The organism is Qipengyuania sp., assembly GCF_964227205.1.
Taxonomy (GTDB): domain Bacteria; phylum Pseudomonadota; class Alphaproteobacteria; order Sphingomonadales; family Sphingomonadaceae; genus Qipengyuania.
In genome coordinates this window covers 943,721-1,057,259 of the sequence record NZ_CAXQVB010000002.1, presented here as the reverse complement: position 1 = coordinate 1,057,259, position 113,539 = coordinate 943,721, and the positions used below count along the sequence as shown (strand labels likewise).

The following is a 113,539-nucleotide window of genomic DNA, read 5'->3' as shown; positions in this document are numbered from 1 at the left end:
GTGGCCCACCTAACGTTGAAGCGGCCGACTGATATTAGCGACTGGAGAGGACCTGTTGGCTTCGGATAAGACGACGCTCTCGTTCTTCGGCGCAGTTGGGACGGTCACCGGCTCGAGATACCTGGTCGAAAGCGCGGGTCGCCGTGTGCTGGTCGATTGCGGACTGTTCCAAGGCTTCAAGCAGTTGCGGCTGCGCAACTGGAACCCGTTTCCCGTTCCACCGGAGACGATCAGCGATGTGCTCGTGACCCATGCGCATCTCGATCATTCGGGATATCTGCCCGCGCTGGTGCGGAGCGGGTTTCGCGGCACGATCCATGCCACGCCATCGACGATTGCGCTGTGCGAGCTCCTGCTGCCCGACAGCGGTCACCTGCAGGAAGAGGAGGCGCGTTACGCGCGCCGCAAGGCCTATTCGAAGCACCGCGACCCCTTGCCCCTCTATACGGTCGACGATGCCAAGGCGACGCTGGATCGCTTCGAGCCCGTGGCGTTCGACGAAGTGCTGCATATCGCCGACGATATCACCGCGCGTTTCGTACCGGCCGGTCATCTCCTCGGGGCCGCTTCGGTGCGGCTCATGGTCGGCGGTCGTACGATCCATTTCAGCGGCGATCTCGGCCGATCGAAGGATGCGATAGTCCGAAATCCCGAGCCCTTTGCAGGGGCCGACATCCTCGTGGTCGAATCCACCTATGGCAATCGCAAGCATCCCGATAGCGATCCGGCTGCCGAGATGGCGGAAGTCATCAACCGTGTGGTCGGTCGGGGCGGGACGATCCTCGTGCCCGCCTTCGCGGTCGGGCGCATCCAGGCGGTCATGCTGCTTCTATCGCGCCTCAAGGCTCGCGGGGAGATTCCCGACGTCCCGGTCTATCTCAACACGCCCATGGGTGTAAACGCGACGGCGATCTACAACCGCTTTCACGAGGAACACAGGATCAGCCGCGACGAGTGCAAGGCCATGTTCGAACTGGCGATCCGCGTGCGCAGTGTCGATGAATCGATTGCGCTCAACGAAAACACAGAACCCAAGATCATCATCTCGGCGAGCGGAATGCTGTCCGGCGGGCGCATTCTCCACCACGTGATAAGCTTCGGCCAGGACCCGAAAAATGCCATCGTGCTGTCCGGCTTTCAGGCCGGCGGCACGCGCGGTGCGGCGCTGGCGCAGGGCACCCGCGAAATCAGGATATTCGGGGTGGAAAGGCAGATCCGCGCCGAAATCATCCAGCTCGAAGGGCTGTCGGGCCATGCGGATGCCGACGAGCTGCTGGAATGGATGGGCAAGGCGCGTCCCCCGCGCATGACCTATGTCACGCATGGCGAGCCCGAAGCCGCCGATGCGCTGCGCTTCCGGATCGATCACGAGCTGGGCTGGGAGGTGCGGGTGCCAGAACATCTGGAGCGCATCGATATTGGATCGCCACAGTAAGAACGCTCCGGCCCTTGCCTCTCGGGCAGGCCGCGCCGTCTTAGCAAATGCGCGGCAATTTGCTCGCCGGTCTGGAGGTAGAGGGCAAGGCGTTACCGAGCGTCTTCATGTTCAGGCTCGTGCCGCCTTGGCGGGCAACCACCTTGCCGATGATTGCCGTGTCTTCGCCATGCCGATCGAGGAAGGCCAATGCCCGCTCGGCGTCCCCTGCGGCGACGGTGGCCGCGAAACGGCCTTCATTGGCGACATAGAGCGGATCTAGCCCGAGGATTTCGCAGGCGCCGCGAACCGGTGGAGAAACCGGAATGTCGCGCTGCCCGATCGCAATCGTGACGTCCGAGCAATTGGCTATCTCGATGAGCGCCGTGGCCAGCCCCCCGCGCGTGCAGTCGCGCAGGCAGTGTACGTCGATCCCGGCATCGAACAGTGCGAAAACCGGTTCGGCAAGTGGCGCGCAGTCGCTCCTTATCGGCGGCTCGAACCCCAGTCCTTCGCGGGCGGCCATTACCGCCATGCCGTGCCGAGCATGTCTCCGTTGACGAGGACCAGGTCGCCGACGCGGGCTGCTTGGGGTCGGATCGGTCGCGGTGAAAGGATTTCCCCGATTCCCGAGGTGGATATGTAAATGCCGTCCGCCTTCCCGCGCTCCACGAGTTTGGTATCGCCGGCAACGAAGTGTATTTTCACGAGCAGTGCCCGCGGGCGCTGGGCATATGCAGCACAGCGAACATCGGGAGGGATGTCGTCAATTCGCTGCCCGACCGCATTGTCAGGATCGTTACTGCGTAAGTGCCATAACCCTTGCAAACTAGCAAAAGCGTTTCATGCCCTTACCTTTCTCGTTACAACCCTTTCCGCGCCCTGTGAGGACGGCTCATCTAATAGATGATCTCGTGGAATACTCGTTCTTCGCTTGCTTGCGAGCATCTGCCATGATCCATTAACTCCCTCATTTCATTCGGGTCAGGTTGCTTAAGGAAATCTACGAATGGAGCGCCCCGGATGATAGGTTCAGTTTCTAACTCCCAATAGCCAGTCCGACTGTCCCACCCACGTATCAGTCGCGCTCCATTCAGCCAGGAGATGTCCTGCCATCGTGCCTGAACCCTCCCGCGCCGATCCGGTCTGGCACGCGCTCGAGACGGCGGAGGCGTTCGGTCATCTGGGTTCGGCGCAAGTCGGGATCGGCAAGCTGGAAGCTGAGCGGCGCCTCGCCGAGAACGGGCCGAACCGGCTTCCCCAACCGAAAGGGGTGGGGCCCTTCGGCATCTTCCTGCGCCAGTTCGCCAGCCCGCTCATTTACCTCCTCATCGTCGCAGGCGTCCTGTCGCTCCTGATTGGAGACCGGTGGGATGCGATTTTCATCTTCGGTGTGCTGACCACTAACGCACTTGTCGGCAGCTATCAGGAATTCAAGGCCGATGCCGGGGCGCGCGCGTTGCGCGATCTCGTGCCGCAGGTGGCCCGGGTCCGGCGCGATGGGGTGGTGCAGGAGGTACCCGCCGCGCAAATCGTGACAGGCGATATCGTCGAACTGGAAAGCGGCATGAAAGTGACGGCCGATTTGAGGCTGGTGGATGCAAACGGCCTGCAGATCGACGAGAGCTCGCTGACCGGGGAATCGATGCCGGTGGCCAAGGATGCAGACCTCGTCCTCGACGCCGCGACCGTGGCTGGCGACCGGCGCAACATGGCGCATGCCGGAACGGTGGTCGTCGAAGGGAGGGGAGCCGGTGTCGTGACGGCTACCGCCGGGTCAACCCTGCTCGCGGGTATCGGATCGATGCTGTCCGATGTTGCGCGCAGCGCCGTCGAGACCCCGCTCGTCAGGAGGATGGCGCGGCTCGCTCGGCGCATTGCCATCGCCACTGTCGCACTGATCCTGCTGCTCGCCCTGCTGCTGGCGCTTCAAGGCGGGGGCTGGCGCGAGATCGTGCTGCTTGCTATCGCGCTCGCCGTCGCCGCGATCCCCGAAGGCCTACCGATCGCAGTCACGGTGGCCCTGTCTGCCGCAGGCAGCCGCATGGCCGACCGCAACGTCATCGTGCGCGCCCTGCCTGCCGTCGAGGGCCTAGGGTCGTGTACCTTGATTGCCACCGACAAGACGGGGACACTGACGCTCAATCGGCTGACCGTGAACCGCGTGGTGCTGGCCGACGGCACGCATTTCGACCGCGCGCAATGGCTGGATGGAGAGAAGCGCGACCGCCTCGCCGAAATCGGGTCAGCCGCAGCCATCTGCAACGAGGCGCATCTGACCGACACGGGTAGCCCGGTCGGCGATGCGGTCGACATTGCGCTGCTCGACCTAGCCCACGAGACCGGCAACGCTCCCGAGGAACTGCTGGGCATCGAGCGCCTCGCGATCGTCCCCTACGAGCCGGCAGCCCGGTTTGCCGCAGTCGAGGCCAACCTTCCCGGCGGTAGCCGCTTGGTGGTCAAAGGCGCGCCGGAAACGGTCCTCCCCATGTGCGCCGATGCCTCGGAGGATGCGCTCGAACTCGCGGAAGGGCTCGCGAGCGAGGGATACCGTGTCCTGGTGCTGGCCGATGCGCGCTCCACACCCAGCGCAGGACCCATCTCGAACCGCTTGCACGGATTGAGGCTGCTGGGATTCGTCGGTCTGTCCGATCCGCTGCGCCTCGGTGTGGTCGAAGCGGTCGCGCATTGCCGCGAGGCGGGAATTTCGGTGCGGATGATTACCGGGGACCACCCGGTCACCGCTATGGCCATCGCGCGGCAACTGGGTCTCGACGAAGGCGAGGAAAGGGTCGTCACCGGGTCCCAGCTCGCCCGGCTGCAGGAAGACAGCCCGGAATTCGTCGATGCAGTCGGCAATGCGGAGATTTTCGCGCGGATCGAACCGGCGCAAAAGCTTGCGATCGTCAAGGCGCTGCAACGCAGCGGCCACATCGTCGCGGTGACCGGTGACGGGGTGAATGATGGACCGGCCCTTCATGCAGCCGACATCGGCGTGGCGATGGGGCGCGGCGGGACCGATGTCGCCCGTGCCGCATCCGACCTGGTGATCGCCGACGACAATTTCGCCACCATCGTCGCCGGGGTTGAGGAGGGGCGGGTCACCTTCCTCAACGTTCGCAAGATCGTGATCTTCATGCTGGCCACCGGCGTGGCGGAAATCATGATGTTCATCGCCGCGGTTGCCGCCGGCCTGCCGATGCCGCTGACACCTGTCCAACTCTTGTGGCTCAACCTCGTGACCAACGGCCTCCAGGATGTGACTTTGGGCTTCGGCAAGGGCGAGGGCGACGAATTGCAACGCGCGCCGAATAGCAAGCTTGCCGCGCTGGTAGACAGGGATGCCATCGTTCTCATGCTGCCCGGTACGGTGGTGATGACGCTGGCGGCGGTCTGGATGATGGGAGAACACCTCGCTGCGGGTTCAAGTGTGGACGAAGCACGCAATGCCGTGCTTTTCCTGGTCGTGCTGTTCCAGAACGCCTTCCTGCTCAGCGTGCGCAACCTCCACCTGCCGTTCTGGCGGTGGCATCCACCCGAGAACGGGTGGCTGTTCACCGGGCTTTCCGCTGCCCTGCTGCTGCATGTGACCGCGCAGCATATCCCGTTTACGCAGCGCCTACTCGGTGTCAGCCCGATCGGTCTTGACGTGGTGATGCAGAGCCTAGTCGCCGCGCTTGTCGTCCTGATGGTCACCGAGACCGCGAAATGGTGGATCCAGCGACAGCGGCTGCGCGAAGTCACCGGAACATTACCTATGGAGTGAGTGCTCGGCCGAACCGAAAATGCGGGCAAAGCCAGCTTCCGAGGAGAACCTCGATGCCCCGCATTCTACTGAAAGCCATGATGGCGGCGCTCGCTACAAGTCTGCTGATGACGACCGGCTGCGTCTCCAGCAGCACACCTTACCAGCCGATCTCGGCCGCCAACAGGATCGCAGGCGGTTACAGCGATGAACAGATCGGCGAAGACCGTTATCGAATATCCTTTGCTGGCAATTCGCTTACCTCGCGCGAACAAGTGGAAAGTTATCTCCTGTTCCGCACAGCCGAACTGACGCTTGAGCGGGGGTACGACTGGTTCGTGATCGAGGACCGAGTGCTCGAACACGAGGTGGAGCGCATGAGTCGCAGGGATCCGCTCTACGATCCCTGGTACGATGGGTATTATGGGTACTGGCGCCCCTATTGGCGCTACTACGGGGCGGCCGGCTGGCGTGCATGGTATCCCTATTACGGCCACTCCTTCTGGACCGACCATGTCGACATTCGTGAAGTCCAACGGTTCGAGGCGATCGCCGAGGTGAGGCTCGGCGATGGATCGATGCCTGAGGGCAATTCGCGCGCCTTCGAAGCACGGGAAGTGGCCGAGCGCATAGGCCCGCACGTGAAATATCCGGGCGATCAATGATCGCGCGGGGCAGTTAGGTAAGCGTCCTCTAAGCCTCCTGAAGAGGTGGTGGCCAGTTACTCTGCCATGTCGGGGCTCACCAACATCCTGGCGACAGCCGGAGGTCTTCTTCTGCAGTGAGCAAGGGGAAATGATTCGGGAATTGGACTACGAATCCCGTTGCTCGCTCGCCGAAAGCGTGTGGCACGCATCTGTCAGCACCGTGAAATCGACATCGCAATTCGACGATGAGCCCAAGTTCAGCCAGTCTAGCTTGCCAACAATATCCAACAGCACGGGTAGCGCGCCTCCCGAGGGGCGAATAAGGACCAGAACTTCACCCGCGTAGATTTCGAATTCGACCTCGCGTGGGGCATGGATCGCGGTGTCGACACATGATGTAGGACGTGCTCGGCGATTGCACGCCGAAGGTGATTTCGCATCCTTGCTTGAATCGGGGCTCCACCGCGGGAGGCACTAGGCGAACTCAGGACGGCGTAAAGCGCTGCGAGCAATAGAACCCTGCTAGTTTACGACACATCCATTGCGTGAAGGGGGTCATTTCCCCGGCGAGACCGCGAGCAGGAAGGCAAGCCCCGCCGCATAGACCGCTATAACGGCGATTGAATCCTCGCCCATGCGAAAAATTGTCCGATCGCGCCGTTCAACCAAGCCGAGGACGAAGACGCCCGACATCAAGAGCGCGAGCAGTGCTGCCATGGCCTCGAACGGACCGGCCAGCTCCAGCACCGGTGGGCTACTCGCGACAATGTGGATCACCAGGATCAGCGCGAAATTGAACAGGTTGGAGCCAAACACCTCGCCAATCGCGAGCTCATATCGTTTATGGCGGATTGCCCCGATGATAGCGGAAAGCTCGGGCATCGAGGTTGCTGCGGAGACGAAGAGAAAACCCATCAGATTGTTACCCATCCCGGTCTGGTCAGCAATCTGTGTCGCGGTGGCGGCGAGTGTCGCCCCGGCAGCAAGGATGATGATCGCGAGCAGTGCGAGCCAGCCCAACAGGCGGTGCCATCCGATGTCGCCTTGCTTGACTGCCTCGGAAAACACGCGTTCGGGTCGGCCTATGACCTGCCACATGGGCCGACGCTCGGCCCTGTCGGCGATTTTGATGGCAGCCACCGCAGCGACGAAGATCAGCCCCGGCCAGATGAAGGAGCCGCCGGTGGGCGCGTGCCCATCGGCGGTTATGCCAGCTATGATTAGCGCCAGCACCATCATTCCCGACACGCCTTGGATCAGGGTCACGGGTCTTGCGACCACAGATGTCAGCGGACGAGGTCCAAGCATCATGTCAGCAAGGGCAAGTAGAAGGATGTTGAAGGCAGCGCTGCCGAGAACATCGTTCATGGCAAGAAGTGGCGCACCGATGGCTGCCGCCGTCGTCGCAGTCGCCAGCTCCGGCAAGGAAGTGATCCCGCCGAGGACGAGCATCCCCGCGAAACCCTGCCCGAGCCCCGTCTTGTCGCTGAGCGCCACAACATAGCGCGGCAGGCGCGTCCCGGCCCACCACACTGCCGCCGCTGCAAAGCAGAATATGAGGATCAGAACGGTGACCGGCAGAAATGTCACGAAACGCCATCTCGGCATGGGGGAGTGTTCGCCAGCATGATCGGCTCAACTCGCAAGTTCCAGTAAATCAGTTCCATCAGTAACTGTCCGGAGTTCTGCGGTTACGGTGGGTTCCGTATAGGCGCCTCACCACCCCGACTTCATCCTCGATCCAGACGCGGGATTAACGCTCCCGCTTTCTCTTGCTCGGAGGTCGTAATGGTAAGCAGCCAGATCGGGGATCTCATCGAGAACGGGTTAAGCGCGGAGCCGGTTTCCGATCATATCCGCGCTTCGCGCCGCGGGCTGCAGAAGGCTAATGGCGCGGCGGTCGTGGCCGCCCTTCGACCAGAGCGTCCTCGATTTCGGCCATCTCGCCGCCCATCCGCCCGATGCTGCGTGAAAATGGGTGGCTGTAGGGGCTCATGCCGGAAGGGGGCAAGGTACGCATCGCGCCGTCCTTGCCGGGTCAAGAAGTGCGAGACAGTTGGAGAAGATATATGAGCGCCGCGCTGGTGTTGGATCTCGCCGAGGTTTCCAAGGCCGATGTCGGGGTGGTCGGGGGGAAGAACGCTTCGCTGGGAGAGATGATCGGCGCACTCGTCCCTGGCGGTGTCGCGGTGCCAGCTGGTTTCGCCACGACCGCTGCCGCCTTCCGTCTCTTCCTGGACCACAACGGACTCGTCGCGGTGATAGCGGACCTCTTCGCCGCGCATGCTGCCGGCGAGGCCGATCTTGCGCAGACCGGCAAGGCGATCAGGGCTGCGATCGTCGACGGAGAATGGCCGGTTGAACTGCGCGAGGAGATCTGCAGGGCCTACGCGCAGATGGCGGCGGACACGGGGGTGGAACGGCCTGCCGTTGCGGTCCGGTCTAGCGCGACGGCGGAGGACTTGCCCGAAGCAAGCTTCGCCGGGCAACAGGAAACCTTCCTCAACGTCTCGGGGGAGGGCGCGCTGCTCGATGCGTGCCTGCGGTGTTTCGCATCACCCTATACCGACCGGGCGATTTCGTACCGCGCGGCCCACGGCTTTGCCGAAGGTACGGTGGCGTTGTCGGTCGGCGTGCAGCGCATGGTGCGCGCCGACGAGGCGTGTTCGGGCGTGATGTTCACGATCGATACCGACACCGGCTTTCCCGATGTCGTCATGATCGACGGGGCATGGGGGCTGGGCGAAAACGTGGTCCAGGGCGTGGTCGATCCCGATGCCTGGCAGGTCTTCAAGCCGCTGCTGGCAAACCCGGAGCTTTGCCCGATCATCGCGCGGCGACGCGGTGCCAAGAAGGTCAAGATGGTCTATTCCAGCGAAAGGGGCGCATCCACCGTCAATGTCGAGACCGGCCCGGAAGAGCGCGAAGCCTTCGTCCTGACGGATGACGAGGTGCTGCAGCTGGCACGCTGGGGGGCACTGATCGAGGATCATTACGGCCGCCCCATGGACATCGAATGGGGCAAGGACGGCGCCGATGGCGGGCTCTATATCCTCCAGGCGCGTCCTGAAACGGTCCACTCGCGTGCGCCGCGCGGGTCGCTCAAGACCTACAGCCTGTCGCGAACCGGCGAGGAATTGCTCAGCGGGCTGGCGATCGGCAGTGCAGCGGCGACGGGTCCGGTCTGCCTCATCGAAAGTGCCGCCGACATTGCCGGTTTCATCGATGGCTCGGTGCTGGTCACTTCGACCACCGATCCCGACTGGGTACCGGTCATGAAACGCGCGGCCGCCATCGTGACCAATCACGGCGGACGCACATCGCATGCCGCCATCGTCAGCCGCGAATTCGGCCTCCCGGCAGTCGTGGGCACGGGCAACGCGACCGAGGTCCTGCAATCGGAGCAGGACGTCACAGTAAGCTGCATCGGCGGCGAAAAGGGCGTCGTCTATGCCGGATCGGCCGAAGTGGCGGTCGAGGAGGTCGATCTGTCCACCGTCCCCGAAACGCAGACGCAGATCATGCTCAACCTCGCAGATCCGGGAGCCGCAGCCCGCTGGTGGCAGCTGCCGAGCGACGGCGTCGGGCTGACAAGAATGGAGTTCGTCATTGCCAATTCCATCAAGATCCACCCGATGGCCCTCGCGCACTTCGAGACGCTCGAAGACGCCGCGACGAGGGAGCAGGTCGCCCGGATAACGCAAGGCTATTCAGATCGGCGCGACTATTTCGTGGACCAACTCGCGCTGGGTATCGCCCGGATAGCGGCGGTGCAGTTCCCGAGGCCGGTCATCGTGCGGATGAGCGACTTCAAGACCAACGAATATGCCGGGTTGATCGGAGGCGCCCAGTTCGAGCCGGTGGAGGAAAACCCCATGCTCGGCTTTCGCGGGGCCGCACGCTATTCCTCGCCGAGATATCGTCCCGGTTTCTCGCTCGAATGCCGCGCGATCAGGCATTTGCGCGAGACTATGGGCTTCACCAATGTCGCGATCATGATCCCCTTCTGCCGCACGCTGGAGGAAGCCGACCGGGTGCTCGCGGTGATGCTCGAGGAAGGCCTCACGCGCGGGGAGGGGGGGCTCGAACTATACGTCATGTCTGAAATTCCCTCGAACATCGTGCTGGCGGGCCAGTTCGCGGAACGCTTCGACGGCTTCTCTATCGGGAGCAACGATCTGACCCAGTTGACCCTGGGTATCGATCGCGATTCCGAATTGCTCGCCGACCAGTTCGATGCGCGCGATCCGGCGGTCGAATGGATGATCCGCCACGTTATCGGGGAAGCCCACCGGCACGGTACGAAGGTGGGCCTGTGCGGACAGGCACCGAGCGACGATCCCGAATTCGCGCGCTTCCTCGTCGAGTGCGGGATCGATTCGATCTCGGTCACCCCGGACAGCTTCGTGGCGGTGAAGGAGCATGTCTCGGCCGCCGAGCGAGCGAGATCCGTGCGAAACGCGGGATTGGAAGCGATCGCATGACGTCAGGGAGCGGCATGGGATTCTTAGTGGGGAGGTCTCATAGAGCTTGGATCGTTACCGCGACGGGGCGCCACCCCGCGGCCGGCGTCCATTGTCCCACAAGCGGCATCTTCGCTGTCGCTGTCGATCATGTAGGTCCGTGAGAGACCTTGGCGGAGGCAAGCGAAATCCGCGAAGAGCGTCGCAGATCCATCGAGATTCTTGGATTCAACGAGGCCAATGGCTTTGGCCGGACGGCCCGGTTGGTGGGCTGTCATGCTTTCTCTCGTTTCAGGGAGGCACTATGTGCCCGCCAATAGTGAAAAAGCGACAACCCTATGGTCGGCTCGCGGAAGGTTGAGCGAACTGAGCGAACAAGCAAGCGAAGCCTCAACGAGCAGCTAGCAGCACGAATGTTCGCCGAGAACCACCAATGCTATCTATATTTTTCATGCAGACGCGGGTCATCTCTTCCAAGTCATTGAAAAGATGGTGGGCGCGGCAAGGATTGAACTTGCGACCCCACCCGTGTGAAGGGTGTGCTCTACCACTGAGCTACGCGCCCGCCCGGCTGCGCCGCTGGCGAGGCAGCGGCAGGGCAGGGGCGCGCCTTTACTGTGCGAATCGGCGCGTGGCAAGCACCCTAGCCGAAGAGCAGGGCGACTGCCTTCGCCAGCCATCCGTGGGGGGCATTCGCGCTGGCTCGTCCAGGCACCGGTGCCGGGCAGGCAAGACAATAGGCCTGCGCGCCTCTGGCGCCCAGCAGCCGTTGCGCATCGGTGGAGACCTGCGTCAGCAGCGCCGATTGTCCCTGGGCCAAGCGAGCGAAGACGTCGCCGCCCGATCGGCCTTCCTCGCCATCGCCGATCAGCCAGCGCCGCAGCAGCGTGTCGTAGGTGGAAGGCTGGGTGCCGAGGTACTGGACGTGCCAGTCGTTGCCGAGGCCGGCCTGTGCGGCAGTCCATTGCAGCGCTTCCTCCATACCGCCGTATTCGTCGACAAGGCGCAGCTGGCGCGCAGTGCCACCGTCCCACACGCGCCCCTGGCCAACGGCATCGACCTGATCGCGGGTCATGCCGCGCGCCTCGCCCACGCGGGAGAGGAAGTCCTCGTAGCCGTTTTCGATGAAGGCCTGCATCATCGCATCGGTTTCGGGCGTGAATCCGCCAATGAAGTCTGGTTGGCCCGAAAGCGGCGTGGTCCGCACCCCGTCGCTGGTCACCCCGACCATCGCGGCTGTCTGCTCGAAGGTCGGCACCACGGCAAATATGCCGATCGAGCCGGTAATGGTTTCGGGCTCGGCAAAAATCCGGTCGGCTGCAGTCGACACCCAATAACCGCCGCTGGCCGCGACATTGGCCATTGAAACCGCAATGGGAATGTCGCGCGCCTTCTGTCGCAGGATCGCTTCGCGGATGACTTCGCTGGCGAGGACCGATCCGCCGGGCGAATCGACCCGAACGACGAGCCCGGCGAGATCGTCTTCGAGCGCTTCGTCGAGCAGGCCGGCGATCCGGTCGCCGCCGGCGACGCCCGGCCCGGCATCGCCGTCGACGATTTCCCCAGCAACGGTGATCACGCCGATGGGCTTGCCCTGCTGGGGGAGGGGAAGGTCCTCGAGCCAGACTGCGAGATCGGTGTGCGGATAGGCGTTGGGACCGGTGCCCCAGTCGTCCTCGCCCACCAGATCGACGACGCGCTTGTCGAAGTCGGCGCGGCTGCCGAGCTTGTCGACCAGTCCAGCCTGCAAGGCGGCGGTCGCAAGATCGCCTTTCGCTGCGGCGATCCACTCCACCGGCTGATTGGTGATCCGCGCGATATCGGCGCCGGGGCGCGCCTTCTTCAGATTGGCGCGATATTCCTCCCACAGCGTTTCATAGAGCGCACGGGCGTTCTCGCGCGCCGGTTCGGACATGTCGCTGCGGCTGTAGGGTTCTACCGCGCTCTTGTATTCGCCGACCTTGTAGACGCGCGCATTGACCTTCAGCTTGTCGAGCAATCCGGCGTAGTAGAGCCGCTCGCCGCCGGGGCCGGCGACGACGGCCCCGCCCAGCGGATTGACCCAGACCTCGCTCGCATGCGCGGCGAGCAGCATGGCATCATCGGTATAGGCAGTGGCATAGGCCAGGACCGGCTTCTCGGCTGCGCGCACGCGATCGAGCGCTTCGCCGATCTCCTGCAGATGGACCTGTCCGCCGCCGAGGAAGCGGTCGAGATCGAGCACAACTGCCGAAATGCGCTTGTCGCTCGCGGCCTCGTCGAGGGCGTGGACCAGGTCGCGCGCCTGGTATTCGCCCATCGGCGCCTCGCCCGAAAGCAGCGCCTCGATCGGATCGATTTCGGTCCGTTCCTCGACCACCACCCCGTCGAGGGCGATCAGCAATGCACCCTCGCGCACCGCCCCCGGGCTTGGGCGCGCGGTCAGCACCGCGAAGAGCGCCGAAAAAAACAGCAGCATGAAGACGAGTACGAGCCCGTCCTTGATGCCCACCAAGAGGCGCCAGACCTTGCCAGCGAATTTCATGCGTCAGATCTCCTGTCTCACCCGGAGTTAGGGAAGCGCGCGGGACTTTGCCACCGGAAAGCGCTTGAGCGGCACAGCCTGCTCGACTAAGGGCGTGGTCTCAATGACATCGACGCCAAACCCGCCGCACGCGGCCCGCTATCCGGCGGGCGGCCTGGCGTTCCCGCACCGCGACCTGATCGGTATCGGCCAGCTCGAACGGCACGAGATTCTCTTCCTGCTCGACGAAGCGGAACAGTGGGTCGCGCTCAATCGCAAGGCGACCAAGCACGAGAACCTGTTGTCGGGGCTCACGGTTATCAACGCCTTCTTCGAGAATTCGACCCGAACACTGCTGAGCTTCGAGATCGCCGGCAAGCGGCTGGGTGCGGACGTGGTCAACATGCATGCCGCGCAATCGAGCGTGAAGAAGGGCGAGACGCTGATCGACACGGCCATCACACTGAATGCCATGCGCGCCGATGCGATCGTAATTCGCCACGGATCGAGCGGGGCGACCCAGCTGATTGCCGACAAGGTCGATTGCCCCGTGCTCAATGCGGGCGACGGTCAGCACGAGCACCCGACGCAGGCGCTGCTCGATGCGCTCGCTCTTCGCCATGCGCTGCGCGAACGCGGCGCTGTAGCGGAGGATTTTTCCGGACTGACCATCGTCATCTGCGGCGATATCCTGCACAGCCGGGTCGCCCGTTCGAACCTGCTGTGCCTTCAGGCGCTCGGGGCGACCGTCCGTCTCTGCGCCCCGCCAGCGCTCATGCCGGTCGGCATCGAAGCGATGGGCGCCGAGGTGTTCCATAATTTCGACGCTGCGCTCGACGGGGCCGATGTGGCGATGATGCTGCGGCTGCAGACCGAGCGGATGAGCGGCCAGTTCATCCCCTCGGCGCGCGAATATCACCACCTCTACGGGCTGACGAAAGAACGTCTCGCAAGGGCTGCTCAGGATGCACTCGTGATGCATCCGGGGCCGATGAATCGCGGCGTAGAGATCGACAGCGAGGTGGCCGACATGATCGACCGATCGATCATCACGCGGCAGGTCGAGATGGGCGTTGCCATCCGGATGGCGGCACTCGATGTGCTCACCCGTCGCGCACGCGGAGTCGCTGGCTGGGGAGATGCGGCATGAAGCAGCTTCGCTCACTTGCGATCACCGGCGGCAAGGTGGTCACGCCCGAGGGTCTGCGCAGCGCGTCCTTGCGGCTGGTGGATGGTTCGATCGAGGCGGTTGGCGGACCGCCGCAGGACGGTGACGAAGCGGTCGATGCTGGGGGCATGCTTGTGGCGCCCGGCCTGATCGATCTCGGAGTCTTCGCGATCGACAAGCCCGCCTTCCATTTCGGCGGTATCACCCGGGCCGCGCTGATGCCCGATCAGTCGCCTCCCTTGGACTTGCCAAGCCGCGTTTCCCATATCGCCAAGAGCGGCAAGCCCGATTTCTGGGTTCATCCGCTTGCGGCGGCGACCCGTGGCCTCGAAGGGCGCGAGATTGCCGAGCTGGCGCTGATGCGCGAAGCGGGCGCGCGGGGCATCGCCACGGGGCGCCAGTGGATTGCCGATGCGGGCGTGATGCTGCGCTTGCTGCAGTATGCCGCCATGCTCGACATGGTGGTGATTGCCCATGCCGAAGACGCCGCTCTGGTAGGTAGCGCGGTGGCCAGCGCGGGCGAGATCGCCACCCGCCGCGGCCTGCCGAGCGCTCCCGCCGAAGCCGAAGCGATCGCGCTTGCCCGGGATATCGCACTGGCCGAAATGGCACGCGCACGGATCCATTTTCGTCAGGTGACGACGCGCGCCGGGCTCGATCAGGTGCGCGCGGCGAAGGCGCGTGGCGTGGCCGTCACCTGCGGCGTCACGCCAGCGCATTTCATGCTCTCGGATCTTGCGACGGTCGATTTCCGGACCTTCGCCCGCCTGTCGCCTCCGCTGCGCTGCGAGGACGACCGCCAGGCCGTCCGCGAAGCGCTCGCGGACGGGACGATCGACGTCGTTGCGAGCGGGCACGATCCGCGTGGACCGGAAGATAAGCGCCTGCCGTTCTCCGATGCCGAACCCGGCATGGCCGGGGCAGAAACGCTCCTGGCGATGACGCTGTCCTTGGTGCGCGACGGGCTTGTCGATCTTCCCCGTGCCTTCGATCTCGTGGCCAGTGCGCCCGCGCGGCTGCTGGGAATTCCGGCGGGCTCGATCGAGGCGGGACTTGAAGCCGATATCGCGATTATCGATCCCGACCGACCGTGGATCATCCAGAGCGCCAAGATGCAGGCGACCGCCGGCAACACGCCTTTCGACGGCCAGCCGACGCAGGGGCGGGTCACCCAGCTCTACAAGGGCGGCGTGCCGATCAAGCGTTAGCCCGTACGAAAAGTCCCGCCCGGATCGCTCCGGACGGGACACTCGATGGTACGTTGGGCTGCGCCGGATATTTCCTAGCGCGCTGCGACCCGAACGTCCGAATTCACGACTCCGAGGGCTCCGGGCAGCGGTCTGCTGGCGGCATAGGCGATGCAGCCGCCGCCCTTGCCCTTGACTGTACGACACATCGATTGCGCCGAAGATCTGGCAAAGCCTGCCGCGGCGACACGGTAATAGATCTTGCCGTTGACGCGGGCCTTGGTGATCACGCGCTCGGCATCGCCGAGCTCGGGATAGCGTTTCTGGAAGGTCTTCCAGGCTTCGTGCGCGTCCGACATGGAGAAGAACGAGCCCAGCTGGACGTTATACTCGCCACCGGCAATGCTCGGCTGGGCAGGCGCGGAAACGGGGGCAGCAGCGCCCGCGACGCGCGGCGCGACCGCGCGGGCTTTGGCCGGTGTCGGCTGGGCGACTTCGTTGGAAACGTAGCGCACGCGGGCGAGGGCCGGCGCGAGCGCGGCATCGGCCAGTGCGGCATCCCCGCTATCGTCGTAATCCGCCGTTGGCGCGACGGGTGGCAGTTCCTCGGCATAGGCATATTCGCCTGCCGAAGGAGCCGCGATGTGTTCCGATGTATCGCTATCCTGCGCAGCGAGCATCTCGACGCTCGGATGGTTGGCGAGGGCGAGCATTTGCGGCTGGCCCGGATCGACCTGAGGCGTAACGCCGAGCAGATTGGCAACGCGCATGGTGAAGGCTTCGGGGCGGACCAACGCGGCCCACTGCGCCATGCGGTCGCCGACTTCGCCGGCAGGGACGTCTTCGGCCGCCATCACCCGGGCCGCACGCCAATTGCCCTGCATCGCATAGGCATAGGCGAGATTTTGGCGCACCTTAGGCGTATTCTGGCCTGCGCGCAGCGCATTGCTTAGCACATGGACGCCATGGTCGGGGCGCCCGGCAAGTGAAATGGCAAGGCCGAAATCGGCCGGGTCGAGCGCCGCCTCGAACCGCTGGAGGGCGCTGCGCGCGCCGACGTGGTCGCCAATGGCGATCAATGCCAGGGCGTGACTGATGACGGTACGCGGTGCGGTGTCGCCCAGCTCGATCGCTTCGGCGAAGGTCGTGGCGGCCGACGCAAAGCGACCGTCCTCGAGATAGGCATTGGCGAGCAGCGTGCGGCTGTAGGCATCGCGCGGGCTCGCCAGAACGGCTGCTTCGGCGTGCTGGACGGCCTTCGAGGTCTTGCCCTTCTTCAGCGCCACTGCGGCATGCTCGGCCGAATAGGCATGGCTCGGTGCGGTCTTGCCGGTGCATGCGGTGAGCGCGGTACTCGCCAGCGCAGTGGTAACGGCGAGCTGGACGAACCGCTTGGTTCTGGCTTTCGTCTCGGTGCTCATTCTAACCCCCTTCGAAGGCGTAAGTGCGTCGTCGAAATTCATTTTGTGCCCTGCTGCACTTGGGCAGCGAGGCTCGAGATCTCGGGCATTTCGGCGAGCAGTGCGTCGAGTGCATCGGTCACCAATTGCTGTGCGCTGCGACCGCGAACCGTACAGGCGAGACGCAGCTTGAGGTGGCGCTCCTGATCGAGCCGCAGCGTGAAAGCCGCCCGCTTGCCCTGCATCTTGGCGGGTTTACGCGGCGCCGGCGTCGAGTCTGCCGGCTTTTCGAGCTGGGCCTGGATACGGGTCAGCGATTCGCGCACCTGGTTGGGCGCTTGCGATTCGCTGCTTGCTGGCGGCGCCACGGCGAAGATGTTTTCCGTTGCGGCAACAGGCTTGCGCGGTTCCGGCTCTGCGTCACCCATGTCGTTCCAGCCCAGATCCTCGAGATTGGCTGCAGCCTCGCGGCCATCGACCGGGCCGATGATCCCCGACTGGGGACGCATGGCCGGCTTCGCGCCACCCTTGCGTGCCAGGAGGGTCGAGGAGAGCGAAGCGAAATTGGCGTCAGACATCCGGCTGCCTCCGCCCTTCCGGGGTTACTGGGCCACGCGGCGACCGAAGCCGCCGACTGGACGGTGGATGCCGGGAATCGCGGATTGCGAATGCGGCGCGGCGAAGACCGTGCGGCGGAAATTCTTTTCCAGACGGTCGGCGATATACTTCCACAGCGCGGTGACTTCGGCGGCGCTGCGGCTTTCGGGATCGACTTCCATCACCGTGCGACCGTCGATCATCGAGGCCGCGAAATCGGTGCGATGGTGAAGGGTGATCGGGGCGACGGTGCCGTGCTGCGACAGGGCAACGGCGGCTTCCGAAGTGATCTTGGCCTTGGGTGTGGCAGCGTTGACGACGAAGACCAGCGGTTTGCCCGCGCGTTCGCACAGGTCGACCGTGGCGCCTACGGCGCGCAGATCGTGCGGGCTTGGTCGGGTCGGGACGACGATCAGCTCGGCGACCGAGATCACCGACTGGATCGCCATGGTAATCGCCGGTGGCGTATCGATCACGGCCAGCTTGAAACCTTGCTGGCGCAAGATTGCGAGATCGCTGGCGAGGCGGGCGACGGTGGTTTGCGCAAAAGCGGGATATTCGTCCGCCCGCTCGTTCCACCAGTCGGCGAGGGATCCTTGCGGATCGATATCGATCAGGACGACGGGGCCGGCGCCGGCGCGCTGCGCCTGAACCGCCAGATGTCCCGAGAGCGTGGTCTTGCCCGATCCGCCCTTCTGCGATGCCAATGCCAATACACGCAAGACTTGGTCCCCCTGGTTTGCGCCAGTATCCAGTTCACAAAGCTGCGATCATCGACCGCGGTCTTGCCATGGAAATCGCAGACTACCCCTAATTTAGGGTTAATCCGGCACCGCATTGATGCGGCGGGCCGGCTGCCATATCGGCGGCAACACTTTGCTAACTGCCGATTTACTATAGGATGGCGCTGAACCGGCGCGTTCGCCGGCGGGCAGCATGGGAATTTTGGCGATGCGACTTTGGGCGAAAGCGGGATTGGCAGCCGGAGCGATGGCTGTATCGGCCTTGGTGTCCGGACCGGCGCTTGCGGATGTGAAGGCAGGCGTCGACGCATGGACGAATGGCGATTTCGCCACCGCCGTGCGCGAATGGGCAGGGCCGGCCGCCGAAGGCGATCCCGACGCGCAGTTCAATATGGCGCAGGCCTATCGCCTGGGTCGCGGGGTCGATACCGATCTCGCGCAGGCCGAAGCGCTTTATGCCAAGGCCGCGGTGCAGGGGCACGTGAAGGCCGCCGACAACTACGGGCTGTTGTTGTTCCAGCGCGGCGCGCGCGAGGAGGCCATGCCCTATGTTTCGGCTGCAGCCTCACGGGGCGACCCGCGGGCGCAGTACCTGCTCGGCATCGCCCATTTCAACGGCGACCTCGTGGCGAAGGACTGGCGGCGCGCCTATGCGCTGCTGACCTTGGCCAACTCCGCCGGACTGCCGCAGGCGCGCGGTGCGCTCGCGCAGATGGATGAATATATTCCGCTCGAGGATCGTCAGGCGGCGCAGCCGCTCGCGGCCTCGCTCAAGGCCGAGGCCGATGCGGCGCGCGCGCGTCAGCTGGCCGCAGCCGACCTTGCACTCGGCAATGATTCGCCGACCGGGCCCGTGGTCACCACGCCTCCGCCCCAGCCGGTCGCACGTCCAGCCGGGACCCCGCGCGTTGCCGGCAACACGGCCCAGTCGCAGACGGCCGGGGCAGACTATACGCTGCCCGCCCAACAGCCCACGGTGATCGCCCGCCAGCCGGAGGTAGCGCCATCGCGCGCAGCGGTCGCCGCACCGCGTGTGTCGGATGTCGCCGCGCCCGCGCCCGCACGCACCCCCTCTGCCACCGCTGCCCGCGTCGCGCCGTCGAGCGGTCCGTGGAAAGTCCAGCTTGGCGCTTTCGGCGTGCCAGGCAATGCCGAGCGGCTGTGGACCAAGCTTGCAGGGCGACCGGAAATCGCGGGGCGCAGCCGCCTGCTGCTCAAGTCTGGCAGGCTGACGCGGCTCCTCGTGGATGGCTATGCCAGCGAAGGCGCGGCAACCGCCGCCTGCACCTCGCTCAAGCGCAGCGGTCAGGATTGCCTCGTCACGCGCTGACAGCAACCGGCTTGGCATTGACGCAGCCTGCGCTAATGCGGCGGCATGCGGGATTACGGCAAGGCGGCTGATCGTACGGTAGCTGAGGGCGAAAGCGCCCGCCCGATCGCCATGGCCGACGGCGACCGCATCGCGAGCCTCGATGTCATCCGCGGGCTTGCGGTCATGGGCATCCTGGTCGCGAACGTCATCGCCTTCGGTCAGCCGATGACCGCCTATCTGTACCCGGCGGCCTTTGCGGTTCCGCACAGCACGGCCGAAGACTGGATGTGGGTTGCGCAACTGGTCCTGATCGACGGGAAGATGCGAGGTCTATTCACGCTGCTCTTCGGGGCGGGGATGTACCTCTTTCTCGAGAGGGCCCGGGCGCGGGGGCAGGGGGTCTGGCTACAGCTTCAGCGCCTGTTCTGGCTCGGCCTGTTCGGCCTCGTGCATTACTTCTTCCTATGGCGCGGCGATATCCTGTTTCTCTACGCCTGTGCCGGAGCCGCCGCACTGTTGTTCGTCGGCCTGCCGCGGCTTCACCAGCTGGTGCTGGGCGTACTCGGCTATATCGGCGGGGCCTTGTTCTACGGGGGCTTCGTCGGATTTCTCCCCATCGTGGCCGATACCGCGGTCGGAGAGCGCCCTGCCTATTCGCAGATGGCCGAAGGCCTCGACGCTGAAAAGCAGGCCAGTCTGGCCGACGGCCGCTTCGAGACAGAGCTGATTGCCGGAGGCGATTACACGGGCTGGGTCGAACACAATGCCTCGGCGCATGCCGGTGACCTGCCTTTCAATCTCCTGATGTCCTGGTTCGAGACCTTGCCACTGATACTGATCGGTATGGCCGCCTATCGCTATGGCCTGTTCGACGGGCGCCTCGACCCCCGCCGCCAGCGCCGCTGGGGCTGGGTGCTGCTGCTGGCGGGAACCGCGCTAACCGTGCCCGTGGCATTGTGGGCGAAATCCGGTGGGCTGACCTATTACGGGACGCTTGCCGCAATCGTGGGGTGGTCGATGCTGCCGCGGGGCGTAGCGGTTCTCGGCCTGGTTGCCTTGCTGGCATTGTGGGGCCGGCGCGCCGCCGGCCCGCTCGTGGGGCGGGTTTCGGCGGCGGGTAGGGTCGCCTTCACCAATTACCTCGGCACCTCGGTGGTGATGCTGTTGCTGTTTCACGGCTGGGCTGGCGGCCTGTTCGCGAAACTTGGCCGGAGCGAACTCTATGGCGTGGCCCTCGCCGCCTGCGCGCTCATGCTGCTGTGGTCGAAACCCTGGCTCGATCGGTACCGCTTCGGGCCGCTCGAGTGGCTCTGGCGCTGCCTCACCTATCGTCGCCTGTTTCCGTTGCGTCGGTGAAGGCTGGGCTTGCTAATGCGAACGGTTCTCACTAGATATGCTTATGCGAATCAGTCGCAGGAGTTTTCGAGTGTACGTCTGTATCTGCAATGCCATCCGGGAAAGCGAGCTGCGCCGCGCCGCGCGCCACGTTTCGGGCGATGCGGAGGCGTGCTACGCCGCACTGGGCAAGCCGGCCTGTTGCGGTACCTGCCTCGACGAGGCCGATGACATCCTGCGGGAGGAGCGCGAATTCGGTCTGGTACCTGCGGCGGCATAACGATCCGCTAACGAAAATCGCTCGCAACTGGCGGAATTCCGCCAATTTTCGCTGCTCGCCCCCTTGCCAAACGCCCGTGCGGAAGCGCATAGCCTTGCCCAGTTCAGCAGCAAGGAGGCCGGGTCATGCAAGGCGATCCCAAGGTCATCGAGTTCCTCAACAAGGCGCTCACCAACGAGTTGACGGCGATCAACCAGTACTGGCTCCACTATCGCGTGCTCGCCGATTGGGGCGTGACCAAGCTAGCGGAATACGAGCGGCACGAATCGATCGACGAGATGAAGCACGCCGACGTGCTCGCCGAGCGGATCCTGTTCCTCAACGGGCTCCCTAATTTTCAGGCGATTCACAAGTTGAAGGTCGGCGAGACGGTCGAAGAAATTCTCAAGGCCGACCTCGCAGTCGAGATGGAAGCGATCCCGCTACTGAAAGACGCCATCGCCCATTGCGAAGAGGTGCGCGACTACACCAGCCGCGAGATTTTCGAGCGAATCCTCGAAAGCGAAGAAGAACACGTCGATTTCCTCGAAACGCAATTCGACATGATCGCGCGCATGGGCCTGGAAAACTACGTCCAGCTCAACAGCAAACCGGCGGGCGAGGGGGAAGACGGCTGACCGGGTTCAGCCGACACGCCAGAAAGTCGCATGTTCGCCGCCCAGCTTCGCCAGACGGGCGAGTCGGTGGTCGCCTTCCCAGATTTCGGCACCGCCGCTGCCGAGATTGATGTCTGCAACGGTCAGGGCAGTCGCGATGTCCAGCGCCTCGAGGGCGAAGGTCTCGTTCTCCAGCTCGGCCGAACAGTGAAACGCCACGCGCAGTCTGCTCATGCTTACCTCCTTGCCCCGCCAAAGGAATATCGCGGGGCGGAGATGAACCGCAGGCGAAGCGCTTCGACGTTTCGTCGCGGAATTCCCGTCGCTTGGTCGCGAAGCGGTCAGGAACTGGTCGAGGAAGCTCCGCGCGCGCGCATCCGTTCGCGCATACGCTCGCGGTTGCGCCGGGCGGCGGTGCGTGTTTCCATCAGAAACGAGCCCAGACCGGCGACCAGCAGTCCCATGCAGATCACCCAGCTAGCCGCCACTAGCGTCCCGAGCGCGGCCTCCACGAAGGCGCTGACAAACAGCAGCACGATGACCACGCTGATCGCCAGAGCGGATGCGGTACTGAACATGACGGCACGCTGCGCATGGATCCGGCGTCGTTCGAGCGCCGGCAGTTCCGCTCGCATGGCTTCGATGTCGCCGTCTTCGCCGGCCTCGAGAATGCGCTCGATCTTGTTGGCGACCCAGATCAGCCGGTTGGTCATGACGTTCATGACCGCCCCGATCCCGGCCAGGAGGAAGGCTGGCGCCAGACTCAGCTGAACCACCTGCTGGACCCGCAAGCTCGAACTGGTCCGCTCGATCAGGTCGCTCGCGCCCGTTCCTGCGAGGATGTCGAGCAGCATGCGCCTCAGTCCTTCTGGTAGGGGTTCTTCGGAGCCTTGAGCACGACGCGGACGGGTACCGCATCGAAGCCGAGCTTGTCGCGAATGCCGTTGACCAGATAGCGCTCGTAGCTCTTGGGCAACATGTCGAGCCGCGTGCCGAAGACGACGAAGCGCGGCGGGCGGATGCTGGCCTGGGTAATGTAGCGCAGCTTGATCCGTTTGCCCTTGGGCGCCGGCGGCGGGTTGGCCTCGAGCGCATCGTCGAACCAACGGTTGAGTGCTGCGGTCGGCACGCGGCGGCTCCACGCTTCGCGCAGTTCGAAGGCTGCGCCGAGCATCTGGTCGAGCCCCTTGCCGGTCTTCGCGCTTACTGCGAACAGCGGGAGGCCGCGCACCTGCGCCAGCCCCTCGTTGAGCGCCTCGCGAATGCCGTTGAAGAGTGCGCTTGCCCCTTCGGCGACGTCCCACTTGTTGATCGCGATCATCAGCGCGCGCCCTTCCTCGAGCACCATATTGGCGATCTTGAGGTCCTGCGATTCGAGGCCGCGCGTCGCGTCGAGCAGCAGGACGACGACCTCCGCGAAATCGACCGCCCGGCGCGCATCGGCGACCGAGAGCCGCTCAAGCTTGTCGGTCACCTGCGCCTTCTTGCGCATACCGGCAGTGTCGATGAGGCGAATCTCGCGCGTCTCGCCGCTGCGCGGATCGCGCCATTCCCAGTCGACCGCGATCGAATCGCGGGTGATCCCTGCCTCAGGCCCGGTCAGAAGGCGGTCCTCGCCCAGCAAGCGGTTGATGAGGGTCGACTTGCCGGCGTTGGGGCGCCCGACGATCGCCAGCTTGAGCGGCCCGGCTAGGAGAGCTTCCTCATCCTCTTCGTCGATCTCGGCCTCGATTTCGGCGGCTTCGGCCTTCGCGCCGATGATCGGCCAGAGGTGGTCGAAGAGGTCGGCGATACCCTCGCCGTGTTCGGCGCTGATCGCGGCAGGTTCGCCGAAGCCGAGCGCAAAGCTTTCGAAGATGCCGGCATCGCCCTGGCTGCCTTCCGCCTTGTTGGCGACCAAGACCACCGGCACTTCCTGCTCGCGCAGCCAGCGCGCGATTTCCTCGTCGAGGGGAGTGAGCCCTGCGCGCGAGTCGAACACGAACAGCGCCGCATCGGCGCCTTCCAGGCTGACCTCAGTCTGCTTGCGCATCCGGCCGGGAAGGCTTTCCGCGTCCTCGTCTTCCCATCCGGCGGTATCGACCACCTGGAAGTCGAGCCCGGCGATCGTCGCATCGCCGAAGCGGCGGTCGCGCGTGACCCCGGGTTGGTCGTCCACCAGCGCCAGGCGCTTGCCGACGAGCCGGTTGAAGAGCGTCGACTTGCCGACATTGGGCCGACCGATGATGATCACCGTGGGCTTGGAAGAGGAGGGCACCATAATGGCGCGGCAAGTGGCGCTTCGCGCGCGGCTTTGCAAGCATCGCGCTCGACTTGGTTAAATCGCGTTAACCTTAATGCGAAGGGCGGCGGCAAGATCGGGCGGCATATTTCTGCCGCCATGAGGAAGGAATTTGCCGCTTTCGCCCTGCTCGCCTGCGCCACTCCGGCGATGGCGGGCGATTTCGACAGCTTCGCCGGCAATGGCGCCGAACTGGATGCCTACCTCCAATGTGTGCCCTATGCGCGAGAAGTGTCGGGGATCCAGCTCTACGGCGATGCCTATACCTGGTGGGACCAGGCACAGGGGCGCTATGCGACGGGCCAGGCTCCGAGGGTGGGCGCGGTCATGGCTTTCCGTCAGACCCCCAGCATGCCGCTGGGCCATGTTGCCACCGTCAGCCGTATTCTTGATTCGCGCCGTGTGCTGCTAGATCACGCCAACTGGTCGCCGATCGACGGGCGACGGGGGCAGATCGAGAAGGACGTACTGGCGATCGACGTCTCTCCCGCCAACGACTGGAGCGAGGTCCGCGTGTGGTACGCCCCGCTCGGCGCGGTAGGGACGACCGCCTGGCCCGTTGCGGGTTTCATCTATGGCGACCGCCGCTCGCAGCCGCGCCCACAGATCGCGATGGCGCCGGCGCGCAAGGAAACTTCGCGGCGTTTCCTCAGCGCCTTCGCCGAATTCGCGAAATAATCAGTCGGCCTTGGCGACCGGCGGGTTGTCGCCGAGATCCTCGAACCAGGCTTCGACCGGTCCGTTGAGCTTGAGCGTCAGCGGCTTGCCGTGACGGTCCACGGTCTTGCCTGCCTGGACGCGCACCCAGCCTTCGGAAATCGAATACTCCTCGATATCGGTGCGCTGCTTGCCCTTGAACCGGATGCCCACGCCGCGCTTCAGCACCTCGACATCGAAATGCTCGCTTCCAGGATTGACCGAAAGGTGGTCGGGCGGGGTCTGGCTCTTGGTTTCTTCGCTCATGGCGCGCGCCGATAATGCGGCATGCGCGCGCGGGCAAGTTCAATCGGGCGGCGGGGGCGTTTCGTCCGGCCCCCGGTCCGGTTCGTCGAAGTCGGGCCGCGGCGGTTCGAAGCCCGGCGGATCCTCCATCGGCGCTTCGTTAGGCGGGGCAGCGGGCGGTACTTCGTCGGGCGAGCCGGGCTCGATCGTGTCCGGTCGCGGGTCGGGTGGGGTTGCCATGGGACGGTTCCTTTCCACTCTGGAACGCACGGGAAGCCAATGCGGGTTCCCGCGTTTTGCCACGCTTGCGCATTCTCTCGCTCTCTACTAGAGGCACGCGCCTACACGCGAAGGTTAGCGCCTCTCGCGCAGCTTCGTTCGGGTTAGCGGGCGTGGCGGAACTGGTAGACGCGCTGGTTTTAGGTACCAGTATCGCAAGATGTGGGGGTTCGAGTCCCTTCGCCCGCACCAGTTTCGCCCGGCGCAAAGCCCCATCGCATTTTCGCATTTGGAAAGTCACGAGTTTCAACCCATGCAGATCAAAGAGACCGCCAACGAGGGCCTCAAGCGCGCCTACACCGTCACCATTCCGGCCAAGGAAATCGACGAGCGCGTCAACAGCGAAGTGAAGAAGATCGCCCCGCAGGTGAAGATGCCCGGCTTCCGCCCGGGCAAGGTGCCGGCGAATCTGGTGCGCAAGATGCACGGTGAGCAGCTCCACGCGCAGACGGTCAACGACATGATCCGCGAATCGGTCGACAAGGTGATGGCCGAAAACAAGCTGCGCCCTGCGATGCAGCCCAAGGTCGAGCTCGAGGAAGGCTATGAGGAAGGCAAGGATGCCACGCTCAACATCGAAGTCGAAGTGCTGCCCGAAATCGAGGCACCCGAAGTCGAAGGTCTCGAACTCGAACGCCTGACGGTTCCGGTGACCGACGAGCAGGTGATGGAAGCTGTCGAGCGCATCGCGTCGAACAACAAGAGCTACAAGGATGCGGCCAAGACCAAGAAGGCGGCCGATGGCGACCAGCTGATCATCGATTTCGTCGGCAGCATCGACGGGGTCGAATTCGAAGGCGGCAAGGCGGAGAACACCCCGCTGGTGATCGGCTCGGGCCAGTTCATCCCCGGCTTCGAGGAACAGCTCGCCGGCGTGAAGACCGGCGACGAGAAGACCATCACCGTAACCTTCCCCGAAGATTACCCGGCTGAAAACCTCAAGGGCAAGGAAGCGCAGTTCGACGTCACCGTCCAGCAGGTGAAGGTGCCGACCGACACCAAGATCGACGACGAGTTTGCCAAGAACCTCGGCCTCGAAAACCTCGACAAGCTCAAGGAACTGCTCCGTGGCCAGCTCGAGCAGGAAACCGCAGGTCTCACCCGCACGCAGATGAAGCGCCAGCTTCTCGACACGCTGGCCGCGGGTCATGACTTCGCCGTGCCGCAGGGCATGGTTGACGCCGAATTCGACCAGATCTGGGCCCAGCTCCAGCAGGAAGCCGCGCAGTCGGACGATTCCGAAGCCATGCTGAAGGAAATGGAAGGCGAGAAGGACGACTACCGCAAGATCGCCGAACGCCGTGTCCGCCTCGGCCTGCTACTGTCGGAAATCGGCCAGAAGAACGGCGTCGAGGTCAATGCCAACGAGATGAACATGCTCATCCAGCAGGCAGCCCAGCAGTACCGCGCCGAAGACCGCGAGCGTTTCGTCCAGTACGTCCAGTCCGAGCCGATGGCCGCCGCACAGCTGCGCGCGCCTTTGTATGAAGACAAGGTCGTCGACTTCCTCTTCGACAAGGCCGAGATCACCGACCGCGAAGTGACGCGCGAGGAACTCGAAGCCGCGATCGAGGCCGAAGAGACCACCGAAGAGAAGCCGAAGAAGAAGGCTCCTGCCAAGAAGGCGGCAGCCAAGAAAGCCGACTCGAAGAAGGCGGACGAGAAGCCCGCTGCGAAGAAGGCTCCGGCCAAGAAGGCCGAAGAGAAGCCTGCGGCGAAGAAGGCCCCTGCCAAGAAGGCCGCAGCTAAAAAGGCCCCGGCCAAGAAGGCAGCCGCGAAGAAGTAAGTCCGGTCATTCCGGCATCACGCGAGGGGCGGTGGATTGCGGTCCGCCGCCTCTTGTCGTTTCAGCCTTGAGCCCTTTCGCCGATTTCCCGGCGTGGCTGGTCAGGCGAGAGCGATTCCATGTTCGGGTCCTGCCCCCGATGGATGTGGGCCCTGCGGTACTCCACGTGCCGGATGAATGGACCGGCGACGATGCCATGCACGACGATCGAGCCGAGTATCGTGAAGCTCACCGTGGCCCACAGCACGTCGATCTGTCCAAAGGCTCCATGGTTCTGGCCATAGGCGAGATAGTAGATCGAACCCATTCCGCGCACGCCCAGAAAGGCGACCGCGAGCTTTCCGATAGCGGGCAGGTCGCTGTTCATTTCCGCCACCATCCCGGAAGCGGGACGAACGATGAGGATCAGCGCGAGCCCGACCAGCGCCGCGGGCCAGGTCAGCGCTTCCAGCACGCCGCTAGCCAGCATCGCGCCGAAGCCGAACAGCACCGCGACTAGAACGATCTGCTCGATCTGGTCGATGAAATGGTGGCTAATCTTGTGGTAGCGGCTCCGATTTTCGCGCTGCCGGGCGGTGACCGCACCTACGAACACTGCGAGAAATCCGTATCCTTGGAACAGTTCTGCCAAACCATAGGCCAGCATCAGGGTGCCGAGGACGATCAGGCCTTCGCTGGTCGAATAGACCGGGTCGGCCGACCTTTCGCTGTCTTCATCGATGTCCGACATGGGGGCGTCGGCCTCTCGCTCGAACACGTACCAGGCACCGATGCGACCCACCACCCAGCCGAGGGCGCAACCAGCAACGATCCGCCTTGTCAGATCCAGAGCTGCCCATTCCAAGGTCCAGCTACCCAAGGCCGTCATTCCGACAGCCGCTATCGCGAGGTGTGTGAAGGGGAAGGCAAGCCCGTCATTGAGGCCGGCTTCGGCGGTCAGGCTGAAGCGGACATCATGGCGTTGATCCTCGCCCGGTGGCCCGACCTGGACGCTGCGCGCAAGTACGGGATCGGTGGGCGCCAGCACGGCGCCGAGCAGGAGGGCGCTTGCGGGCGCCAGCCCCAGCGCCCACCACCCGAGCAAGGCCATGGCAAAGATGGTCAACGGCATGGCAATTATGAGTAGAGGCCAGATCTGCCGCCAGTTGGCCCAACTGACCGGCCGGTCGATGGCGATGCCTGCCGCCATAAGAGACGCGATGACGATGAATTCGGTCGCGTATTCAAGCGTCATCGCATCGAAACCATCGACCGTAGGATTGAAGTGCGGGAGCCCAAGCGGAAGCGACCAGATGGCAAATCCTGCCGCCACATAAACGATCGGCAGCGAAAGCCAAATTCGCGCCAGCCAGCGTTCTATCGTGACGGCAAGGGTCAGTCCCGCGCCGAACACCACGAACATCAGAATACGCGGATCGATTTCCAAGGACCTCTCCCTTGCCCAACATAACGCGCTGAGCTCGGGAGAGGTCCTCCGAAGCTAGAAATCCCCGCTCACGGTCAAGCGGAAGATCGGGCCGATCCGGCGGTCCTGATATTCGTGGAACAGTACATCGCCGTCGGGACGCGGGCTGTCATAGACCGTGCGTCGCCAATAATTGCGCGCGCCGAGTAGATTGCTCGCGCGCGCCTGTACCGTCAGGCCGAGCACATCCTTGTGTTCGATGAACAGCGAGCCGAACACCGGCCCCTCCCATTCGCGCCCGTTCTCGTAACGACGCGAGTAGGGCGCCTGGTCATAGTGGCTGAGATTGGCACCCCAGGCCCAGTCGCTCGACGGGATGTCGTGCCGGAAGTCGATGTCGAAACTACCTTCCTGGTCGTAGGAAAACGGGCGGTCGAGTCCAGTGAAGGGGTCGGTGACGCTCATGAAGCGCTTGACCACTTCGGCGTCGATCCGGGCGCCTTTGAAGCCGATCGGGTCGAGATTGATCGTCGCGTTGGCCTGCAGATGCAGCCGCTTGGCATCGCCGATATTGCCGCGTGCCTCGCCCCCGTTGGCAAGCGGGAAATAGTCGATGAAATCCTGGAACCAGGCCTGGCGCGCCTGGAGCTTGATCGATCCCCATGGACCCAGCTTCTTGTTCGCCTCGAGTTCGACGTTCCAGCTCTGGTAGGGGACCAGTTCGTTGTTGCCGCCGTTCTCATTGTCATCGTTGAGCGAGACCGAGGCGAGGAAGTCGCCGAACGACAGCTGGCTGACACGGCGGGCCACCGTCACCGATACATCGAAATCGTCGGACGGCTTCCAGGTCGCGGCAAAGGAGCCCTTGGGTCGCTTGAAGCTGCGTGAATTGGCCGCCGATCCGGTCTGTTCGATCTTGGAGAATTCCATCGCCCCGATGAGCTGGACCGAGAGCGTCTTCGAGATCGAGCGCGAGAAGCTCAGGCTGGTCTCGTAGCGATCCTCGGTCACGCCGCCATTGCCCTGTGGGAAGGCTAGCTGGCGGAATTCGCCATTGGGCGCGAGCTCGAACAGGTTGGACCTGCGGTCGAGACGATTGAATGCCGCTTCGCCCGACAGCTGCCAATCGGCATCCCACAGCTTCCAGCCATATTCGAAGCGCCCGATGCGCTCGCCCGCGCCATTGGTCTGTTCGAAACGAAAGCCGGTAGCGGCTCTGCCGTCGGAGAAGCTATCTACCAGCGTCGCGCTGAAGTTGTCGCGTTCGTACCGTTCGAGCCCGATCAGTTTCATCGTCCCCGGTCCGAGCGGGAACTGCAGATCGCCACCGATCTCGTACTGCGGGCCATCTTCATGCGCACGCGAATCGCGGGTGCGAACCGGACCGGAGACGGGCGTCGCGATTTCGGGCTCGCGGCGCCAGAAGAAGTCCTCGCCATAGCTGAGATTGAGATTGGCGAGCACGTTGCCCCCAAAGTCATACGCAAAGGTTGTTGACAGCTTGGGATTGTCGAACTTGCCCGAGAATTTCGAGTACTGCTCCTCGATCAAGGCGCCCTCGCCGTCGGTGATGAGGACGGGGCCGTCGGCACCGAAGCGGTTGTTGTCGTTCGATAACGACACCGAGTAGTCGAGCTTGCCGCTGCTGCCGGTAACCGAAATTTCCCCGCCATAAAGCTGGGCTTCGGTGTTGTGCGGACGGAATCCCGTGACCCAGCGGAACTGCCCCGACGCCCCGCTGGTGGTGTAGACCACATTGGCAACCTGCCCCGTGAGGCCCGGAATGCTCGTCGCATTGCCATCGAGAATCTCGATCCTGACGACGTCGGCGGCAGGAATTCGGCGCAGCTGGTCGCGAACGCTTTCGGACTTGCTGGAGAAGCGTTCGCCATTGACGATCACATTCTGCGTCGCCTGACCGAGCCCGCGCTGTCCCTGGTCATTGCCACCGCTGATCGAAAAACCGGGAATCCGGTTGACCATGTCGAGGGCGTTACGGGGGGCGAACTGGGCGAAAAAGGGAGGCTCGAACACCTGTGCTCCAGCGGTCGGGGCCGGCGCGGCGGGCACGCCTTCTTCATCATCTTGGGCAAAGGCGGGGGCGCCTGCCGCGGCAGCCAGGGCAAAGGTGGATGCGGCCAGGGTAAGCCTGCGAAAGGTCATGAAAACGGGTTCTCCCAAGGGTCTCTCGGGTCGAGCGTTTACGCTTGTAACCGAAGACGCCAATTCCGCCTCGACCGGGGGTGATCGTCATCCGACCAACGGTTTGCGACCCAGGACGGGCGACATCGGGTGGCCGACGGGAAGCAAATGGACGCCGGTTTTCCCAACGACCGACATATCCGCGGCTTTCGAAGGTTAAAGCCCTTGAACATCGCGGACAGCATGGCGACATAGGCGCCCGATTGACCCGACAAGAGGATTCTTCATGATCGACCTGTTCGGCAGCGATGCCCACGGCGCCCAAGGCCAGTTCACCCGCGACCCCGCAACCGGTGCGCTCGTGCCCGTGGTCGTGGAGCAGACCAGCCGCGGCGAACGCAGCTTCGACATCTTCAGCCGCCTGCTGCGCGAACGTATCGTCTTCGTCACCGGGCAGGTGGAGGACGGCATGGCGTCGCTTATCACCGCGCAGCTGCTATTCCTCGAAAGCGAGAACCCCTCCAAGCCGATCAGCATGTACATCAATTCGCCTGGCGGCGTGGTAACGGCCGGCATGGCGATCCACGACACGATGCAATACATCAAGCCGCGCGTGTCGACCGTCTGCATGGGCCAGGCCGCCTCGATGGGCAGCTTCCTGCTTGCAGCGGGCGAGCCGGGCATGCGTATCGCACTGCCCAATGCGCGTATCATGGTTCACCAGCCTTCGGGCGGAGCGCGCGGCATGGCCAGCGACATCGAGATCCAGGCGCGCGAGATCCTGCGCATCAAGAAGCGCATGAACGACCTTTATGTGAAGTATACCGGCCAGAGCCTCGACGATATCGAGAAGGCGATGGACCGCGACACCTTCCTCGAAGCCGATGAAGCGATGAAGTTCGGCATCGTCGACAAGGTTTTCGAAACCCGGCCCGAATCGGAAGGTGGCGACTCCGAGGGATCGGGCGGCGCGCCCGACTGATCCGGTGCTCGGGTCCGCGCGCGGGACCTGTACCCGCGCGGGACTGTTACGAATTTGTCGTAGGAATTGAGCAACCTTGCCGCTTCAGCTTGTGGCAAGGGGTCTGCGCTACCTATGATATTGACCCATGTCTCGTGCGGCCTAAAGTCGGAATTCTGCCGGCGGCCACGCGGGAAAGACGTTAGGATATGACCAAGTTGAGCGGTACCGACAGCAAATCGACCCTGTATTGCAGCTTTTGCGGCAAGTCGCAGCACGAGGTGAGGAAGCTCATCGCGGGCCCGACCGTGTTCATCTGCGACGAATGCGTCGAGCTGTGTAACGACATCATCCGCGAGGAAACCAAGGCCGGGCTGGCCGGCAAGAAGGAAGGCGACGTTCCGACGCCGGCCGAAATCTGCGCTACGCTGGCCGATTACGTCATCGGGCAAGACCGCGCCAAGCGCGTGCTTTCGGTCGCGGTGCACAATCACTACAAGCGTCTGAAGCACGGCGCCAAGGCCGGCGATGTGGAGCTGGCCAAGTCGAATATCCTGCTCGTCGGCCCGACCGGTTCGGGCAAGACGCTGCTCGCGCAGACGCTGGCGCGCACTTTCGACGTGCCCTTCACCATGGCCGATGCCACCACGCTGACCGAGGCGGGTTACGTGGGCGAGGACGTGGAAAACATCATCCTCAAGCTGCTCCAGGCTTCCGACTACAATGTCGAGAAGGCACAGCACGGCATCGTCTATATCGACGAAATCGACAAGATCACGCGCAAGGCTGAAAACCCCTCGATCACGCGCGACGTCTCGGGCGAAGGCGTGCAGCAGGCCCTGCTCAAGCTGATGGAAGGCACCACGGCTTCGGTCCCGCCGCAGGGCGGCCGCAAGCACCCGCAGCAGGAATTCCTCCAGGTCGACACGACCAATATCCTGTTCATCTGCGGCGGCGCCTTTGCCGGTCTCGACAAAATCATCGCCGACCGCCTGCAGAAGCGCTCAATCGGCTTCGGCGCGCATGTCGCCGATCCCGACAAGCGCCGCGTGGGCGAGCTGCTCGAAAAGAGCGAGCCCGAAGATCTGCTCAAATTCGGCCTGATCCCCGAATTCGTCGGCCGTCTGCCGGTCATCGCGACGCTGCATGATCTCGATGTCGATGCGCTCGTCACGATCCTGCAGGAACCCAAGAACGCCATCGTCAAGCAGTACCACAAGCTGTTCGAGCTCGAGGATGTCGAACTCACCTTCACCGACGAAGCGCTGCGCGCGATCGCCGAGCGCGCGATCAAGCGCAAGACCGGTGCACGCGGATTGCGCTCGATCGTCGAGGCGATCCTGCTCGACACGATGTTCGACCTGCCCGACCTCGATGGCGTCACCGAGATCGTGATCGACAAGGACGTTGTCGAGGGCAAGAAGGAGCCGATCCAGGTCCACGGCGGCAAGAAGGACGAGAAGGAAGCGGCTGCCTGACGGGGCGCTTCGTTTCCTATCCGGTGCGATTATGGAAAGGCCCGCCGATTCCGGCGGGCTTTTTCGTGCAACCTCAGCAGCACGCGACGCAGACCGCCCGACTGGTCTCGATCTGGAACGTGGAATGACCGATGCGGTGGTGGTGATCGAGGTCCTGCGCGGCTTTGGCGAGGAAGGAGTCGCCCGGATGGCCGCCGGGCATGACGAGGTGGACCGTCAGCGCGGTTTCGGTGGTGCTCATGGGCCAAATGTGGAGATCGTGCAGCGCCTCGACCCCAGGGAGGGCGGCGAGGTAGGCGCGTACGTCGGCTTCCGAAATTCCCTTGGGTACCGCGAGCATGCTCATGGCGACGCTGTCTTTCAGCAGCCCCCAGGTGCTCCAGGCGATCACGAGCACGATGGCCAGGCTGACGACCGGATCGATCCATGCTTCGCCGGTCCAGATAATCGCGAGGCCGGCGATGACCACGCCGAGGCTGACCAGCGCATCGGCTGCCATATGCAGAAATGCGCCGCGTATGTTGATGTCGTGCTGGCCGCGCATGAACAGGGCCGCTGTACCGGCATTGATCACGATGCCGATGCCCGCGACGATCGCCATGGTCTCTCCCTGGACCGTGGCGGGTTGGGCAATTCGATGGAGCGTTTCGAACAGGATCGCACCGATGGCGACCAGCAGCAATCCGGCGTTGAGCAGTGCGGCGAGGATGGTCGAGCTTTTGAAGCCATAGGTGAAACGCTCTGACGGGGGCTTCTTGGCGGCGGCGCTCGCCCCCCAGGCGAGCAGGAGCGCGAGGACGTCGGAAAGGTTGTGTCCGGCATCGGCGATCAACGCCATCGACCCGGAAATCCAGCCGTATATCGCCTCTATCACGACAAAAGCGGTGTTGAGGACGATACCGATCAGGAAGGCATTGCCGAAATCCGCCGGGGCGTGGGCGTGGCCATGCCCGTGATCATGCGTATGGCCGTGACCCGCTCCCATAACCGTGCTCGATCACTCCGATTGCGACATCCGTTTGGGTTCGCTTATCGCAAGGCCCCGTCACGGGGCAAGAAAAACAATTAAAACAGCAAGATACGGAATATCATCGCGAATACACAATATATCATATCGAAACGCGTGGCGCTTGCAACCCATTGTTATCCGGGGCCTTACCGTTGCTATTGGTAGAGGCAGGCGTCCAGCCCGTCGCGCCGCACCTGGCCGATGCGCGCGGCGATTGTGTTGCCGTGCCGTGCCAGCCAACCGCGCGGGTTCTTGACTGAGCGCTGTTTCGGCAGTGGCAGTGCCGCCGCCATCCTTGCCGCCTGCAGCGGGGTGAGCGAAGCGGCGGAAGAACCGAAATAGCGCCGGGCCCCTGCCTCCACGCCATAGGTCCCGATGCCCGTCTCGGCCACGTTCAGATAGACCTCCATGATCCGGCGCTTGCCCCAGATCTGCTCGATCAGAACGGTGAACCAGGCTTCGAAGCCCTTGCGGACATAACCGCCGCCTTGCCACAAAAACACGTTCTTCGCGGTCTGCTGGCTGATGGTCGATCCGCCCTTGATCCGGCCGCCGCGTGCATTGTTCTCGATCGCCTTCTCGATTGCCTCGCGGTCGAAGCCGTCATGCGTGCAGAATTTGCCGTCCTCTGCCGCGATCACGGCGCGCACCATGTTGCGATCGATATTGGAGAGCGAAGTCCAGTCCTTGGTGATGCCGTTACCGTCGAGCAGCATGGTCGCGGTGACCGGAACCGGCAGGAATTTGAACAGCAGTACCAGCGCCAGGCTGAGGCCGAGGAAGCCGACCATCGTCTTGAACAGGAAACGGACCACCCAGCGCATGAAGGCGCGTCTAGCCGGGCCCGGTCGGCTAGGCAATCTGCCAACTTGCGGAGCACGGCTGCGCGTGCTTTTCTCGCGCTCCGGCCAAGGGGCGCCGGGAGGGAGTAATTCATGCGCAAGGCAATTTTCGGTCGGGCAGCTTCGGCCGCGACTTTGGCACTAACGGTGACGCTTTCGGCCACGCCGGCGGCGGCGGATCCCGCTGCGGTCAAGCAGGCCGTGGAAGCCGACTACAACAACCATCTCGAAGACCTTTTCATCCATTTCCACGCGCATCCGGAACTGTCCTTTCTCGAGACCGAAACCGCCAAGCGTATGGCGGCCGAGCTGCGCGCTGCGGGCCTCGATGTGACCGAGGGTGTCGGCGGGACGGGCGTCGTTGGCATGGCGCGCAATGGCGACGGACCGCTGATCCTCCTGCGCGCCGATATGGACGGGCTGCCGCTACGCGAGAAGTCGGGGCTCGACTATGCCTCCACCGTTACCCAGACGGGCCAGGACGGTCAGGACTATCCGGTCATGCACGCCTGCGGGCATGACGTGCACATTACCTCGATGGTCGGAACGGCGCGCCGCCTGATGGCGATGAAGGACAAGTGGGCAGGCACACTGATGTTTATCGTCCAGCCGGCGGAAGAGCGTGTGGGCGGGGCGGAAGCGATGCTCAGGGATGGCCTCTACGACCGGTTCGGAAAGCCCGACTATGCGCTCGCCTTCCACGTTTCCTCGGGGCTCGCCACAGGCAAGATTTCCGCCTCGGAAGCCATTCAATATTCGAGCGCGGATTCGGTCGACATCATGGTTCCCGGCGTCGGCGCGCATGGGGCGAGCCCGCATATGGGGCGCGATCCGGTCTACATCGCTTCGCAGATCGTGGCGGCACTCCAGTCGATCGTCAGCCGCGAAATCGAACCCCTGAAGCCCGCCGTGATTACCGTCGGGGCATTTCATTCGGGCACCAAGCACAACATCATCTCCGACCGCGCCGACCTGCAGCTGACCGTGCGCGCCAACGACGAGGAGACCCGCGCCAAGCTGCTCGCCGCGATCAAGCGGATTGCCGTCAACATGGGCAGGGTGCACGGCCTGCCCGATGACTTGCCGGTCACCGTCACCGTGTCCGAGGGCACGCCGGTGACGAACAACGATCCCGAACTAGCCCGCCGTCTCAATGCGGTGATGAAGCGCGACCTTGGCGAAGACGTGTTCGAGCCGTGGGAGCAGAAGGGCATGGGAGCGGAGGATTTCGCCTATTTCGTTGCCGAGGAATACGGCGTGCCTGGCTACTACTTTGCCGTTGGAGGAACGCCGCAGGCGGCCTTCGATGCCGAAGATGCCGGCGGCCCCCCGGTCCCTTCGCATCATTCCCCGCTGTTCAAGATCGCACCGCGCGAATCGGTGACGCTGGGTACCGAGGCGATGGTTGCCGCGGTGCTGGATCTCGCGCCCGCGCCCTGAGCGATTGCCAACAGAAAGGCCGCCGGGCTCCAAGCGGAGCCGGCGGCCTTTTCCTGTCCGTTGACGGGGCGATCAGGCGACGCCCGGCAGCAGCCTTTCGCCCGCGATGGCCTTCATCGCCTTCTGCAGCTTTTCGAAGGCGCGCACCTCGATCTGGCGGATGCGTTCGCGGCTGACGTTGTAGACCTGGCTCAGTTCTTCGAGCGTCTGCGGGTTTTCCGTCAGTCGGCGTTCGGTGAGAATGTGCTTCTCGCGGTCGTTGAGGCTGTCCATCGCCTCGACCAGCATGTCGTGACGTACTTCGGATTCCTGCGCATCGGCGACCAGTTCGTCTTGCAGCGGGGTATCGTCGGTCAGCCAGTCCTGCCATTCGCCCGAACCTTCCTCGCCATTGCGCATCGGCACGTTGAGCGAGCCGTCGCCGCCCATCAGCATGCGGCGGTTCATATTGACCACTTCCTGCTCGGGCACGCCGAGATCGGTGGCGATCTTCTTCACGTCGTCGGGGTGGAGATCGGTGTCTTCGTAGGCGTCGAGGTTCTTCTTCATCCGGCGCAGGTTGAAGAACAGCTTCTTCTGCGCGGCGGTGGTGCCCATCTTCACGAGCGACCACGAACGAAGGATGTACTCCTGGATGCTCGCCTTGATCCACCACATGGCGTAGGTGGCGAGCCGGAAACCGCGATCGGCTTCGAACTTCTTCACGCCCTGCATCAGGCCGACATTGCCTTCGGAAATGAGATCCGACACCGGAAGACCGTAGCCGCGGTAACCCATGGCGATCTTCGCCACGAGCCGCAGGTGCGAGGTCACTAGCTGCGCCGCAGCTTCGGTGTCCTGATGTTCCTCGTAACGCTTGGCGAGCATGTATTCCTGCTCTTGCGTCAGCACGGGGAATTTCTTGATTTCGGAGAGGTAGCGGTTGAGGCTCTGCTCGCCGCCGAGCGCCGGAACGCTCAAAGTTTTGGTATTGCTCACTTGTACCCTGACCTTTCTAGTGTCGACCTCGTTCGTCGGACCCCTGATGGGCATCCGACCTTCGGGCCACTATGGTTACGTATAGCGGACACGGTCCGGATTGCACACGTCTTTCATCGATTTCAACGAGCGGTTTGATCGATGAGTTCCCGCATGTCGGCGGGCAGTTCGGCGCAGAAATCCAAGGTTTCAGCGCTGATAGGATGCTTGAATCCCAGCCGCGCCGCGTGCAGCGCCTGGCGGCGAAAACCGAGTTCGTCGAGCAGCGACCTGAGGGCCTTGGGAGTGCGTCCATAGACAGGGTCTCCCAATAGCGCATGACCGATTGACGCACAGTGAACGCGGACCTGGTGCGTGCGCCCGGTTTCGAGCCGGCATTCGATCAGCGCGGCATGGTCGAGCCGTCGTAGCGTTTCGAAATGGGTCACCGCAGGTTTCCCGCGACTGGCATCGTCGGGCAGGACGGCCATCTTCTTGCGATCCCTGTCCGATCGCCCGATCCGGCCCGCAATCGTGCCCGAGGGCGGGTTGGGGTGCCCCGCGCAGACAGCGAGATAGCGGCGGATAATCGAATGGTCTGCGAACTGTTTCGCCAGTCCCTCATGCGCGGCATCCGATTTTGCCACCACCAGCAGGCCGTTGGTATCCTTGTCGATCCGGTGGACTATCCCGGGCCGCGCCACGCCGTTGATCCCCGAAAGCTGGCCCTTGCAATGGTGAAGCAAGGCATTGACCAGCGTCCCGTCGCGATTTCCCGCGGCGGGGTGGACGACCATGCCCGCAGGCTTGTTCACGACGATCAGGTGTTCGTCTTCGAACACCACGTCGAGCGGAATGTCTTGCGGTTCGGCGGCCAACGGCTCGGGTGGTGGCAGGGCAATGACGAAATGCATGCCGGCTTCGACCTTGGTCGAACCGCTTTTGGCGGGTGTGCCGGCAATTTCGACAGCGCCGTCCGCGATAAGGCCTTTCACCCGTTCACGCGACAGGCCCGTCGCCTCTGCGAGGGCCTTGTCGAGGCGCGCGCCCGTCGCCAGCGTTCCTGTGATGATTTCGCCCTTGGCCATGCTAGGGCCATGGGCGATGCCGGTCCAAGTCTCAAGCGATGTCATCGTTCGCCTCCTCGTCGAGGCCGCATCCGCACATCCGGAAGAATGTTGCGGTATCTTGCTGGGCGATGGCCAGGCGATCACTTCGGTCGTGCCCGCCGCAAACGTGCACCCGGAGCCCGAACGCCATTTCGAGATCGATCCGCAAGTGCTTGTCGATGCCCATCGGACGGCCCGTCAAGGCGGACCGGGTGTCCTCGGCTATTACCACTCGCACCCGAACGGGCGCACCGAGCCTTCCCCAGACGATCGCAAGAAGGCCGCGCGCGACGGGGCGATCTGGGCGATAATCGCGGCGGGGCGAATCACGCTGTGGCGATCGGGGGATGCGGATTTCGAGGCGCTTCCCTATGAGGCCGCCCCCCGCTAAGACCCTGACCCGTCATTCACCAACCGGAACCCCAATGGACGACCGCCAATCGATCGATCTTGCCGCGATGCTATGTTCGCGCCTGTGCCACGACATGCTCAGCCCGGTAGGGGCGCTTTCCAACGGGCTCGAGCTGCTGGCGATGGAAACCGATCCGGAAATGCGTGCGAATGTCATGCAGCTGCTCGAACAGAGCGCGCAGATCAGCACCAACAAGCTGAAATTTTTCCGCCTCGCTTTCGGCGCTGCGGGCGGATTCGGCGAACGCGTCGATGTCGAGGAACCAAAGGCGCTGGTCGAGGCGCTGGTGGCCGACAAGGCGAAGATCGCGATCAACTGGGCTCTGGCCGATGCCACGCTGGCCAAGCCGGCGGTCAAGGTGCTGCTCAACTTCGCCCAGATCGCGATCGATTCCCTGGTCCGCGGGGGCACGCTCGATATCGGCGCCGAACGTCGCGACGGGGCCTGCGAGATCGTGGTGCGTGCTACCGGCCCGAAAATCGCCTTCGACGAGACCATCGGCAAGGCGCTCGACGGCTCGCTCGACCGGTCCGATCTGAGCAGCCGGACGGCGGCGGCGCATATGATCCACCTCCTCGCCAGCGAGAGCGGCGGCGGGCTCCAATATCACCGGGGCGCAGACGCGCTGGTGCTCGGCGCGGCCTTGCCCGAAGGCGAGGGGCTGATCGGTTGAGCTCTGATTTCGGCAAGCTTGGCGAGGGCCTTCCCGCCAGCAAGGACGAGTTGGTCGACCGCGAGGTGCTGTCGCCCAATTTCGACGAGCGCAGCACCCCCATTTCGATGGTTGTGATCCATTACACCGAGATGGAGGACAAGGGCTTCGCCATCGAACGGCTGTGCGATCCCGAAGCGAAGGTTTCGGCGCATTACCTGATCGGCGAGCAGGGCGAGGTCGTACGCCTGGTTCCCGAAGAAAAGCGCGCCTGGCACGCCGGGCTATCCTATTGGCGCGGCCACAAGGACGTGAATTCGGCGAGTATCGGCATCGAGCTCGACCATCCTGGGCACAAATACGGCTATCGCGAATTCAACGAGGCGCAGTTCGAGGCGCTGGTGCCGCTGGTGGCGCGGATGGTGAAGCGGTACGATATTCCGCGCGCCAACGTGGTCGGCCATTCCGATGTCGCCCCGGCGCGCAAGATCGATCCGGGCGAACTTTTTCCATGGGACCGGCTCGCCGAATACGGCTTGTGCCTGCCGCGTCCGGCAAAGCTCGAGCGGGGTGATCCGTTCGACAACGATGCGGCCTTCTACCTCGGGCTCGAGCGGTTCGGCTACGATATCACCGATGGACACAAGGCCGTGGAAGCCTTCCAGCGGAGATGGCGCCCCGAGAGGATCGACGGCGAAATCGATGGCGAAGTGCGTGCGATCCTGTTCCAGCTTTTGCTCGATCGGGACCGCGGACACACGCGCTAGCCCGGGAGTTGTTCGCCCTGTCCTGCCGGGGTGAAGGGCATATCGCTGCGACCGAGCAGGTATTCATGCATTCTTTCGACTGCGACGCGCGCGTTGATCCCCAGCAGATAGCGCACGTTGCGAAGGTCCTCGTCGAGCGGTGATCCGGAATCCTCGCCTTCGCACATGAGCGCCAGGTCCCACCCGTCGAAGAGGCGCTCTTTCACGGCCACCAGGTCGACGAGCTTCACCTGCGCATGCCGGAAGTCGCAGCAGATCCGTTCGAAGGTTGCCTCCACCGTGTCGCTATCGCCTTCCAGAATCTGGATGAACTGGCCCTCGACGAAGACGAGCAATCCGGTGATCCCGACTTCGCTGTTCCGAGCCGCGGCCTGCCGCGCGATCGCGGCAACCTGTTGTTCGACCGTCAGCGCGGCGGGCTTCAGGCGTGATTCGCTCGTGTAGAGTAACCTTCGGATCGGCATGATACCCTCGCGGAACTAGGCGTTGACGATGTCGGCTTGCCTGCCGGTTTGGGCAAGGAAGGCAGCGGAAGCGATCGGGCGCCCGGTGAGGAAGCCCTGCACCTCGTCGCAGCCCTGCTCGCGAATGAATGCCAGCTGGGACTCGGTTTCGATCCCTTCGGCAGTGATCTTCATGCTGAGGCTCGAGCCGAGCTGCGTGATGGCTCGGACGATCGAGACGCTGCCGCTGTCGTCGGGCAGTTTCTGGATGAAGCTCTTGTCGATCTTGATCCGACTGATCGGGAAACGGTGCAGATAGCTCAGAGAAGAATAGCCTGTTCCGAAATCGTCGAGCGAAATGCGCACTCCCAGCTTGCGTATCTGCGTGAGCGTGCGCAGCGCCGCCTCGTCATTGTTGAGCAGCGCGGTTTCGGTGATTTCGAGCTCGAGCCGTCCGGGGGCGAGACCCGAATCGGCCAGCGCCTGACCGACTGTCTGGGGCAGGAGCGGATCGAGCAACTGAACCGGCGAGACGTTGACGGCCAGATCGATGTCGTCGGGCCATGTCGCGGCATCGCTGCACGCCTGTCGCAGCACGTCGGCACCGATCCGCGAGACGAGGCCCAGCTCTTCGGCGATGGGTATGAATTCGCTCGGGGGAATTTCCCCATGCTCGGCGCAGGTCCAGCGCAGCAGGGCCTCGGCCGAAGTCATCTTGCCGTTCACCGAGGAGAAGACGGGTTGATAGACAAGGGTGAACTCGTCGCGCATGCACGCCCGCCGCAGGGCTGCCTCGAGTGAACGACGACGCTTGATCGTTTCCATCAGCATCGGTTCGAACACGCGATAGGTGTCCCTCCCGTTATTCTTCGCGGAGTACAAGGCTATATCGGCATGCTGGATCAGCAATTCGGGGGTGGTGCCATGCTCCGGCGCGAGCGCCAGGCCGACGCTGCCGCTCAGCTCGACGACATTGCCCTGGATCACTATCGGGCGCGAGAGGATTTCGGTGATACGTTCGGCGATGGCGGTAATCGTGTCCCGGTCCGAAGCGTCGAATGCGATCACTGCGAATTCGTCGCCACCGATGCGCGCTACCATGTCCTCCTCGCGTACGGCGGTTCGCAGCCGACTGGCGATGCGCTGGAGTACCTGGTCGCCCACCGGATGGCCTAGCGTATCGTTGATCGGCTTGAACCGATCGAGATCGACGATCATTAGCGCGAAAGGCGAGTGATCCTGCTCGAGCAGTTGGCATTGGTCGTGCAGCGCCTCGGTGAACTGGTGGCGATTGGCGAGGTTTGTGAGCGCATCGTGCATTGCGATGTGCGCTATCCGCGTCTCGCCGTCTGAATTGGTCCGGCGGTCCAGCAGGTAAGTCGAAATGCCCGTGCCGATAATCAGCAGGCCGACCATTCCGATTGCCGCTGCCATCGCGGCGAATGCTTCGCTGTCGGGCCCCCGTGAATAGCCGTCCATTGCAGACACCGAAAAGCCGGCCATTCCGGCAAAATGCAAACCGACGATAGCAACCACAAGAGAGATGCCCGCCGGCCATGCCCGGTGACGGGCGTCGTCCTCGCGCAGCAACCGGATGGCGAAGATCGAACAGGTGATGGCAATCACGAGCGAGGCGAAGACGTAGCGCCAATCCCAATGGACGATGCCGTCCACGCGATAGGCGAACATGCCGACATAATGCATCGCGCCAAGTGCGAGGCCGATCGTCGCCCCCCCGATCAGAGGTGCAAACCGTGGCATGGGGACCGAAGCAAGCATGAGGCCGAGGCCGATCCCGCCCACAGCGATCAGTGCGGAGACAACAGTGAGGGCACCGTCGAGAGATACGGGCGCGTGTGGCTGGTAGCCGAGCATCGCGATAAAATGCGTCGCCCAGGTGGCGGCCCCGGCCGTAACTGCGGACAGGAAGCACCAATGCACGCGGGCGATGCCGTCTGCGATCAGAGTTCGCCGAAAGAGCGTCGTCGACACCATCGAGCCGGCGATGCACATGAGTGCCGCCAGCACGACAAAGGCGAGGTTGTGGTCTTCCACGATGCAGCCGATGATTCGCATGCAGTCCTCGAGTAACCGCCCACGAACCGCCGCAGGACTGGTTGCGCCTAGGGAATAAAGGTTAATGAAATCACCGTGGTGGGGGAGCGGAAGTCACGGGTGCATTCGAATCCCGAAGCGGTGGGGGCTGCATATGGCCCCGGTAACCGGTGCTTGGCGATCGAAGAGCATGCCGGCCTGCACGCCGGGGAAGCGGGTTACGGTCCGGGCGCGCCCGCTTTCTCGCTCCCGATTGCCTCGACTGCGAGCCCGAAACTCAGCCTGCTTCGATTCTCCCAGGTGTGGAAATTGATCTCCGTCAAAGCGGGAGGCAGGCCATCTGCTAGTCGAGCCAGGCAAAGGAGAATACGGAATGGCACACACCGAGTTCAAGGATTGGCCGGCGATCGGCGCAAACCTTATCCCGGCGATCAAGGAACTGCACAAAGGCGCGCCCGGCGTGATGAAGGCGTTTCGCGAAATGGGCGCCGCGGCGCATCAAGGCGGTGCGCTTGACGCCAAGACCAAGGAACTTCTCGCGGTGGCTATTTCGGTCGCTGTAAGGTGCGACCCGTGCATCACTTACCATGTCGAAGGTGCGCGCAAGCATGGCGCGACGCGCGAGGAAATAGCCGAAACCATGGGTCTGGCAGTCTACATGGGTGCGGGGCCCAGCGCGATGTATGCCGCGCAGGCGCTGGAAGCCTACGACCAATATGCCGACAAGGCAGCCGGATAGCCTGTACGCTTCCCTTTGCGGTTGGCCGCGCCTATATCGGCCACGCCAGGGGGCCGGGCAGCCGCGTGCCGCGAGGTACGAGGAAAGTCCGGGCTCCACGAAACGAGGGTGGCGGGTAACGCCCGCCCGGCGAAGCGCCTTTCGGGGTGCAAGCCGAGGGAAAGTGCCACAGAGAGCATACCGCCGATGGCCCGCACGCGGGTTCAGGCAAGGGTGAAAGGGTGCGGTAAGAGCGCACCGGGGCGGCGGCAACGCGGCCCGCATGGCAAACCCCACCCGGAGCAAGGCCGAATAGGGGCGGCGCGTCCGCGCGAGCGGGCAGGTGCGTTTCGCATCGACCGCCCGGGTTGGCTGCTGGAGCCGCGGAGCGATCCGTGGCCTAGACGAATGGCTGCCCCCGCGCGGCTGGTGTGCAAGCATACCGCGTGCGGGACAGAACCCGGCTTACAGGTCCCCTGGCATATTTTCCACGGTGGTCAGCAGCGACGTCTTGGGAGGCGTTTCCTGCGGTACCACCTGACCTTCGACCTCGAGTCCCTCGAACGGGCGGCACGCTTCCTTCATCTTGTCCGAATGGAGGTGGACCTTCATCATCGGATCGGCATTGCTCCAGTCGGTGCGGGGGTCGTCGCGTACGACGCACAGGGCGCGCCAGGCGATCGGGAGTTCCTCGAGCTGTTCGATCGTCGGTAGTCCCTCGACGAGGACTTCGCGCCCGGCATAGGTTCCCTTGGCAAAGCCGACGAATTTGGTTTCCGTCCCGCGAATGTGGATTCGGTCGGTCCCGGCATCGATGCGGGCAAAGGTATCGAGCCGGATCGAGAAGGCAGCCCAGATCGAGACGCCGATCAGAAGCACCAACGCAATCATCGTGGCGACGACGGTCCACTTCGCGGCGGGGTTTTCGAGGCCTTCGGAATGATCGAGGGGCACGAGAGTACTCCTTGGGAGGCAAGTAAGGACAAAACGCAGAACCGGGCCAAATCGCTCCCGCCGACGGTTTGCGGAAACGCCCGATCGGTGGTGCTCGCTAGGCGAATTCCCTGTGCATCACCATGATATTCCCGTCCACCTCCTGCGCCTGGATGAAGCGGCGATCGTCCGCTTCGAGGACGAGCGATGTCAGCTTGCCGGTCCGAAAGGCTCCGGTGTCGATCCCGATACGGTATTCGGTGCTTTCGACGTCGTCGAAGATCGTGTGGCCGTGGACCACGACATGGCTGAGGGGGTCGCGGTGCTTGAGGAAGCGATCGCGGATCCAGCGCAGATCGGAGCTGCGCTGCTCGTCGAGGCTAAGCCTGGGATTGATCCCGGCGTGGACGAAGACATAATCGCCGGCGACGACGATGTCCTCCATCTCGGCAAGGAACTTGCGGTGCTTCTTGGGCACGAGTTCGTGCAGCTCGTCCTGCAGTTCCTTCATCGTGAGCTCGTTGTAGCGCTTCTTCTTGATCCCGTAGCTGAGCACGGTCTCCTTGCCGCCATGCTTGAGGAAGTGACGCAGCATTTCCTTGTCGGTGAAGCTTTCGAGAAACATTTCCTCGTGATTGCCGGCGATGTAGCGCACCTTGCGCCGCTTGCCCCATTGGCGCGCGGTTTCGATCACGCGGGCACTTTCGGGGCCGCGATCGACCAGGTCGCCAAGCAGAACGACAGAGGATTCGGCCGCTCCGGCCTGCCGGTCGTCTTCCTCGATCGCCAGGATGAGCTCGTCGAAAAGGTCGCATCGGCCGTGGATGTCGCCGATGACGTAATACCTCTCGCCCTCCGGCACCCGGGGGCGCGGCGCGCTCGGCACGTCTTTCCTGAAAAGTCTCGCGAGGTTCAGCATGGAAATCTTGGACAGTCTCGGTTCGTAAACGGGGGATCGCCAGCAGATAGGCGCAAGCCGCGGCAGGGGCAACAAACCCGCACGGGACACCTTGCTGCAGTTGCGAAAAAGGCACAGCTTTTGTTGCGCATGCGAAAACTATGCGCCGCTATCTTGCGCAAACGGGTCAATCCATGCAGGTTTATGACCGTATCCGAACCAGAGGCTTTGCAAAAATCGCCCGGTCGGATTCGCAGGTGGGACGAAGCGACACTCGCACAGGAGTTTGTAATGCTCACGTCCTTTCGCGGCCTCATGGCCGTTTCGCTCGCTGCGGCGGGCCTGTCTCTCGCAACGCCGGCGATGGCCCAGTCCGAAGAAGACAGCGGGTTCAGCACTTCGGCCAATGTAGCGCTGACCACCGATTATCGCTTTCGCGGCGTCTCGCTGTCGGGCGGTGACCCGGCCGTGCAGGGCGGCTTCGATGTTGCCCATGACAGCGGTTTCTACATCGGCACCTGGGCGTCGTCGATCAAGGGTGGTCCGGCCTACGGCGATCTCGAGTTCGACATCTATGCCGGCTGGGGTGGCCAGCTGAGCGATGCGGTCAGCGTCGACGTCGGTGTGCTTTACTACATCTATCCGACCGAGGATCTCGGTCTCGATACCGACTATATCGAACCCTATGCCTCGGTCGGGGTGAACTTCGGTCCCGCCGAGGCGACCTTCGGCGTTGCCTATGCGCCCAAGCAGGATTCGCTCGGCGGAACCGACAACCTCTATCTCTATACCGATGTCGGCTTCGGACTGCCGGGCACGCCGGTGAGCCTGAGCGGCCATCTGGGCTATACCGACGGCGCGCTTGCGCCGCCGCTGCTCGCCGGCACCACCGACGATACCGGCCTCGATTGGTCGATCGGCGCCAGCGTGACCCAAGGAAAATTCGAAGTGGGCGTCGCCTATATCGGGGTCGAGGGGCCGTCGATCGATGGTTTCACCGACGATGCCATCGTGGGTACGATCTCCGCCAGCTTCTGAAAATTCGCTGTCTGGAAATCCGTTGGGGGGTGCCGTGGCGGCGGCGCCCCCCATTTCGTCAATCGAGAGCAAAGTCGACTGTGGTGACCACGCGGACCTTCTTGAAGGGCGTGTCGCCGATCCCCCAGCCACCGGCCTCGCCATCGCGGGCCTCGATCGAAAAATAGCCCTGTGTCGCCTTGCGAATGCTGCCGACATCGGCACCGCTATCCTTTGCGAACTGTTCTGCCGCAGCGCGGGCGTCGCGCGTGGCTTCGGCGACCATCTCGGGCTTGATCGCGTTGAGACCGGTGAACGTGTAGCTGATGCCCGAGCCATCCTCGAGCACCACACCCTTGCGGACAAGTTCGGCCTGTCGCTGGACCGCGCGCTGCGCACGCGCGATGTCCCTGGTGCGCAGGACGCTGCGCTGGCGCACGGTGTAGAAGACCGTGCCATTGTCGGTGTAATTCGACACATTCACGCCAGCCGGGGTCAGTTCGGCTGCGGGAAAGCCCAGGTCCTCGAAGAACTGGCGGACCGCTGCCGCGTCGCGATCGGTGCTCGTCTGGGCAGTGCGCAGATCGGTGGCGGTGGAGGCGAAGGACAGGGTCCATGTCGCGAGGTCGGCGGTTACCTCGCGCTCGGCCAGCCCGCGGACGGTGACGCTGCGTTCGGCGGCCTTCATCCGCACCAGCCCGTCACCCAGCACGAATCCGCCGACGACCAGCCCGATGGCGAGGATCCCCGCACTGGCGAGCCAGCGCCTCAGGGTGGAATCCACCGGCTGCACTCTCCGGTTATCGGTGGTATCGGCTTCCTCACGCATCTTCGCACTCCTCTCTTCCCTGTTCCTCCCGGACTAGGATCTAGGAAATCAGCGATGAACCGTGCTTTAATAGAGATGAATGGAGTTTACCTTGGCCAGATACCTGCACAGCATGATCCGCGTGACCGACCCCGAGGCCACGGTGGCCTTCTTCCGGCTGATCGGTCTCGAGGAAGTGCGCCGGTTCGACAACGACAAGGGGCGCTTCACTCTCATCTTTCTCGCGGCGCCGGGTCAGGAAGGCGTGGCCGAGGTCGAACTGACCTACAACTGGCCGCCTGAAGACGGCAGCGCTCCCGAAACCTATGACGGGGGGCGGAATTTCGGCCATCTGGCCTACCGCGTCGAGAACATCTACGAGACCTGCCAGAAGCTCGTCGACGCGGGGTACACGATCAACCGTCCGCCGCGCGACGGGCACATGGCCTTCGTCCGCACGCCCGACGGTATTTCGATCGAGCTGCTGCAGGACGGTTATCTCGATCCCCGGGAACCCTGGGCGAGCATGGAAAACACCGGCAGCTGGTGAGACCCGCGGGTCAGTCCAGATAGGGTGACCTGGCATCGTCGGGATGCGTCGTCGTCAAGCGCAGGATGACGAAACCGACCACCGCCGAAATCAGCGATCCGAGCAGGATGCCGATCTTGGCCTCGTTGATCAGCAGCTGCTGGTCGGCGAAGGCCAGCCCGCTGATGAACAGCGACATGGTGAAGCCGATCCCGCAGAGGATCGAGACGCCCCAGATCTCGGGCCAGCTCGCCTGGTCGGGGCGAGGCGCGAAACCGAGCTTGTCTGCTGCGAGGATGGCCAGGAAAATGCCTACCTGCTTGCCCAGGAACAGGCCTGCGGCAATCGCCAGCGGCAACGGCGCAAGGACCTGTTCCAGACCGAGGCCGGCAAAGGGCACGCCGGCATTGGCGAAGCCGAAAACCGGGACGACGAGATAGGCGCTCCACGGGGCGAGGCTGTGCTCCATGCGCTCGACCATGGTTTGGTCGTCGGGTCCGACCATGGGAATGCACAACGCCGCGACGACGCCCGCGATGGTGGCATGGATGCCCGAGTTGAGCACGCAGTACCACAGCACCAGCGTCAGCAGGATGAAGGGTAACATCCGCGCCACCTTCATCCGGTTGAGCACCATCATGGCGGCGACGGCTGCGGCCGAGGCGGCAAGCCAGCCGAGCTTGATGTTGGCAGTATAGAACAGCGCGATCACCAGCACCGCGCCGATATCGTCGACGATCGCGACGGTGAGCAGGAACAGCCGCAGCGACGCAGGGACGCGATTGCCGAGCAGGCCGAGAACACCCATTGCAAAGGCGATATCGGTGGCGGCCGGAATAGCCCAGCCGCGAAGCAGTTCGGCATTACCGCCGGCGATGCCGACATAGACCAGCGCCGGCAGGATCATGCCCGCCGCAGCGGCCAGGATCGGCAGGCGCCGGGCCTGGGCGCTGGATAGCTGGCCCTCGATCCATTCGCGTTTCACCTCGAGCCCGACGACGAAGAAGAACACCGCCATCAGCCCGTCGTTGATCCACAGATGCAGGTCGTCGAGCTTGGCGATCGGCGTCCACGAAAGATGGCCGTAGAACAGCGCCTCATATTCGCCTGCGAGTGGCGAATTGGCTGCGATCATCGCGGCGGCCGCGACCAGGATGAGCAGGATGCCGGCCGAAGCGTCGCTGACGAACAGTGCGCGGACGGGGGCGAAAACGAGGCGGAATGCGGAGGGACGTTCGGTCATCTTGAGCCGCTCTTTTTCGCAAAGCCGCCCGCGTTGCAAGTCTTGAGGTATCGGAGTAGTCAGAAAGACGGGGGGTGTCGCGTGTTTTTCTGGGGCTTCACGCTGGCGGAATGGTTCGTGCTTGTGCAGCACGAGCTGTTGCTGTTCGCCGCTGCCTTCTTCGCCCTAGGCATGATCGACGAATTTGCGCTGGACTGCCTCTATGTCTGGTTTCGCCTGACCGGGCGTATCCGCACGCAGCACATCGACGAGATATCCATCGCAATGCCCGCGGGGCTCGCCGGCCGCGCCGCAGTGTTCGTCCCCGCATGGCAGGAGTCCGCCGTGATCGGAGCGACATTGACCCATATGCTCGATGTATGGCCACACGAGGATCTCGCCGTCTATGTCGGCTGCTACCGCAACGACCCGGCGACGGTGGCCTCGGTGGTCGCGGCGGTCCGGGGCGATCCGCGCGTCCGCCTGGTGGTTCATGACCGGGAAGGGCCGACTTCCAAGGCGGACTGCCTCAACCGGCTCTATCTGGCGATGGTGGAGGACGAGCGCCGGGCGGGATGCGATTTCCGCATGATCGTGCAGCACGATGCCGAGGACATGGTCGATCCCGCGGCTCTCGACCTGCTCGATGCAGCCCTGTGGCACGCGCATTTCGTGCAATTGCCCGTCATTGCCCTGCCGCAGCGGCATTCCCAGTGGGTCGGAACGCACTATTGCGATGAGTTTGCGGAGTCGCACGGCAAGACGCTTGTCGTCCGGGATGCTCTCGGTGCCGCCATTCCCGGAGCCGGGGTCGGTTGCGCAATCGCTCGCGGTTCGCTGGCGCTGCTTGCCGATCGTGAGGGCGGCAAGCCTTTCGCCGAGCAATCTCTGACCGAGGATTACGAACTCGGCCTGAAGATCGCCCAGGCCGGTGGGAAGGGGCGGTTCCTGCGCGTCCGCGGCGCCGATGGGCGACTGATCGCCACGCGCGAGTTCTTCCCGTCGCGGCTCGACACGGCGGTACGACAGAAGACGCGCTGGATGCATGGCATCGCGCTGCAAGGCTGGGACCGCCTCGGCTGGACGAGCCAGCCGGGCGAATTATGGATGCGACTGCGCGACCGGCGCGGGCCACTGGCATCGATTCTGCTCGTGGTCGCCTATCTGCTCGTCTGCATGATCGCCGCCGGAGTACTGCTCGAGCGGATGGGCATCGTGAGGCCGCCGCCCGCCTCGCCTCTGCTGACTGGTTTGCTGTGGGTGAATTTCGTCGGCCTGATCCTGCGCTTCGGCGCGCGCGCCGCCTTCACCACACGCGAGTTCGGATGGCGACAGGGCTTGCTCGCGATTCCGCGGACCTTCGTCTCGAACGTGATCGCCATCATGGCGGCACGCCGCGCATTACTTGCGTATTTTCGTACGCTTCGCGGTGCGCCCGTGGTCTGGGACAAGACCGAGCATCGTGACCATCCCGTGTTTCTCCGTGCGATGGGGAGCAATACATGACCGCTGGCCTCGACCGCCGCGAGGGACAGCCGGTCCTGTTTCTCGGTTTGTTACTTGGGGGGTGGTGCCTCTTGCGGGTTCTCACCTGGCAGAATCCCTGGCCCGATTTCGAGCTGCCACCGATGCTGCCGTTGGCGCATACCGCTTTCCCGGTTCCGGATACTGGCGCGATGGGGGACCGTCGCCTCAGCGAAGGCGAGGCTGGCAAGTTGAATCGATCCCTGCCCGACCGGACCGCGCAAATCGTCGCTTCGACTGCCGTCTTGCCACCAGAACCAACCGCGCCGCTTCCCGATATCGCCGCACATTTCGATACCAGTCGTCGCGGGGTGGGGCACAATCTCCTTTTCGCCGCCGGCATGGCAAACCTGCCGATGCCGCGCAGCGTTTCGGCTGCGCTCGATACGCATCCCGGCAGCGCGCGTTCCATTGCCAAAGCGCCTCCTGCACCCCTGGCTTCGCCGTGGCGTCTCGACGCATGGCTCTTGTGGCGTGATGGTCGGGCGCAGCTGGCCGGTGGCGGCGACCGCCCCGCAAGCTATGGTGCGAGCCAGCTGGGCGCGATCCTTGCCTACCGCCTTGCGCCCGGCGGCGCGCCACGCCAGCCGGCAGCCTATGCGCGCATCGCTCGCGCGCTGGTCGACGACGGGGACAGCGAGGCAGCCCTGGGCTTGCGTGCACGCCTATTGTCCGGGGTTGCGCTCAGCCTCCATGCCGAGCTGCGCGTGACCGAGAGGCCCGGCCGCGGCCCGGAAATCCGCCCCGCAGCCTTCCTCGCCGGAGGTTTCGATGCACTCCGCCTACCAGCACGGATGACCGCGCGCGGCTATGGCCAGGCGGGCTATGTCGGCGGAGATTTCGCGACCGCCTTTGCCGATGGCGCATTGGTCGCCGAACGCGAAGTCGCCCGGTTCGACCTCGCAACCGTTTCGCTCGGGGCCGGCGCCTGGGGCGGCGTACAGCGCGGCGCGGGACGTTTCGATGTGGGCCCCAGCGTGACGGTGAAACTGGAACTCGGCGGCGCTCCGGCACGGATCGAAGCCGACTATCGCTGGCGCGTTGCAGGCGGGGCACAGCCGGGAAATGGCGGCGTGGTGACGCTTTCGACCGGCTTCTGACATTGTTCAGCTTTTATCCGCCGCGGGGCTGCGATAGGGCGCAGCCATGGACGTCTATCTCCCCATCGCGAACCTGTCCGTAAACGGACTGTGGATCGTCGCGCTGGGGGCGGTGACAGGTGTGCTCTCGGGTCTGTTCGGCGTCGGCGGCGGTTTCCTGACCACGCCGTTGCTGATCTTTTCCGGCATCCCGCCCACCGTCGCCGCGGCATCCGCCTCGACCCAGGTCACAGGCGCGAGCGTGACCGGCGTGCTGGCCCATGGCGGGCGCGGCGGGGTCGACTATCGCATGGGCGCGGTCATGGTCGGTGGCGGGATCATCGGCTCGGGCTTCGGCGCGCTGTTGTTCCGCTTTTTCCGCTCGATCGGCCAGATCGACGTTGTCATCAGCGCACTCTACGTGATCCTGCTAGGCAGCATCGGCCTGCTGATGGCGCGGGAATCGGTGCAGACTCTGCGCGGGACCGCCAGTACGCAGGCACCGCGCCGTCGACACCATCCACTGGTCGCCAGCCTGCCGCTGCGCTGGCGCTTCTATCGCTCGGGCCTCTACATCTCTCCGCTCGCACCGCTGATCGTCGGCATGGTGGTGGGCATGCTCACCATGCTGATGGGGGTGGGCGGCGGATTCATCCTCGTGCCCGCCATGCTCTACATCCTCGGGATGAACGCGAATGTCGTCGTCGGCACGTCGCTCTACAACATCCTGTTCGTCACCATGGCGACGACGATGATGCATTCGCTGACCACCAAGGCGGTGGATATCGTACTGGTCTTCCTGTTACTGCTCGGCTCGGTCACGGGGGCGCAGATCGGCTCTCAGATCGCGGTCAAGGCCAAGCCCGAACTGCTGCGCCTGATCCTCGCGGCGATCGTTCTGGTGATCGCTTTTCGCATGTTCCTCGGCCTGTTTTACCGGCCCGAGGAAATCTACACGGTCTATCCGCTGTGAGGGCGCTGCTGCTCCTCCTCTTCGCCACCGTGCTGATGGGCCAGCGCGACCCGATCCTCGTGCCCGAGGTGAGCCAGCACGAAGTGCAGGTGCGCCAGGGATTTACCGGGACCGAACTGCTGTTGTTCGGCGCGGTGCTCGACCCGCTGGGCCGCGCCGCGGGCAGCGATTACGATATCGTGGTCGTTCTCAAGGGCCCCTCCGAACCCGTCCGTCTGCGCGAGAAAGAGCGGTTTGCGGGTGTGTGGATAAATGCCGCGAGCAGCGATTTCCGCTCGGTCCCGTCCTATTTCGCAGTCGCTTCCTCGCGGCCCATCTCGGAGATCGTCGACGAGAAGACGGCGGCGATCTACGAGTTCGGCACCGACTACATCCAGCTTTCGCCCAGCGGCGTGATCGATCCCGACGAACAGGCCCGTTTCAAGGCCGGGCTGGTCGATTTGAAGACCCGCCAGCAGCTCTACAAGCAGGATTTCGGCGGCGTGCAGATCAGCCAGCAGGTACTCTACCAATCGCGCATATCGCTTCCGTCGAATGTCGCCACGGGCACCTACACCGCCGAAACCTTTGCCGTGCGTGACGGACGGGTGATCGCCTCCGCGCTGGCCGAGGTCGAGGTGAAAAAGGTCGGTTTCGAGCGGATCGTCGCCGATTATTCGCAGAAATGGGCACTGGTTTACGGCCTCCTGGCGGTGGCGTTGTCGGTTGGCATGGGCTGGGCTGCCGGGCGCCTTTTCGCGCTCATCTGAGCCCTTCCCCAGTGCGCTGTTGACCACATCTTAAGCAGTTTGCGGCAGGCAGGACCCGTGCGCATGAGGCGCGTGCAATGTGGGAAACAGCCAGAGCATGACCGATTTGGGCCACCCCAATTTCCGCAGTTTCGATCCTTCGAAGGAGGCCGGCGCCGAGCCGCCCCAGCCGCGGAGTGTTTCGCTGCGCGATCGCGTGCGGCGAAGCGCGGAGAGCGCCGCCCCTGCGATCTCGCCCTCGGGTTATGTCCACCAGCCGCCGCAGCCGCCGATTGCCGATGCCACGCCGTCCCCGGCGCCGCAGCACAGCCGGGCCCCCGCACCCCGCGATGAGACCGCGCCGCCTGCTGCCGACCTGCCGGTCGAAGGCCCACACGCCGACGGCCAGCCCGGGATGAGCGAAACTGCGGCCGAAGCCCCGACGCCGGATCGACCCGTCGAAGAGGGCAGCGACTGCGCGACGCAGCCGATCGGCGTGGTGCTCGAGATCGCCGGATCGAGTTCGCAGATCGCGATCGACGTCCAGCGGCTCAACGAGTGTGCCGAGGATGCCGATCCCTCGATCGCCATGGCCGGCCAGGTCGGCTCGCAGATCAAGATACGCGTCGGCAACAGCTGGCTGCTCGCCAGCGTCCGCAACCAGCGCCAGGATCGCCAGGCCGGCTCGATCCTCGCCCATATCGACTTTCTCGGCGAGGGGATGGAGGAAAAGCTGACCGGGAGGCTGCATGCCTTCCGCCGCGGCGTGACCCGCTATCCGGTGCCCGGGGCGATGGTCTATCCCGCGTCGACACATGACCTCCAGCAGGTCTACGCCAGTGATGGCCGCAGCGCGGTCACCATCGGCAAGGTCTATCCCACCAAGGACATCCGCGCAGGGATCTACGTCGATGCCATGCTGGGCAAGCATTTCGCGCTGCTGGGTTCGACCGGTACGGGTAAGTCGACCAGTGCCGCGCTGATCCTGCACCGCATTTGCGAGGCCGCGCCCGAAGGGCACATCGTCATGATCGACCCGCACGGCGAATATGCCTCGGCATTCCGCAACACCGGCGTGATCCTCGACGTGTCGAACCTGCATATGCCGTACTGGATCATGAACTTCGAGGAGCATTGCGAAGTGCTGCTCACCAGCAGCGGCAACGATCGGCAGGTCGATGCCGACATTCTCGCCAAATGCCTGCTCAAGGCGCGCCAGAAGAGCCGGCTGGCCGAGAGCATGGGCAAGATCACCGTCGATTCGCCGATCCCCTACCTGCTGTCCGATCTGTCGAACGAACTGCAGGATGCCATGGGCAAACTCGACAAGTCGACCAATTCGGCGCCCTATATGCGGATCAAGACCAAGCTCGACGAGGTCAAGGGCGATCCGCGCTACCAGTTCCTGTTCTCGGGCATGCTGGTGGCCGACACGATGAGCGATTTCATCTCGAAGATCTTCCGCATGCCTTCCAACGGCAAGCCGATCTCGATCATCGACGTCTCGGGCGTGCCGTCGGACATCACCGCCACCGTGGTCGCGGTGCTCAGCCGGCTGGTGTTCGACTTCGCCATCTGGGGCCGCGAGGAGCGCACTTCGCCGATCCTGCTGGTCTGCGAAGAAGCGCATCGCTACGTCCCCAACGAGAAGAACGCCGACGGCAACTCGGTCGGCACCATCCTCAGCCGCATCGCCAAGGAGGGCCGCAAGTACGGCATCAGCCTCGGCCTCATCACGCAGCGCCCCTCGGACCTCGCCGAAGGCGTTCTGTCGCAGTGCGGCACGATCATCGCCATGCGCCTCAACAACGACCGCGACCAGGAATTCGTCCGCGCGGCGATGCCCGAAGGCGCGCGCGGCTTCCTCGATGCGATCCCCGCGCTGCGCAACCGCGAGTGCATCATCTGTGGCGAGGGTGTCGCCATCCCCATCCGCGTCAGCTTCGACAATCTCGAGGAAGCCAAGCGTCCGGCCTCCGAAGACCCGAGCTTCATCGACCTGTGGAGCCGCTCGGGCGGCGAGGAGGACATCGTCCAGCGCACCGTGAAGCGTTGGCGCTCGCAGGGGTAAGAGTCCTTGTATTGTGCACCGACCTCCGTCGGTGCATCCTTGCTAGACGTGCAGCAAGCTGCTCCCGCTGCGGGCGGGCGGTCGCCCTTGCCGGCCCTCCGCTGGGCCGGTTTCATCGCCAACCTTTCAGCCGCAAGAGTACCGAGCCGCCAGGCGAGGCGTGGCCGACCGATAGCCTGAAGGCCCGGACGGACCCGCCGGCGCTTGAGGCCGAACAGATTACGTCCCCCGCGTATCGCCGAACAGGTGGATGTGCAGGCGGTCGCTCATCCGGAAACCGTGTTCGACGCAGAGCGGGGCGAGCCATTTCTCGCGCGTGCGAAGCGTTTCGCTGTCGGTCCCCTCGGGCATCAGGAAGACGTGGCCGGGCCTGAACCGGTAGCGCTCGCGCAGTGCAAGGACTTCGTCGACATCCGAGGGCTCGGCGATCACGAATTTGAACCAGGCGCGCGGGTCGGTGGCATAGGCGTCGAGCCGCTCGGGCAGCAGGGCAAGCGCGGCGGGATTGCCACTATGCGCCAGCTTGGGGCTGACGTTGAACTGGTCGATGCGGATGTCGAGCCGCGCGGGCGCCTTGGTGGTGCCGTTGGTCTCGATCTCGACGCTCACATCGGGCAGCAGCTCGAGCAGCCGGGCTAGGGCAGGGCCCTGCAGCAGCGGTTCGCCGCCGGTGATGACGAGGCGGTTCTGGCCGAGCGTGGTGATCCGCGCGGCCACATCCGCCTCGTCCAACGTCACCTGGTTGGCCTTGCGGTCGTAGTCCACGCCGTCACGGTGCGGCCGCTCATCGTCCTCGAAATGCCAGGTATAGGCAGTGTCGCACCACACGCAGGCGAGGTTGCAGCGCGACAGCCGCACGAAGGTGCAGGGCGTGCCCGCGCTCGGACCTTCGCCCTGGACCGAGGCGAAGATTTCGGGTCCGCCGGTGTCGTCGGTGGCGAGGACTAACGGCATCGATTGTGCTCCACGGGTGACGAAGGTGACACGGTGTAACCTTCGGTCACGAACAATTTCGACATTGGAACCAAGAGCTTACCTGCTCCAATGGCGAGCGGACGGACAGGGTGGTGGAGGCGAAAATCCGATCGCCCGGCAATGCGCGGTTCGACCGAACCGGGTGATTGGAAGCGATTGCCGCCAGAAGGGAGGTAGTTCCGGGCCATTGCCGCGCTCATGACACAAATGGGACGAGTAGGAAATTGTCGCCCTTGGTCACCCCATCCGTCGCCCCGGCTCAGGTCCGGGGTTGGGCTTTCTTCGCGACAGGCACAAGGCCGAGCGAAGAAGCCCGACCCCGCATCAGGTCCGGGGTGACGGGGAAGGGAAGGTCATCCGGATAGCGTCAGCCCAACCGCGCCAGCGCTGCTTCGAGGCGGGCGATCTCGGCCACGTGATGCGCATGGTCGGCGCGCGCTTTCTCGACCGCTTCGGGCTTGGCGCGTTCGACGAAATTCGCATTTCCGAGGCGGCCTTCGAGCGATTTCGCTTCCTTGGCACTGGCAGCGAGTGCCTTTTCGAGCCGCGCCTTCTCGGCTTCGATGTCGATCACGCCTTCGAGCGGGATGACGAATTCGTCCTCGCCCGCAGCGATCTGCATCGCCGCGCCGGCGGGCGCTTCGCCGAAGGTCACCGGCGTCAGGCGCGCAAGCCGCTCGATCGCGGCGCCATTGGCCTCGACCACGCGCTTACCGAGCGGCGAAGGGTTGGCGACGAATGCGGCCAGCTTCGCGCCCGGCGCAATGCCGAGTTCGTTCTTCGCCGTGCGTGTGGCCGATGTGAGCGCGATCAGCCAGTCGATTTCGGCCTTGGCCTCGGCATCGACTTCGGCCTGCGGATCGGGCCATTGCGCGGTGATCAGCGGGTAGTCGGGGCGGTCGCCCTGCTTGCTCCACAGCTCTTCGGTGATGAAGGGCATGAAGGGGTGCAGCATGACGAGGATCTGGTCGAGCGCCCAGCCGGCCACCGCCTTGGTCTCTTCGTCGAAATTGCCCTTGATCAGCTCGATATACCAGTCGCAGAAGCGGTCCCACACGAAGTGGTAGATCGTGTTCGCGGCGGCGTCGAAGCGCAGCTCTGCCAGCGCGGCGTCGAGCGCCTGCTTGGTCTCGACCACCTCGCCGACGATCCAGCGGTTGACCGCGTGGCGCGCTTCGGGCGCGGCCACGCTGGTGCTCGCGCCGATCCCGTTGGCCTGGCAGAAACGCGTCGCATTCCACAGCTTGGTCGCGAAATTGCGATAGCCCTCGATGCGCTTGTCATCCATCTTGATGTCGCGGCCCTGGCTTTCCATCGCCGCCATGAAGAAACGCAGCGCATCGGCGCCGTACTGGTCGATCAGGCCGAGCGGGTCGACGACATTGCCCTTGGACTTGGACATCTTCTGCCCGTCCGCCGCGCGCACGAGGCCGTGGAGGTAGAGCTTCGGCCAGGGGTTCTGCCCGGTGTTGTACTGCCCCATCATCATCATCCGGGCATCCCAGAAGAACAGGATGTCAAAGCCCGAGATGAGTAGATCGTTGGGATAGTGCTTGGTGAGCAGGTCGGTCTGCTCGGGCCAGCCGAGCGTCGCCGAAGGCCACAGCGCGGAGGAGAACCAGGTGTCGAGCACGTCCTCGTCGCGGGTCAGCATGACGCCTTCGCCGGCCTGCGCCTGTGCCTCTTCCTCGGTCATGGCGACATAGGCCCTGCCCTCGGCATCGTACCACGCCGGAATGCGGTGGCCCCACCATAGCTGGCGGCTGACGCACCAGGGTTGGATGTTCTCCATCCAGTTGAAGAAGGTCTTCTCCCAGCTCTTGGGGACGATTTCGATATCGCCGCTCTTCACCGCCTCGATCGGCTTCACCGCGAGCTTTTCCGCGTCGACATACCACTGGTCGGTCAGCCAGGGCTCGATCACCACGCCGCCGCGGTCGCCGAAGGGCGTCGCGATGGTGCGCGGCTCGGCGTCGTGCTCGGTTTCGTTGCCTTCCTTGTCCTTGGTGACATGCGGGATCAGGCAGCCGCATTCCTTCATCCGCGCGACCACCAGCTCGCGCGCGCCGTCGACGCCGTCACGCTTGAAGCGGTGCAGGCCGAGGAATTCCTCCGGCACCAGCCCGTCGGCGGTCTGGCAGACGTTGGCTTCGGCATCGAGCATGTTGAGCATGTCGGCGGGCTTGAACCCGGCGCGCTTGCCCACGTCGAAGTCGTTGAAATCGTGCCCCGGGGTGATCTTCACGCAGCCCGATCCGAGTTCGGGATCGGCATGTTCGTCGGCGACGATCGGCACGCGGCGTCCGGTGATCGGCAGCACCACATGCTTGCCGACCACGCTCTTGTAGCGCTCGTCCTCGGGATGCACCGCCACCGCCATGTCGGCGAGCATGGTCTCGGGGCGCGTAGTGGCGACGACGAGGTAATCCTTGCCCTCGGCGGTCGTGACGCCATCGGCAAGCGGGTACTTGAAGTGCCAGAACCCGCCTTTGACGTCCTGCGTCTCGACCTCGAGGTCGCTGATCGCGGTCTTCAGCTTGGGGTCCCAGTTCACCAGCCGCTTGTCGCGGTAGATAAGCCCGTCGTTATAAAGGTCGACGAAGGTCTTGAGCACGGCCTGCGAGAAGTGCTCGTCCATGGTGAACTGCTCGCGGCTCCAGTCCATCGAACAGCCGAGGCGGCGTAGCTGGCGCGTGATCGTGCCGCCGCTTTCCTCTTTCCATTCCCAAACCTTGGCGACGAAATCCTCGCGGCTGTAATTGGTGCGCTTGTCCTGCTGCGCCTCGAGCTGGCGTTCGACCACCATCTGCGTGGCGATGCCCGCATGGTCGGTGCCGACCACCCACAGCGCGTCCTTGCCGCGCAGCCGCTCGTAACGGATCATCACATCCTGCAGCGTGTTGTCGAGCGCATGGCCGATATGCAGGCTGCCGGTAACGTTGGGCGGCGGATTGACGATGGTATAGGGGGCCGCGTCCGGGCGCTCGGGCCGGAACAGGCCGTTCTCCTCCCAATGCGCGTACCAGCGCGCCTCGATTTCGGCGGGGTCGAAGGTTTTCGGTAGCTCGGTGGTCATTGCTGTGTTCGCTCGCCGGTAAAATGTTAGGACGCCCATGCCAGCGCCCATGCTGCGATGCAACGCCGGAGGTGATGCGCGCGGATAGCCGCTTGGCAAGCGACTGATTTGTCCGCATACCGCGCCCGCAATGGGTGGTTTCGCCGAATACGAACTGGTTGAGGGGGACAACGGCGGCACGGCGCTCGTGCTGTCGGGGCCATACCTCGTCTCGACCATCGGAACGATCGACCAGGACCTGCGCGACCTCGAAGGGCCGCTGGCGACGATCGACCTGTCGGCCATTACCGAAATCGATACGGTGGGCGCGTGGATGGCGCGTCGGCTGGCGCATGACCACGGGGCCGAGATCACCGGCGCGAGCGAGCGCGCGGAGCGGCTGATCGGCGCGCTCAAGGATGCGCGGACCGACGAGGATCTGAGCGCCCCGCGGCTGCCGGTGTGGGAACGCGTGCCACAGGCGATGGGCGACAAGGTCTTCGCCGCGCGGCACGGGGTCTATGGCGTGCTCGGCTTTCTCGGCGCGCTACTGATTTCCAGCGCCAGCCTGCTGCGCCACCCGCGTCGCTTCCGTGTCCTGGCTCTGGTGCGCCAGCTCGAGCTGGTCGGCGTCACCGCGCTGCCGATCATCGGGCTGATGAGCTTCCTCATCGGCATCGTCATCGCGCAGCAGGGCGCGGTCCAGCTGGCGCAGTTCGGCGCCGAAACGCTGACCGTCAACCTCGTCGGGCGGATTACCCTGCGCGAGCTGGGCGTGCTGATGACCGCGATCATGGTCGCGGGCCGTTCGGGCAGCGCCTTCGCCGCGCAGATCGGCACCATGCGGCTGACCGAAGAGGTCGATGCGATGCAGACCATCGGCATCTCGCCGATGGAGGCGCTGGTGGTGCCGCGCATCCTCGCCGCAGTGCTGATGATGCCGCTGCTGGGGTTCTATTCGGCCGGCGTGGCGATCGTCGGCGGCGCCGTGGTCGGCCAGTTCATGCTCGGCATCCCCTTCTGGACCTTCCTCATGCGCATCCAGGAAGTGGTGCCGCTGCACGATTTGTGGGTCGGGCTGATCAAGGCGCCGGTCTTCGGGCTGATCGTGGCGCTGGCCGGCTGCTATCACGGCATGCAGGTCAAGGGGAATTCGGAAGACGTCGGCCTGCGCACCACCATGGCGGTGGTCACCGGTATCTTCGCGGTGATCGTGATCGACGCCTTTTTCGCGGTCTTCTTCACCGAAGTCGGGTGGGGCTGATGGCGCAGGACGAAACCGGGCGCGATCTGGGCCGCCACGAACGCTATCGCGGCGAATTTCCGATCGTCGTCGAGGGGCTGACCAACGCCTTCGGCGAGCAGGTCGTCCACGAGGATCTCGACCTCAAGGTCCGCCGCGGCGAAATCCTCGGCGTGGTCGGCGGATCGGGTACAGGCAAGTCGGTGCTGATGCGCTCGATCATCGGGTTGCAGCACCCCACTGCGGGCGAGATCCGCGTCTTCGGCCGCTCGATCACCGACAGCGATCCCGAAGACGATATCGGCATCCGCAACCGCTGGGGCGTGCTGTTCCAGGGCGGCGCGCTGTTCAGCACGCTGACCGTGGGCGAGAATGTCGAGGTGCCGCTCAAGCAGTTCTATCCCGAGATCGAGCCCGACCTGCGGCACGAGATCGCGCGCTACAAGGTGATGCTCTCCGGCCTGCCCGAAGAGGCGGTCAACAAATACCCCTCCGAACTGTCGGGCGGGATGAAGAAGCGCGCCGGCCTCGCCCGCGCGCTGGCGCTCGATCCCGAGCTGCTGTTTCTCGACGAGCCCACCGCCGGGCTCGACCCGATCGGGGCGGCGGCCTTCGACCGGCTGACGCGCGAGCTGAAGGAAACGCTCGGGCTGACCGTGTTCCTGATCACCCACGACCTCGATACGCTGCACGAAATCTGCGACCGCGTCGCGGTGATTGCCGACAAGAAGGTGATCGCGGTCGACACCGTCCCCAAGCTGATGGAACTCGACCATCCCTGGATCCAGGAATATTTCAACGGACCGCGCGGGCGCGCCGCGCTGACCGCGCAGGCGCTCGACGAATTGCGCAAGCATATGGACGAGCCGGTCGCCGCGCATGCGGTCAAAGCGTTGGACAAAGCGAATATGAACAAGGATAAGGCTTAGCGCATGGAAACGCGGGCAAATCATGTTTGGGTGGGGGCGGTTACGCTGCTGATCCTCGGCGCACTCGCGCTGTTCATCGTCTGGCTGGCGCGGCTCGGCGGCGGGGCGCAGAACGAATACGACATCTTCTTCAAGCAGTCGGTGGCGGGTCTCGCCAATGGCAGCTCGGTCGATTTCGCCGGCGTGCCCGTGGGCCAGGTCACCCAGATCGAGCTGTGGGACAAGGATCCCGAATTCGTCCGCGTGCGGATCAAGGTCAAGGAAAGCGTGCCCATCCTCGTCGGCACCACCGCCACGATCCAGGGCAGCTTCACCGGCGTCTCGACCATCACGCTCGACGGCGCACGCAGCGGGGCGCCGGCGATTTCCTGCGAGACCACCGCCTGCACCGAGGGCGTGCCGATCATCCCGCCGACCGCAGGGGGCGGCTTCGGCGCCGTTCTGGCAAGCGCGCCATTGCTGCTCGAGCGGCTGGCGACGCTGACCGAGCGGCTGACCCTGCTGCTGAGCGATCGCAATCAGGAAGAGATTTCGCAGATCCTCGCCAACACCAACGCCGCCAGCGCCGGCTTCGCATCGGCCGCGCCACAGCTCGAGCGGACCATGGCCGAGCTGCAGGTGACGCTGCGCGAGGCGAGCGAGGCGCTCGACCAGTTCGAAAAGGTCACCGCAACCACCGACCGTATCCTCAACGAGGAAGGCGAGGCGATCGCCAAGGACCTGCGTTCGACGCTCAAGTCGGCGAGCGGCGCGGCCAAGGCGCTCGAGGACACGCTCAACGAGGCGCGGCCCGCGACCAAGCAGCTGACCGAAAGCACGCTGCCCGCCGCCGAAGCGACGCTCAAGGACCTGCGCGCGACCAGCAAGGCGCTGCGCGACGTGACCGAGAAGATCGACGAAAAGGGTGCGGGCGCGTTGCTCTCGAGCCAGCCGCTGCCCGACTACAAGCCGTGAGGGGCCCGAGCATGACACGCATCATCAAACTTGCCGCATTGGCTCCGGCCCTGTTGCTCGGCGGCTGTCTCAGCCTCGGCGGCGAGGTGCCCGACAGCCTGCTGACGCTGACCCCCGCGACCACGGCACCCGCCGGCACCGGTGCCAGCGGGGCGCAGAACAGCGCCTTGGTGCTGACCGAATTCGAAGTGCCCAAGGCGCTCGACGTCACCCGCGTGCCGGTGCAGGTTACCGATACCGAGATCGCCTATCTCAAGGATGCGGTGTGGGTCGAACGGCCAGCGCGGCTGTTCCGCCGCCTGCTCGCCGAAACGATCCGCACGCGCTCGAACCGCGTGGTCATCGACGGCGACGATCCGGGCGTGAGCGCCAACGAGCGGCTGCAGGGCACGCTGCGTGCCTTCGGTTACGATGCCCGCACGCGCGAGGCCGTCGTGACCTTCGATGCCGTGCGCAACGGGAGCGGCTCGGCGGTCGTAACGCGCCGGTTCGAGGCACGCGTACCCGTGGCGGCGCCCGAGACCGCCTTCGTCGGCCCGGCGCTCAACCAGGCCGCCAACGACGTCGCGGCGCAGGTGGCTGGCTGGATCGGCTGAGGCGAGGCTAGCCGCGCGCCAGCCGCACGAATTCGATCGCCTTGAGGAATTCGCCCAGCCGCCTGGCGCGGCGCGTGGCGGCTTCCTCATCCTCGCCCCACTGCTCGATCTGCCAGTCTTCCTCGAGATTGGCGGCGGCCCACAGCGCTTCGCCGTCGGCCCCGTCCTCGAGCGCGGCGAGTCCGATGCACAGCGAGGCGGCGAGCGCGGTCAGCTGTTCGAGCGCGGCGAGGGTGAAATCGTCCATTTCCGCGAGCCGCGCTTCGAGCCGTGCCATCGTTTCGCGCGGATGCGATTTGGCGAGGATACCGCTGACGCGTTCGAAGCGTATGCCTTCGCGCCTCTCGAGCGCCTCTACCAGCGGGTCCCAGACCTCGCGCTGGCGCTGCCATAGTGGCTCGTCGGGATGCGCGCGGTAGCACAGCGTGTCGGTGTCGGCGTAGCGCAGCAGCTTTTCGATGATCTCCGCCCGCGTTCCGGGCACCACGTCGAGCGCATAGTCGACCATGTCGCGAAAGGCGAAACGCGCCGGGTCGATCGTCTCGCCCTGCTCCGCCCATTCGTCAGCCAGTGCCTGCGCGAGCGCGGCGGAGGCAACCAGCTGCAGCTGCCCGCCCTGCGTCTTGATCGGCCGGCCGTCGAGCGCGACATGGTGGCCGAGATCGCTCTGTTGGGCCGTGGCCTCTTTGTAGAAGCGCTTCATTTCCCGCTTCTCCAGCGCCGCGCGAGCACCAGCGGCAGGACGAAGACATCGAGCGCGCCGAGCGCGATGAGGACATAGCCGACCACTTCGGGCAGCGGCACGATCAGTGCCAGCACCAGCGCGCCGAGCACTGCCAGCGCCACGCCCGAAAGGCGCACCGCCTGAATCGTCAGGAAGCGCGTCTTGGCGGGGTCATGTGCAGGCGGATCATGCCGGTCCACGGATCAGGTCTCCCAAGTCGTGCGCGGTATCGGCCACCGCGCTCGCGCCCGCCTCGATCAGCTCGTGCGGTTCGTGATAGCCCCAGGATACGCCGATCGCACGCACGCCCGCGGCCACCGCCATTTCCATGTCGAAGCTGGTATCGCCGATCATCACCGCCTCGGCGGGCGCGACACCGGCCTCGACCAGCGCCGCCTCGAGCATGGCGGGGTGCGGTTTCGAAGGATGCCGGTCGGCGGTCTGAAGCGATACGAATCGCTCGCGAATACCGTGCGAATCGAGACAGGCGTGGAGCCCGCGATCGCTCTTGCCGGTGGCGACGGCGAGCAAGTGTCCGTCGGAATCGAGCGCCTCGATCAGCGCGCCGATACCCTCGAACAGCGGTTCGCGCAGGGCGCCCGACAGGCGCAGCTCGCGAAAGCCGGTCTTGTAGGCTTCGACCACCGCATGGCGCTCCTCGTCGCTTGCGGAAGGAGCCAGTTCGCGCAAGGCGTAGGGCAGGCTGAGCCCGACCATGCGGCGCACGTGATGGCGCTCGGGCGCGACGAGGCCGGCGCTGGCGAAGGCCGCTTCCATGGTCTGGCAAATCGCCGCCTGGCCATCGACCAGCGTGCCGTCGCAATCGAAGACGACCAGCCGGCTCACGCGCCCGTCTCGAACATGGCTGCGGCGAGATCGTGCTGCCCCGACGCGTCGAGGCCACCAGCGATGTGACGGCGGACATCTGCCGGCTTGTCCTGCGACAGCTTGATGGTCGGACGATAGTCATCGACCTGAAGTTCGTATCCCTCGATCCCGCCGAACAGGCGATCCCAGGTTGTACTGCTGGCTTCCTCCACGCTCCAGCGATCGCCGCCCAGCCGGTCTTCATGCATACAGATGAGCCGATGGAGGAAGGCCTCGAGGTCGTGGTCGCCGATCCGCCGGACCGTGCCGACGGCTTCGACGGAGACATAATTCCATGTCGGGACCGTGTCGCGATTCGCATACCAGCGCGGCGAGATGTAACCGTCGGGCCCGTCCACCGTGACCAGCGCGGTGCTGCCGTCGAGCCCGTCGGCCAGCCGGTTGGATCTCGCCAGATGGAACCGCAGGCGACCTTCTCCCTGCACGATCAGCGGCGTGCGCGCGGCGAAGGGGCCGGTGGGCGTCTGGCGAAACACCGTACCCACGCCGACCTGTGTGATCAGCGCCTCGATCCTCGCCCGATCGTCACTGCGGAAGAGCGGGTTGGGATGCATCAGCGCTTACCCCGGGGCTTCTTCGGTTGGCCTGCAGCCCCGCCGCGTGCGCGGCGCGGGGAGCGCTGCGACTTGCGGAAATTCTTGGCGTGCTGGCGCGCCTGCTGCTTCTTTTCCTCGCGGCTCTTGGGCGGCGGATCGTCGCGCATCGGCGTTGCGTCGGAGAGATTCTCGTCGAAGCCGAGCTGCTCCATCGAGGCGGCGAAATGTTCGGGCAGGTCGGCCGTTACATCGAGCTTGCCCCCGTCGGGGCTGTCGATGATCAACCGCCGGGCGTGGAGGTGCATTTTGCGGCTCACCGCGCCGGTGAGGAAGGCGTCCTTGCCCCCATACTTGCCGTCGCCCACGATCGGGTGGCCCATCGCCGCGCAATGGACGCGCAGCTGGTGCGTGCGGCCGGTCATCGGCTGGAGTTCGAGCCAGGCGGCCTTCTTGCCCGCGCTGTCGACGACGCGATACTTGGTCTTGGCCGGCTGGCCGCCCTCGTGATCGACATGCATTTTCTCGCCGCCCGATCCGGGCTGCTTGGCGAGCGGTGCCTCGATCACGCCTTCCTTGATGTCGGGCACGCCCATGACCAGCGCCCAGTAGATCTTCTTGGCACTGCGGCCCGAGAAACGCTTGGAGAAGAACGCCGCGCTGCCCGGCGTGCGCGCGACCAGCAGCACGCCGCTGGTATCCTTGTCGAGCCGGTGGACCAGCCGCGGGCGGACCTCGTCCTCGCCCGGGGCGAAGGCGTCGAGCAATCCGTCGACATGGTTGAAGGTGTTGGTCCCGCCCTGCGTGGCGAGGCCCGGCGGCTTGTTGAGCACCAGCGCGCCCTTGGTCTGGTGGATCACCATCCCTTCTGCCTGTTCGATCTCGGCCCTGGTCAGCTCGCGCTTGGGCCTGTCCTTCTTGTGCGGCGCGTCGCCGCCCGGGGGGACGCGGATCTGCTGCCCCTGCGCCAGCCGGTCGTCGGGTTTCACCCGCTTGCCGTCGACCCGCACCTGGCCGGTGCGCGCCCACTTGCTGACCGTGCCGAAGCCGACCTGCGGCAGGTGGCGCTTGAACCAGCGGTCGACGCGAATTCCGTCGTCATCGGCTTCGACGGTGAAGCTGCGCACTTCGTCCGAGGTCTTCATCCGACCATCCTCATCATATTGAGCCCGGCCATCAGCCCGGTGATGCCCAGCGCGATCGACAGCACGACATAGAGCAGCGCGAAGAGATACTGCCCACGCTCGATCATCAGCACCATTTCGAGGCTGAAGGCGCTGAAGGTGGTAAAACCGCCAAGCAGGCCGACACCCAAAAGCAGGCGCAACTGTTCGCCTTCGCCGCTGCCGTGGCGCGCCAGCCACCCGGCCAGCAGCCCCATGGCGAGGCTGCCCGCGGCGTTGGCGGCCAGCGTGGCGAAGGGGAAGGTGGTGACCATCTGCGGGCCGAGCCAATGCGTCATCGTGCGGCCCAGCTGCCAGCGCAGCACCGCGCCGAAGCCGCCGCCCAGAAAGACGTGCAGCGCGGCCACATAAGGAGAAAAAGTGGACATTGCCGCAGCCCTTAGCCGCCAATTGCCCGCGCGTCATCCCGATGTGCGCGCCCGGCCTCGCGAATGCGACAAAGACTTGCCTTTGCGCTGGAGAATCCTTATGTGCGCCCCCGTTCGAGCCGGTCCGGAACGGATTCGGCGCGTTTTTCGTTCTTTTGGCGAAACCGTTTCAAGGAGGCGAAACCCGCGCTGCGGGCTCTGGCCCGCAAAGTCGAGGTATTGAAGTTTATGCAGATCATGGTTCGCGATAACAATGTCGACCAGGCCCTCCGCGCGCTCAAGAAGAAGCTGCAGCGTGAAGGCGTGTATCGCGAAATGAAGCTGCGTCGCCACTACGAGAAGCCGAGCGAGAAGCGCGCCCGCGAAAAGGCCGCCGCCGTTCGCCGCGCCCGCAAGCTCGAGCGCAAGCGCATGGAGCGCGACGGCGTCAAGTAAGCCGTTGCCAGCAAATCCAAGCTAAGCCATGAGGGCGCGGAGAAATCCGCGCCCTTTGCGTATCCGGAAGAGACATTCATGACCGAGATTACCCGCGTTCCCCTCCAGCCCATCAAGAAGGGCTCGCTCGCCAAGCTGTGGCTCGGCGTGATCGTCGCCGTCCTGCTCGGGGCGGGCCTTGCCTGGGCCGCCGTGCCCAAGGGCCTCCAGGTCGAGACGGTGACCGCGGGCACGGGCGATTCGCCCAAGGTCGGCGACGTGGTGTTCGTCAAATATGTCGGCAAGCTCACCGACGGCACCGAATTCGACCGGTCGCAGCCGCTGCCGATCCCGCCGGGCCTGTTTCCCGAAGGCAATCCGCTGCTGCTCGAAGAAGGCGCGATCATCGATGGTTTCATCACCGGCCTCACGCAGATGCAGAAGGGCGGCAAATACGTCCTCACCATTCCCGCCGAACAGGCCTATGGCGCCGAACCGCCCCCGGGCTCGCCGATTCCGCCCAATGCCGATCTGGTGTTCGAGGTCGAAGTGGTCGACTTCATGAGCCGCGACGATTTCCAGTCGCGCGCCGCCGCGCTTCAGCAGATGATGGGCCAGCAGGAAGGCGAGGGCGCCCCCGCTCCCGACGCGCCGCAATAGGTTTTCGCAAGTCTTTCGTCGGTTAGCGCATGCGGCGGGCCGGCGAATAGGCTAATCGGCATGCGAGGCGAGGGAGGCCACGCATGTCCGACACTGCATCGATCCGTCACGAAGACTGGGCGCTGCGTCCCTGGGTACTGGCGGCCATGCTCGGCCTTGCGGGGCTGGGCGTGCATTTCGTTGCCCAATGGGATTCGAACGCGTGGGCCCCGTGGCGCGCGGCGCTGACCGCGGCGCTCGCGTTCGGGTCGCTCGCCTTCGCGTTCACGCTCGACCGCGACCGGTGGCAAGCGCCGCTGGCTTTCGCCGCGGTGGTCGCGCTGGTCATGGCGGGCATCGCCTGGCGGGTTGCGAACGCGGGCGAGAGCCATGCGGATGCGCCGTTCTGGTTTGCCGCGGGCGTGGTCTCGATCGCGCTCGCCCTGCCTTTGTTCCAGGCGGGTTTTCACAAGCGCCGCTGGCGCACTCCGTACGACGAGACGCATTTCCACGTCTGGACCGATTCGATCAGCGTAGCGGGCGCGCTGGCTTTCGTGGGCGTATCGTGGTTGCTGCTGTTCCTGCTCTCCGCGCTGTTCTCGGCCATCGCCATCGACCTGCTCGAGCATCTGATCGAGCAGGGCTGGTTCGGCTGGAGCTTCTCGGGCGCGGCTTTCGGTGCGGCGCTCGGCGTGTTGCGCAACCAGCTCAAGATCATCGGCACGCTGCAATCGGTGGTGATGCTGGTCTTCTCGATCATCGCGGTGCCGCTGGCGGTGGCTCTGGCGATCTTCCTGCTGGCCGTGCTGGCGAGCGGGATTTCGGTGCTGTGGAACGCGACCGAAAGCCCGACCCCGCTGCTGCTCTCGGTCGCGGTCGCCAGCTTCGTGCTGGTCAATGCCGTGGTACGCAACGATGACGGGGAGGCGAGCGGCAACCGCGTGCTGCGCTGGGCGGCGCTGGCGCTGGCGCTGGCGATCTTCCCGCTCGCGCTGCTCTCGGCGATCTCGACCGGCACGCGGATCGCGCAATATGGCCTCAGCCCCGAACGCATTTGGGGCGTGATCGCGGTGGGCGTCGCGGTGGCCTACGGGCTTGCCTATTTCATCGCGCCGATCCGCGGACGGATGGCAGGCTGGATGGAGCGCGTGCGCGCGGCCAACATGCATCTCGCGGTGGGTACCTGCGTGCTGGCCTTCATCCTCGCCTTGCCGCTGTTCGATTTCGGCGCGATCTCCGCGAAGAACCAGATCGCGCGGCTGGAAAGCGGTAAGGTCGCCGTCGACGAGTTCGACTTCGCCGCGCTGCGCTGGGATTTCGGTGACGCCGGTAGGGAAGCGCTGGCGCGACTGACCGACAGTAATGATCCCGAGATCGCGAAAATCGCCAGCGAAACGCAAACGCAGGATTCGCGACCATATCGCGGCTATCGCGACACGAACCGCGATGAGCGCATCGCAAATATCCGATTCGAATTCGAAGATGAGGCGTTGCGCGATCATGTGCGTGGCTCCGTTCGCGGGAATCGCTGGTATTGCGACAAGCCTTGTGTTGCACTGGATCTTGGTGCTGGCGAAGACGGGCGGCGCAAGGTTGCCATGGTCGAAGGTGGCAATGTGCGGAAATTGAGCTTCGATCTTGGCGAAGCGGTCGACGATAGCCCGGCAGGCGCTGCTGCTATGGAAGTGGTCCTCGCCGCAGAAGCGGTTGAGGCCACACCAGATCAAACCGCCGATTCTGAGGTCGAAATCCGCGAATGGACCGGGCGGCGCATCTATATCGACGGCCAGCCCGCGGGGCAGCCCTTCGAATAGCTATTCGGCCCGCTATCCCGCTTGAAGCGCAGCCCCCGCGCGGCTAGTGCGCTCCGCATGTCAGTCACACGCGAAGAAGTGGCCAAGATCGCCTCGCTCGCCCGCATCAAGATGGGCGATGCCGAGCTCGACAAGATGGTCCCCGAACTCAACAATATCCTCGAATGGGTCGAGCAGCTCGGCGAGGTCGATTGCAGCGGCGTCGAACCGATGACCGCGGTCATTCCCAACAGCCTGCGCCTGCGCGACGACGTGGTCGATGCGATCCCCGAGACCGCAGGCGGCCGCCGCGAAGACGTGCTTGCCAATGCTCCCGCAGCCGAACACGGCTTCTTCGGCGTGCCCAAGGTGATCGAATGATTTTCGCCGAAAACCATTCGATCATCCCCGCGCAGGCGGGGATCTCCATCAATCCAGCGGAGCGCCGGCGGCCTGAGGCCCCTGCCTTCGCAGGGGATCAGTAATATGACCGAACTTACCCAGCTGGGCGTCAAGGCGATCCGCGACGGCGTGGCCGGCGGCGACTTTACCGCGCGCGAAGTGGCCGAAGCCTTCAACGCGGCCGTGGCCGAAGCAGCCGACCTCAACGCCTTTATCGTCACCACCCCCGACCATGCGCTTGCCGCGGCCGATGCCACAGATGCCAAGCGCGCGAAGGGCGAGGACCTCGGTACCATGGGCGGCGTGCCCATCGGGATGAAGGACCTCTTCGCCACCAGGGGCGTGCAGACCACCGCAGCGAGCCACATTCTCGAAGGCTTCAAGCCGCAGTACGAAAGCACCGTATCGCAGAACCTGTGGGATGCGGGGGCGGGCATGCTCGGCAAGCTCAATCTCGACCAGTTCGCGATGGGCAGCTCGAACGAGACCAGCTATTTCGGCAATGTCGCCTCGCCGTGGAAGAAGGACGGCACCAATGCCGCGATGAGCCCGGGCGGTTCCTCGGGCGGTTCGTCCAGTGCGGTTGCCGCGCGCATCGCGCCCGCCGCGACTGGCACCGACACCGGCGGCTCGATCCGCCAGCCCGCCGCCTTCACCGGCATTTGCGGGATCAAGCCGACCTATGGCCGTTGCAGCCGCTGGGGCGTGGTCGCCTTCGCCAGCAGCCTCGACCAGGCAGGGCCGATGGCGCGCAGCGTGGAAGATTGCGCGATCATGCTCGAAGCCATGGCCGGCTTCGATCCCAAGGACGCCACCAGCCTCGACATGCCCATGCCCAATTGGGAAGCCGCGCTGTCGGCCGACCTCAAGGGCAAGAGAATCGGTATCCCGAAGGAATACCGGATGGACGGCACCGACGAGGAAATCCTCAAGAGCTGGGAACAGGGCAAGGAGTGGCTGCGCGATGCGGGCGCCGAGATCGTCGATATCTCGCTGCCGCACACCAAATATGCGCTGCCCGCCTATTACATCGTCGCCCCCGCCGAGGCGTCGAGCAATCTCGCGCGCTATGACGGCGTGCGCTACGGCCTGCGCGACCTGCCCGATGGGGCGGGCCTGCAGGACATGTATGCCGCAACCCGCGCCGCCGGTTTCGGCGACGAGGTCAAGCGCCGCGTCCTGATCGGCACCTATGTGCTCAGCGCGGGCTTCTACGACGCCTATTACACGCAGGCGCAGAAGATCCGCACGCTGGTGGCGCGCGACTTCGAGCAGGCCTTTGCACAGTGCGACGCGATCCTCGCGCCGACCACACCGACCGCCAGCTTCCCGCTCGGTTCGCTCAACGAAGACCCGCTGACGATGTATCTCAACGACGTCTTCGCCGTGCCCGCCAGCCTCGCGGGCCTGCCCGCGATGAGCGTGCCCGCCATGCTCAATTCGGACGGGTTGCCGCTCGGCCTGCAGGTGGTCGGCAAGCCCTTCGACGAGCAGGGCGTGCTCGATGTCGGCCTCGCGATCCAGCAACGCGCAAACTTCAACGCTCAGCCGGAGAAATGGTGGTGAGCAATTATCGCATCCAGGGCGCAACGGGCGAATGGGAGGTCGTGATCGGCCTCGAGGTCCATGCGCAGGTCACTTCCAAAGCCAAACTGTTTTCGGGCGCTTCGACCGCCTTCGGGGCGGAGCCGAATACGCAGGTCAGCCTCGTCGATGCGGCGATGCCGGGGATGCTGCCCGTGCCCAATCGCGAATGCATCCGCCAGGCGGTGCGCACCGGCATGGCGATCGAGGCGCAGATCAACACCTGGTCCCGGTTCGACCGCAAGAACTACTTCTACGCCGACCTGCCGCAGGGATACCAGATTTCGCAGCTCTACCACCCGCTGGTGGGCGAGGGGCAGCTGCATATCGAGGCCGACGAGAAGGCCGGTATCCCTGAGGACAAGGTCATCGGCATCGAGCGCATCCATGTCGAGCAGGACGCGGGCAAGCTGATGCACGACCAGCATCCGACCATGTCCTATGTCGACCTCAATCGCAGCGGCGTGGCGCTGATGGAGATCGTGTCGAAGCCCGACATGCGCAGCCCCGCGGAAGCCGGCGCCTATGTCCGCAAGCTGCGTTCGATCCTGCGCTATGTCGGCTCGTGCGACGGCAACATGGAAGAAGGCTCGATGCGCGCCGACGTCAACGTCTCGGTGCGCAAGCCGGGCGAAGAATTCGGCACCCGAACCGAGACCAAGAACGTCAACTCGGTGCGCTTCGTGATGCAGGTCATCGAATATGAGGCCAACCGGCAGGTCGATGTGCTGGAGAACGGCGGCAGCGTCGATCAGGAAACGCGCCTGTTCGATCCGAACACCGGCACCACGCGGACCATGCGCAGCAAGGAAGACGCGCATGACTATCGCTATTTCCCCGATCCCGACCTGCTGCCGCTCGAATTGGACGAGGACTTCCTCGCCGAATGCCGTGCCTCGCTCCCCGAACTGCCCGACGCCAAGCGCGCGCGCTATGAGAACGAGCTCGGCCTCACGCCCTACAATGCGCGCGAGCTGACTGCCGAGGTCGAAACCTTCGCGCGCTTCGAGACGCTGCTTGCCGCCACCGCCAAGGGCATCGGCAAGCCCGAGGCCGATGTCGCGACGCAGGTCGCCAACTGGGCGCTTTCGGTTGCCCCCGGCGTGATCAAGTCGCTCGGTGACGAGGCCAATCCGGCCCACGCCACCGCAGAGGCGCAGGCGAGCATTCTCGACATGCAGGCCAAGGGCGAAATCTCGGGCGGGCAGGCCAAGGAAATCTTCGAGATCGTCCTCAAGACCGGCCGCGATCCGGAAGAGATCGCCGATACCGAGGGCCTCAAACAGGTCAGCGACACCGGCGCGATCGAGGCGGCGATCGACCAGATCATCGCCGATAACGAAGACAAGGTCGCCGAATATCGCGGCGGCAAGGACAAGCTGTTCGGCTTCTTCGTCGGCCAGACGATGAAGGCGATGCAGGGCAAGGCCAACCCGGCCGTCGTCAACCAGATCCTGAAAGACAAGCTGGGCTGACGCCTGGCCGACAGGACACGAGAGAGGGTGGGCGCATCAGGGCGCGTCCACCGGTAAATCCGAGGGAGGAGTCGCACCCATGCGCAATATTTCTACCGTCGCGGCCTTGCTGGCCTGCGCCGCCGCTGCACCGCTTGCCGCCAAGGAGGGGATGTTCACCCCCGGCCAACTGCCCGAGATCGCCGAGGATCTGCGCGAAACCGGGCTCGAGGTCGCGCCCGAGGCGCTGGCCGACCTGACCGGCTTCCCGATGGGCGCGATCGTCCAGCTGCAGGGATGTTCGGGCAGCTTCGTTTCGGACGAGGGGCTGGTGGTCACCAACCACCACTGCGCGCGCGGATCGGTGCAGTACAATTCGACCGCCGAGAACAACTATCTCGAAAACGGCTTCCTCGCGAAGACCAAGGGCGAGGAACTGCCCGCCGCGCCCGGATCGCGCGTCTATGTGACGACCGAGATAAGCGACGTCACCGCGCGCGTGCGCAAGGGGATCGACAGGCTGAAGCCCAACGACCGCTACGACACGGTCGACCAGCGGGTGAAGGACATCACCGCCGAATGCGAGGCCGATGCGGGCTATCGCTGCCTCGTCGCCAGCTTCTACGGCGGGAAGGAATACACGCTGATCAAACGGCTCGAGGTCAAGGACGTGCGCCTCGTCTACGCCCCGGCGGATTCGATCGGCAAGTATGGCGGCGATATCGACAACTGGATGTGGCCGCGCCACACGGGCGACTTCGCCTTCTACCGCGCCTATGTCGCGCCCGACGGCTCCTCGGCTGAATATTCGGAAGACAACGTCCCCTACCGCCCCGAGCACCACCTCAAGGTCAGCGCGGCTGGGCTCGACGACGGCGACTTCGTGATGGCCGCCGGCTACCCCGGTTCGACCAACCGCTACACCCGCCTCGGCGAGGTGAAGAACACTTTCGAATGGACCTATCCGACCTTCGTCACGCTGCTCAACGACTGGATCGACACGATCGAGGCGGCGGCGCCCGAGGGCTCGGACGCGCGCGTGAAGTACGAATCGCGCCTCGCGGGGCTCAACAATTACGAGAAGAACCTGCGCGGCCAGATCGACGGCGCGCGCCGCGTTGGCTTGGTCGAGCGCCGGCGACAGCGCGAAGCTGCGCTCAACGCCTGGATCGGCGCCGATCGCACGCGCGCCAAATATGCCAAGGCGATCGCCGCGCTCGATGCGCTGTCGCAGGAAAGCGCCACCGCCGCGCGGACCAACTTCTGGTACAACAATGCCACGCGCGCCCAATTGCTGTCGGCGGCGCAGCGGCTCTATCGCCTCGCCAAGGAGAAGGAAAAGCCCAACGCCGAGCGCGAGAGCGGTTACCAGGAACGCGACATGGCGTTCTTCCGCCAGGGCCTGCAGGCGCTCGACCGGCGCTATGATCCCGCGGTCGACAAGGCCGAATGGCTGCTGTTCCTCGACGGTTACCTCGCACAGCCCGAGGCCGAGCGCGTCGCGGTGTTCGACGAGGCGCTGGGGCTGGACGGCGTGAACGATGCCAAGCAGCTCGGCGCGATCGTCGACGGCTTCTACGCCGGCACCGCGCTGGGCGACAGCGAGGCCCGCCTTGCCCTGATGGACGCAACGCCTGCCGAACTCGAGGCGAGCGATGACCCCTTCATGCAGCTCGCGGTCGCGCTCTACCCCTACGAGCGCAAGCTCGAGGACGAGGAAGAGGAACGCGCGGGCCGTGCGCTGGTGCTGCGCCCCGCCTATATGGACGCGATCACGCAGTGGCAGCGCAGCCAGGGCATTGCCACCTATCCCGATGCCAACAGCACGCTGCGCGTGACCTATGGCAAGGTGCTCGGCGGTAGTCCGCGCGACGGCATGGCCTATCTGCCGTTCACCACGCTCGAAGGCATCACCGAGAAGGATACGGGCGAGGATCCTTTCAACGTGCCCAAGCGCGAGCTCGAGAAGATCCGCGCCAAGGATTACGGTCCCTACGCGCTCGACAGCATCGGCTCGGTGCCGGTGAACTTCCTCTCCGATCTCGACAGCACCGGCGGCAACAGCGGTTCGGCGACGCTCAACGCGCGCGCCGAGCTGGTCGGCCTGCTGTTCGACGGGACCTTCGAAAGCGTCAATTCGGACTGGGACTTCGACCCGCGCACCACGCGCACGATCCATGTCGACACGCGCTACATGCTGTGGGTGATGGACAAGGTCGACGGGGCGCAGAACCTGATCGAGGAAATGGACGTGGTCCGCTAAACACCCGCCGCAAGGCAAAAGAAAAGGGCCGCCGGATCGCTCCGGCGGCCCTTTTTCATTGCGGCTGCGTGGCTCAGCCCTGGCGCTGGCCGGTCAGCGGCATGTCGCCGAAGGCGCCGGCGTTGACGGTGCCGGTCAGTTGGTCGTCATTGACGGTGGCGGTGCAGTTGAGCGTCATCGGCATCGGCACGGTCATGTCCATCTTCCACTTGATGGTGTCGCCTTCGATGGTGCCATCGCTGATGTCCATCGAGCCCATGCCGCCGGCCATCGAGCCGGTGAAGCTGTTGCCATCATCGCTCGGCACCACGGTCAGCGTGCCCTTCTGGTCGCCCATCGGGCTCTTGACGACGGTGTCATAGGTTCCTGCTACGGACATGGGATTTCCTCTCTTCGCTTGAGGGTTTGGAGTGCTGTTTCAATCGGCGCTACTGACACCGGTGTCAACATCGAGATATGTCGTCGGCAGGCCGAGCTTTTCGAGCTGTCCGTCGATTTCCCTGCGGTCGCCGACCACCACGATGGTGAGGTCGTCGGCGCCCAGATAGTCGCGCGCGGCGGCATCGATCGCCGCCTTGTCGATCGCACGATAGGTCGCGGGCAGGGTGACGTAATAGTCGTCGGGGCGGCCAAGCTCGTCGTTCTCGACGATCGCGCCGAGCACCTGGCCGTTGGTTTCGAAGCGATTGGGCAGGCCGCGGATATTGCCGTCGGTGACGCGGGTGAATTCGGTGTCGTCCACGCTGCGCGCCCCGCTGGCGAAGTCGCGTGCGGTTTGCAGGATGAGTTCGACCGAATCCGCGGTGCGGTCCGATTGCACCGAGGTGCTGATGGTGAACAGGCGCGGGCCGTCCGGAGCGTCGACCCCGCTGCGCGCGCCGTAGCTCCAGCCCTTTTCCTCGCGGATCAGCATGTTGATCCGGCTGAGGAAGCCGTTGCCGAGCACCTCGTTGGCGAGGTCGAGCGCCTCGAGCCCCGGCGTGGGGCCGGTCAGCGGCAACACGCGCCCGGCATAGATCACCGATTGCGGTGAATTGGGCCGGTCGATCACGACGAGCCGCGTCTGCGGGGGCGGGGTGGCGCTGTCGAGCACCTTGGCGGGCACCGCCTCGCCCGTGCCCTGCCAGTCGCCGAAGGCCTGTTCGAGCAGCGGCGTCATCTCGGCCAAGGTGACGTCGCCGACGACGTAGATCGCGGCGTTCTCGGGGCGGATCCAGCGGTCGTGCTCGCTAGCCAACGTGGCCGGCTCGATCGCTTTGACCACCTGTACCGTGCCCAACCGCCCGACCGTGCCATACGGATGGTCTTCGCCAAAGACGAGCGGGCGCAGCGTCCGGCTGGCGAGGCCGCCGGGCGAGGAGAGCTGCTGCGCGATCGCCGCGAGCCGCTGGTCGCGTACGCGCTGGACCTCGGTCTCGGCGAAGGCCGGATTGCGCACGATATCGGCCATCAATGTCAGCGACGGTGCGAGATTGGCGGTGAGCGCGTTCATCGTCACCGAACTCGTGTCGAGCGAGCTGCCGGTCGAGATCGTCGCGCCGAGCCGTTCCTGCTCCTCGGCGATCTCAACCGCGCCGCGCGTTTCGGTGCCTTCCTCGAGCAGGTCCATCATCAGCGACTGCGTGCCCGCATGCGCTGCGCCATCGGCGGCATAGCCGGCGTCGAATTCGACGCTGATCACCGCCTTGGGCACTGCCGTCCTGCGCGCGAGGACGACGGGAATGCCGTTGGAAAGCGTGGCGCGCTCGACCTCGGGGAAGGTCAGCGGGCCGACCGGTTCGGGGGTCGGCAGATCGCGCGGCGGGCCGGTGCGGGCGATCTCGATCGGCTCTTTCGCATCGGGCTCGGGCGCGGGACGCGTGGCCTCGTCGCCCCAACCGCCCATTGTCGCGCCGTCCTCGGTCCGTTCGCCCGGCACGATGGCGAGGCGATAGACGGGGCGGCTCAGCCAGCGCTGCATCGCCTCGGTGACGCTCTGCGGCGTCGCGGCGGCGATCGCTTCGAGCTGTTTCTTGTAGTTCGCCGGATCGCGCGCGTAGAGCAGGCCTTCGGCAAGCGTTGCGCCCTTGCCCGAGAAGCCGCCGACGCGTTCGAGCGAGTCGATCTCGCCCGAGACCATGCTGGTCGAGGCGCGTTCGAGTTCATCCGCGGTGGGGCCTTCGGCGACCATCTGCGCGATCACTTCGTCGAAGCGCTTCTCGGCCTGGGCGCGGTCGACGCCCGGCTTCACGTCCATCTGCGCGAAGAGGATAGCAACCTGTTCGGACTGATAGCTGCTGGCGGAGACGCCGGTGGCGAGCTGTTCGTCGCGCACCAGCACGTTGTCGAGCCGCGAGCTGGCGAGGCCGCCGAGCACCGCCATGCCGAGTTCGAGCGGTTCGGCGTCGGGATGCGTCAACGCGGGGCCGGTCCACAGGCGATAGATGCGCGGCTGCGGCACCTGGTCGACCATCTCGCGCGATTTCTCGGCGGCGAGCGTGGTCGGCGGCGCCTCGACCGAGCGGACCTCGGGGCCCGAGGGGATGGCGCCGAACCAGCGCTCGACCATCGGCCGCGCGGTCGCGGCGTCGATATCGCCGGTCAGCGAGAGGACGACGTTGTTGGGCGCGTAATTGTCGATGAACCACTGGCGGACATCGGAAAGGCTTGCCGCGTCGAGATCGGCCATCGAGCCGATGGTCGAATGGCGATAGGGATGGCCGACGGGGAACAGCCCCTCGAGCATGGCATAGAAGGCCAGGCCATAGGGCTGGTTGTCGCCCTGGCGCTTTTCGTTCTGGACCACGCCGCGCTGCTTATCGAGCTTCTCCTGGCTGATCGCGCCGAGGAGGTAGCCCATGCGGTCGCTTTCCATCATCAGGGCAAGGTCGAGCGCGCCGGTCGGGACCACCTCGACGTAATTGGTGCGGTCGAAGTCGGTTGAACCGTTTGTGCTGGTCGATCCCGCCGCTTCGAGCGGGATATCGAAGTTCTCGACGTTCTCGCTGCCGCCGAACATCAGGTGTTCGAACAGGTGCGCGAAGCCCGTGCGCCCGCGCGGTTCGTGCTTCGAGCCGACGCGGTAATAGGTCGTGACCCCGACGATCGGCGCCTTGCGGTCGGTATGGACGAGCACGGTGAGCCCGTTGTCGAGCGTGAACTGCTCGTAGGGAATGTCGACCTCGTCGACCAGCTCGGCGAGCGGGGCGGCCTCGGCGGTATCCTGCGCCACGAGTGGCAGCGGCTGCGCGACGGCAAGTCCGGCGAGGGCGACCGCGGCGATGCCGCTCAACAGATTGCGACGCATCAAATACTCCAGTTTAGCGCTTCGGCTGGTGCGCGACGGTATAGCGCCGCTCGGCATTGGCAAGGACGTCCTGCCGCCAGAAACGGACCGGCTTCAAGCGGTGCTGGACGAACAGCGCAGCCTGATCGGTGTAATGCGGGGAACGCGGGCGCGTGGTCGCCGCGCCGAAGGGCTGGATCGATTGCGAGCTCACCCGTTTGCCCGGCGCCCATTCGACGAACTGGATGAAGCTGTCGCCATGCTTGACCGACAGCCGCCCGTCGTCGTTCACGTCCCAGGTGGTCGATGCGCGCAGCGTGTCGGAACCGCCATCGAGGGGCAGGTCGACATCGCCCTGGCGCAGGCGCAGGACGTCGCTCATCGGCGGGTCAATGCTGCCGAAATATGTCTTGAGATGGCCGACCGCCCATTCGAGTTTCTCGCGGACGTCGGGCAGCGGCTTATTCTGGTACTCGGCCGACATGAAATCCTTGATCATCAGCAGCGCCAGCGCATCGCCGCGGCCGATATTGTCGGCGGTGAAATCCCAGTCGCGCAGCAACGCCCGCGCCTGGCCGAGGTCGCTGTCGGGATCGAGATCGAGCGCGTCCAGTGCATCCCACAGGTCGCCGACATAGCCCGCCCGCTCGTAAGCGGTATCGTACTTGATCCGCTTCAGCCGTTCGAGCGAGATCGGGCCCGCCTCGCTCAGCAGCTTCCACGCGCGGCGCGAGCGGTTGGTCTGCTTGAGTTCGACGCCCAGCTCGGGGGCCACGCTGTCGGGCGCCAGGTCGCTGCCTTCGCCCGCCGCGGTGAAGGGGGTGTTGTTCGCATTGTAAAGCCAGCCCGAAGCGGGGTTGATGGATTTGGGCAGCTTTTCGTAGGGCACCGGCCCGCTCCACAGGGCGCGCGGGTCGTCGCCCGGCAACACGCCGCGCCAGTCGTAACCCCTGGCCCGGTCGGGGATTGCGGCGTTGTAGACATAGGCGATGTTGCCGACCTTGTCGGCATAAAGGAAATTGGTCGAGGGCACGTCCATCCGGGCGAGGATCGCCTGCCATTCGTCGAGCGTTCTGGCCTTGTTGAGCCGGTAATAGGCGTCGAGCTGGCCGAGATTGTCGATCCCGCCATAGCGGATGGCGAAGGCGCCGTTCCCGTTCTTAATCACCGGCCCGTGGACGCTGCGATAGACCGTGCGGCGCACCGGCAGGACCACCGGGCCGAAGCGCACCGGCAGGGTGACCGTCTCTTCCTCGAGGTCGAACCAGCGGTCGCCCATGCGGTACTTCCTGTCGCTCTCGTCGAGCACCAGCTTGTAGACGTCGGTCATGTCGGGCCGGTTGACCGTATTGGTCCAGCCGAGATCCTCGTTGTGGCCGAGGAAGGGGTAAGGGCTGCCGGGGAAGTTGGCGCCGGCATAGTGCCAGCCTTCGCCGCTTTCGACGACCAGTTCGTACCAGGCGACCCCGCCGCGCCAGGGCTGGTGGCTGTTCGAGACTAGGCGGGTGACGTTGTCGTCGGACTTCTGCGGCGCGATGGCGAAGGCGTTGGAGCCCGATAGCGCGCCGTCCTCGCCCCAGGGCAGCGGATAGGCGCGGGCCTGCGCGACCTCGTCCTCGCGGATCACCTCGACGCCGTCGGGCGCGGACTGTTGCGGATCGTCCGCGAGCGGGATTCGCGGGCCGAACTCGGGCAGCAAATCCTCGCCTGCGACCAGCGGGCCGATGGTGTTGTTGAGCCCGAAAAAGAACGGCTGGCGCAGCGCGAAGCCGGCGGCGACATCGGTCCCGTCGACGGGGAAGAGGTTGGCGAGCTTGATCTCGCCCGGGTGCGCTTCGGCATAGTCGTTGAGCCCGGTGGCATAAGCCTCGAACAGCGCGCGCGTATCGGCCGGCAGCTCGGGATAGTGGCGCTCGGCCGTGCCACGCGCGTCGAGCAGGTGGTAGACATAGTCGATCGCTGCCCCGTCCTCGCCGGCGATCGCGCCGTAGCGGCCGCGGCTCATCGCGATCACGTCCTGCAGCGTGGAAAAATCGTCCTCGGCATGCGCCACGGCCACGCCATAAGCGACGTCGCGGTCGCGCTGGCCGTAGATATGCGGGACGCCGAATTCGTCGCGGATGATCTCGGCGCTGTAGGCTTCATGCGAGACCCGCACGCCCTCGCGCTTCGCCCAGAAGGGTTCCCAGCTCGCCAGCGCGATGAAGGCCACCAGCACGATCACGAGCAGCGCAAAGCCGATGCGCCCCAGCCATTTTGTCATGAAAACCCGTCCTCTCCTGCAACCGGCCTAGCGAGCGCACGGGCGCGAGGCAATGCGATTGGGCAAAACCGTATTGCGGCTGTTCCCCGCGGCGGATTCGGCTGGCTAATCATCCTGCCGTGACAGCGCAGATCACCATCGGCCACGAATCATCGGGCAAACCGGTCGAGTTCGACATCGAGGAGCTCCTCGCGACCCGTTTGCTCGTCCAGGGCAATTCGGGCAGCGGCAAGTCGCACCTGCTGCGTCGCCTGCTCGAAGAAAGCGCGGGCATGGTGCAGCAGGTGGTGATCGACCCCGAGGGCGACTTCCCGAGCCTCGCCGAGGAGTTCGGCCATGTGGTGATCGACGGCTCGGCCTATTCGCCGGGCGAGATCGAGGCGCTTGCCCGTCGTATCCGCGAACACCGGGCGAGCGTGGTGCTCGATCTCGACGGGCTCGAGGTCGAACAGCAGATCCGCTGCGCGGCGCAGTTCCTCACCGCGCTGTTCGATGCCCCGCGCGAGCACTGGTATCCGGTGCTGGTGGTGGTCGACGAGGCGCAGATGTTCGCCCCTGCGGTGGCAGGCGAAATCGCCGAGGATACGCGCCGGATGACGCTTTCGGCGATGACCAACCTCATGTGCCGCGGGCGCAAGCGCGGGCTGGCGGGGATCGTCGCGACGCAGCGGCTGGCGAAGCTCGCCAAGAATGTCGCCGCCGAAGCCTCGAACTTCCTCATGGGGCGCACCTTCCTCGATATCGACATGGTCCGCGCGGCCGACTTGCTTGGCATGGACCGGCGCCAGGCCGAACGCATCCGCGAGCTCGAACGCGGGCACTTCCTCGCGCTCGGCCCCGCAATCACGCGGCTGCCTCTGGCCTGCAAGATCGGCCCGGTGAAGACCGGGAACCGCGCGCGCAGCGAAGGGCTCATGGCGCTGCCCGACACTGCGCCCGCCGACATGGAAGCGCTGCTGACGGCAAACCTCGCCAGCGAAGTCGCCAAGGCACCGCCCCCGCCTGCGCCGCCGCCCGCACCGCGCGTCGACGAGATGGAAGACAGCATCGCCCGTGCCGAGGAACGGCTGGTCGATGCGCCGCCACAGGCAGATAGCTCGGCCGTTGCGGCTCAGATCGAGGCGATCATTGCCCGGTTGGCACAGGACGAGGGCATCGCCTTCCAATCGGCCAGCGCGCAGTACCAGACCTTCCTTACCCGCTGCCGCCGCGAGCGGATCATCGGCCCGATGCCCGACATGGGCGCCTTTCGCCGCCGCATGGCCATGGCAGGGGCAGGACTGGACGACCTCGACGAAGCCTTGCGGGATCGGATCATGCAACTGGCCGCCGCCGTCGAGCCCGACCTACTCGCGCCGTTCCTCGTGCTCGCCAGCTCGGCGCATGCAGGCGAGGTGCAGGTCGACGAGGACGCGCTGGGCCGCGCCTATGGCACCAGCTCGCCCGGTCGCATCCGCCGCCTGCTCGACCATCTCGAGCGGCAGGGGCTGATCGTGGTGCGCGAGGATTTCGGCGGCGAGCGTTCGGTCATGGTGCCGGGGCTGGACGGCTTAGCGACTGCCGCCGAATAGCTGGCGCCCGGCGAGATCGAGCATGATCTCCTCGCTCCCCCCGCCGATCGCATTGACGCGCACCTCGCGATAGATCCGCTCGACCTTGCTGCCGGTGATGTAGCTCGCCCCGCCGAGCACCTGCGCCGCTTCGCGCGCGACGGCTTCCAGCATCCGCGTCGCCTGCACCTTGAGCATGGCGAAGTCGGCCGGACGGTCGCGGCCCTCGCGCACCTGCCATGCACACAGGTCCACCCAGGCCTGCGTCGCCTCGATCTGGCGCTCCATATCGGCCAGCTTGATGCGGATCGACTGGTGGCCGACCAGAGGCTTGCCGAAGGTCTCGCGCTGCTGCGCCCAGTCCGCCGCCTCGGCCATGGCGACGCGGGCATAGGCGCAGCACCCCATCGCCATGCCGAGGCGTTCGCCGTTGAAATTGCGCATGATGCCGATCAAGCCGCCGTTCTCGGGTCCGATCAGGTTGTCGACCGGTACATGCACGTCGGAGAAATGGATCGCGGCAGTGTCCGAGCAGCGCCAGCCCATCTTGTCGAGCCGGGTGCGTTCGACACCTTCGCTGTCCATCTCGATCAGCAACAGCGAGATGCCTCCCGCGCCTTGGCCGCCGGTGCGCACTGCGCAGGTCAGCCAGTCGGCGCGCATGCCGGAGGTGATGAACATCTTGCCGCCATTGACGAGATAATGATCGCCCCGGCGGACTGCAGTCGTCTTGAGATTAGCGACGTCGGACCCACCGCCTGCCTCGGTGATGCCGAGTGCGATGATCTTCTGGCCCGCGAGCACCGGCGGGGCGATGCGTCGTTTCAACTCTTCCGAGCCGAGCGCGAGGACGGGCGGCAGGCCGATGCCATGCGTCATCAGCGAGGCGCCGAGCCCGCCTGCGCCGCAGGCGGCCAGTTCCTCGGTCACGACCAGCGAGTGAAAGATGTCGAACCCCTCTTCATGGCCGCCATATCGTTTGGGATAGCGCAGGCCGAGGATGCCCGCCTCGGCAGCCTTTCGATGCAGCTCGCGCGGCAATTCGCCTTCGGCTTCCCAGCGATCGATATGCGGCTCCACCTCGCGCTCGACGAAGCGGCGCACGCTCATGGCGAGCGCCTCGTGGCTCTCGTCGTAGAAGGGCGAACGGGCGCGCCAGTCGTCGAATGCGGTCATAGCGGAAGAGTTGCGCGGAGTGGATGCGCGGTCAATCCGCGACAAAAAATTTCCCTACGCCCCCTCGCCAACTACGGGGACACCCCTATATCTTGCTAATACACCTCGTGAAAATTACGGGGGAGGGCTTGTGTTGCATAATCGCCACACCATATCCGGGCGGCAAATCTTGAATGGGGTGCTTGCATGAATCTTGAAAAGTTCACCGACCGCGCGAAGGGTTTCCTGCAGGCGGCGCAGACCGTTGCCATCCGCATGAGCCACCAGCGGATTTCCCCCGCGCACTTGCTCAAGGCGCTGCTCGACGACGAGCAGGGCATGGCCGCGCAGCTGATCCAGCGCGCCGGCGGCAATGCCGGTGTGGCGATTACCGAAATCGACACGGCGCTGGGCAAGATCCCGGCAGTTTCGGGTGGCGGGGCGCAGCAGACGCCGGGGCTCGACAACGATGCCGTGCGCACTCTCGACCAGGCCGAACAGCTGGCCGAGAAGGCCGGCGACAGCTTCGTTCCCGTCCAGCGTATCCTCCAGGCGCTGGCGCTGGCCGACAATGACGCGGGCAAGGCGCTCAAGGCCGCCGGCGTCGACGCCAAGTCGCTCGAAGCCGCGATCCAGGAAGTGACCGGTGGCCGCACCGCCGACAGCGCGGGTGCCGAAGAAAGCTATGACGCGATGAAGAAATACGCCCGCGACCTCACCCAGGCGGCGCGCGACGGCAAGCTCGATCCGGTGATCGGGCGCGACGAGGAAATCCGCCGCACCGTGCAGATCCTCGCCCGGCGGACCAAGAACAACCCCGCGCTGATCGGCGAGCCCGGCACCGGCAAGACCGCGATCGCCGAAGGCCTCGCGCTGCGCATCGCCAATGGCGACGTCCCCGACAGCCTCAAGGGGCGCACGCTGATGGCGCTCGACATGGGCGCGCTGATCGCGGGCGCGAAATATCGCGGCGAATTCGAGGAGCGGCTCAAGGCCGTGCTCGACGAGGTGAAGGGCGCCGAGGGCCAGATCATCCTGTTCATCGACGAGATGCACACGCTGATCGGGGCCGGTGCATCGGAAGGCAGCATGGATGCCTCGAACCTCCTCAAGCCCGCGCTCAGCCGCGGCGAGCTGCACTGCATCGGCGCAACCACGCTCGACGAATACCAGAAGTACATCGAGAAGGACCCCGCGCTGCAGCGGCGCTTCCAGCCGGTCTATATCGACGAGCCGAGCGTAGAGGACACGATCAGCATCCTGCGCGGCATCAAGGACAAGTACGAACTGCACCACGGCGTGCGCATCACCGACGGCGCCATCGTCGCGGCGGCACAGCTGTCCAACCGCTACATCCAGAACCGCTTCCTGCCCGACAAGGCGATCGACCTGATGGACGAGGCGGCCTCGCGCATCCGCATGGAGGTGGAGAGCAAGCCCGAGGAAATCGAAGGTCTCGACCGCCGCATCATCCAGCTGCGGATCGAGGAGCAGGCGCTGCAGAAGGAGAGCGACGATGCGTCGAAAGAGCGGCTCGACAATCTCCGCAAGGAGCTGTCCGAGCTCGAGCAGCAGTCTTCGGAACTGACCACCCGCTGGCAGAACGAGCGCGACAAGATCCATGCCGAGGCGCGGATCAAGGAAGAGCTCGACCAGGCGCGGATCGAACTCGAACAGGCGCAGCGCGGCGGCGACCTGCAGAAAGCGGGCGAGCTGCAATACGGGCGCATACCCGACCTCGAGAAGAAACTCGCAGAGGCCTCGGGCCACACCGACAACGCGCTGCTCAAGGAGGAGGTCACCGAGGACGATATCGCCGGCGTGGTCTCGCGCTGGACGGGCATCCCGGTCGACAAGATGATGGAAGGCGAGCGCGAAAAACTGCTCGATATGGAAAACATCCTGTCGAAGCGGGTGATCGGCCAGCAACAGGCAATCGACGCGGTGTCGAAGGCGGTGCGCCGCGCGCGCGCCGGTCTGCAGGACCCGAACCGGCCGCTCGGCTCGTTCCTGTTCCTCGGCCCCACCGGGGTCGGCAAGACCGAGCTGACCAAGGCGCTCGCCGGTTTCCTGTTCGACGACGACCAGGCAATGGTCCGGATCGACATGAGCGAGTTCATGGAGAAGCACGCGGTCGCCCGGCTGATCGGCGCGCCTCCGGGCTATGTCGGATATGAAGAGGGCGGCGTCCTGACCGAGGCGGTGCGGCGCAGGCCCTATCAGGTGGTGCTGTTCGACGAGGTCGAGAAAGCGCACAGCGATGTCTTCAACGTGCTGCTGCAGGTTCTCGACGACGGCCGCCTGACCGACGGGCAGGGCCGGGTGGTCGATTTCTCGAACACGCTGATCATCCTCACCAGCAATCTCGGCAGCCAGTATCTTGCCAATATGGAAGACGGGCAGGACGTCGAGAGCGTCGAGCCGCAGGTGATGGATGTGGTGCGCGGGCATTTCCGCCCCGAATTCCTCAACCGGCTGGACGAGATCATCCTCTTCCACCGGCTGGCGCAGGAACACATGGCGCCGATCGTCGAGATCCAGGTCGCGCGGGTGCAGAAGCTGCTCAAGGAGCGCAAGATCGTGCTCGACCTTACCGAGGGCGCGAAGAAGTGGCTCGGCCGGGTGGGTTACGATCCGGTCTATGGCGCACGGCCCCTGAAACGCGCGGTCCAGCGCTACGTGCAGGACCCGCTCGCCGACATGATCCTTTCGGGCAAGGTGCCCGACGGGTCGACGGTCAAGATCGACGAGGGCGATGGCGAACTGGCGATGACCGTGACCTGATCGCCAGCCAGGCTTCGACGAAAAAGGGCCCCGGAATTCCGGGGCCCTTTCTTTTTGCAGTTTCCGGTTTCGATCAGAAGCCGAAGGTTGCCGCAACCTTGAAGTAGCGACCCATGATGCCGTCGAAATAGGTGACGACACCACCGCCTGCCGGCGAGGGATAGGGAGCTTCGCGATCGAACACGTTCTCGACGATAAAGCGGAACGTGAAATCGTCCTCGGTCTTGAAGCTGATTCCGGCGTCCATGTAGACGACGTCGTCGCGTTCGAAGAACTCATAGGCGGTGGGTTCGGCGTCGGGATCGACCACGGCCTTCCCGATGTACTGGAACTGCGTGAACGCGCCCCAGTTGCCGTTGTCGTAGGTCACGCCGACGGTGCCCTGGTGCTTCGAATAGCCGATCCCGCCACGGAAGGTGCTGAGATCGCCCGTACCGACCTGCTGCTGCAGCTTGTCGATATACTGATACGAAGCACGCAGGCCGATGCGGCTGTCCGCTCCGAGGAACGGAGTGGCTTCGGTCCAGCGCAGATCGGCAATGATCCCCTGATAGTCGTAGGATGCGACGTTCAGATAACCCGTGCGGATGAATTCGACCTGCCCGTCGGCGTCACGATCGATCCGATCGCAGGCCGCATTGGGGAAGTCGTTGGCATCGTAGCATGCCTCCAGCGTGCCTTCGGCGTTCACGCTCTGGATCGCGCCCGAAAGAGCGATGTCGACGTAGTCGACCGAGAGCGTGAGGCCCTTGGCGAAGGTCGGCGTGAACACCGCACCGATCGTCCAGCTGTCGGCCGTCTCGTTCTGGAGGTCGGTATTACCCGACAGCGAGCCACGCGTGGTGAAGTCGACGATATTCGAGGTGAAGTTCGCCGGCAGGCCGTCGGCTGCGCAGTTGGCCGCACGCTGGGCCGGGTTCGGACCGCTGTTGATGAAGCGCGCGTCGCACGGATCGTCCGCGGTCGTGAAGATCGCGCTGTTCGGGTTGAACAGCTCGGTAATCGCGGGCGCACGGATCGAGCGGGTGAAGTTGCCGCGGAAGGCGAGGTCTTCGACCGGCTTCCACCGACCGCCCGCCGTCCAGGTGACGTCGCCGCCGGTCAGCGAGTTGTCGACATAGCGAATCGCGCCCTTGGCTTCGAGCAGGTTGACGAAGGGCACGTCCATTGCCGGCGAGATCAGCGGAATCTGGATTTCGCCGAAGACTTCGTCGGTGTTGTACGAACCCGAGACCGGATCGATCGGGATCGAACGACCGTACTGGCTGCGCGGTGCGGTCGGATCGGTCGGATCCTCTTCACCATAGAAGAACGCGCCCGGATCGAAATCGGCCGATTCCTTGCGGTGCTCGTAGCCGATCGAGAACCCGACAGCGCCGCTCCAGATGTTGACCAGATCGCCGCCAATCGTGGCGATGAAGTCATACTGTTCGTTGGTTGCGGTGGGGTCGGCGATGGTCGTGATATAGTCGGCCACGGCCTGCGAGTTCTGGTGCCCGAAGGGATTGAACGGAGCACAGGTGCTGCTGATCGTCGCGATCGGCGAATTTTCCGCCCCGGTCGGGCAACCCGCCAGCGCGTTCTCGAAATTCTGCTGCACCAGTTCGCGGCTGCGACCCTTGGTCTGCGAGCGCCCGTAGGTACCCGACACTTCCCAGTTGAGGTTGCGCGAACCGAGATAGAAATCGCCACGCAGACCACCCGACAGGCGGTATACTTCGACGGTCGAGGAGCCTTCGCCCGAAATCAGGTCGGTGTTGGCGCGGCCGAGGTAGAACACGTCCTGCCCGGCAGGAAGCTGCGAACTGATGATGGCGCGTGCCTGGTCCGAAAGGAACGGGTTGCTCAGCGGTATGATCAGATTGCCGTCGGGGTCGCCGGCATCGCCGAACAGCCAAGTGTTGTAGACCGGCTGCGAGCGCAGCTCGGTGCCCTTCGAATTGGCATATTCGCCTTCGAAGAAGGCAGTGATCGAGTCGGTCACGTCATAGCTGGCGTGAACCGCGCCGAGGTAACGCTCGACCGGCGACAGCAGGTTCTGAACCGGGGTGAGGCTGTAGCCATTGCCGCCCGACGAGTTGACCACGCCATGACGCTCGCCGAAATCGAGCGGGATGAGATTGCCATTGGCGTCGAAGACCAGCGAATTGCCCTGGGCGTCGTAAAAGTCGAAACCGAAGCCGGGGATGAGATCGATGCTGGTGGGCGACCCGTATTCGCTGAGGATGGGGATACGGCGATCGGTGATGATCACATTGTCAAAGGGCGAGTTCGGATCGTTCGGCGCCGCGTAGAAGAGACCCTGTGCGGTACGCTCACGATCGGTGTAGAGCAGGCCTTCGGTCTTGTTGTATTCGACCGCGGCGACGACGTTGCCGCGTCCGTCCGCGAAGCTGGTGCCCACCATCGCGCCCAGACGGTATTCCGGCGCGTCGCCTTCTTCGGCCATCCCCATCTGCGCATCGAAGCGCACGCCTTCGAAGCGATCCTTGAGGATGATGTTGACCGTGCCGGCAATGGCGTCGGCGCCGTAGATCGGAGCACCGCCGACGGCGATGGTTTCGATGCGATCGACCATCAGCGTGGGGATCGTGTTGAGGTCGACCTGCGAGCCGGCTGCGACCGGGCCGAAGATCGACGCCGTGTTCGAGCTGACATAACGACGACCGTTGACCAGCGTCAGCGTGCGCTGCGAACCGAGGCCGAAGAAGTTGATGAAGGTCTGGCCCGAGCCGAAGCTGCCCGACTGGCCGCCGACGGCATTGCTCGAAGGGGGACCGAACGCAGGCTGGTCTTCCAGCACTTCGCCGACATTGGTGATGCCGCGCTCTTCGATCTGCGCCGAATCCACCACGATCGAGGGCTCGAGCGTGTCGCGGTTGGCGCGGCGGATGCGCGAGCCGGTGACGACGATGGCATTGGCCTGCGCCGGTTCGGCTTCGACCTGCTCGTCGTTGGTACCCTCTTCGGCGTCCTGCGCGAGGACGGGGGTGGAAATGGCGAGAGCCGCGATCCCTGCGCTCGTGAAGAGCGCAAGCCGCCGGCCCCGGTTAACGGGGGAAGTCTGAGTCATGATTATCCCTGATTTACGACCAGTGCAGAATTGCACTTGGGACTGTGGGGCACAGTGAGAGGTAGGTTCAAGGGCGTGTCCGCTTTATTGGAAGAAACGGGGGCGCTGGTGTCCCATTTTTGCAACAGGCGGTGTGCGGGGCACGGCGAGATATCTTCTCCGCGGCTTGTCGGCGTTAGGCAATATGGTAGGATTGTCGCCGGTTTACCGCCCCACTTATGAAGAGGACACTTTGATGCTGCGTCTCACCGGCCTCGCGGCCCTCCTCGCCGCCAGTCCGGTCGCCCTAAATGCGCAGGCGACCGACAATGACGAGTTGCTCTTGCAGTGCCGAGCGATGCAGAAGAAGTCCCAGCGGCTCGAATGTTTCGACAATGCAATGGATTCCATTTTCGGTGTCGATGAGGTGGCCGAGGCGGAGCGTGAACAGTTGCGGCGGGACAATTTTGGCGATCTCGCTGCTGACGAGCAGGACACGGCCGATGCCTATAGCGGGACGATCACGCACGTCGATTACAACCAGACCTACAAGATTCTTCGGTTACAGCTCGACAACGGGAGCGTCTGGGAAGCCCGGACCTCCGGTTCGCTGCGCCTTGATTTTATCCAGCCGGGAGAACAGGTGACTATCGAGAAGGGTATGCTCGGCACCTTCAAGCTCTCGCTCGCCGGGAAGAAGGGCTGGCGCGGCGTCAAGCGCATCGACTGATGGATACGGCGACGGCGCAGCGGGCGCTCCAGGCAGCGCAGGTGGCGCTGCAGCAGGGGCGAACTGCCGCTGCCCGTGAAGTACTGACACCGCTGCGCAAGGCACTCCCGCGCGAGAAGGCGGTGCTTTATCTCTCGGCCCGGCTCGCACGCGCCGAAGGCGATCCACGTAGTGCGGCGAAGCTCGTCGAGAAAGCGTTGCGTGCATCTCCGCGTGAGGCTCCGCTATGGGCCGAATACGCCAGCATCCTGGATGATGCTGGGCGCGCGGCTGAGGCAGTGAAGGCCTACGACCGCGCGCTCCAGCTCGAACCGCGGCTTGTCGATGCGGCCGTCGATCGCGCGGTGCTGCAGATCCGCAAGCTCGATCGGCCGGCGATGATCGAAGACCTGCGGCAGATCGTCCGCGACAATCCTTCTCATCTTCGCGGTTGGCGCAATCTCGCCATGCTCGAACGCGAAGCCTTCGCTACCGAGCGTGCCATCGCTGCTGCGGATCATGTTCTGGCGGCGGCGCCGGGCGATCCCCCGGCGTTGGCGATCCGCGCGTTCGCCCAGTTCGATTCCGGCGAGCCGAGTGCGGCCTATTTTGCCCGAGCCTGCGCCGCCGATCCTGCCAACACCGGTCTCGGTATAAAATATGCTGCAGCCTTGCACAGCGAAGGCCGTAGTGTGGAAGCCGACAGGCTTTTGGATCGGATTATTGCCGCTCAGCCATTCAACGTCGATGCACTGCGCACGCAAGCGCAACTGCGGTGGGAAGCGAACCTCGACGGATCGCCGATGGGAGGGTTCGAGCAGGCCGTGAGGCGGGCCGGATGCCCGCCGGAGGTATGGCGCGAATACGCCAGGTTGATTGAACGCCAGAGCGGGGCTCAGGCAGCGCTGGAAGTCGTGGCGCGTTCGCGGGCGGCGCTTGGCGAGACACGCGATGTCGCGCTGATGGCCGCACAGGCTGCATGCGAGGCTGATGATTTCGCCGATCGGGAAGATGCCTTTACGGCGATAGCGAGCTGGAAAGACCCCGGTGCAGACATGCTGCGCGTTCGCTGGTTGGCACGGATGCACCGCTGGGACGAACTCGCGAAGCTAGGCCAGCGCTTGCTGCGCATGGGATTGCAACGCGATGTGCTCCCTTATCTTTCGCTTGCCTGGCGCGCGAGCGACCCAGACCGATGGCATTGGCTCGAGCGTGACGGTGATTTTGTGGGCACGCTCGATATCGGCTCTCGGCTCAAGGATATCGACGCGCTAGCAATGCACTTGCGGAGTATCCACCGGTCGCAGCGCCAGCCGCTCGAACAGTCGTTGCGCGGAGGCACGCAGACCGATGGCATGTTATTCGCCCGGACGGCTCCGGAGATCACCGAACTGAAGGCGGCCATCGAGGACGCGGTGCGTGAATATTTGGACGGCCTGCCGCCGCGCGACCATAAGCACCCGTGGCTTTCGCTGCCGCGTGAAATCAAGCGCTTCAGCGGCGCCTGGTCGGTGAGGTTGCAGGATGCTGGGTTCCACGTCGCGCATATTCATAATCTGGGGGATGTCAGTTCGGCTTGCTATATTACCCTTCCCGAAATGCTCGGTAAGGGTTCAGAAGGGCAGGATGGCTGGCTGGCGGTGGGCGAACCGCCGCGCGAATTCGGGTTAGACTGGGAGCCGGTCAGGCTGATCGAGCCTGTAGTCGGCAAGCTCGCCCTGTTCCCCTCATGGGCGTGGCACGGTACGCGACCCTTCACTTCAGGCGAGAGGATGACCGTCGCTTTCGACGTCGCCCTGCGCTGATTCCTCCAACAACTCCAGTAAGCTGACTCGCTATTTAGGCGGGGCGGCATGGTCGTGTGCTGGCTGCCGGAGCGTATCGCGATCAGGCAAAAAGAAAGGCGGGCCGAAGCCCGCCTTTCCGTTTGTTCGTTTGCCGAAGCTTAGAACTGGAGGGTCGCGCTGACGAACACGCGACGACCGACCGGGTCATAGGTTTCGACATAGGTGTTGCCGTTCGAGCCACCGAAGCCGGAAGCGATGATCGGCGGTTCCTTGTCGAACAGGTTGTTGACGCCGAGGCGCACAGTAACCGGATCGAGGTTGTACGACAGAGTAAGGTCGAAATAGTCCTGCGAACCGATGTCGCCGATGCTGGCTGCAGCCCCGGTGCCGAGGTCGGCATCCGTGCTACGCTGGTCCCAATCGACGCCGTCGAAGTGACGCCAGCGAACCGACGCACCGAAACCGAAGTCGAAGGTATAGCCCAGACGCATCTGGTGGCGCCATTTCGGCAAGGGCGACCCACAGGAGTTACCATGGTAACCCGAACACTCGAACGCACCATCGGTGGTCAGCGTCGGAACGCCGGTATCGAAGAAGTACGAGTCGAGGTAGGAGCCCGTGAACGACCAGTTCAGACGGCCGGCACCAATGGATCGGCTATAGGATGCCGAAACGTCGATACCGCTCGTGTCCACGCCGCCGACGTTGCGAGTGGTGTTCGTGATGAAACCACCATTGGTCCACAACGTCAGGCTACCGGGTGCGCGCTGGACGAACCCGCAGAGGAACGGATCGCCCGTCTGGCCGCACTGGTTGATGATCGTCTGTGCACCGATGGTGCTGATCGCATTGTCGATCTTGATGTTGTAGTAATCGACCGCGAGGACGAAGCCCGGGACAATCATGTCCGGTTCGATCACGACACCCACCGTGTACGTGTCAGCCTTTTCGGGGGTCAGGTTCTGGTTGCCCCCGATGAACTGATTGTACTGGCCAGCGGGACTTGCTGCAATCGTACCGTAGCGAGCCGCAGGAACGCCAAGGTTGGCGCACTGTGCCGGCGTGAAGCTCGGGGTGGGACCCGAGCAGGGGTCCGAACCCTGGAACAGAGCAACCCGGTTCGGCGAGAACAGGTTGAGGATGTTCGGAGCACGGACGGCACGGTTGTAACCGCCACGGAACTTGATCCAGTCGACCGGAGCGAACTCGCCGATGATCTTGTAGGTATCGGTCGAGAAACCAAGGCTGTAATCCGAATAGCGATAGCCGAGTTCGAGGGCCAGCAGGTCCACGAAGCCGTCTTCGATCAGCGGAACACGAAGTTCGGTGAAGACTTCCTTCACATCGAACTTGCCGTCGACGTCGAGCTGCGGGCTACCCTGCCCGGCACCGTCCTGGGTCTTGAACGAAACGTCGTTACGAGTCGAAATGAGCTCTTCACGATATTCCGCGCCGAGGACGAAGCCGATCGGGCTTGCGTTGCCAATGGAGACGAGATCTCCCGAAATATAGGCGTTCGCTACGACTTCCTCGACTTCACCCTTCGAGAGCAGCGGAATGTTGACATAGTCAATTGCTGCCTGGGTGATGCCGTTGCGCGGATCGGTACCGGCGATGATGCCGGGGCCCTGGAACGGGTTGTATACCGCGCAGTTGGGGTCGGTCCCGTCGATTACAGACTGGCAAACGACGTTGCCATCGGCATCCGTGGTCGCCTGGAGGGCGTTACGGAGGCGCGACCGCGAGAAGTCGTTGTTGTAGACTTGGCTGAAGATGGTCGTGCCATACTGAACCGATGCGTCGTAACGGATCGTGTCGGTGATCGGACCTCGCAGACCGGCGACCAGGCGATAAGCCGTGTGACGCAGATCGTCGAAACGGGGGCCGCCCTCGATGTTACGCTTACCGATGTAGAGCGGAATGATCCCCGCACCCGTCGGATCGGTATCGGCTACATCGTCGCCGTCGGTGTCGATGAAGTCACCGCGATTTTCTTGGCCGTCAATCAGGCCGCAGAGGTAGTTGCCCTGGGCGGCGGTGAAAAGCGGGCTATCGCACGCGATGTTGTACTGATCGGCAAAGAAGGTGCCCGACTGCGCAATCTGCGCCTTCGAACGGTCGTCCATGAACATGAACTCGGCATAGGCCGTGACCGAAGGCGAGATCTCGTAGTCAGCGAAGAAACCGGCCGTGTAGCGGGTGTCAGGACGCTGGAAGTGGTTGATCGGATTGTAGTTATACGCTTCGAACGGACGGCTGAAGTCGTCCGAACCATCCGCAACCAGCCCACCGAAGAGGCTAAAGAAGGGATCGGTTACGGTCGCATAAGGAGCCGTCGACGAACCACCGCAGGAGATGTTCCCCGACCGCGAAGTGGTCAGAGCGCAGAACGAGTAGTCGCGATCGCCGAGCAGCAGCGCGTCGACTTCACGGTAACCGACATAGCCGGTGACGTGGCCACGGCCATCGTCAAAAGCGGCACCAACGGTCAGTTCCATGCTGTAGGTCGAACCGCCGACGTCGTTGCCCTTGGGCGGAGTGAAGCCGCGAGCATCATTGAGGTCGTCGATAGTCGAGCCGTCCTGCTTGACAACCTGGCTCGTGTCATTGTCGTGCTGGAAGAAGCTGTAGTTCGCATCGAGGCGGACACCTTCGAAATCGGTGTCCATGACGAAGTTGACAACGCCGGCCACAGCGTCGGCACCATAGGTCGCCGAAGCGCCGCCGGTGAGGACTTCGACGCGCTCGATCAGCGACGCCGGGATCTGGTTAAGGTCGGCTGCGGGAAGGCCCGGGTCACCCGGCTGCAGGCGACGGCCGTTGATCAGAACCAGCGTACGCGCTGTGCCGAGGCCGCGAAGGTCGACCGTGGCCGTACCCGAAGCGCCGTTCGCGATGAACGAGTTCTGGCCACCGACAACCTGCGGCAGCGAGTTGACAAGGTCTTCGACCTTGACCGTACCCGTATCAGCAACCTCTTCGGCACCGACGACGGTAACCGGGCTGGCGCTTTCGACGTCCGGGCGCGCAATACGCGAACCCGTAACGACGATTGCGCCCGTCGGAGCTGTCGTCGGGTTATCGACGGTAGCTTCGTCGGCCGGACCGACCTGGGCCAGTGCCGGCTGCGAAAGCAGGGCAAGGCCAAGGGCAGCGGGAGCCGCGCTTGCTTTGAAATAGGTTTGGAGTTTCACTCTGTTAATCCCTCTATTGATCGACCGACCCCTGAGGTCGGATCTCCAAGGAACCCCTGCGAGGGAAGGAGAATCGCATGCGACCAAGGCCCATGCGTATGCGCAATCCCTCCAGTGGAAGCTCGCATGTGCCTTTAGGGACGCGCCGAATGCAAAGCTTTTGTTACATTTTGCGCGGTTTGGCGTAAGGGGTGTGACGCCTAAGTCACACCTGCCGTTCGGCCGAAAATTGCGCCTGCCACGGGCGACTCGTACGGATTTAAAACCGATCGGGCGCGAAAGCGCGGCCTTCCGGTTGACGTTCACGTAAGGCGCGCTTACGCAACCGGTTCCTAATCGAAACCTAATGGTTTCGGAAAAGCGAAAAAGAGGATGACGATGCCCGAAGCCTATCTAGTCGAAGCCGTACGCACTGCCGGGGGGCGCCGCGGCGGTCGCCTGGCGGGGATCCACCCGGTGGATCTGGCTGCCAAGTCGCTCGATGCGATCATGGAGCGCAGCGGGCTCGAAGCCAAGGCTGTCGACGATGTGGTGATGGGCTGCGTCAGCCAGGGCGGCGAGCAGGCGATGCAGGTCGGTCGCAATGCAGTGCTCGCGGCCAAACATCTCGGCGAGGGCGTGCCTGCGGTCACGATCGATCGCCAGTGCGGATCCAGCCAGCAGGCGATCCAGTTCGCCGCGCAGGCGGTGATGAGCGGGACGCAGGACGTGGTGATTGCCGCCGGGGTGGAAAGCATGAGCCGCGTGCCGATGGGCTCGACCGCGATGTTCCACATGAAGGAAGGCCTGGGGAACTACAAATCGCCCGGTCTCGAGGAGAAATATCCCGGCATCCAGTGGTCGCAGTTCATGGGGGCGGAGATGATCGTCAAGAAGCATGGCTTCACCAAGGACGATCTCGACCGGTTTGCCCTGTCGAGCCACCAGAAGGCGATCGAAGCGACCAAGTCGGGCGCTTTCGAAGCCGAGATCGTGCCCGTCGAGGTGGAAACCCCCGAAGGCACCGAAATGCACACGGTCGACGAAGGCATCCGCTTCGATGCGACGCTCGAGAGTATCGCCTCGGTCAAGCTGCTGAGCCCCGAAGGCACGATCACTGCCGCCACCAGCAGCCAGATCTGCGACGGGTCCAGCGCGGTGCTGGTCGTATCGGAAAAGGCGCTCAAGGAATACGGCCTCACCCCGATAGCGCGGATCCACAATCTCACCGTGACCGCTGGCGATCCGGTGATCATGCTCGAGGAGCCGCTGTTCGCGACAGACCGGGCGCTGCAGCGCGCCGGGATGAACATCGGCGATATCGACCTTTACGAAGTCAACGAGGCCTTCGCTCCGGTTCCGCTCGCCTGGCTCAAGCATACCGGGGCGGATCCGGACAAGCTCAACGTCAACGGCGGCGCGATCGCGCTCGGCCATCCGCTCGGTGCGAGCGGGACCAAGCTGATGGCGACGCTGGTCCACGCGCTCAAGGCGCGAGGCAAGAAATACGGCCTGCAGACGATGTGCGAGGGCGGCGGCGTCGCCAATGTCACCATCGTCGAGGCGCTTTGACGGCTTGCGTCATCCCAGCGAAAGCTGGAATCGCGCGCAGCAAAGTCGGACCCATTTGAACCCGGTCCCAGCTTTCGCTGGGATGACGAATTGAGAGGATTATTCATGGAAGTCAGCAGCAATACCCCCGCAGTCGTGACCGGCGGCGCATCGGGGCTCGGTGAAGCCACCGCCCGCGCACTCGCCGCCAAGGGCGCCAAGGTCGCCATCTTCGACATGAACGAGGAAAAGGGCGAAGCGGTCGCCAAGGACATCGGCGGCGTCTTCTGCAAGGTCAACGTCACCAGCGACGAGGATGTCGATGCAGGCTTCGCCAAGGCGCGCGAGGCACACGGGCAGGAGCGCATCCTCGTCAACTGCGCGGGCATCGGCAATGCGATCAAGACCGCCAGCCGCGACAAGCAGACCGGCGAGATCAAGCACTTCCCGATTTCGGCCTTCGACTTCGTGATCCAGGTCAACCTCATCGGCACCTTCCGCTGCATCGCCAAGTCGGCGGCGGGCATGATGAGCCTCGACCCGCTGAGCGAGGACGGCGATCGCGGCGCGATCGTCAATACCGCGAGCGTAGCGGCCGAAGACGGCCAGATGGGCCAGGCGGCCTATTCGGCATCGAAGGGCGGCGTAGTCGGCATGACGCTTCCGATCGCGCGCGACCTGATGCGCGAAGGTATCCGCGTGAACACGATCCTGCCGGGCATTTTCAACACCCCGCTGATGAACGCCGCCCCGCCACAGGTGAAGGAAGCGCTCGCCGCATCGGTCCCCTTCCCCAAGCGCCTCGGCAATCCGGAAGAATACGCCAAGCTCGCCATGTGCATGATCGAGACCGGCTATTTCAACGGCGAGGACGTCCGCCTCGACGGCGCGATCCGCATGGCGCCGCGGTGAGCCCGTCTCGCTGTTTGTTTTCCTACTTGCCGCCGGCGCGCTAGACCTGGCCGCATGATCAATCCGGCGCCTCTTTCCCCTTGTTTCGGCAGGCGGAAAGGGGCGCCGACCTTTTTTGCCCTTGGACCGTGTAACATGCGGTCCAAGTCGCGGGACTGACCGAGGAGAAAACCAACACATGTCCTACACGCAGATCAAGCTCGACATCGCCGAGGGCGTCGCCACGATCACGCTCCATCGTCCGGAGAAGATGAACGCTTTCACCCGTGTCATGATGGACGAGATGATCGATGCGATGGACACGACCGATGCCGACGACAGCGTGCGCGCGGTGATCGTCACGGGGCATGGCGACAGGGCATTCTGCGCCGGGGCCGATCTGACGCCCGAGGGCGGGGGGCATGTGTTCTCCGATCCCAACCCGGTCGACGATCTCTCGGACGAGCGGGTGCGTGACGGGGGCGGGCGGCTGACCCTGCGCCTGTTCGATTCGAAGAAACCGCTGATCGGGGCCTGCAACGGCGTGGCCGTGGGGGTCGGGGCGACGATGCAACTCCCCTTCGACATTCGCCTGGCAAGCGACAATGCGCGCTTCGGCTTCGTCTTCGCGCGGCGCGGGATCACGCCGGAGGCCGCCTCGAGCTGGTTCCTGCCGCGGCTTGTCGGCATGCAGACCGCGCTCGAATGGTGCATGACCGGGCGGATCTTCGACGCCGCCGAAGCGAAGGAGCGCGGCCTGGTGCGTTCGGTCCACCCGCAGGGCGAGCTGATGGATGCCGCCATCGGCATCGCGCGCGAGATAGCAGACAACACCTCGGCCGTTTCGGTGGCGATGACGCGCGCCATGCTGTGGCGCCTGGGTGCCGGGGGCCATCCGATGGATGCGCACCGGATCGACAGTCGCGCGATCTATCGCCTCAGCCGCAGTGCGGATGCAAGGGAGGGTATCGCCAGTTTCCTCGAAAAGCGCGCTCCGGCCTATCCCGACAGAGTCAGCACTGACATGCCCGACTTCTATCCCTGGTGGGACGAACCCGCCTATCGATAGTTGCGATTGTGACGGTTACACCGGTAACGGCCTTGCCAAGCGCCGTTCCGGATTCCAAGGTCGTCGTCATGTCCCGACGCCAGCCTGCCCAACTTCTCGCCGACTTCCTTCCCTACCAGCTGTCGATCGCCTCGAACGCGGTCTCGACCCGGATTGCCGAGCAATATCGCAAGCGCTTCGCGCTCAAGACCACCGAATGGCGGGTGATGGCGGTGCTGGGCGATCACGGCGCGCTGACGCAGCGCGAACTGACGCAGCAGACGCTGATGGACAAGGTGCCGGTCAACCGCGCGTGTCGACGGCTGGAGGATCGCGGGCTGGTGCAACGATCGCCCAATGCCAAGGACGGGCGCTCGCACCTGCTCGAGCTGACTGCCGAAGGGCGCGCGGTCCACGACGGGATCATGCCGCTGGCGCGCAAGATCGAAAGCGAGTTGTTCTCGGTGCTGAGCGAGGAAGAGCGCGCCAGCCTGCTCGACATGCTCGTGCGCGTGCGCGAGCAGGCGGGCGATTTCGACGCGGAAAGCCTGGCCGACTAGGCATCGACCAGGCTTCGACTCGCGAAGAGAGGCACGAGCTGGCTAGCCGATGCCGCCGCTGAAGGCGTCGGCGATCGAACAGGCCGCCGGGCCGAGAATGACGATGAACAGCACGGGCAGGATGAACATGATCAACGGCACGGTCATGATCGCGGGCAGGCGCGCGGCCTTTTCCTCGGCACGCATCATGCGCTCGTTGCGGAATTCGGCCGACAGTACGCGCAGGGCGCTGGCCAGCGGGGTGCCGTAGCGTTCGGTCTGGATCATGGTGGTCACGACGCCCTTCACCGCATCGAGATCGACGCGATAGGCGAGGTTGTCGAAGGCCTTCTTGCGCTCGTTGAGGAACGACAGTTCGATCGCCGTCAGCGCAAACTCGTCGCCCAGTTCGGGATAGGCGCGGCCCAGTTCCTTGGCCACGCGGTTGAACGCGGCATCGACCGTCAGGCCGGCCTCGGCGCAGATGACCAGCAGGTCGAGCGCGTCGGGCAGGCCCTTGCGGATCGCATCCGAGCGCTTTTTGGCGATGTTCCCGATGTAGAGTTCGGGCCCCTTGTAGCCGACGAAGACGGCCAGCGCGAGCGCGGCCACGCGCTTCATCTGCCAGTCGGGATAGACCTGGACGACATACAGCATGACGAAGGCGAAACCGCCGAGCAGGATCGGCAGCACCGCGCGCAGGCCGATGATGACGATCGCCAGTTCCTTGTTGCGGATGCCGGCATGCGCCAGCTTCTGCTGGACGACCTCGACCTGACTCTGCTGCAGCACTTTCAGATTGCCGAGCGTATCCTTGATCTTCTCGGTCGTGTCGGTCTTGCGGACGAGGCTCTGCCGCTTCTTCGCATTCGCAGTGACGAGCCCCATCTTGAGCTCTTCGCGCCGGCCCTCGAGCGCCTTTACGCGCTTGCTCATCGGGTCCTTGATGGTGACCGCGGTGTAGATCGCGAAGACCATCGCCATGGCGGCGATCCCGGCGAGGATCGAGCCGACCATGTAGACGTCGAAGCCGAGGAGGGTGGGGCCGGTTGCAGGGTCCATTACGCTACTCTTTTCCCACTCAGATTTCGAAGCTGACCATCTTGGCCATGATGAAGCCGCCGATGCTCATCCACACGAGTCCGCCGAGCCCGGTGACGATCAGGCGATCGTCTTCGAAAAAGCCGCCGATATAGGTCGGGTTGATCCACCAGATCATCGCGAAGACGATGAAGGGCAGGGCGCCGACGATGTAGGCGGAGGCTTTGGATTCGGAGCTCATCGCCTTGATCTTGAGCTTCATCTGCGCGCGCTTGCGCAGCACGTCGGCCAGGTTCGACAGCGTCTCGGCGAGATTGCCCCCGGTTTCGCGCTGGATGGCGAGCGTGATGCAGAAGAAGTTGAACTCCGGAATTCCCAGCCGGTCGGCGGTTTCCTGGAGCGATTCCTCCATCGTCCGCCCGATCTTGATGCGTTCGACGATGCCTTTGAATTCAACCCCCACGGGTCCGGGTACTTCCTGCGCCACCACGGCCAGCGTCTCGGTCACCGGGAGGCCCGAGCGCAGCCCGCGGACGAGCAGTTCGATCGCGTCGGGAAACTTGGTGTTGAAGGCGTTCGTGCGCTTCTTGATCGCGCGACCGACGATGAAGTGGGGCAGGCCCGCGCCGACGAACACGCCAATGGCCAGCGACAGGCCCAGCGAGCCGCTGCGCAAATACATCAGCATTGCGACGACGACGCCGAGCCCCAACGAGGCATAGGCATACTGGCTCAGCGTCCAGCCCTTGCCGGTCTGGTCGAGGCGGTTGGCGAGCGCCTCTATGCGTGAGGAGGATCCCGCGACGCGGTGCATCTTGGGCTTGCGCGCCGCGATGGCCTTCTTGAGTTGCGATTCGACCTTGGCGTCGGTGCTTTCGGAGTGGCGGTAGCGGACCTGCTGCAGGCGACGCTGGCTCGCCTTGGACGCATTGGGACCCGAGAGCATCGCATAGCCGATCGCCAGCAAGGCCAGAACCCCGACGGCCACGAGCACGAGCTGGATGATGTTCATGCGTTAACTCCGTATCTCCGCAATCGGGCGCCCGGGGCGGCCGCCAAGAAGGCGTCACTCGGCGGGTTCGGCCACCTGGTCGGTTTTCTTCTTGGCCAGCAGACCCTTGAGATCGAGCGAGCCGAGCAGCGATTTCTTCGCTTCGCCAGCCTCTGCATCCGCAGATTCTTCTTCTCCGGCGCCCAAGATCTGCGAGGCCAGCTGCTTGATCGCACCAGTTGCCTTCGAACTGCCATTGGCATCGACGAAGGTCTTGCCCAGCTTGGCGGCATTGGCGGCAGCCTTCTGGTCGAAGGGAATCGTAATGTCGATCTTGCGCTCGATCGAGGCCTCGAAATCGGCCTTGCTGATTTCCGCGGCCCCGGGCTGGACCTTGTTCGCCACGATCAGCACCTGGGCATGCGGGGCATTCGTCTTGAGCCACGAGAGGATCCGGATCGTGTCGCGCGCCGAGGCGAGCGACATTTCGGTGGCCAGCACGACGACATTCACGTCGTTGAGCAGGTGCGGGAAATTGATCATCATGTTGCGCGGCATGTCGAGCACGGTCATCTCGAACGTATGCTTGAATTCTTCCTGCAGTTGCATGAAGGCCGCGCCGTCGGTCATCAGCGGCTGGTTGATCGGCGCCTCGGCCGAGAGGATCGCGAGATTGTCGTTCGCACGGATCATGGCGCGTTCGATGAACAGCCCGTCGATACGGCTGGGATTGTCGATCGCATCGGTGAGGCCGCGGCCGGGTTCGAGATCGAGCGTCAGCGCGCCGGTTCCGAAATGCACGTCGAGATCGAGCAGCGCGGTCGGCATGCGCTTGTTGACCGAGAAGAGCCAGGCGAGCGAGGTGACCAGCGTGGATGCACCGACGCCGCCGCGTGTGCCGATGACCGCTGTCGAGATGTGGCGCTTCACGCCTTCCTCCTCGCCCGTGCGCGGCGCCATGAAGACGGCTTGCGCCTGGTTGAGCGAGTCGCGCAGCATGCTGGCGGACAACGGCTTCAGCAGGTAATCGTGGATTCCGCTCGCCAGCAGGTCGCGGTAGAGGCGCACGTCATTGACCTGGCCGATCGCAATCACGACCGTGCCGGGTTCGCAGACTTCGGCGAGGGCGTTGATGTCGTTGAGCGGGTCGCCGCTTTCGGAAAGGTCGACCATGAGGATGTTGGGGCTGGCCGAGACCGACAGCGATTGCACTGCGTTGCGCAGGCCGCCCTTGTTGCACTTCTCGGGCGCCCAGCCGAGTTCGATCACCACCGGGCGCAGCACGTCGAGAGCATTCTCGTCGCAGAGATAGGCGGCAAAAGCATCGCGATTGCCCGGCATGGCGGATTTGAGTGAAGCGCTCATGGCGGATTAGCCTCCTTCTTTCGTGCTGACGTCGGCCAGGCCGCCGGTGCCGGTCGGTGCCTGTTCGCGATAGGCCTTGATGGCTTTGGTCGAGGTCGTGACCGTGGTCTCGCCGGTGCCCTGCTGGCCGGCGATCAGATCTTCGGGATTGGCGACCATCGCCGCGAGGTTCCCGTTCACGGCGCACCCGTATCCGGGATAGGTCGCATTATTGACATTGGCCTCGTTGTTGGCCGACCAGTCGGGGCAGCCGGGTACGCTCGCGGTCGAACGTGTCACGACGATCCGCGCCTGTCCCGGGGTCACATAGCCGGCGGTTACCGGTGTCCCTTCGCTGACGAGCAGACCGTGGCGTCCGGCCAGCGCGGCGAGATCTTCCTTCACCGCCGGGCTGGCGGTGGGGTCGTCGATCGAAATGCGGTCGCCGTAGCCGAGGCCCATGGCCTCGAACCAGCCGGCGATACGCTGCTGTTCGGTAACGGGAAGGCCGTCGCCCGAGGTGGTGACGTCGAGCGTGAAATTGGTCCGTTCGACGACCGGTTGACGGGCGCTGTAGAGCGACCTGTTATCGGTCGGCATGCCGCCCACGCAGGCACCGAGCACGAGGCTGAGTGACACCGTCAGAGTCCCGGCGAGCTTGTGATTGATTGCCTTGGCCATGGTAGTGGTCCCCTATTCGAAGCTGAAGCCGGGCGCGGCGGGTTCGTTGCGGCCCGTGTCGGGCTTGCCCTGAGTCTGGCGATTGCCATCGTCGGCGGGCCGTGCCTGCGAGAAGCCGGGTGCGGCCGGCGCCGCTTCGACCGCGCGCGGTTTCGGGCGATCGCCCCCGGTCACGCCATCGCTCTGCTGATAGCCGAGCAGGCGCTGGAACTCGGTCGGCGTGCGGAAGCCGTCGGTCGGCAGCTTGATGTCGTTGCCGTCGACCGGCTTCACCAGATAGGGTGTGACCACGATCACCAGCTCGGTCTCGCCCTTGCGGTAGGTGGTCGAGCGGAACAGGTTGCCGAGGATCGGGATGTCGCCGAGGCCCGGCGCCTTGTCGACCGAGTTGCTCGCGTTGTTCGAGAGCAGGCCGGCGATCATGAAGCTCTGGCCGGAACCCAGCTCGATGGTGGTCTCTGCGCGGCGCGTCACCAGTGCGGGGACCTGGAAGCCGTTGAGCGTGATCGCGCCCTGGCTCGAAAGTTCCGACACTTCGGGGCGGACGCGCATCGAGATGCGGCCGTTGGCGAGCACGGTCGGAGTGTAGGCGAGGCTGACCCCGTAGTTCTTGTATTCGACCGTGGTCGTCCCGAGCCCCTGGCTGAGCGGGATCGGGAATTCGCCACCGGCAAGGAATTCGGCGGTCTCGCCGGAGAGGGCGGTCAGGTTCGGCTGCGACAGCGTGGTGACGAGGCCTTCGGTTTCGGCGAGGTCGAGCGCCGCGCCGATGTCGAGGCCGAGGAACTTGCCCATCGCGCCGAGCGTGGTGCCGGGCGAGGCACTGGTTACCGTGGTGCCGACCGCCTCGATCAGCTTGGTCGGATCGGTCGGGTCGGGAATATAACCTCTAGGCGTGACGCCGACGCCCAGGGCGGACAGCTGGCCGCCGGAAAGGAAGCCCCTGCGCCCCTGGCCGACACCGAACTGGAACCCGCTGCTGCGGTCGATGCTGGTCAGATTGACGCCCAGGGCGCGCACGAAGCTGCGGCTGACTTCGGCGATGCGGACCTGCAGGTTGACCTGCAGCGGCGTCGCCATGCGCAGCCGGCTGATGACGTTGGTCTCCTCGCCCACGAAGGCCTCGACGAGACGCTGGGCCTCCTCGGCATCCTCCGGCGCGGCGACGGTGCCGGTCAGCAGCACGACGTTCGAGCCCATGGTCGCGACCGAAATCTTGGCTTCGGGCATGGCGAGGGCGAGCAGCTGGTCGATGCTGCCGATGTTCGATCCGACGCGGACATTGGCCGACCAGATGATGTCTCCGGCGGCATTGCTGGCGTAGATCGTTGTCTCGCCCCCGGCCTTGCCGAGGACATAGAGCTGACGCTGCGACTTGACCTGGACATCGGCGATGCCGTCGTCGGCAACGAAGACGTCGGCCATCGCGCCGGGCACGTTGACCAGTTCGCCGCGACCGATCGACAGAACGATCTCGGAATTCGGGCGAACCACCGACTGGGCGGTCGCGACACTGGTCGGTGCAGCCGCCAGCGGCGCCATGGCCATGCTGGCGAGCAGCAATTTCGTGGTAAGACGACGCTTCATCGAATTGCCCCCTGAATGGCTCTTCATTTTTTCGGTCCGGCTCATTTGCCGCCCACCGGCACTTCTTCGGTTTCCTTGCCGCGGGTGACGCGGACGCTCGGCCCGCGGTAGACCGGAGCGCTCGGCCCGGCCGCCGGAGCGACGCCGGGCGCGGGCATGGCCTGCTGCGGCGCAGCACTGGGACCCTGCGGCGGCGCGGTGCGGCGCTGGAAGCGCGACACGTCGCCACCCGTCACATAGGTCGTCTTGCCATCGACCGGGCGCGCCATCGCCTGGCGCAGGATCCGCTCTTCCTCTTCGGGCGAAGCATCGTCTGGGATGTTGACGTCGCCTTCGGCGATCGCGCGTTCGAGCTCGCTCTGATTGTCCGCCAGCGAGCGCAGCGAAAGGCTCAGCGTTCCGATGGTCTGCGCGACGGCCACCTTCTCGGCGATGGTCGGCGTCACCTCGAGCGTGACGGTGCGGAATTCCTTGACCACGGTCGAACCGTCCTCGGCCTTTTCCGAAACGGTCGACTGGTCGGTGGCGAGCACGCGAAGGTTACGAAGGATGGTTTCCGATGCCTTCAGGCTGGGGCCTTCGCCCTCGACCTGCTGGGTCAGGACCATGTCGACGCGGTCGCCGGGAAAGACGAAGCCGGCAACGCCCGACTGGGCGTTCACGGGAACGGTGATCGCGCGCATGCCCGGCGCCAGTGCGGCAGCCAGGAAGCCGCGGTCACCGGGCGCGACGAGCGATCCCTGGGTGATCGGCTCGCCTGCGGTGATCGCATTGCGCACGACGGTGCCGAGCAGCTTGCTCATGTCGGTCTCGCCGTCGAGGAAATAGGCGTCCTGCACCAGTTCTTCGGGCCACGGCTGGAAACCGAGCGCATCGGCGGTGATGATCGTGCCCACCGGCAGCGCGCGCTGCGCGACGAGTACCTTGGGACCCAGCTGTTCGACCTGCGCCGCATCGGCCTGCGGGGCACTCGCTCCGGCGAACATGCTCCGCGCGACAAGTGCCGTGCCGACAGCTACGATCAGCGCGACGACCAGCAGAACCAGCTTCTTCCTATCCATGGCTATCTAGCCCCCTAGTTCGGCCCGCGAAGCGATATGGCGGGCATGTATGGTTGCCTTCTCTAAGGGCGAATTGGTTAAGATCGCGTTCTCAACCACCGCCGGGAATTGCCGTGCCTGCCAGCAGTTCTCCGCTGGCGAGGATCCAGATCGCGGCGAGCGAGATCGCCGGGCCGTAGGGCACCCACAGATCGGCTTCGTGGCGCCGGATGATGCGGATCGATCCCAGCGTGACGATGAGCAGGACGACGAGCGGGGCCAGCGCCAGCGCCACCATCGCGACGAAACTGGTCGCACCCAGATCGGCCATGAACTGCGGCAGCGGCAGCGTCGGTCCGCCGAGTACGGCGCTGGCGAAGAGTGCCGCGGTCGCCGTTCCGAGAACGAGATAGGCGGTATCGCGCAACGGCCTGGTATCGGTCGCCGTCGAGCGCGCGACCCGCCAGGCGCCCACCGCCATCGTCAGCACCCAGCCGAGCATCGCCATGGCGACGAGCAGCAGGGTGAAGTGCGAGGGCGGAATCCACAGCGCGAGCGCGGTCAGCAGCTTGACGTCGCCGCCGCCCATCTGGCGGAGGGCGAAAAGCGCGCAGCAGACCGCGAAGACTGCCAGCGCGAGGCCCAGTTGCAACGCGATGCCGGGCCATGCCGGGAGGCCGAGCGAAAGCCAATAGAGCGGCGCGCCCGCTGCGATCGTCAGCGTCAGCTTGTTGCTGATCGTCCGGCTGCGCAGGTCGGTCACGATTACCCAGAGCAGTGCGATTGCCAAGCCGCAGAGCAATACGTAGGTGAAAGTCTGGCTTTGCATGGTCGCCCGAGGTGCTCCTTCGGGCGCGGTGCTACAGGAACGTGCTTACCAAAAAGTAACCATAGAGGAGGTCGCGATCACGGGCATGCCAGCGCAACAGGAGACCTTCGACCGCCGCTCGATTCCGCCGGGCGCGACCGAATCCACTTTCGCGCTTGCCGACGGCCACGCGATCCGGCGGATCGACTGGCCCGGCGCCGGTGGCGGCAGGCGCGGTTCGATCCTGTTCCTTCCGGGGCGCGGCGATTTCTACGAGAAATATCTCGAGACGCTCGATCATTGGCATCGATCGGGCTGGCGAGTCACCGCGGCCGATTGGCGCGGGCAGGCGGGTTCGGGACGCCTCGGGGACGACGCGATCACCGGCCACATTGCCGATTTTTCGGCCTGGACGGGCGATCTCGCGCAGCTGTGGCAGGCGTGGAAGGCGCTCACGCCGGGTCCGCACATCCTCGCCGGGCACTCGATGGGCGGACATCTTGTGATGCGCGCGCTGGTCGATTCGCTCGTCGATCCCGACGCCGTGGTGTTGAGTGCGCCGATGATCGGCATGGCCGGCCCGCCCTTGCCGGTCGCAGTGCTGCATGCCGTCGCAAAGCTGATGACGAAAATAGGTGCCCCGACCCGCCCGGCGTGGAAATGGAGCGAGAAACCGGGCGAAATGCCTGCCGACAGGGGCACGCTGCTGACGCACGATGCAGAACGCTACGCCGATGAGCTGTGGTGGCGCGAGAAGCGGCCGGAGCTGGTCATGGGGCCGGGCAGCTGGGGCTGGGTCGAACGGGCCTATGCCTCGATCCGCCGGCTGGAGGAAGCCGGCGCAATGGAATCCGTGCAGGTTCCGGTCCTGGTGCTCAGTACCGCGGCCGACAGGCTGGTCAGCCACGCGTCCGCGGTGCGGACCGCGCAGCGCCTGCCCAAGGGCGAACTGGTCGCCTTCGGCGATGAAGCCCGCCACGAGATCCTTCGCGAGGTCGATCCCGTGCGCGATCGTGCGCTGGCGGCGATCGACGATTTCCTCGACCGCGCGGCCCCTGCGGGACCGCGGTGAGCTACTACGATTTCGCGATCGTCGGCGCCGGAATCGCCGGCGCGAGCCTCGCCGCCGAGCTGGGCGAGGGGGGCGCGCGCGTGCTGTTGCTTGAGGCGGAGGAGCGGCCCGGCTATCATGCCACGGGTCGATCCGCGGCCTTCTGGGAGGAATGCTACGGCGGGCCCGAGATCGTGCCGTTGACGCTCGCCTCCGGCCCCCCTCTGCGCGAAGGCGGTTTCCTGACCCAGCGTGGCGCTCTCTACATCGGGCGTGCCGGCGACGAGGAACTGGTGACCGGCTTTATGCAGCGCTTCGTTCCCACCGGGGCGACGATCGAGCATCTCGGTCGCGGGCAATTGCAGACGCGGCTCCCGGGCGTGCGCCCGGGCTGGAGCGACGCGATCTGGGAGCCCGTCTGCGCCGACATCGATGTCGCTGCGCTGCACGGGCATTTCCTTGCCCGCGCACGGGCGGGCGATGTGCGCCTCGAATGCCGGGCCCGCGTGGCGGGTCTGGAGCGAGGTGAGGGGTTCTGGACGATCACCACCGCGCGCGGCGAGAGCCACCGCGCCGCAACGGTCGTCAATGCAGCGGGCGCGTGGGCGGACCCCGTCGCGCGTCTTGCAGGCGCAAGCCCCGTCGGGATCACCCCCTATCGCCGCACGGTGGTTCAGGTGCGGGTCGATCCGGCGGTGCCCGACGATCTGCCGCTGGTACTCGACCTGCGTGGTCAGTTCTATTTCAAGCCCGAATCGGGGCGCCTGTGGCTCAGCCCGCATGACGAGGAGCCGAGCGAGCCCTGCGATGCCGCACCCGAAGAACTCGCGGTGGCGCAGGCCATCGAGCGACTCGGCGAGGTGGTCGACTGGCGGGTCGAGGCGGTCGAACACAAGTGGGCCGGGCTGCGCAGCTTCGCGCCCGACCGCCGCCCGGTGTATGGTCGCGATCCTGCGGTGGAAGGCTTCGCCTGGTTCGCGGGGCAGGGCGGTTTCGGTATCCAGACCTCGCCCGCGGCGGCGCGGCTCACCCGCCAGCTGCTGCTCGGCGAAGAGCGCGACACAATGACTCAAGAGCTGGAGCCCGAGCTCTATGCACCCGCGCGCTTCGTCTAGCCAAGCGCGAGCGACACGCTAGGGTGTTCGACCGACAACGAACCCTAAAAGAGGAGCGAGCAATGGCCCACCATTTCGAAATCTACCGCGACAAGGCAGGCGAATACCGCGTGCGCTTCAGCTATAATTCCGAAGTGATGTTCTCGACCGAAGGCTATTCCTCCAAGGCCGGCGCGCAGAACGCCATCCATTCGATCAAGAAGAACGGTCCCGCGGCCAAGGTCGTCGACAACAGTTGATCAGGCTTGGCGGGCGATGCGCTCCGCCGCGTCGCTGGCGAGGCGATCGACCCGCTCGTTCTCCTCGTGACCCGAATGGCCCTTAACCCAGTGCCACCGGACCCTGTGGTGCGCGGTCAGTTCGATCAGATCGTGCCACAATTCGGCGTTGCGGACCGGCTTCTTGCTGGCATTGACCCAGCCACGCTTCTTCCACCCGTGGACCCACTTGGTGATCCCGTCGACGAGGTATTTGCTGTCGGTGTAGAGATCGACCTCGCAGGGCTCGATCAGCGCCCGCAGGCCCATGATCGCAGCGGTCATTTCCATGCGGTTGTTGGTCGTATCGGGCTCACCACCCGACAGCTCCTTCTCGTGCGGGCCCATCCTCAGCAGGGCGCCCCAGCCGCCAGGGCCGGGGTTGCCCTTGCAGGCACCATCGGTGAACAGTTCGACCTTCTTCATGCGAAGGCTCTTTGTCCGTTCGCGCGGTAGAATTCCAGCCGGCGGACGAAATCCATCGGATCCTTGCGCCGGACCAGCGCATCCTCGGGCGTGTCGAGCCAGTCCTGCGCGCGGCTGGCGACAAACCGCAGGCACGCGCCCTCAGCCAGCAGCGGCAGCGCCGCGCGCTCGCCGTTTTCGAGCGGCCGCACGCTTTCATAGCCTTCGACGAGTGCTTCGCCGAGCGGCCGGTCGCAGTTCTTTCCGCTTTCGTCGAAGCTCCACGCGGCGTGCGTTACCGCCAGATCATAGGCCATCGCCCCATCGCAGGCGAAATAGAAATCGATCATGCCGCTCACCCGATCGCCCAGCATCAGGACGTTGTCGGGAAAGAGGTCCGAATGGATCACTGATTGCGGCAGGTCCTCCGGCCAGACCTCGACAATCGCCGCGCCCGTGTCGAGGACGGCGGGCAAATGCGGGTCGATGGCCGCGAGTGCAGTGGCGCCGCAGTCGCGCAGGATCGCCAGCGTATCGGGCGGAGCGAGCCGGTTTTCGCGGCGCATCGGGAAGCGGGCTCCCGCGCGGTGCATCTCCGCGAGGGCCCTGCCCACCGCAAACGCCTGATCGCGGGTCGGCTGGCTGGGCGAAAGCCCGGGAAGAAACTCGATCAGCGCGATGGCCTTGTCGCCGACCATTCGCCATGCTTCGCCCGCGCGATCGTGGATCGTGCGCGGCACCGGGCAGCCGGCTGCCGAGAGGTGATCGAGCAGGCCGAGAAAGAAAGGCAGCTCGGCCAGTTCGATGCGCCGCTCGTACATCGTCAGGATGAAGCGCCCCTGCGTGGTCTCGACCAGCCAGTTCGAGTTCGAGACCCCTTCGGCGATGCCCTTGAACGAAACCAGTTCGCCGACATCGTATTGCGCGACGAGCTGCGCCAGGTCTTCGGCCCCGAGGTGGGTGTAGACCGCCACCCTATTCGGTCAGCTGGCGGGGCAGCTTGAAGATCATGTTTTCCTCGGCAGTGGTCACCACTTCCTCGTCGACGACGCGCCAGTCCGACAGGCGGTCGACCACCTCGCGCACGAGCTTTTCGGGGGCCGAAGCGCCCGCGGTCAGGCCGACCGTGCCGACCCCCTCGAGCCAGCTCGGATCGATTTCGTCGGCCCGCTGGATCAGGCGGGCGTCGGTACCGAGCCGTTCGGCCACTTCGACGAGGCGCAACGAATTGGAGGAATTGGGCGCGCCGATGACCAGCACGAGGTCGCAGCTCGGCGCCATCTGCTTTACCGCCGCTTGCCGGTTACTGGTGGCATAGCAGATGTCTTCGGCCTTGGGGGCGACGATCCGGGGGAAGCGGGCCTCCAGCGCTGCGATGATGTCGCGCGTATCGTCGACCGAGAGCGTCGTCTGCGAAAGATAGGAGAGATCGGCGTCGGGCTCGAAGTCGAGCTTGGCCACGTCCTCGACTGTCTCGACCAGCGTGATCCGGCCCTCGGGCACCTGTCCCATTGTGCCGATAACCTCGGGGTGGCCGGCGTGACCGATGAACAGGATATGCTGGCCTTTCTCGATCTGCCGCTCGGCCTGGCGGTGGACCTTGCTCACCAGTGGGCAGGTTGCATCGACATAGAGCATCTTGCGCCGTTCGGCCTCGGCGGGAACCCTCTTGGGCACGCCGTGAGCGCTGAAAACCACCGGCGCGTCATCGGGCACTTCGTCGAGTTCCTCGACGAAGATCGCACCCTTGGCCTTGAGGCTGTCGACGACATAGCGGTTGTGCACGATCTCGTGCCGGACATAGACCGGTGCGCCGTATTTCTGCAGTGCCCGCTCGACGATCTCGATCGCGCGGTCGACCCCGGCGCAAAAGCCGCGCGGGGCGGCGATCAGCAGCTTCAGCGGCAGCCGAGGTTCGGTGCGCGACGGTGCAGGCGTGGAAGGAAAGGGGGCATTCATGTGCCGCCCTCTAGCGCTTTCGCGCTGCCCAAGCTAGGGCATCGCGCAGCCCTGCCGGGCGATGAATTCGAATGACCGCAAAAGGGAATTTAGCCGCATGACCATCCGCACCCGCCTTGTTCCCGCGCTTGCTCTCGGCCTGGCGCTGGCCGGTTGTGCAAAAGAAGGTGATCTGATCGTCGATCAGGGAGTCGGCATCAGCGCGGTGCGGACCACCTGCCCGGCGGTCGGCATTCCCGACTATACAGGCGATATCACTACTTTCCGTACTCCGGGATCGACAACGCTGGCCAATCTCGACGTGACTGCGGCGATCACCAATCTGCGGTCGAGCTGCAACGAGGGTGCCGGTGACCGGGTCTATACCGAAGCGAGTTTCGATGTCGTGGCCCGGCGCACCGACACGCGCGGCAGCCGTATGGTGACGCTGCCCTATTTCGCCACCGTCCTGCGGGGCGGTTCGGCAGTCGTGACCAAGCGTGTCGGCAGCGTAACGCTGCAGTTCGCCGACGGTCAGGAACGCGCCATGGCACGCGGCACGGCGGGTGCCTATGTCGACCGTGCCGAAGCGACCCTGCCGGCCGACATCCGCGAACAGATCACCCGCAAGCGCAAGGCGGGCGACCCCGATGCCGCGCTCGACCCGCTGGCCGACCCTGCGGTTCGCGCGGCGCTCCAACGCGCGACCTTCGAACTGCTGGTCGGCTTCCAGCTGACCGAAGAACAGCTGCGCTACAACGCAACGCGCTGAGCCTCTCGCATCTTGCCATTTCGCGTCGATAGTCTAGGCGCGCGCCATGGCTGACATGCAGACACTTCACGCGGCCTTCGCGGCCCGCATCGACGCGGTATTGGACGCTCTCGAAATGGAGGGCGTCCTTCCTGCCGGCACGGATCGCGCCAATGTGACCGTCGAACCTCCGCGCGATCCCGCGCATGGCGACCTTGCCACCAATGCGGCGATGGTGCTCGCCAAGCAGGCGAAGACCAATCCGCGCGCGCTGGCCGAAACCATCGTCGAACATTTGCGGCGCGATCCGGCCATCGCCGAAGCGGAGATCGCCGGGCCCGGCTTCATCAACCTGCGTCTCCAGAGCGATGTCTGGCGTCGTGAGCTGCAAGCCATCGCAACGCTTGGCGACGACTATGGTCGCTCGCACATGGGCGATGGGCATATGGTCAATGTCGAATATGTCTCGGCCAATCCCACCGGTCCGATGCACATGGGGCATTGCCGGGGCGCCGTCGTCGGTGACGCGCTGTGCGGCCTGCTCGAATGGGCGGGCTACCGGGTGATCCGCGAATATTACGTCAACGATGCCGGCGGCCAGGTCGACGTCCTCGCCCGCTCGGCACACCTGCGCTACCGCGAAGCGCTGGGAGACGATATCGGCGAAATCCCCGAGGGGCTCTATCCGGGCGACTACCTCAAGCCGGTCGGCGAACGGTTGGCACAGGAATTCGGCCCGGCCTACAAGGACGCGCCCGAGGGCGAATGGCTCGCGTTGTTCCGCCAGCGTTCGGTCGCGGCGATGATGGAGATGATCCGCGAGGATCTCGCGCTGCTCGGCATCCATCACGACCTGTTTTCCTCCGAAGCAGAACTTCAGGCAGCGAGAAAGCCCGAGGCGGCGGAGGCCTGGCTGCGCGAACACGGCTTCGTCTACGATGGCGTGCTCGAAGCGCCCAAGGGCAAGGCGCCGCCCGAGGATTGGGAGCCGGTCGAGCTGCCGCTGTTCCGTTCGACCGAGTTCGGCGACGACCAGGATCGCCCGATCAAGAAATCGAACGGGGCATGGACCTATTTCGGTGCCGATCTCGCCTATCATTTCCAGAAGGCGGAAAAGGCCGATGCGCTGATCGACATCTGGGGCGCCGATCACGCGGGCACGGTCAAGCGGATCAAGGCCGCCGTCGCCGCGCTCACCAAGGGCGCCGGGCGCGACGTGCCGTTCGACGTCAAGCTGGTCCAGATGGTCAAGCTTTTGCGCGACGGCGAGCCGGTGAAGATGTCCAAGCGATCGGGGACCTTCGTCACGCTGGCCGACGTGGTGAAGGAAGTCGGCAAGGATGTGGTGCGTTTCACCATGTTGACCCGCAAGCCCGACGCGCAGATGGAATTCGACTTCGCCAAGGTGGTCGAGGCCTCGAAGGACAATCCGGTCTTCTACCTCCAGTATGCGCATGCCCGCATCCGCTCGACGCTGCGCAAGGCGGGTGTCGAACCGAACGATGCGAATCTCGACCGCCTCGGTGCGGACGAACTCGCGCTGGTACGCGAAGCAGCGCAATTCCCGCGCGTGGTCGAAGCCGCCGCCAAGGCGCGCGAACCGCACCGCATCGCCTTTTTCCTCGGCGATCTCGCCGCCGCCTTCCACAGCTTCTGGAATGCGGGTAACGATGATCCCGCGAAGCGGATCATCCAGGAGGGCGATCCCGACCTCACTGCCGCGCGGCTGTTCCTCGCGGCGCAGGTCGGTCAGGTGATCCGCAATGGCCTCGCCATCCTGGGGGTCGAGGCGGTCGAGGAGATGTGAACATGAGTGGGGCGACGCCATACGACACCGATGAGGATTGGGAGGGCGAGGACCAGCTCGACCTCGCCGATGGCGAAAGCCTGCCCTGGCTCGAAGCGGGCGAGGAGG

At 64.7% G+C, this 113,539-nt stretch carries 98 protein-coding genes, 2 tRNA genes and 1 other RNA gene (1 of these 101 only partly in view); 53 read left to right on the top strand and 48 right to left on the bottom strand.

The genetic code is table 11. From position 1 onward, the window contains the following. The first annotated feature begins 55 nt into the window (after positions 1-55). Positions 56-1,435: an MBL fold metallo-hydrolase RNA specificity domain-containing protein gene (locus tag ACEQZ0_RS07225; RefSeq protein ID WP_370189800.1), complete on the top strand. Its 1,380-nt coding sequence runs from the start codon at positions 56-58 to the stop codon at positions 1,433-1,435. A 40-nt stretch (positions 1,436-1,475) separates the two neighbouring features. On the opposite strand, the gene ACEQZ0_RS07220 is transcribed toward ACEQZ0_RS07225, so the two are convergent. Beyond that, a complete protein-coding gene (locus ACEQZ0_RS07220; protein WP_370189798.1) occupies positions 1,476-1,949 on the bottom strand; it encodes an AIR synthase-related protein in 474 nt (157 codons plus the stop codon). Positions 1,950-2,531: 582 nt separating this feature from the next. Here ACEQZ0_RS07220 and ACEQZ0_RS07215 point away from each other — a divergent pair. After that, positions 2,532-5,180: a cation-translocating P-type ATPase gene (locus tag ACEQZ0_RS07215; protein ID WP_370189796.1), complete on the top strand. Its 2,649-nt coding sequence runs from the start codon at positions 2,532-2,534 to the stop codon at positions 5,178-5,180. A gap of 53 nt (positions 5,181-5,233) precedes the next feature. Further along, positions 5,234-5,824 (top strand): hypothetical protein, encoded by a 591-nt coding sequence (locus ACEQZ0_RS07210; RefSeq protein WP_370189794.1) that lies wholly within the window; start codon positions 5,234-5,236, stop codon positions 5,822-5,824. A 537-nt stretch (positions 5,825-6,361) separates the two neighbouring features. On the opposite strand, the gene ACEQZ0_RS07205 is transcribed toward ACEQZ0_RS07210, so the two are convergent. Both ACEQZ0_RS07205 and ACEQZ0_RS07200 read right to left on the bottom strand, forming a co-directional pair. Further along, positions 6,362-7,414: a sodium:calcium antiporter gene (locus ACEQZ0_RS07205; RefSeq protein ID WP_370189792.1), complete on the bottom strand. Its 1,053-nt coding sequence runs from the start codon at positions 7,412-7,414 to the stop codon at positions 6,362-6,364. Between the two features lie 277 nt (positions 7,415-7,691). Next, a complete protein-coding gene (locus ACEQZ0_RS07200) occupies positions 7,692-7,826 on the bottom strand; it encodes a hypothetical protein (RefSeq protein ID WP_370189791.1) in 135 nt (44 codons plus the stop codon). A gap of 49 nt (positions 7,827-7,875) precedes the next feature. Here ACEQZ0_RS07200 and ppsA point away from each other — a divergent pair, with 49 nt between their 5' ends. After that, a complete protein-coding gene (gene ppsA / locus ACEQZ0_RS07195) occupies positions 7,876-10,290 on the top strand; it encodes a phosphoenolpyruvate synthase (protein WP_370189789.1) in 2,415 nt (804 codons plus the stop codon). Between the two features lie 469 nt (positions 10,291-10,759). On the opposite strand, the gene ACEQZ0_RS07190 is transcribed toward ppsA, so the two are convergent. Next, positions 10,760-10,834 (bottom strand) — tRNA-Val (locus tag ACEQZ0_RS07190). A gap of 78 nt (positions 10,835-10,912) precedes the next feature. Further along, positions 10,913-12,793 (bottom strand): signal peptide peptidase SppA, encoded by a 1,881-nt coding sequence (gene sppA, locus ACEQZ0_RS07185; protein ID WP_370189787.1) that lies wholly within the window; start codon positions 12,791-12,793, stop codon positions 10,913-10,915. 103 nt (positions 12,794-12,896) lie between these two features. Here sppA and ACEQZ0_RS07180 point away from each other — a divergent pair, with 103 nt between their 5' ends. Together ACEQZ0_RS07180 and ACEQZ0_RS07175 are read left to right on the top strand one after the other, a co-directional pair. Further along, on the top strand, positions 12,897-13,922 hold the full coding sequence (locus ACEQZ0_RS07180; RefSeq protein ID WP_370189785.1) for an aspartate carbamoyltransferase catalytic subunit: 1,026 nt from the start codon (positions 12,897-12,899) through the stop codon (positions 13,920-13,922). Continuing rightward, positions 13,919-15,148: a dihydroorotase family protein gene (locus ACEQZ0_RS07175; protein WP_370189783.1), complete on the top strand. Its 1,230-nt coding sequence runs from the start codon at positions 13,919-13,921 to the stop codon at positions 15,146-15,148. Before ACEQZ0_RS07180 ends, ACEQZ0_RS07175 begins: the two co-directional genes overlap by 4 nt. 74 nt (positions 15,149-15,222) lie before the next feature. Here the strand turns inward: ACEQZ0_RS07175 and ACEQZ0_RS07170 are convergent, their stop codons facing one another. Genes ACEQZ0_RS07170 through ACEQZ0_RS07160 form a run of 3 tightly spaced genes read right to left on the bottom strand, consistent with a single transcriptional unit; the run spans position 15,223 to position 17,846 of the window. After that, positions 15,223-16,548, bottom strand: coding sequence for an SPOR domain-containing protein (locus ACEQZ0_RS07170; RefSeq protein WP_370189781.1), 1,326 nt, complete (start codon positions 16,546-16,548; stop codon positions 15,223-15,225). Between the two features lie 38 nt (positions 16,549-16,586). Beyond that, the gene (locus ACEQZ0_RS07165) at positions 16,587-17,105 is read right to left on the bottom strand and encodes a hypothetical protein (RefSeq protein WP_370189779.1); all 519 of its coding nucleotides are present in this window, start codon (positions 17,103-17,105) and stop codon (positions 16,587-16,589) included. 24 nt (positions 17,106-17,129) lie between these two features. Beyond that, complete coding sequence (locus ACEQZ0_RS07160; RefSeq protein ID WP_370189777.1) at positions 17,130-17,846, bottom strand: AAA family ATPase; 717 nt, start codon at positions 17,844-17,846, stop codon at positions 17,130-17,132. 268 nt (positions 17,847-18,114) lie between these two features. On the opposite strand from ACEQZ0_RS07160, the gene ACEQZ0_RS07155 reads away from it, so the two are divergent. From ACEQZ0_RS07155 to bfr, 4 genes are all read left to right on the top strand, one after another. Next, positions 18,115-19,197, top strand: coding sequence for an SPOR domain-containing protein (locus ACEQZ0_RS07155; protein ID WP_370189775.1), 1,083 nt, complete (start codon positions 18,115-18,117; stop codon positions 19,195-19,197). A 45-nt stretch (positions 19,198-19,242) separates the two neighbouring features. Then, entirely contained in the window at positions 19,243-20,535 is a 1,293-nt protein-coding gene (locus tag ACEQZ0_RS07150) for a DUF418 domain-containing protein (RefSeq protein ID WP_370189773.1), read from the top strand. A 70-nt stretch (positions 20,536-20,605) separates the two neighbouring features. Continuing rightward, positions 20,606-20,794, top strand: a complete 189-nt coding sequence (locus ACEQZ0_RS07145) for a bacterioferritin-associated ferredoxin (protein ID WP_370189771.1) — start codon at positions 20,606-20,608, stop codon at positions 20,792-20,794. A 125-nt stretch (positions 20,795-20,919) separates the two neighbouring features. Then, complete coding sequence (bfr, locus tag ACEQZ0_RS07140) at positions 20,920-21,411, top strand: bacterioferritin (protein ID WP_370189769.1); 492 nt, start codon at positions 20,920-20,922, stop codon at positions 21,409-21,411. 6 nt (positions 21,412-21,417) lie between these two features. Here the strand turns inward: bfr and ACEQZ0_RS07135 are convergent, their stop codons facing one another. The 3 genes from ACEQZ0_RS07135 to der all read right to left on the bottom strand — a co-directional run bounded on the left by ACEQZ0_RS07135 (position 21,418) and on the right by der (position 23,650). Then, the gene (locus ACEQZ0_RS07135; protein WP_370189767.1) at positions 21,418-21,624 is read right to left on the bottom strand and encodes a hypothetical protein; all 207 of its coding nucleotides are present in this window, start codon (positions 21,622-21,624) and stop codon (positions 21,418-21,420) included. A gap of 107 nt (positions 21,625-21,731) precedes the next feature. Further along, complete coding sequence (locus ACEQZ0_RS07130) at positions 21,732-22,244, bottom strand: DUF2721 domain-containing protein (RefSeq protein WP_370189765.1); 513 nt, start codon at positions 22,242-22,244, stop codon at positions 21,732-21,734. Positions 22,245-22,249: 5 nt separating this feature from the next. Next, a complete protein-coding gene (gene der, locus ACEQZ0_RS07125) occupies positions 22,250-23,650 on the bottom strand; it encodes a ribosome biogenesis GTPase Der (RefSeq protein ID WP_370189763.1) in 1,401 nt (466 codons plus the stop codon). A 120-nt stretch (positions 23,651-23,770) separates the two neighbouring features. Here der and ACEQZ0_RS07120 point away from each other — a divergent pair, with 120 nt between their 5' ends. Beyond that, on the top strand, positions 23,771-24,349 hold the full coding sequence (locus tag ACEQZ0_RS07120; protein ID WP_370189761.1) for a CHAP domain-containing protein: 579 nt from the start codon (positions 23,771-23,773) through the stop codon (positions 24,347-24,349). On the opposite strand, the gene ACEQZ0_RS07115 is transcribed toward ACEQZ0_RS07120, so the two are convergent. After that, a complete protein-coding gene (locus tag ACEQZ0_RS07115; RefSeq protein ID WP_370189759.1) occupies positions 24,350-24,634 on the bottom strand; it encodes a DUF3297 family protein in 285 nt (94 codons plus the stop codon). 39 nt (positions 24,635-24,673) lie between these two features. Continuing rightward, the gene (locus ACEQZ0_RS07110) at positions 24,674-24,853 is read right to left on the bottom strand and encodes a hypothetical protein (protein WP_370189757.1); all 180 of its coding nucleotides are present in this window, start codon (positions 24,851-24,853) and stop codon (positions 24,674-24,676) included. 146 nt (positions 24,854-24,999) lie between these two features. Here ACEQZ0_RS07110 and ACEQZ0_RS07105 point away from each other — a divergent pair. Both ACEQZ0_RS07105 and tig read left to right on the top strand, forming a co-directional pair. Next, positions 25,000-25,084: transfer RNA gene (locus ACEQZ0_RS07105), tRNA-Leu, on the top strand. Between the two features lie 61 nt (positions 25,085-25,145). Next, positions 25,146-26,678 (top strand): trigger factor, encoded by a 1,533-nt coding sequence (tig, locus tag ACEQZ0_RS07100; protein WP_370189755.1) that lies wholly within the window; start codon positions 25,146-25,148, stop codon positions 26,676-26,678. 61 nt (positions 26,679-26,739) lie between these two features. On the opposite strand, the gene ACEQZ0_RS07095 is transcribed toward tig, so the two are convergent. Together ACEQZ0_RS07095 and ACEQZ0_RS07090 are read right to left on the bottom strand one after the other, a co-directional pair. Next, entirely contained in the window at positions 26,740-28,104 is a 1,365-nt protein-coding gene (locus ACEQZ0_RS07095) for a cation:proton antiporter (protein ID WP_370189753.1), read from the bottom strand. Between the two features lie 54 nt (positions 28,105-28,158). Next, entirely contained in the window at positions 28,159-30,246 is a 2,088-nt protein-coding gene (locus ACEQZ0_RS07090; RefSeq protein WP_370189751.1) for a TonB-dependent receptor plug domain-containing protein, read from the bottom strand. 265 nt (positions 30,247-30,511) lie between these two features. On the opposite strand from ACEQZ0_RS07090, the gene ACEQZ0_RS07085 reads away from it, so the two are divergent. Together ACEQZ0_RS07085 and clpX are read left to right on the top strand one after the other, a co-directional pair. Next, on the top strand, positions 30,512-31,207 hold the full coding sequence (locus ACEQZ0_RS07085) for an ATP-dependent Clp protease proteolytic subunit (RefSeq protein WP_370189749.1): 696 nt from the start codon (positions 30,512-30,514) through the stop codon (positions 31,205-31,207). Between the two features lie 188 nt (positions 31,208-31,395). Further along, positions 31,396-32,664, top strand: coding sequence for an ATP-dependent Clp protease ATP-binding subunit ClpX (clpX, locus tag ACEQZ0_RS07080; protein ID WP_370189748.1), 1,269 nt, complete (start codon positions 31,396-31,398; stop codon positions 32,662-32,664). 73 nt (positions 32,665-32,737) lie between these two features. Here clpX and ACEQZ0_RS07075 read toward each other — a convergent pair whose 3' ends face one another. Together ACEQZ0_RS07075 and mtgA are read right to left on the bottom strand one after the other, a co-directional pair. Beyond that, a complete protein-coding gene (locus tag ACEQZ0_RS07075; protein ID WP_370189746.1) occupies positions 32,738-33,649 on the bottom strand; it encodes a cation diffusion facilitator family transporter in 912 nt (303 codons plus the stop codon). Positions 33,650-33,828: 179 nt separating this feature from the next. Then, positions 33,829-34,497, bottom strand: a complete 669-nt coding sequence (gene mtgA, locus ACEQZ0_RS07070) for a monofunctional biosynthetic peptidoglycan transglycosylase (RefSeq protein WP_370189744.1) — start codon at positions 34,495-34,497, stop codon at positions 33,829-33,831. 111 nt (positions 34,498-34,608) lie between these two features. Here mtgA and ACEQZ0_RS07065 point away from each other — a divergent pair, with 111 nt between their 5' ends. Next, the gene (locus ACEQZ0_RS07065) at positions 34,609-35,955 is read left to right on the top strand and encodes an amidohydrolase (protein WP_370189742.1); all 1,347 of its coding nucleotides are present in this window, start codon (positions 34,609-34,611) and stop codon (positions 35,953-35,955) included. Positions 35,956-36,027: 72 nt separating this feature from the next. Here ACEQZ0_RS07065 and rpoH read toward each other — a convergent pair whose 3' ends face one another. Next, positions 36,028-36,933: an RNA polymerase sigma factor RpoH gene (rpoH, locus tag ACEQZ0_RS07060; RefSeq protein ID WP_370189740.1), complete on the bottom strand. Its 906-nt coding sequence runs from the start codon at positions 36,931-36,933 to the stop codon at positions 36,028-36,030. 122 nt (positions 36,934-37,055) lie between these two features. Continuing rightward, positions 37,056-38,000 carry an RluA family pseudouridine synthase gene (locus ACEQZ0_RS07055; RefSeq protein WP_370189738.1) on the bottom strand — a complete coding sequence of 315 codons (945 nt, stop codon included), beginning with the start codon at positions 37,998-38,000 and terminating at the stop codon, positions 37,056-37,058. A gap of 16 nt (positions 38,001-38,016) precedes the next feature. Between ACEQZ0_RS07055 and ACEQZ0_RS07050 the strand changes: the two genes are divergently transcribed. The 3 genes from ACEQZ0_RS07050 to ACEQZ0_RS07040 are packed head-to-tail and all read left to right on the top strand — an operon-like array spanning position 38,017 to position 39,852. Then, the gene (locus tag ACEQZ0_RS07050; protein WP_370189737.1) at positions 38,017-38,412 is read left to right on the top strand and encodes a M67 family metallopeptidase; all 396 of its coding nucleotides are present in this window, start codon (positions 38,017-38,019) and stop codon (positions 38,410-38,412) included. A gap of 34 nt (positions 38,413-38,446) precedes the next feature. After that, positions 38,447-39,106 carry a histidine phosphotransferase family protein gene (locus tag ACEQZ0_RS07045; protein ID WP_370189735.1) on the top strand — a complete coding sequence of 220 codons (660 nt, stop codon included), beginning with the start codon at positions 38,447-38,449 and terminating at the stop codon, positions 39,104-39,106. Beyond that, positions 39,103-39,852: an N-acetylmuramoyl-L-alanine amidase gene (locus ACEQZ0_RS07040; RefSeq protein ID WP_370189733.1), complete on the top strand. Its 750-nt coding sequence runs from the start codon at positions 39,103-39,105 to the stop codon at positions 39,850-39,852. Before ACEQZ0_RS07045 ends, ACEQZ0_RS07040 begins: the two co-directional genes overlap by 4 nt. Here ACEQZ0_RS07040 and ACEQZ0_RS07035 read toward each other — a convergent pair. Continuing rightward, positions 39,849-40,316, bottom strand: a complete 468-nt coding sequence (locus ACEQZ0_RS07035) for a BLUF domain-containing protein (protein ID WP_370189731.1) — start codon at positions 40,314-40,316, stop codon at positions 39,849-39,851. The two genes, ACEQZ0_RS07040 and ACEQZ0_RS07035, sit on opposite strands and share 4 nt — an antisense overlap. 15 nt (positions 40,317-40,331) lie before the next feature. Continuing rightward, complete coding sequence (locus tag ACEQZ0_RS07030) at positions 40,332-42,371, bottom strand: putative bifunctional diguanylate cyclase/phosphodiesterase (protein WP_370189729.1); 2,040 nt, start codon at positions 42,369-42,371, stop codon at positions 40,332-40,334. Positions 42,372-42,723: 352 nt separating this feature from the next. Here ACEQZ0_RS07030 and ACEQZ0_RS07025 point away from each other — a divergent pair, with 352 nt between their 5' ends. Both ACEQZ0_RS07025 and rnpB read left to right on the top strand, forming a co-directional pair. Next, positions 42,724-43,089: a carboxymuconolactone decarboxylase family protein gene (locus ACEQZ0_RS07025; RefSeq protein ID WP_370189727.1), complete on the top strand. Its 366-nt coding sequence runs from the start codon at positions 42,724-42,726 to the stop codon at positions 43,087-43,089. Between the two features lie 45 nt (positions 43,090-43,134). Then, positions 43,135-43,552, top strand: an RNA gene (gene rnpB, locus ACEQZ0_RS07020) — RNase P RNA component class A. A gap of 567 nt (positions 43,553-44,119) precedes the next feature. Here the strand turns inward: rnpB and ACEQZ0_RS07015 are convergent. Next, a complete protein-coding gene (locus ACEQZ0_RS07015; protein WP_370189725.1) occupies positions 44,120-44,887 on the bottom strand; it encodes a metallophosphoesterase in 768 nt (255 codons plus the stop codon). Positions 44,888-45,190: 303 nt separating this feature from the next. Between ACEQZ0_RS07015 and ACEQZ0_RS07010 the strand changes: the two genes are divergently transcribed. Beyond that, positions 45,191-45,937: a TorF family putative porin gene (locus tag ACEQZ0_RS07010; protein ID WP_370189723.1), complete on the top strand. Its 747-nt coding sequence runs from the start codon at positions 45,191-45,193 to the stop codon at positions 45,935-45,937. 58 nt (positions 45,938-45,995) lie between these two features. Here the strand turns inward: ACEQZ0_RS07010 and ACEQZ0_RS07005 are convergent, their stop codons facing one another. Next, positions 45,996-46,745: an SIMPL domain-containing protein gene (locus tag ACEQZ0_RS07005; protein ID WP_370189721.1), complete on the bottom strand. Its 750-nt coding sequence runs from the start codon at positions 46,743-46,745 to the stop codon at positions 45,996-45,998. 91 nt (positions 46,746-46,836) lie between these two features. Here ACEQZ0_RS07005 and ACEQZ0_RS07000 point away from each other — a divergent pair, with 91 nt between their 5' ends. Further along, positions 46,837-47,274, top strand: a complete 438-nt coding sequence (locus tag ACEQZ0_RS07000) for a VOC family protein (RefSeq protein WP_370189719.1) — start codon at positions 46,837-46,839, stop codon at positions 47,272-47,274. Positions 47,275-47,284: 10 nt separating this feature from the next. Here ACEQZ0_RS07000 and nhaA read toward each other — a convergent pair whose 3' ends face one another. Further along, positions 47,285-48,496, bottom strand: coding sequence for a Na+/H+ antiporter NhaA (nhaA, locus tag ACEQZ0_RS06995; protein WP_370189717.1), 1,212 nt, complete (start codon positions 48,494-48,496; stop codon positions 47,285-47,287). A gap of 81 nt (positions 48,497-48,577) precedes the next feature. On the opposite strand from nhaA, the gene ACEQZ0_RS06990 reads away from it, so the two are divergent. The 5 genes from ACEQZ0_RS06990 (at position 48,578) to ACEQZ0_RS06970 (ending at position 54,850) form a co-directional block, all read left to right on the top strand. After that, a complete protein-coding gene (locus tag ACEQZ0_RS06990; protein WP_370189715.1) occupies positions 48,578-49,981 on the top strand; it encodes a glycosyl transferase family protein in 1,404 nt (467 codons plus the stop codon). Next, on the top strand, positions 49,978-51,099 hold the full coding sequence (locus ACEQZ0_RS06985; protein WP_370189714.1) for a hypothetical protein: 1,122 nt from the start codon (positions 49,978-49,980) through the stop codon (positions 51,097-51,099). The genes ACEQZ0_RS06990 and ACEQZ0_RS06985 overlap by 4 nt, the downstream gene beginning before the upstream one ends. Before the next feature lie 46 nt (positions 51,100-51,145). Continuing rightward, positions 51,146-52,051 (top strand): sulfite exporter TauE/SafE family protein, encoded by a 906-nt coding sequence (locus tag ACEQZ0_RS06980; protein ID WP_370189712.1) that lies wholly within the window; start codon positions 51,146-51,148, stop codon positions 52,049-52,051. Next, positions 52,048-52,800 carry a TIGR02186 family protein gene (locus ACEQZ0_RS06975; RefSeq protein ID WP_370189710.1) on the top strand — a complete coding sequence of 251 codons (753 nt, stop codon included), beginning with the start codon at positions 52,048-52,050 and terminating at the stop codon, positions 52,798-52,800. Before ACEQZ0_RS06980 ends, ACEQZ0_RS06975 begins: the two co-directional genes overlap by 4 nt. Before the next feature lie 394 nt (positions 52,801-53,194). Beyond that, complete coding sequence (locus ACEQZ0_RS06970) at positions 53,195-54,850, top strand: ATP-binding protein (protein WP_370189953.1); 1,656 nt, start codon at positions 53,195-53,197, stop codon at positions 54,848-54,850. Between the two features lie 219 nt (positions 54,851-55,069). Here the strand turns inward: ACEQZ0_RS06970 and ACEQZ0_RS06965 are convergent, their stop codons facing one another. Both ACEQZ0_RS06965 and ACEQZ0_RS06960 read right to left on the bottom strand, forming a co-directional pair. Continuing rightward, the gene (locus ACEQZ0_RS06965) at positions 55,070-55,804 is read right to left on the bottom strand and encodes a 7-carboxy-7-deazaguanine synthase QueE (protein ID WP_370189708.1); all 735 of its coding nucleotides are present in this window, start codon (positions 55,802-55,804) and stop codon (positions 55,070-55,072) included. 388 nt (positions 55,805-56,192) lie between these two features. Further along, positions 56,193-58,901: a valine--tRNA ligase gene (locus ACEQZ0_RS06960; protein WP_370189707.1), complete on the bottom strand. Its 2,709-nt coding sequence runs from the start codon at positions 58,899-58,901 to the stop codon at positions 56,193-56,195. Between the two features lie 130 nt (positions 58,902-59,031). On the opposite strand from ACEQZ0_RS06960, the gene ACEQZ0_RS06955 reads away from it, so the two are divergent. Genes ACEQZ0_RS06955 through ACEQZ0_RS06940 form a run of 4 tightly spaced genes read left to right on the top strand, consistent with a single transcriptional unit; the run spans position 59,032 to position 62,602 of the window. Continuing rightward, positions 59,032-60,144, top strand: coding sequence for an MlaE family lipid ABC transporter permease subunit (locus ACEQZ0_RS06955; protein ID WP_370189705.1), 1,113 nt, complete (start codon positions 59,032-59,034; stop codon positions 60,142-60,144). Next, positions 60,144-61,052 carry an ABC transporter ATP-binding protein gene (locus ACEQZ0_RS06950; RefSeq protein WP_370189703.1) on the top strand — a complete coding sequence of 303 codons (909 nt, stop codon included), beginning with the start codon at positions 60,144-60,146 and terminating at the stop codon, positions 61,050-61,052. Before ACEQZ0_RS06955 ends, ACEQZ0_RS06950 begins: the two co-directional genes overlap by 1 nt. A 3-nt stretch (positions 61,053-61,055) precedes the next feature. After that, positions 61,056-62,006 carry an MlaD family protein gene (locus ACEQZ0_RS06945; RefSeq protein WP_370189701.1) on the top strand — a complete coding sequence of 317 codons (951 nt, stop codon included), beginning with the start codon at positions 61,056-61,058 and terminating at the stop codon, positions 62,004-62,006. Positions 62,007-62,017: 11 nt separating this feature from the next. Beyond that, positions 62,018-62,602 carry an ABC-type transport auxiliary lipoprotein family protein gene (locus ACEQZ0_RS06940; RefSeq protein ID WP_370189700.1) on the top strand — a complete coding sequence of 195 codons (585 nt, stop codon included), beginning with the start codon at positions 62,018-62,020 and terminating at the stop codon, positions 62,600-62,602. 7 nt (positions 62,603-62,609) lie between these two features. On the opposite strand, the gene ACEQZ0_RS06935 is transcribed toward ACEQZ0_RS06940, so the two are convergent. Genes ACEQZ0_RS06935 through crcB form a run of 6 tightly spaced genes read right to left on the bottom strand, consistent with a single transcriptional unit; the run spans position 62,610 to position 66,299 of the window. Then, positions 62,610-63,305: an ATP12 family chaperone protein gene (locus ACEQZ0_RS06935; RefSeq protein WP_370189698.1), complete on the bottom strand. Its 696-nt coding sequence runs from the start codon at positions 63,303-63,305 to the stop codon at positions 62,610-62,612. Next, positions 63,302-63,526 (bottom strand): hypothetical protein, encoded by a 225-nt coding sequence (locus tag ACEQZ0_RS06930; protein WP_370189696.1) that lies wholly within the window; start codon positions 63,524-63,526, stop codon positions 63,302-63,304. The genes ACEQZ0_RS06935 and ACEQZ0_RS06930 overlap by 4 nt, the downstream gene beginning before the upstream one ends. Next, positions 63,513-64,172 carry an HAD-IA family hydrolase gene (locus ACEQZ0_RS06925; RefSeq protein ID WP_370189694.1) on the bottom strand — a complete coding sequence of 220 codons (660 nt, stop codon included), beginning with the start codon at positions 64,170-64,172 and terminating at the stop codon, positions 63,513-63,515. Before ACEQZ0_RS06925 ends, ACEQZ0_RS06930 begins: the two co-directional genes overlap by 14 nt. Beyond that, the gene (locus ACEQZ0_RS06920) at positions 64,169-64,768 is read right to left on the bottom strand and encodes an FMN-binding negative transcriptional regulator (RefSeq protein WP_370189692.1); all 600 of its coding nucleotides are present in this window, start codon (positions 64,766-64,768) and stop codon (positions 64,169-64,171) included. The genes ACEQZ0_RS06925 and ACEQZ0_RS06920 overlap by 4 nt, the downstream gene beginning before the upstream one ends. Continuing rightward, a complete protein-coding gene (locus tag ACEQZ0_RS06915; protein WP_370189690.1) occupies positions 64,768-65,892 on the bottom strand; it encodes an RluA family pseudouridine synthase in 1,125 nt (374 codons plus the stop codon). The genes ACEQZ0_RS06920 and ACEQZ0_RS06915 overlap by 1 nt, the downstream gene beginning before the upstream one ends. After that, positions 65,889-66,299: a fluoride efflux transporter CrcB gene (gene crcB, locus ACEQZ0_RS06910; RefSeq protein WP_370189688.1), complete on the bottom strand. Its 411-nt coding sequence runs from the start codon at positions 66,297-66,299 to the stop codon at positions 65,889-65,891. The genes ACEQZ0_RS06915 and crcB overlap by 4 nt, the downstream gene beginning before the upstream one ends. Before the next feature lie 228 nt (positions 66,300-66,527). Between crcB and rpsU the strand changes: the two genes are divergently transcribed. The 7 genes from rpsU to ACEQZ0_RS06875 all read left to right on the top strand — a co-directional run bounded on the left by rpsU (position 66,528) and on the right by ACEQZ0_RS06875 (position 74,848). Then, positions 66,528-66,734, top strand: coding sequence for a 30S ribosomal protein S21 (gene rpsU, locus ACEQZ0_RS06905; protein WP_007011585.1), 207 nt, complete (start codon positions 66,528-66,530; stop codon positions 66,732-66,734). A gap of 78 nt (positions 66,735-66,812) precedes the next feature. Next, on the top strand, positions 66,813-67,373 hold the full coding sequence (locus tag ACEQZ0_RS06900) for an FKBP-type peptidyl-prolyl cis-trans isomerase (protein ID WP_370189686.1): 561 nt from the start codon (positions 66,813-66,815) through the stop codon (positions 67,371-67,373). Between the two features lie 83 nt (positions 67,374-67,456). Further along, on the top strand, positions 67,457-69,166 hold the full coding sequence (locus ACEQZ0_RS06895; RefSeq protein WP_370189684.1) for a DUF4153 domain-containing protein: 1,710 nt from the start codon (positions 67,457-67,459) through the stop codon (positions 69,164-69,166). Positions 69,167-69,223: 57 nt separating this feature from the next. Further along, the gene (gene gatC, locus ACEQZ0_RS06890; protein WP_370189682.1) at positions 69,224-69,526 is read left to right on the top strand and encodes an Asp-tRNA(Asn)/Glu-tRNA(Gln) amidotransferase subunit GatC; all 303 of its coding nucleotides are present in this window, start codon (positions 69,224-69,226) and stop codon (positions 69,524-69,526) included. A 105-nt stretch (positions 69,527-69,631) separates the two neighbouring features. After that, positions 69,632-71,113 (top strand): Asp-tRNA(Asn)/Glu-tRNA(Gln) amidotransferase subunit GatA, encoded by a 1,482-nt coding sequence (gene gatA, locus ACEQZ0_RS06885; protein ID WP_370189680.1) that lies wholly within the window; start codon positions 69,632-69,634, stop codon positions 71,111-71,113. After that, on the top strand, positions 71,104-72,606 hold the full coding sequence (gene gatB / locus ACEQZ0_RS06880; RefSeq protein WP_370189678.1) for an Asp-tRNA(Asn)/Glu-tRNA(Gln) amidotransferase subunit GatB: 1,503 nt from the start codon (positions 71,104-71,106) through the stop codon (positions 72,604-72,606). Before gatA ends, gatB begins: the two co-directional genes overlap by 10 nt. 79 nt (positions 72,607-72,685) lie before the next feature. After that, positions 72,686-74,848: a S46 family peptidase gene (locus tag ACEQZ0_RS06875; RefSeq protein WP_370189676.1), complete on the top strand. Its 2,163-nt coding sequence runs from the start codon at positions 72,686-72,688 to the stop codon at positions 74,846-74,848. 73 nt (positions 74,849-74,921) lie between these two features. On the opposite strand, the gene ACEQZ0_RS06870 is transcribed toward ACEQZ0_RS06875, so the two are convergent. Genes ACEQZ0_RS06870 through ACEQZ0_RS06860 form a run of 3 tightly spaced genes read right to left on the bottom strand, consistent with a single transcriptional unit; the run spans position 74,922 to position 80,376 of the window. Next, the gene (locus ACEQZ0_RS06870) at positions 74,922-75,227 is read right to left on the bottom strand and encodes a hypothetical protein (RefSeq protein WP_370189674.1); all 306 of its coding nucleotides are present in this window, start codon (positions 75,225-75,227) and stop codon (positions 74,922-74,924) included. Positions 75,228-75,266: 39 nt separating this feature from the next. Further along, positions 75,267-78,134, bottom strand: coding sequence for a M16 family metallopeptidase (locus ACEQZ0_RS06865; RefSeq protein ID WP_370189672.1), 2,868 nt, complete (start codon positions 78,132-78,134; stop codon positions 75,267-75,269). A gap of 13 nt (positions 78,135-78,147) precedes the next feature. After that, positions 78,148-80,376 (bottom strand): acylase, encoded by a 2,229-nt coding sequence (locus tag ACEQZ0_RS06860; RefSeq protein ID WP_370189670.1) that lies wholly within the window; start codon positions 80,374-80,376, stop codon positions 78,148-78,150. Positions 80,377-80,495: 119 nt separating this feature from the next. On the opposite strand from ACEQZ0_RS06860, the gene ACEQZ0_RS06855 reads away from it, so the two are divergent. Further along, entirely contained in the window at positions 80,496-81,947 is a 1,452-nt protein-coding gene (locus tag ACEQZ0_RS06855) for an ATP-binding protein (RefSeq protein WP_370189668.1), read from the top strand. On the opposite strand, the gene ACEQZ0_RS06850 is transcribed toward ACEQZ0_RS06855, so the two are convergent. Then, the gene (locus ACEQZ0_RS06850) at positions 81,927-83,102 is read right to left on the bottom strand and encodes an acyl-CoA dehydrogenase family protein (RefSeq protein WP_370189666.1); all 1,176 of its coding nucleotides are present in this window, start codon (positions 83,100-83,102) and stop codon (positions 81,927-81,929) included. The two genes, ACEQZ0_RS06855 and ACEQZ0_RS06850, sit on opposite strands and share 21 nt — an antisense overlap. Before the next feature lie 186 nt (positions 83,103-83,288). Here ACEQZ0_RS06850 and clpB point away from each other — a divergent pair, with 186 nt between their 5' ends. Beyond that, the gene (gene clpB / locus ACEQZ0_RS06845) at positions 83,289-85,865 is read left to right on the top strand and encodes an ATP-dependent chaperone ClpB (protein WP_370189664.1); all 2,577 of its coding nucleotides are present in this window, start codon (positions 83,289-83,291) and stop codon (positions 85,863-85,865) included. 73 nt (positions 85,866-85,938) lie between these two features. Here clpB and ACEQZ0_RS06840 read toward each other — a convergent pair whose 3' ends face one another. After that, entirely contained in the window at positions 85,939-88,938 is a 3,000-nt protein-coding gene (locus tag ACEQZ0_RS06840) for a TonB-dependent receptor plug domain-containing protein (protein ID WP_370189662.1), read from the bottom strand. 235 nt (positions 88,939-89,173) lie between these two features. On the opposite strand from ACEQZ0_RS06840, the gene ACEQZ0_RS06835 reads away from it, so the two are divergent. Both ACEQZ0_RS06835 and ACEQZ0_RS06830 read left to right on the top strand, forming a co-directional pair. After that, complete coding sequence (locus tag ACEQZ0_RS06835) at positions 89,174-89,647, top strand: hypothetical protein (protein ID WP_370189660.1); 474 nt, start codon at positions 89,174-89,176, stop codon at positions 89,645-89,647. Next, positions 89,647-91,431, top strand: a complete 1,785-nt coding sequence (locus ACEQZ0_RS06830) for a putative 2OG-Fe(II) oxygenase (RefSeq protein ID WP_370189658.1) — start codon at positions 89,647-89,649, stop codon at positions 91,429-91,431. The genes ACEQZ0_RS06835 and ACEQZ0_RS06830 overlap by 1 nt, the downstream gene beginning before the upstream one ends. A gap of 140 nt (positions 91,432-91,571) precedes the next feature. Here the strand turns inward: ACEQZ0_RS06830 and ACEQZ0_RS06825 are convergent, their stop codons facing one another. After that, the gene (locus ACEQZ0_RS06825) at positions 91,572-94,607 is read right to left on the bottom strand and encodes a TonB-dependent receptor domain-containing protein (RefSeq protein ID WP_370189656.1); all 3,036 of its coding nucleotides are present in this window, start codon (positions 94,605-94,607) and stop codon (positions 91,572-91,574) included. Between the two features lie 378 nt (positions 94,608-94,985). Here ACEQZ0_RS06825 and ACEQZ0_RS06820 point away from each other — a divergent pair, with 378 nt between their 5' ends. The 4 genes from ACEQZ0_RS06820 to ACEQZ0_RS06805 all read left to right on the top strand — a co-directional run bounded on the left by ACEQZ0_RS06820 (position 94,986) and on the right by ACEQZ0_RS06805 (position 98,636). After that, positions 94,986-96,158, top strand: coding sequence for an acetyl-CoA C-acetyltransferase (locus tag ACEQZ0_RS06820; RefSeq protein WP_370189951.1), 1,173 nt, complete (start codon positions 94,986-94,988; stop codon positions 96,156-96,158). Between the two features lie 105 nt (positions 96,159-96,263). Next, on the top strand, positions 96,264-97,049 hold the full coding sequence (locus tag ACEQZ0_RS06815) for an SDR family NAD(P)-dependent oxidoreductase (RefSeq protein WP_370189654.1): 786 nt from the start codon (positions 96,264-96,266) through the stop codon (positions 97,047-97,049). Positions 97,050-97,227: 178 nt separating this feature from the next. Continuing rightward, the gene (locus ACEQZ0_RS06810; protein WP_370189652.1) at positions 97,228-98,097 is read left to right on the top strand and encodes a crotonase/enoyl-CoA hydratase family protein; all 870 of its coding nucleotides are present in this window, start codon (positions 97,228-97,230) and stop codon (positions 98,095-98,097) included. A 68-nt stretch (positions 98,098-98,165) separates the two neighbouring features. After that, positions 98,166-98,636 carry a MarR family winged helix-turn-helix transcriptional regulator gene (locus ACEQZ0_RS06805; protein WP_370189650.1) on the top strand — a complete coding sequence of 157 codons (471 nt, stop codon included), beginning with the start codon at positions 98,166-98,168 and terminating at the stop codon, positions 98,634-98,636. Between the two features lie 42 nt (positions 98,637-98,678). Here the strand turns inward: ACEQZ0_RS06805 and ACEQZ0_RS06800 are convergent, their stop codons facing one another. From ACEQZ0_RS06800 to ACEQZ0_RS06770, 7 genes are all read right to left on the bottom strand, one after another. Continuing rightward, the gene (locus ACEQZ0_RS06800) at positions 98,679-99,677 is read right to left on the bottom strand and encodes a type II secretion system F family protein (protein WP_370189648.1); all 999 of its coding nucleotides are present in this window, start codon (positions 99,675-99,677) and stop codon (positions 98,679-98,681) included. Positions 99,678-99,696: 19 nt separating this feature from the next. Then, complete coding sequence (locus ACEQZ0_RS06795; RefSeq protein ID WP_370189646.1) at positions 99,697-100,668, bottom strand: type II secretion system F family protein; 972 nt, start codon at positions 100,666-100,668, stop codon at positions 99,697-99,699. Between the two features lie 54 nt (positions 100,669-100,722). Next, on the bottom strand, positions 100,723-102,012 hold the full coding sequence (locus ACEQZ0_RS06790) for a pilus assembly protein CpaE (RefSeq protein ID WP_370189644.1): 1,290 nt from the start codon (positions 102,010-102,012) through the stop codon (positions 100,723-100,725). Between the two features lie 6 nt (positions 102,013-102,018). Beyond that, positions 102,019-102,672, bottom strand: coding sequence for a CpaD family pilus assembly protein (locus ACEQZ0_RS06785; RefSeq protein ID WP_370189642.1), 654 nt, complete (start codon positions 102,670-102,672; stop codon positions 102,019-102,021). Positions 102,673-102,684: 12 nt separating this feature from the next. Beyond that, a complete protein-coding gene (locus ACEQZ0_RS06780) occupies positions 102,685-104,259 on the bottom strand; it encodes a type II and III secretion system protein family protein (protein ID WP_370189640.1) in 1,575 nt (524 codons plus the stop codon). Between the two features lie 41 nt (positions 104,260-104,300). After that, positions 104,301-105,320, bottom strand: a complete 1,020-nt coding sequence (gene cpaB / locus ACEQZ0_RS06775; RefSeq protein WP_370189638.1) for a Flp pilus assembly protein CpaB — start codon at positions 105,318-105,320, stop codon at positions 104,301-104,303. Between the two features lie 91 nt (positions 105,321-105,411). Beyond that, complete coding sequence (locus tag ACEQZ0_RS06770; protein ID WP_370189636.1) at positions 105,412-106,128, bottom strand: prepilin peptidase; 717 nt, start codon at positions 106,126-106,128, stop codon at positions 105,412-105,414. Between the two features lie 85 nt (positions 106,129-106,213). Between ACEQZ0_RS06770 and ACEQZ0_RS06765 the strand changes: the two genes are divergently transcribed. The 3 genes from ACEQZ0_RS06765 to ACEQZ0_RS06755 all read left to right on the top strand — a co-directional run bounded on the left by ACEQZ0_RS06765 (position 106,214) and on the right by ACEQZ0_RS06755 (position 108,512). Further along, a complete protein-coding gene (locus ACEQZ0_RS06765) occupies positions 106,214-107,179 on the top strand; it encodes an alpha/beta fold hydrolase (RefSeq protein ID WP_370189634.1) in 966 nt (321 codons plus the stop codon). Continuing rightward, positions 107,176-108,273, top strand: coding sequence for an NAD(P)/FAD-dependent oxidoreductase (locus ACEQZ0_RS06760; RefSeq protein ID WP_370189633.1), 1,098 nt, complete (start codon positions 107,176-107,178; stop codon positions 108,271-108,273). Before ACEQZ0_RS06765 ends, ACEQZ0_RS06760 begins: the two co-directional genes overlap by 4 nt. 62 nt (positions 108,274-108,335) lie before the next feature. Then, positions 108,336-108,512, top strand: a complete 177-nt coding sequence (locus ACEQZ0_RS06755; RefSeq protein WP_370189631.1) for a YegP family protein — start codon at positions 108,336-108,338, stop codon at positions 108,510-108,512. Here ACEQZ0_RS06755 and rnhA read toward each other — a convergent pair whose 3' ends face one another. Genes rnhA through ispH form a run of 3 tightly spaced genes read right to left on the bottom strand, consistent with a single transcriptional unit; the run spans position 108,513 to position 110,894 of the window. Further along, the gene (rnhA, locus tag ACEQZ0_RS06750) at positions 108,513-108,956 is read right to left on the bottom strand and encodes a ribonuclease HI (RefSeq protein ID WP_370189628.1); all 444 of its coding nucleotides are present in this window, start codon (positions 108,954-108,956) and stop codon (positions 108,513-108,515) included. Next, the gene (gene thrB, locus ACEQZ0_RS06745) at positions 108,953-109,909 is read right to left on the bottom strand and encodes a homoserine kinase (protein WP_370189626.1); all 957 of its coding nucleotides are present in this window, start codon (positions 109,907-109,909) and stop codon (positions 108,953-108,955) included. The genes rnhA and thrB overlap by 4 nt, the downstream gene beginning before the upstream one ends. Position 109,910: 1 nt before the next feature. Next, positions 109,911-110,894 (bottom strand): 4-hydroxy-3-methylbut-2-enyl diphosphate reductase, encoded by a 984-nt coding sequence (gene ispH, locus ACEQZ0_RS06740; RefSeq protein ID WP_370189624.1) that lies wholly within the window; start codon positions 110,892-110,894, stop codon positions 109,911-109,913. 97 nt (positions 110,895-110,991) lie between these two features. Between ispH and ACEQZ0_RS06735 the strand changes: the two genes are divergently transcribed. The 3 genes in view from ACEQZ0_RS06735 to ACEQZ0_RS06725 are tightly spaced (at most 46 nt apart) and all read left to right on the top strand, a layout consistent with a single transcriptional unit that may run on beyond the window. Next, a complete protein-coding gene (locus ACEQZ0_RS06735; protein ID WP_370189622.1) occupies positions 110,992-111,645 on the top strand; it encodes a hypothetical protein in 654 nt (217 codons plus the stop codon). Positions 111,646-111,691: 46 nt separating this feature from the next. Beyond that, entirely contained in the window at positions 111,692-113,431 is a 1,740-nt protein-coding gene (argS, locus tag ACEQZ0_RS06730; protein ID WP_370189620.1) for an arginine--tRNA ligase, read from the top strand. A gap of 2 nt (positions 113,432-113,433) precedes the next feature. Continuing rightward, positions 113,434-113,539, top strand: the 5' end (the start) of a protein-coding gene (locus ACEQZ0_RS06725; RefSeq protein WP_370189619.1) for an SPOR domain-containing protein. It continues 590 nt past the right edge of the window; the window shows 106 of its 696 coding nt (coding positions 1-106); it begins with the start codon at positions 113,434-113,436; its stop codon lies beyond the right edge, outside the window.

Excerpts from the sequence above, each read along its gene's own strand:
- ACEQZ0_RS07220 (WP_370189798.1), bottom strand. The coding sequence starts at position 1,949 with ATGGCGGTAATGGCCGCCCGCGAAGGACTGGGGTTCGAGCCGCCGATA.
- ACEQZ0_RS07210 (WP_370189794.1), top strand. The coding sequence starts at position 5,234 with ATGCCCCGCATTCTACTGAAAGCCATGATGGCGGCGCTCGCTACAAGT.
- ACEQZ0_RS07205 (WP_370189792.1), bottom strand. The coding sequence starts at position 7,414 with ATGCCGAGATGGCGTTTCGTGACATTTCTGCCGGTCACCGTTCTGATC.
- ACEQZ0_RS07200 (WP_370189791.1), bottom strand. The coding sequence starts at position 7,826 with ATGCGTACCTTGCCCCCTTCCGGCATGAGCCCCTACAGCCACCCATTT.
- ppsA (WP_370189789.1), top strand. The coding sequence starts at position 7,876 with ATGAGCGCCGCGCTGGTGTTGGATCTCGCCGAGGTTTCCAAGGCCGAT.
- sppA (WP_370189787.1), bottom strand. The coding sequence starts at position 12,793 with ATGAAATTCGCTGGCAAGGTCTGGCGCCTCTTGGTGGGCATCAAGGAC.
- ACEQZ0_RS07180 (WP_370189785.1), top strand. The coding sequence starts at position 12,897 with ATGACATCGACGCCAAACCCGCCGCACGCGGCCCGCTATCCGGCGGGC.
- ACEQZ0_RS07175 (WP_370189783.1), top strand. The coding sequence starts at position 13,919 with ATGAAGCAGCTTCGCTCACTTGCGATCACCGGCGGCAAGGTGGTCACG.
- ACEQZ0_RS07170 (WP_370189781.1), bottom strand. The coding sequence starts at position 16,548 with ATGAGCACCGAGACGAAAGCCAGAACCAAGCGGTTCGTCCAGCTCGCC.
- ACEQZ0_RS07165 (WP_370189779.1), bottom strand. The coding sequence starts at position 17,105 with ATGTCTGACGCCAATTTCGCTTCGCTCTCCTCGACCCTCCTGGCACGC.
- ACEQZ0_RS07155 (WP_370189775.1), top strand. The coding sequence starts at position 18,115 with ATGGCTGTATCGGCCTTGGTGTCCGGACCGGCGCTTGCGGATGTGAAG.
- ACEQZ0_RS07150 (WP_370189773.1), top strand. The coding sequence starts at position 19,243 with ATGCGGGATTACGGCAAGGCGGCTGATCGTACGGTAGCTGAGGGCGAA.
- bfr (WP_370189769.1), top strand. The coding sequence starts at position 20,920 with ATGCAAGGCGATCCCAAGGTCATCGAGTTCCTCAACAAGGCGCTCACC.
- ACEQZ0_RS07135 (WP_370189767.1), bottom strand. The coding sequence starts at position 21,624 with ATGAGCAGACTGCGCGTGGCGTTTCACTGTTCGGCCGAGCTGGAGAAC.
- ACEQZ0_RS07130 (WP_370189765.1), bottom strand. The coding sequence starts at position 22,244 with ATGCTGCTCGACATCCTCGCAGGAACGGGCGCGAGCGACCTGATCGAG.
- der (WP_370189763.1), bottom strand. The coding sequence starts at position 23,650 with ATGGTGCCCTCCTCTTCCAAGCCCACGGTGATCATCATCGGTCGGCCC.
- ACEQZ0_RS07120 (WP_370189761.1), top strand. The coding sequence starts at position 23,771 with ATGAGGAAGGAATTTGCCGCTTTCGCCCTGCTCGCCTGCGCCACTCCG.
- ACEQZ0_RS07115 (WP_370189759.1), bottom strand. The coding sequence starts at position 24,634 with ATGAGCGAAGAAACCAAGAGCCAGACCCCGCCCGACCACCTTTCGGTC.
- ACEQZ0_RS07110 (WP_370189757.1), bottom strand. The coding sequence starts at position 24,853 with ATGGCAACCCCACCCGACCCGCGACCGGACACGATCGAGCCCGGCTCG.
- tig (WP_370189755.1), top strand. The coding sequence starts at position 25,146 with ATGCAGATCAAAGAGACCGCCAACGAGGGCCTCAAGCGCGCCTACACC.
- ACEQZ0_RS07090 (WP_370189751.1), bottom strand. The coding sequence starts at position 30,246 with ATGACCTTTCGCAGGCTTACCCTGGCCGCATCCACCTTTGCCCTGGCT.
- ACEQZ0_RS07085 (WP_370189749.1), top strand. The coding sequence starts at position 30,512 with ATGATCGACCTGTTCGGCAGCGATGCCCACGGCGCCCAAGGCCAGTTC.
- clpX (WP_370189748.1), top strand. The coding sequence starts at position 31,396 with ATGACCAAGTTGAGCGGTACCGACAGCAAATCGACCCTGTATTGCAGC.
- ACEQZ0_RS07075 (WP_370189746.1), bottom strand. The coding sequence starts at position 33,649 with ATGGGAGCGGGTCACGGCCATACGCATGATCACGGGCATGGCCACGCC.
- mtgA (WP_370189744.1), bottom strand. The coding sequence starts at position 34,497 with ATGCGCTGGGTGGTCCGTTTCCTGTTCAAGACGATGGTCGGCTTCCTC.
- ACEQZ0_RS07065 (WP_370189742.1), top strand. The coding sequence starts at position 34,609 with ATGCGCAAGGCAATTTTCGGTCGGGCAGCTTCGGCCGCGACTTTGGCA.
- ACEQZ0_RS07055 (WP_370189738.1), bottom strand. The coding sequence starts at position 38,000 with ATGGCCAAGGGCGAAATCATCACAGGAACGCTGGCGACGGGCGCGCGC.
- ACEQZ0_RS07050 (WP_370189737.1), top strand. The coding sequence starts at position 38,017 with ATGCCGGTCCAAGTCTCAAGCGATGTCATCGTTCGCCTCCTCGTCGAG.
- ACEQZ0_RS07045 (WP_370189735.1), top strand. The coding sequence starts at position 38,447 with ATGGACGACCGCCAATCGATCGATCTTGCCGCGATGCTATGTTCGCGC.
- ACEQZ0_RS07035 (WP_370189731.1), bottom strand. The coding sequence starts at position 40,316 with ATGCCGATCCGAAGGTTACTCTACACGAGCGAATCACGCCTGAAGCCC.
- ACEQZ0_RS07030 (WP_370189729.1), bottom strand. The coding sequence starts at position 42,371 with ATGCGAATCATCGGCTGCATCGTGGAAGACCACAACCTCGCCTTTGTC.
- ACEQZ0_RS07025 (WP_370189727.1), top strand. The coding sequence starts at position 42,724 with ATGGCACACACCGAGTTCAAGGATTGGCCGGCGATCGGCGCAAACCTT.
- ACEQZ0_RS07010 (WP_370189723.1), top strand. The coding sequence starts at position 45,191 with ATGCTCACGTCCTTTCGCGGCCTCATGGCCGTTTCGCTCGCTGCGGCG.
- ACEQZ0_RS07005 (WP_370189721.1), bottom strand. The coding sequence starts at position 46,745 with ATGCGTGAGGAAGCCGATACCACCGATAACCGGAGAGTGCAGCCGGTG.
- nhaA (WP_370189717.1), bottom strand. The coding sequence starts at position 48,496 with ATGACCGAACGTCCCTCCGCATTCCGCCTCGTTTTCGCCCCCGTCCGC.
- ACEQZ0_RS06985 (WP_370189714.1), top strand. The coding sequence starts at position 49,978 with ATGACCGCTGGCCTCGACCGCCGCGAGGGACAGCCGGTCCTGTTTCTC.
- ACEQZ0_RS06980 (WP_370189712.1), top strand. The coding sequence starts at position 51,146 with ATGGACGTCTATCTCCCCATCGCGAACCTGTCCGTAAACGGACTGTGG.
- ACEQZ0_RS06970 (WP_370189953.1), top strand. The coding sequence starts at position 53,195 with ATGAGCGAAACTGCGGCCGAAGCCCCGACGCCGGATCGACCCGTCGAA.
- ACEQZ0_RS06965 (WP_370189708.1), bottom strand. The coding sequence starts at position 55,804 with ATGCCGTTAGTCCTCGCCACCGACGACACCGGCGGACCCGAAATCTTC.
- ACEQZ0_RS06960 (WP_370189707.1), bottom strand. The coding sequence starts at position 58,901 with ATGACCACCGAGCTACCGAAAACCTTCGACCCCGCCGAAATCGAGGCG.
- ACEQZ0_RS06955 (WP_370189705.1), top strand. The coding sequence starts at position 59,032 with ATGGGTGGTTTCGCCGAATACGAACTGGTTGAGGGGGACAACGGCGGC.
- ACEQZ0_RS06950 (WP_370189703.1), top strand. The coding sequence starts at position 60,144 with ATGGCGCAGGACGAAACCGGGCGCGATCTGGGCCGCCACGAACGCTAT.
- ACEQZ0_RS06945 (WP_370189701.1), top strand. The coding sequence starts at position 61,056 with ATGGAAACGCGGGCAAATCATGTTTGGGTGGGGGCGGTTACGCTGCTG.
- ACEQZ0_RS06940 (WP_370189700.1), top strand. The coding sequence starts at position 62,018 with ATGACACGCATCATCAAACTTGCCGCATTGGCTCCGGCCCTGTTGCTC.
- ACEQZ0_RS06935 (WP_370189698.1), bottom strand. The coding sequence starts at position 63,305 with ATGAAGCGCTTCTACAAAGAGGCCACGGCCCAACAGAGCGATCTCGGC.
- ACEQZ0_RS06920 (WP_370189692.1), bottom strand. The coding sequence starts at position 64,768 with ATGCATCCCAACCCGCTCTTCCGCAGTGACGATCGGGCGAGGATCGAG.
- ACEQZ0_RS06915 (WP_370189690.1), bottom strand. The coding sequence starts at position 65,892 with ATGAAGACCTCGGACGAAGTGCGCAGCTTCACCGTCGAAGCCGATGAC.
- crcB (WP_370189688.1), bottom strand. The coding sequence starts at position 66,299 with ATGTCCACTTTTTCTCCTTATGTGGCCGCGCTGCACGTCTTTCTGGGC.
- rpsU (WP_007011585.1), top strand. The coding sequence starts at position 66,528 with ATGCAGATCATGGTTCGCGATAACAATGTCGACCAGGCCCTCCGCGCG.
- ACEQZ0_RS06900 (WP_370189686.1), top strand. The coding sequence starts at position 66,813 with ATGACCGAGATTACCCGCGTTCCCCTCCAGCCCATCAAGAAGGGCTCG.
- ACEQZ0_RS06895 (WP_370189684.1), top strand. The coding sequence starts at position 67,457 with ATGTCCGACACTGCATCGATCCGTCACGAAGACTGGGCGCTGCGTCCC.
- gatC (WP_370189682.1), top strand. The coding sequence starts at position 69,224 with ATGTCAGTCACACGCGAAGAAGTGGCCAAGATCGCCTCGCTCGCCCGC.
- gatA (WP_370189680.1), top strand. The coding sequence starts at position 69,632 with ATGACCGAACTTACCCAGCTGGGCGTCAAGGCGATCCGCGACGGCGTG.
- gatB (WP_370189678.1), top strand. The coding sequence starts at position 71,104 with ATGGTGGTGAGCAATTATCGCATCCAGGGCGCAACGGGCGAATGGGAG.
- ACEQZ0_RS06875 (WP_370189676.1), top strand. The coding sequence starts at position 72,686 with ATGCGCAATATTTCTACCGTCGCGGCCTTGCTGGCCTGCGCCGCCGCT.
- ACEQZ0_RS06870 (WP_370189674.1), bottom strand. The coding sequence starts at position 75,227 with ATGTCCGTAGCAGGAACCTATGACACCGTCGTCAAGAGCCCGATGGGC.
- ACEQZ0_RS06865 (WP_370189672.1), bottom strand. The coding sequence starts at position 78,134 with ATGCGTCGCAATCTGTTGAGCGGCATCGCCGCGGTCGCCCTCGCCGGA.
- ACEQZ0_RS06860 (WP_370189670.1), bottom strand. The coding sequence starts at position 80,376 with ATGACAAAATGGCTGGGGCGCATCGGCTTTGCGCTGCTCGTGATCGTG.
- ACEQZ0_RS06850 (WP_370189666.1), bottom strand. The coding sequence starts at position 83,102 with ATGACCGCATTCGACGACTGGCGCGCCCGTTCGCCCTTCTACGACGAG.
- clpB (WP_370189664.1), top strand. The coding sequence starts at position 83,289 with ATGAATCTTGAAAAGTTCACCGACCGCGCGAAGGGTTTCCTGCAGGCG.
- ACEQZ0_RS06840 (WP_370189662.1), bottom strand. The coding sequence starts at position 88,938 with ATGACTCAGACTTCCCCCGTTAACCGGGGCCGGCGGCTTGCGCTCTTC.
- ACEQZ0_RS06835 (WP_370189660.1), top strand. The coding sequence starts at position 89,174 with ATGCTGCGTCTCACCGGCCTCGCGGCCCTCCTCGCCGCCAGTCCGGTC.
- ACEQZ0_RS06830 (WP_370189658.1), top strand. The coding sequence starts at position 89,647 with ATGGATACGGCGACGGCGCAGCGGGCGCTCCAGGCAGCGCAGGTGGCG.
- ACEQZ0_RS06820 (WP_370189951.1), top strand. The coding sequence starts at position 94,986 with ATGCCCGAAGCCTATCTAGTCGAAGCCGTACGCACTGCCGGGGGGCGC.
- ACEQZ0_RS06815 (WP_370189654.1), top strand. The coding sequence starts at position 96,264 with ATGGAAGTCAGCAGCAATACCCCCGCAGTCGTGACCGGCGGCGCATCG.
- ACEQZ0_RS06810 (WP_370189652.1), top strand. The coding sequence starts at position 97,228 with ATGTCCTACACGCAGATCAAGCTCGACATCGCCGAGGGCGTCGCCACG.
- ACEQZ0_RS06805 (WP_370189650.1), top strand. The coding sequence starts at position 98,166 with ATGTCCCGACGCCAGCCTGCCCAACTTCTCGCCGACTTCCTTCCCTAC.
- ACEQZ0_RS06800 (WP_370189648.1), bottom strand. The coding sequence starts at position 99,677 with ATGGACCCTGCAACCGGCCCCACCCTCCTCGGCTTCGACGTCTACATG.
- ACEQZ0_RS06795 (WP_370189646.1), bottom strand. The coding sequence starts at position 100,668 with ATGAACATCATCCAGCTCGTGCTCGTGGCCGTCGGGGTTCTGGCCTTG.
- ACEQZ0_RS06790 (WP_370189644.1), bottom strand. The coding sequence starts at position 102,012 with ATGAGCGCTTCACTCAAATCCGCCATGCCGGGCAATCGCGATGCTTTT.
- ACEQZ0_RS06785 (WP_370189642.1), bottom strand. The coding sequence starts at position 102,672 with ATGGCCAAGGCAATCAATCACAAGCTCGCCGGGACTCTGACGGTGTCA.
- ACEQZ0_RS06780 (WP_370189640.1), bottom strand. The coding sequence starts at position 104,259 with ATGAAGCGTCGTCTTACCACGAAATTGCTGCTCGCCAGCATGGCCATG.
- cpaB (WP_370189638.1), bottom strand. The coding sequence starts at position 105,320 with ATGGATAGGAAGAAGCTGGTTCTGCTGGTCGTCGCGCTGATCGTAGCT.
- ACEQZ0_RS06770 (WP_370189636.1), bottom strand. The coding sequence starts at position 106,128 with ATGCAAAGCCAGACTTTCACCTACGTATTGCTCTGCGGCTTGGCAATC.
- ACEQZ0_RS06765 (WP_370189634.1), top strand. The coding sequence starts at position 106,214 with ATGCCAGCGCAACAGGAGACCTTCGACCGCCGCTCGATTCCGCCGGGC.
- ACEQZ0_RS06755 (WP_370189631.1), top strand. The coding sequence starts at position 108,336 with ATGGCCCACCATTTCGAAATCTACCGCGACAAGGCAGGCGAATACCGC.
- rnhA (WP_370189628.1), bottom strand. The coding sequence starts at position 108,956 with ATGAAGAAGGTCGAACTGTTCACCGATGGTGCCTGCAAGGGCAACCCC.
- ispH (WP_370189624.1), bottom strand. The coding sequence starts at position 110,894 with ATGAATGCCCCCTTTCCTTCCACGCCTGCACCGTCGCGCACCGAACCT.
- ACEQZ0_RS06735 (WP_370189622.1), top strand. The coding sequence starts at position 110,992 with ATGACCATCCGCACCCGCCTTGTTCCCGCGCTTGCTCTCGGCCTGGCG.
- argS (WP_370189620.1), top strand. The coding sequence starts at position 111,692 with ATGGCTGACATGCAGACACTTCACGCGGCCTTCGCGGCCCGCATCGAC.